The sequence below is a fragment of the Streptomyces sp. NPDC006602 genome (assembly GCF_042870385.1).
In the GTDB taxonomy this organism is placed as follows: domain Bacteria; phylum Actinomycetota; class Actinomycetes; order Streptomycetales; family Streptomycetaceae; genus Streptomyces.
In genome coordinates, this window is sequence record NZ_JBIAHG010000001.1 from 562,853 (window position 1) to 674,925 (window position 112,073).

Here is a 112,073-nt window from a genome sequence, read left to right on the forward strand (position 1 = left end):
ACTTGTCCTGGGCCGGGTAGTCGGGCCGCTGTGTCTGTACGGTCTCCTTGCCCTGCTCGATCCAGATCTCGCCGGTCTTGGTGACGTCGATCGTGCGGTCGGCGGAGACGTCCTTGGTGCCGTCCTTGTCGATGACGAGGAAGCCCACGTTCGAGGCGCCGGGCTTCAGCTTGACGTAGGCGAAGGCTCCGTAGGCGTCCCGGCCGGCGAACGGGTGGCTGTCGGGCCACTCGGTCGACTCGCCGTCGGCGAGGTCGCCCCAGGCGTACAGGCCCCAGCCGTCGTAGTCGCCGTCGGTGCGCTTGTAGTGGACGACCGCGTAGTCGCGGGAGGAGGCGGAGGGGATCTCCTCGGCCGGCGGGGTGCCGGTGGTGCTGTCGGCGGTGGCGCTCGACGTGCGGCCGGCCGAGTCGACGACCACCGCCTTGTAGCGCAGGGCGGTTCCGGCCGGTACGTCCTTGCCGATGGTCTGCGTGACCTTGTACGGGGCGTGGTCGGCGGAGCCGAGGGTCCGCCACTTTCCGTTGCCGACCTGGGCGGCGAAGACGACGCGGTTGAGCCGGCCGCCGTCCAGGTCCGCGGTGAGCTCGACGGTGCCGGTGGCGCCGGTGGCGGGGGCCTTGAGGGTGATCGTCGGCTTGGCTGCGGGCTCGGCGGGCCTGCCGGCCGCCTTGAGGACGATCGCCGAACCGGCCGGGACGGTGACGGTGATCTTCTTGTCGGCGGCGGAGGTCGTCCGTGCGGAACTCCCGTAGATCCCCTGGAAGTTCATGCCCGCCGTGGCGGTCGCGAAGGTCGCCGTCCTCGCCTCGTCGGCGTTGTTGAAGGCGACGACGTACTCGGTCCGGTCGGCGGCGGTGCTGGTCCGGGAGAAGGCGTAGACGCCGGAGCCGTCGGCCGCGTACCGCTCCGTCTGGATGCCGTCCGTCAGCGCCGGGTTGGCCTTGCGGAGCCCGGCGAGTTCGGAGATCTGCCGGTACAGCGGCGCGCTCTTGTCGTAGGCGTCGCTCGCGTGGGTGCGGTCGGTGCCGATCTCTTCGTCGTCGAGGTAGTCGGCGGTACGGGACGCGAACATCGTCTGGCGGGCGTCCTTGTCGCCGCCGGCGCCGGTGAAGCCCTGTTCGTCGCCGTAGTAGACGACGGGGTTGCCGCGGCTGAGGAACATCAGCTCGTTGGCGAGCCGGTCCTTGGCGAGCAGCTCGGCGTCCGTCGCCTGCGGGTTGTCCTGGCCCAGGAAGTACCCGATGCGGCCCATGTCGTGGTTGCCGAGGAAGGTGACCTGCTCGTACGCGTTGGCCTTGTCGGTCGTGTACTTGTAGTCGTCGGCGAAGACCGAGGCGAGCTTGTGCGCGCTGCCGCTCTGGGAGGCGTACTGCCGGGCCGCCTCCTGGAAGGGGAAGTCGAGCGTGGCGTCGAGGCGGCCCTGGGTGACGTACGGCGAGGTGATCGACGTGTCGGCGGAGTACACCTCGCCGAACATGAAGAAGTCGTCCCGGCCCTGCTTGGCCGCGTAGGCGTCCAGGGCCGTCGCCCACTGGGTCCAGAACTCCATGTTCACGTGCTTCACGGTGTCGATCCGGAAGCCGTCGATGTCGAAGTCCCGCACCCAGCGCCGGTAGATCCTCTCCATCCCGCTGACGACCTCGGGACGCTCGGTCCACAGGTCGTCGAGTCCGGAGAAGTCTCCGTACGTGGTCGACTCACCGGCGTAGGTCGAGTCACCGCGGTTGTGGTACATCGTCCGGTCGTTGAGCCAGGAAGGCACCTTGGCGTTCTTCTTCGCGTCGGCCACGACGGGCGTACGCGGGAACGAGTCGGCGTCGACCGCCGGGAAGTCCTCGCTGCCGTCCGCGTGGTCGGCGTCGTCGAAGGGCTCGCCGTCCTTGGTCAGGTACGGGAACGCGCCCTTGGAGAGGTAGTCGTAGGACTTCTCCTCGTAGTCGACGACGTCGGCGGTGTGGTTGGTGATGACGTCGAAGAAGACCTTCATGCCCTTGGCGTGCGCCTTGGAGATGAGGGTCTCCAGGTCCTTGTTGGTGCCGAAGTGCGGGTCGACCTGGGTGAAGTCGGTGATCCAGTAGCCGTGGTAGCCGGCGGAGGCGTTGTTCCCCGTGCCCTGCACGGGCTGGTTCTTGAAGATGGGGGCCATCCAGATGGAGGTGGTGCCGAGGCCCTTGATGTAGTCGAGCTTCTTGGTCAGGCCCTTGAGGTCGCCGCCCTGGTAGAAGCCCTTGTCGGTGGGGTCGTAGCCGGTGCTGAGGCGGGAACCGGTCAGGCCGCCCCGGTCGTTGCCGGTGTCGCCGTTGGCGAAGCGGTCCGGCAGGACGAAGTAGAACTGCTCACGGGTGGCGTCGTGCCGGGCGGGCTCGGCGGCGAGCTTCGCGTCGGACGGCGGTGGGGGCGGGGTGTCCGCCCGGGCGGCCAGGGGCTGGACGAGCGCTGCGGCCAACGCGGTCACGGTGACCGCAGCGACCCGGCCTGCCTGGGCAGTACGGCGCCGGGGCGCCGACCATCTCGGTATCACGGACGTGGACTCCTTGCGATGACGGCTGACGTGGGTCCGACCCCGCGCGACCGTATCGCCGAGGAAACACTTACAGCAAGAGAGCTGAAAGCAATGGAAAGAACTTTCAGCAGCTCGACTTGCTCGCGTAGATCGCCAGGGCCGTGTCGGCGCCGAGCGTCGCGGTGAATTGGCCGCTCGAGTTCACCGTCACCGTCGTGTTGTTCTGCACGTTGCAGTACGTCCCCGCGGGCAGCGAGGTCTGGTAGGTCCGGCTCAGGCCGCTCGACTCGTGGTTGACGGCGACGTAGCCCTTGGCTCCCCGCCCGAAGGCGATGGCGTCGGCGCCGTTGTCCCACCAGTCGGTGAGCGACTCGCCGCGCACGGCGTTGCGGAAGGCGACCATGCGCAGGATCTCCGGCCAGGCGTGCTGGCATTTCCAGCCGTCCTGCCAACAGGCGTTCACCGCACCGCCGTTGGGGGGCCCGGCGTCCGTGTCGGAGTACTCGTAGCCGGAGTTGATGTCCGGGGCGCCGTAGGGGTGGGCGAGCATGAAGACGTTGGCGAGCGTGTAGGCGGCGCCGGCCTTGTAGTTCAGGGTGCTGCCGTTGCGCTCGGTGTCGTGGTTGTCGACGAAGACACCGGAGACGGAGCTGTTCAGGTAGCCCCAGCCCTCGCCGTAGTTCTTCAGGTAGGCGAGGTTCTCGCTGTTGAAGACCCGCTTGAGGTCGTAGGCGTAGCGGAACTCCTGCACGTCGCCGTTGCCGGTGTACTCGGTCGGCTGGACGGCCTCTCCGCTGCCGTAAATGACCTCCTGCTTCCAGTACACGGACGGGTTCGACAGCCGCGATTTGATGTTCGCCAGGTCGGTCGCCGGAATGTGCTTGGCCGCGTCGATACGGAAGCCGTCGACACCGTACCCGAGCAGGGAGTTCAGGTAGCCGGCGATCGCCGAGCGGACGTACTCCTCCCCCGTGTCCAGGTCGGCGAGGCCGACTAGTTCGCAGTTCTGGACGTCGGCGCGGTTGGTGTAGTCGCTGATCCTCGCCGTGCAGTCGTCGAAGTCGTACGAGGAGTACAGGCCCGGGTAGTCGTACTTCGTGTACGACGAGCCGCCGGTGCCGGTGCCGCTGCCTGCCGACATGTGGTTGACGACCGCGTCGACGACGACCTTCACGCCCGCCGCATGACACGTGTCGACCATGTTCCTGAAGGCGGTGGCGTCACCGAGCCGCCCGGCGATCCGGTAGCTGACCGGCTGGTACGAGGTCCACCACTGCGAGCCCTGTATGTGCTCGGCGGGCGGGGAGACCTGGACGTATCCGTACCCGGCGGGGCCGAGGGTGTGGGTGCACTCCTTGGCGACCGAGGCGAAGTTCCACTCGAAGAGGACGGCGGTGACGTCCTTGGTGCCGGGTGGCGTTGCCTGTGCGGTGCCGGCGGGGGCGACGATCGCGGCTGCCGCGCCCGCCACGAGGGCGCATGCTCCGGCGAGAGCTCTTCTGGCCATGCGGGGGCCCCTTCTCCATTGAAGGTTCTTGCGTTGAAGGTTCTTGCTGAAAACTTGCAAGCCGTGCGGTGCCGCAGATCGTAGAGGCCCGCCTCCGCAAGCGGAAGGCGGGCCTCTGAAAATTCCGGAAAATCCTTGCGGGGACGGTCAGTTGGCCGTCCACCACACCGTCGTGTCGGCCGGCAGCTTCGCCTCACCGTCCGTCTCGGCGATGTCGCCGCTGGCGAGGAGCAGGCGACCGTACTTCGGAGTCGTGACCGACTCGGCGCCGGTGTTGGCGACGCACACGAACTCGCCGCGGCGGAAGGCGAGAACGCCCTCGGGGGCCTTCAGCCACTCCACGGAGTCGCCCGCACCGAGGTCGGGCTGTTCGCGGCGGGCGGCGAAGGCGGCGCGGTACAGCTCCAGGGTGGAGCCGGGGACGCCGGTCTGGGCCTCGATGCTCAGCTCGCCCCAGCCCTCCGGCTGCGGCAGCCAGCTGCCACCGTCGCCGAAGCCGTACGACGATCCCCCGCGCGTCCACGGGATCGGCACCCGGCAGCCGTCACGGAAGCCGTCCTGGCCGGCGCCCCGGAAGTAGGCGGGGTCCTGACGCACCTCGTCCGCGAGGTCCACGACGTCCGGGAGGCCGAGTTCCTCACCCTGGTAGACGTACGCCGATCCGGGCAGCGCCAGCATGAGGAGGGTCGCGGCCCTCGCCCGGCGCAGGCCGAGTTCGCGGTCGCCCGCCGTGCGGATCTGGGTGCCGAGGCCGGGCGGGTTGGCGAAGCGGGTGGCGTGGCGGGTCACGTCGTGGTTCGAGAGTACCCAGGTGGAGGGGGCGCCCACCGGGCGCATCGCCTCCAGGGTGCGGTCGATGACCGCGCGCAGCTCGTTCGCGTCCCACTCCGTGCTCAGGTACTGGAAGTTGAACGCCTGGTGGAGTTCGTCCGGGCGGACGTAGTTGGCGGTTCGCTCGACGGTCGGCGTCCACGCCTCGGCGACGAAGATGCGCCCGCCCGTCTCCCGCCCCCGCCCTTCCGAGGAAGGCCCTTCGGGCCCTTTTTCATTTCCCGCGTACTCGTCGAGGACAGTGCGCCACTGGCGGTAGATCTCGTGCACGCCGTCCTGGTCGAAGAACGGCATGACATCGTTGCCCAACAGCTTGAGCTGCCCGTGCGATCCGAGGTCCGGGAGGCCCTCCGCCTTCACCAGGCCGTGGGCCACGTCGATGCGGAAGCCGTCGACGCCCATGTCGAGCCAGAAGCGCAGGATGGAGCGGAACTCGTCGCCGACGGCCGGGTGGTCCCAGTTGAAGTCGGGCTGCTCGGGCGCGAAGAGGTGCAGGTACCACTCGCCCAGGGTGCCGTCCGGCTCGGTGACGCGGGTCCAGGCCGGGCCCCCGAAGATCGACTCCCAGTCGTTGGGCGGGAGTTCGCCCCGCTCGCCCTTGCCGGGCCGGAAGTGGTAGCGGTCCCGCAGCGGCGAGCCGGGGCCCTCCGCGATCGCCCGCCTGAACCACTCGTGCTGGTCGGAGGAGTGGTTGGGGACCAGGTCGACGATGATCCTGAGGCCCAGGTCGCGGGCGGAGCGGATCAGCGCGTCGGCGTCCAGGAGGTTGCCGAACATGGGGTCGACGGCCCGGTAGTCCGCGACGTCGTAGCCGGCGTCGGCCTGCGGGGACGCGTAGAAGGGGCTGAGCCACACGGCGTCCACGCCGAGGTCGCGCAGGTACGGCAGTCGGGCGCGGATACCCTCCAGGTCGCCCATGCCGTCGCCGTTGCTGTCGGCGAAGCTGCGCGGATAGACCTGGTAGATCACCGCGTCGCGCCACCAGTCGCGGCGCTTGACGACGGTGGCGACAGCCGCTTCAGAAGGGGTCGGGGCCGGGTCGGCGGAGTGCTGCTGGCTCATGGCGTCCTTGATGCGATGGTCGGGAAGGCTCTGCTCAATTGTCGCGCGCGCAGGTTTTGCGCGGTTTACGGAAGGCTCGGGGTTTCTCGGGTCACGGATGTGAGGCGGCCGCGGTGACAGCGGGGTCGGATGGCCACCGCGGCCGCCACCCGCGCGGTCAGGCGCGCGGGAGTCGTGATGCACGTGACGGATGTGACGGACCTGACGGAAGGGTCAGCCCTTCGTGCCGCCCGCGGTGAGGCCGGTCACCAGGTTCCTCTGCACGAAGTAGAAGAACGCGGAGACGGGTATGGCGATCAGTACCGCGGTGGCGGCCATGAGGTTGCGCTGCGCGTCGTGCTCGCTGACGAAGGTCTGCAGTCCGACGGCGAAGGTGTACTTCGTGTCGGACAGCATGAACGTCGCGGCGAAGGCGACCTCGCCGAAGGCGGTGAGGAAACTGTAGAACGCGGCGACCGCCAGGCCCGGCTTGGCGAGCGGCAGGATCAGCCGCGCGAACGTGCCGAAGGGGTTCAGCCCGTCGACCCGCCCGGCCTCGTCGATCTCGAACGGGATGGTGTCGAAGTAGCCCTTCATCAGCCATGCGCAGTACGGAACGGTGGTCGTGCAGTACACCAGGACGAGGCCGAGGTAGCTGTCGATGAGCTGCAGTTCCGACAGGATCTGGTACATCGGCACGATGAGTACGGCCACCGGGAACATCTGCGTGACCAGGAGCACCCACATGAACTTGCGGTAGCCCGGGAAGCGCATGCGCGAGACCGCGTACCCGGTGGTCGCGGAGATGACCACACCGATGAGCGTGGTGCCCAGGGTGACGATCATGGTGGTCTGCAGCCAGTCGAGGAACTTCGTCTCCTGGAGCACGAACGTGTAGTTGTCGAACGTCATCTTGCCCCAGATGCGCCCGGGATGCAGGTAGTCGTCCTTGTCCGGGCCGAGCGACAGGAACACCAGCCACGCGACCGGCAAGAGCGCCACCAGGCTCGCGGCGATCAGGATGCCGTGGGAGGCGAACCGGACGGCGGGGGTGCTCTCGCCGCGCTTGCGGGTCTTGCGCGGCGAGGACTCCCTGGAGTCCGCCGCGGTCGCCGCGGCGGAGGTCTCGACGGTGGTCGTACTCATGGGGACTCCTGCCTCAGATCGCGAGCTGCTGGTCATTGCGGTTCAGCCAGCGGCGGTAGAAGGAGGTGAAGACGATCAGGATGGCCAACAGCAGGATGCCGTAGGCCGCCGACTGCGCGAAGTCACGCGGCTGCTGTCCGAAGCCGAGGTAGTACGCCCAGGTGACGAGGATCTGGGCGTCCGGGGCGGTGTTGCCGAACAGTATGAAAATGATGGTGAACTGGTTGAAGGTCCAGATGACGCCGAGCAGTACGACGGTGGAGCTGACGGACCTCAGGCCTGGCAGCGTGACGTACCGGAACTGCTGCCAGGCACTGGCCCCGTCCATCTCGGCCGCCTCGTACAGCGAGGTGTCGATGGACTGCAGGCCGCCGAGCAGCGACAGCATCATGAACGGCACACCGCACCAGGTGTTGACCATGATCGCGGAGAACCGCTGCCAGAAGGTGTCCTCCAGCCACAGCGGCGAGGGCAGATGGAGCGTGTCCAGGAAGGAGTTGATCACGCCGCCGTCGGCGAGCATGAACCGCCAGCCGAAGACGGTGACGAAGGTCGGCACGGCCCACGGCAGGATCAGGATCAGCCGGTAGAGGGTGCGGCCGCGCAGGTTCTGGTTGAGCAGCAGGGCGAGGCCGAGGCCGATCGTGTAGTGCAGGGTGACGCAGAGCGCGGTCCACACGATCGTCCAGACGAAGTGCGACCAGAAGCGGTCGTAGGCCGTGTCGCCCCACAGGATGTCGGCGTAGTTGTCGAGGCCGATGAACTTGTAGGTGGCGTCGATGTGGTTGACGCCGATCGTGCGGGCACTGTTGAGGCTGTCGGCGTCGGTGAGCGTGAGGTAGAGGCCGTACGCCAGGGGGTAGAGCACGAGGACCCCGAGGACGATCACCACCGGGGCGATCATCGCGTACGCGTACCAGTGCTTCTCGTAGCCGCGCCTCAGGCGCCGGCCCAGTCCGGACTTCGGCTCGCGGTCACCGCGGCGCTTGCCGGTCGCGCGGTCGATGGCGACTGTCATGGGTTCGACACCTTCTTCGACACCTGCTTCGACACCTTCTGGAAGATCTTCGGCCTGCACGGCCTGGCCACAGGCCGGTGGCCGCCGGATCCCTCCCCCGGTTCGCGGGGGATCCGGCGGCCACTCGGGGTCACTTGGTGAAGTCCGGGACCAGCTTGGCGATCGCGGTCTCGGCCTTGCCCAGGCCCTCGTCCAGGGACTCCTTGCCCCCGGCGATCTGCGGCAGCTCGGTGTCCAGCGGGCCCCACAGGGAGCTGTACTCGGGCAGGGCCGGGCGCGGCTGGGCGGCGGGCAGGACGCCCTGGAAGCCGGCGATGCCCGGGTCGGCCTTGACCTCGGCGGTGTAGGCGTCGTCGCGGGTCGGCAGGGTGGAGTTCTTCAGCGCGATGCTCGCCTGGGACTTCGCGGAGGTCATGAAGTTGACGAACTTCAGGGCCGCCTTCTGGTGGGCGGAGTCCGAACCGGCGTACACCGAGAGGTTGTGGCCGCCGGTCGGGGCGCCCGCCTTGCCGGTGGAACCGGCCGGGACGGTGGCGATGCCCAGGTTGTTCTTGTCCTTGAAGGCGGTGCCCTTGTAGAAGTTGGTGATCTCCCACGGGCCCTGGATGATCGAGGCGACCTTGCCGCTGACGAACGCCTCCTGGATGTGGGCGTAGGCGTCGGCGGTGGTGTCGGCCTTGTGCAGGCCCTTGCCGTCGAACAGGCTCAGCCAGGTCTCGTAACCCTTCTTGGCGGGCGCCGAGGCGACGGTCACCTTCTTGGCGGCGGCGTCGACGGTGTCGGTGCCCTCGCCGTGGAGGAACGTCTGCGCGTAGTAGGCCTGGGTGGAGCCCCAGTAGCCGTCGACGCCGGTCTTGGCCTTGACCGTGGCGGCGGCCTTCTTCAGGTCGTCCCAGGTCTTCGGGGCCTGGACGCCGGCCTTCTCGAAGAGTTCCTTGTTGTAGACCAGGGCGAGGGTGTCGGTGACCAGCGGCACGCCGTAGGTCTTGCCGTCGTACTTGGCCTGCTCGATCAGGTTGGGCTGGAAGCTGCTCTCGTCCGCGAGGGCCTCGGTGCCGTCCAGCGGCAGGAAGAAACCCTTCTTCGCGAAGGCGGGGGTCCAGCCGACCTCGGAGCGCAGGATGTCCGGGGCGCCCTTGGAGCCTGCGGCGGTGTCGAACTTGTTCTGTGCCTGGTCGAAGGGCACGTTGACGTACTTGACCTTGACGTCCTTGTTGGCGGCCTCGAAGTCCTTGATCAGGGCCTGGTACGTCGGCGCCTCGTTGGTGGCGTTGGAGGTGTCCCACCAGGTGATGGTGACCGGACCGTCGGCCGAGTCGCCGCCGTCACTTCCGCCGCAGGCCGTCGCCGCGAGGGCGAGGGACGCCACCAGCGCGGTGGCCGCTATGCCACGCCGCATGAGTTCTCCTTGAGGGTGAAAGCCCGTGTGCTCACAGGAAACGGCCCCGTCTGCCGCTCCTGTCGACTTGCCGACCGCGTCGTTGCCGCCGCCGGGCGTCGCCGAACGTAACAGCGATGTAAGCGTCTCGAAAGTCCTTGCAGCAAAAAAGTGCAAGAGATCTTCGAAGTTATCCGGGCGTGACCTGACGGCGACCATCGTGAGACGCTTATTTGCGGCAGTCGAGCAGTTGGGACGGGCTGTGCAAGACTCTGCAAGCTCTTGCCATCACTTTCACGAGGGAGCGCGATGACCCAGCAGCCCGGAGCGGGCCGGTCAGCAGGTCGCCCAAGGCGCCGGTTCGGTGTGCAAGGTGACACCCGGCCGGTACAGTCCCACCCTGTGACCACACGGCTTGCCGACATCGCTGCTCAGGCGGGGGTGAGCGAAGCGACCGTCAGCCGCGTCCTCAACGGCAAGCCGGGCGTCGCCGCCACCACCCGCCAGTCCGTGCTGGCCGCCCTCGACGTGCTGGGCTACGAACGCCCGGTGCGTCTGCGGCAGCGCAGCGAGGGCCTGGTGGGCCTGATAACTCCGGAGCTGGAGAACCCCATATTCCCGGCGCTGGCCCAGGTCATCGGCCAGGCGCTGACCCGGCAGGGCTACACGCCGGTGCTCGCCACCCAGACACCGGGCGGCTCCACGGAGGACGAGCTGACGGAGATGCTCGTCGACCGGGGCGTGGCCGGCATCATCTTCGTCTCAGGTCTGCACGCGGACACCTCCGCGGACATGCAGCGTTACGAGCAGCTGCGCGCGCAGGGCGTGCCCTACGTGCTGGTGGACGGCTTCTCGCCGAAGGTGCAGGCGCCTTTCATCTCCCCCGACGACCGGGCGGCGATGACACTGGCCGTCACGCACCTGGTGTCGCTCGGACACACGAGGATCGGTCTGGCGCTCGGCCCCAAGCGGTTCGTGCCGGTGCAGCGCAAGATCGAGGGCTTCGTCCGCACGATGCAGGACCTGCTGGGCCTGGGTACGGAGACCATCGAGACGGAGTTCGTCCAGCACTCCCTCTACACCCTGGAGGGTGGCCAGGCCGCGGCCACCGCGCTCATGGAGCGTGACTGTACGGCCGTGGTGTGCGCCAGCGACATGATGGCGCTGGGCGCGATACGGGCGGCACGGCAGCGCGGTCTGGACGTCCCGAAGGACATCTCGGTCGTGGGCTTCGACGACTCCCCCCTGATCGCCTTCACCGACCCGCCGCTGACGACGATCCGCAAGCCGGTCCCGGCGATGGGACAGGCGGCGGTCCGCACGCTCCTGGAGGAGATCGGCGGGACACCCGCGCCGCACAGCGAGTTCGTGTTCATGCCGGAACTGGTGGTGCGCGGTTCGACCGCCTCGGCTCCCGGGGAACGCGGACGCCACTGAGGTCGAACGGCCGTGGAACTGGTCACGCGGCTCGTTCTCAAGGCGGAGAAAACGACCATCTCGCAGTGCGCTGGTAGGAGGCTTCAGGGGTCTTCCGGGCGTAGAACGTGCGGCCCGGACCCGACCGGGGGATGATCGGCGGGAGAAGGCTTTTCTGGCAGACTCTGTGCTTATGACTGAGACGACCGTGACGACGCAGGAAGGGCCCGACGAGGCCGTTCGGCAGCCCGTCACGGCCGACAGCGGGCCGGGGCTCCTGCACCGTCTGCGCGCTCCGCGTCGGCCCCGCCTCTGGTTTGAGATCCTGCTGATCGCGGTGAGTTACTGGACGTACTCGCTCGTCCGCAACGCGGTCCCGGAGCAGCGGTCCGAGGCCCTGCGCAACGCCGACTGGATCTGGAAGGTCGAGCACCAGCTCGGCATCGCCGTCGAAGAATCCGTCAACCACGGCGTGAACTCGGTGACCTGGCTCATCGTCGGCATGAACTACTACTACGCGACCCTGCACTTCGTGGTGACGCTGGGTGTGCTCGTGTGGCTCTTCCGCAGCCATCCCGGCCGCTACGCCGCCACCCGCCTCGTGCTCTTCGCGACCACCGGCGTCGCCCTGGTCGGTTACTACCTGTATCCGCTCGCCCCGCCGCGCCTGATGAACGGCGGCCACTTCGTCGACACCGTCATGGCCCACCAGACGTGGGGCTCGATGGCCTCCGGCGACCTGAAGAACATGTCGAACCAGTACGCCGCGATGCCGTCGATGCACATCGGCTGGTCCCTGTGGAGCGGCCTGACGATCTTCGCGCTGGCGTCGGTCCCGTGGGTGCGGGTCCTGGGCCTGCTCTACCCGACGGCCACACTGATCGTCATCGTCGCCACCGCCAACCACTTCTGGCTCGACGCGGTGGGCGGCATCCTCTGCCTCACCTTCGGCTTCGCGGTGGCGCGGGTCTGGTACGGGGCACTCCCGTACACGCTCCCGAAGCTCGTCCCGGCCCGCGTAGGGCCTTTGCTGCCGACGAAGGCGTAGCCGAGCCCGGCCGCCTCCCGTCGACAGGACCCCGCAGCCTCCCGGCGCCCGAGGTCTACGCCCCGTAGAACAGCTCGTTCACCACGCTCCGCGCCCGTCGGGCCGTACGCCGGTAGTCGTCGAGCATGTCGCCGACGTGGCCGGGGCCGTAGCCCAGGTATCGGCCCACCGCGCCCAGTTCGCGGGCGTCCGAGGGGAAGGTGTCGCCGGCGCGGCCGCGTACGAGCATCACTGCGTTGCGTACGCGGGTGGCCAGGACCCAGGCCTCGTCGAGGGTCGCGGCGTCCTCGGCGGAGAGGAGGCCGGCCGTGCGGGCGGCGGCGAGGGCGGCGCGGGTGCGGGTCGTGCGCAGGCCGGCCACCTGTGCGCCGTGCCGCATCTGGATGAGCTGCACCGTCCACTCGACGTCGGAGAGGCCGCCGGGCCCGAGCTTGGTGTGCAGCTTCGGGTCGGCGCCGCGGGGCATCCGCTCGGATTCCATACGGGCTTTCAGGCGCCGGATCTCGCGTACGGCGTCGTCGCCGAGGCCGGCCGTCGGGTGGCGCAGCGGATCGATCAGCTCGATGAAGCGGCGGCACAGCTCCTCGTCCCCGGCGACGGGCTCGGCTCGCAGCAGTGCCTGCGACTCCCAGCCCAGGGACCAGCGGCGGTAGTAGGCCGCGTACGAGTTCAGCGTCCGCACCAGCGGCCCCGACTTGCCCTCGGGGCGCAGGTCGGCGTCGATGAGCAGGGGCGGGTCGGCGCTGGGGATCTGGAGGAGGCGGCGCATCTCGGAGACGACCTTGTTGGCCGCCTCGGATGCCTCGCGTTCGTCGACGCCCTCGCGCGGCTCGTGCACGAAGAGGACGTCGGCGTCGGAGCCGTAGCCGAGTTCGTGGCCGCCGAAGCGGCCCATGCCTATGACGGCGAACCGGGTGGGCAGGGTGTCCCCCCAGCCGTCCCGGACCACCGCGCGCAGCGTCCCGGACAGGGTGGCCGCCGTCAGGTCGGACACCGCGCCGCCGACCCGGTCCACGAGGGCACCCTGGTCGGCCTCGACCGGCTGTGACTCGGTGCCGTAGGAGCCCACGATGTCCGCGGCGGCCGTACGGAACAGCTCGCGGCGTCGGACACCGCGCGCGAAGGTGACCGCCTGCACGGCGCCGTCCGCGCGGCCGACCGCGGCGAGGATCTCCTGCTCCAGGGCCGCCCGGTCGCGCGGCTCCAGGCCGCCCGCGTCGCCGTCCCCGAGCAGGGCGACGGCCTCGGGGGCCCGCATCAGCAGGTCGGGGGCGAGGCGGCCGGCGGACAGGACGCGGGCGAGGTTCTCGGCGGCGGCGCCCTCGTCCCTCAGCAGCCGCAGGTACCAGGGGGTCCTGCCGAGCGCGTCCGACACCTTGCGGAAGTTGAGCAGCCCGGCGTCGGGGTCCGCCGAGTCGGCGAACCAGCCGAGCAGGACGGGCAGCAGCGTGCGCTGGATGGCCGCCTTACGGGTGACCCCGGAGGCCAGCGCCTCCAGATGCCGCAGCGCCGCCGCCGGGTCCGCGTACCCGAGCGCGACCAGCCGTTCGCGGGCCGCCTCGGGGCTCAGCCGGGTCTCGCCGGGAGCGAGCTGGGCGACCGCGTCGAGCAGGGGGCGGTAGAAGAGCTTCTCGTGCAGCCGGCGTACGACGCTGGTGTGCCGTTTCCACTCGCGGGTCAGCTCGGCGACCGGGTCGGCGCGCAGGCCGAGGGAGCGGCCCAGGCGCCGCAGGTCGGCCTCGTCCTCGGGGACGAGGTGGGTGCGGCGCAGCCGGTAGAGCTGGATGCGGTGCTCCATGGAGCGCAGGAAGCGGTAGGCGTCGTCGAGCTGGACGGCGTCGGCGCGGCCGACGTAGCCGCCGGTGGCCAGCGCCTGCAGGGCGTCCAGGGTGGTGCCGCTGCGGAGCGAGACGTCGGCCCGCCCGTGTACCAACTGGAGGAGCTGGACGGCGAATTCGACGTCCCTCAGGCCGCCGGGGCCGAGCTTCAGCTCGCGTTCGATCTCGGCGACCGGGATGTTCTCGACGACGCGGCGGCGCATCTTCTGCACGTCGGCGACGAAGTTGTCGCGCTCGGCGGCCTTCCAGACGAGGGGTTCGAGGGCGGCGACGTACTCCTCGCCGAGTTCTATGTCACCGGCCACCGGGCGGGCCTTGAGCAGGGCCTGGAACTCCCAGGTCTTGGCCCAGCGCTGGTAGTAGGCGACGTGGCTGGAGAGGGTGCGCACCAGCGGACCGTTTCTGCCCTCGGGCCGCAGGTTGGCGTCCACGGGCCAGATCGAGCCCTCGACGGTGGTCTCGGAACAGATGCGCATCAGGTGCGAGGCGAGCTTGGTGGCTGCCCTGACGGCCTTGCCCTCGTCGGCGCCCTCGACGGCATCGCCGACGAAGATGACGTCGACGTCGGAGACGTAGTTCAGCTCGTGTCCGCCGCACTTGCCCATCGCGATGACGGCGAGCCGGCACAGCGCCGCGTCGTCGGGCGCCGCGGCGCGGGCGATGGCGAGGGCGGCGCGCAGGGTCGCGGTGGCGAGGTCGGCGAGTTCGGCGGCGGTCTCCGCCAGGTCGGTGGTGCCGCACACGTCCCGGGCGGCGATGGACAGCAGGCAGCGGCGGTAGACGACGCGCAGCGAGACCGGGTCGGTGGCCTCGGCCAGGCCCCGTTCGAACTCCGCCACCCCGGGGTGGAGGTCGCTCGGCTCGTACATGACGAGGGCGTGCCAGTCGCTCGGGTGCCGGGCGAGGTGGTCGGCGAGCGCGGCGGAGGCGCCGAGCACACCGAGCAGCCGGTCGCGCAGCGGTTTGGCCGCTATCACCGTGTCGAGCAGTTCGCGCCGGGCGGTGGGCGCGGGCTGCGCCTCCAACAGCCGTACGAGACCGTGCAGGGCCAGGTCCGGGTCGGCGGTCGCGCCCAGCGCCTCCAGCAGGACCGGGTCGTCCCGCACGTGCGCGAGCTCCACGCCGTCCAGGAGGCGCTCGGCGGCGGAGGGGTCGGTGAAGCCGTGCCGCAGCAGCCGCGTGAAGGTACTGCTCCTGCGCCCCGGCGCCGTCATCCCGGCCTCCTGTCGGATCAAGGTCGTACGGCCCCGAGCCTAACCGGAGAAGCCGAGGGAAGCGCCGGGGCGCCTCAGAGGTTTCAGCGGGTCACCGACAGCGTCGCCGGTCGCCGCGGGTCCACGAGCACGGTGTCGCCCGGCCGGTCCGCGCCCTCGTCCGGGGGCAGGACGGCCGCGGTGTCCGGCGGTCCGGCGAGCGGCACCAGGACCTGTCGTACGGTGCCGGGGCGGCCGTCGCCGGGCAGCGAGGCGTACTGCACGTCGAGGCACTGCTTCCGCAGCCGCGCCAGCGCGGTCCCGACGGGCGTGCCCGCCGCCACCTCCGGGAGGACCACCCGCCGGTCGGCCCAGCGGTCGAGCCGCGCGCACGCCCGGTCGTCGGACGGCGGGGTGGGCTGTCCGGAGCGACCCCCGTGCGGTCCGGACAGGGTGAGCCGGACGCGGTCCCCACCGGTGGCGTTCGTGGTGTCGATCCGGATCGTGTCCCGGCGCAGCCACTGCAACGGGTGTCCGTCGAGGTCGGCACGGACCCAGCTCCCGGTGTCGACGAGGTACCCGGTCTCGACCGCCGGCTCGTCGAGCGGTGGCAACTGGCGGGCCCGCCCGCGTGAGGCCCGCTCCGTGTCCGTGTCCGTCTTCTCCGTCTCCGGCCAGTGCCGCAGGACCACCAGCAAGGTGCCGGCCGGTCGGGCGAAGGCGTGGGCGCGGCCCGCGGTCACCGGGTACGCACCGGCCGGCCTGACCGCCGTACGAGAGGTGCCGGAGAGCCGGATGTCGCCGCGGGAGCCGAGTGTGAGGGACGCGGTGGAGAACACCGTGTCGTCCGTTTCCTCCGAAGCGCCGGCTGCGGTTCCGCCGCAGCCGGTGGCGAGCAGTCCGGCGGCCACGGCGGCGGCGCCCGCGGCGAGGGCCGCGGGGCGGTGGGAGTGGGCGCGCCCGTCATGGGTACGCAGGTGGGAACGCATGGGATGACTCCGTCCGGTCCGGCGGCCGGGGTGGCCGCTGGTGTCGACAGTGCTCGCGTCAACGGCCGTAGCCCATTCGGCATTTGACGAATCCCCGGCGCCCTCGGCCCGCTCGGGGCGTAGATTCGCCGCACACGGGAGGCCCGGCCCCGGGAGGCCGCGATGACATCACCCCTGACGACGGCCGAGGTCCAGCTGCGGCGCATGGCGGACGTTCTGGACGAGGCCCGGCAGGATCGCTCGACAGACGTGCCCCCGCAGTCCCTGCTGCTCGGTCTGCAGCGCCTCGTGCCGTGCGACTGCGCCTGTTTCTCGGAGCTGGACGTTCCGACCCGGATCCATGTCAATGAGCAGGAGACGCCGTACGACGACTGGGGGAACATGGGGGAGGGTGGTTCGCTGGACGAGTACTGGCGCTGGCGCCACCAGCACCTGCAGTGCCTGCAGGTCACGCGGCCGCACATCAGCCCCGAGGTCATGCAGACGACCGACTTCATGTCACTGCGCGAGCTGACCAGCCTGCCGATCTACACGGAGTGTCTCCGCCCGTTCAAGTGCATCGCGGCGGTCGCCCTGCCCACCGCAACGAACCGCACCCGTGTCTTCCAGTTCCTGCGCAGGGACCCGAAGCCGTTCAGCGACCACGAGATGACCGTCCTGCGGCTGATGGCCCCGCACCTGTACGCGATCTACACCGAGGCCGCCCGCCGACGCCGGCCTCCCGTACAGCTGACCCTGCGGGAGCTGGACGTCCTGCGCTGCGTGGCCCGCGGCCTGACCACACCGGAGATCGCCGGGCAACTCGTCATCTCCCGGAGCACCGTCCGCAAGCATCTGGAGAACGCCTTCAATCGCCTGGGGGTCTCGAGCCGTACGGCGGCGGTGGCCCGGGTATTCCCTGACACAGAGGCGGTGTGACGCCTCTGTGCCGCGACGTACTCGGTCACGAGGAGGAGCGCCCCATGACGGACAACGACCCGCAGACCCGTCTCGACCCCCGCTACAGCGACGAGACCGCCACCGCGATCCCCTGGCGCGACGCCGAGGCGCTGCTCTTTGCGGCCGAGCTGTTCTGGATCTCGACGGTACGGCCGGACGGGCGGCCGCATGTGACACCGCTGCCCGCGGTGTGGGCGCACGGCGCGCTGCACTTCTGTACCGGGCCAGAGGAGCGCAAGGCGAAGAACCTGGCGCACAATCCGCACGTCGTGCTGACGACCGGCACCAACATCTGGGACAAGGGCTACGACCTGGTGGTGGAGGGCGAGGCGGTGCGCGTGTCCGACGACGGCAGGCTGCGGGAGCTGGCCGCCGCGTGGGAGACCAAGTACGGCGATTTCTGGCACTTCGAGGTACGGGAAGGCTATTTCCACCACGGTCCTGGGCATGCCGTCGTCTTCGCGGTGGCGCCGCGCACCGTTTTCGGCTTCGGTAAGGGGGAGCCTTTCAGCCAGACGCGCTGGCGGTTCTGACGGCTCTCGGACGCTCTGCCGACGTCGACAAAGGAGTCACGCCCATGGACATGACCCTCGAAGTGATCCTGCTGCCGGTCTCCGATGTGGACCGGGCCAAGGAGTTCTACCAGGACAAGGTCGGATTCCATGTGGACCTCGACGGCGAGGTGATGCCCGGGGTGCGCATCGTGCAGCTGACCCCGCCCGGTTCCGGCTGTTCCATCGCCCTGGTCGACGGCCTGGAGGTCCCGACGGGGACACCGCAGCCTGGGACGTACCACGGAATGCAACTGTGCGTCACGGATGCCAAGGCCGCTTACGAGGAGCTGACCGCCCGCGGCCTCGACGTCAGCGAACCGCAGCAGTTCGCTCCGCAGGACGGCGCGACCTTCATGTACTTCAAGGACCCGGACGGGAACGGGTGGGCGATCCAGGAGTACCGGCGGCGGGCGACGGAGCCGCTGCATCAGGTGCTGGCAAAACTGGCGGAGCGGTAGCGCCGCCAAGGGGGCGCGGGGAACTGCGCGACCAGCCCTCACCGGGCCGCACTGTCCGCACGACCCGGCGCCCCACGGCAAACTCCTACAGCACCGGCAGGTTCTTCCGCAGCTCGAACGCCGTGACCTCGGAGCGGTACTCCTCCCACTCCTGGCGCTTGTTGCGCAGGAAGAAGTCGAAGACGTGCTCGCCGAGGGTCTCGGCGACCAGGTCGCTGCGTTCCATCAGCGTCAGCGCCTCGCCCAGGTTCTGGGGCAGGGGCTCGATGCCCATCGCGCGGCGCTCGGCGTCGGAGAGGGCCCAGACGTCGTCCTCGGCGCCCGGCGGGAGCTCGTAGCCCTCCTCGATGCCCTTGAGGCCGGCGGCCAGGAGCATGGCGTACGCCAGGTACGGGTTGGCTCCGGAGTCGATGGAGCGGACCTCGATGCGGGCGGAGCCGGTCTTGCCCGGCTTGTACATCGGGACGCGGACCAGGGCGGAGCGGTTGTTGTGGCCCCAGCAGATGTACGAGGGGGCCTCGCCGCCGGCGCCCGCGGTGCGCTCCGAGCCGCCCCAGATGCGCTTGTACGAGTTGACCCACTGGTTGGTGACCGCCGCGATCTCCGCCGCGTGCTTGAGCAGGCCCGCGATGAAGGAGCGGCCGACCTTGGAGAGCTGGTACTCCGCGCCCGACTCGTAGAAGGCGTTGCGGTCGCCCTCGAAGAGGGAGAGGTGCGTGTGCATGCCCGAGCCGGGGTGCTCGGAGAACGGCTTCGGCATGAAGGTCGCCTGGACGCCCTGCTCGAGCGCCACCTGCTTCATGACCAGGCGGAACGTCATGATGTTGTCCGCCGTGGACAGCGCGTCGGCGTAGCGGAGGTCGATCTCCTGCTGCCCCGGGGCGCCCTCGTGGTGGGAGAACTCGACCGAGATGCCCATCGACTCCAGCATGGTGATCGCCTGGCGGCGGAAGTCCATGCCGATGTTCTGCGGGGTGTGGTCGAAGTAGCCGGAGTTGTCGGCCGGGGTGGGCCGGGTGCCGTCGAGGGGCTTGTCCTTCAGCAGGAAGAACTCGATCTCCGGGTGGGTGTAGAAGGTGAAGCCCAGGTCGGAGGTGCGGGCCAGGGCACGCTTGAGCACGTACCGCGGGTCCGCGAAGGACGGCGAGCCGTCCGGCATGAGGATGTCGCAGAACATCCGGGCGGTGCCGGGGGCCTCCGCACGCCACGGCAGGACCTGGAAGGTCGACGGGTCGGGCTTGGCGATCATGTCCGACTCGTATACGCGGGCGAAGCCCTCGATCGCCGAGCCGTCGAAGCCGATGCCCTCGTCGAATGCCTGTTCCAGCTCGGCCGGGGCCACGGCCACGGACTTGAGGAAGCCCAGCACGTCCGTGAACCACAGGCGTACGAACCGGATGTCACGCTCCTCCAACGTCCGGAGCACGAACTCCTGCTGCTTGTCCATCTTGCGCTTCCCCATCCTTGCTGGTCAGGCCGCCTGTCTCCCGTACCACGGGAGGCGGTCGGGCACCTGGGCATCCCACCACAACACCATTTCACGAGTGTTGCGCACCTTGATCGTCCGGCCGACCTCGGAGTGAACGCCTCACGTCGGGCAGGTGTACTGCTCTGCCGCCCATCTTGCCTGCTCGGACCGACATACGTAATGCCGGGAGTCCCGCAACCTCCCGGGGCCGGGTCCCACGGGTATCCGATCCTCCCCGGATACCCGATCTTCGGCCATTCCTGTGCCCTCCCTACGAGAGTGCACTACTCCCCCATTACGATCAGCGGACCCGACCGGCACCCTTTCCCCAGAAGGACACACGCATGGGCTCCGCCAAGAACAGCAGCAGCGCCGCCCGCAAGGCGCGAATAGAGGAGATGCGGCGCGCCGAGCAGTCCCGTGAGCGCCGGAACCGGATCCTCACCATCGCCGCCAGTGTGGTGGTCGTCACGGGCCTCGTGGTCGGCGGAGTGGTCCTGGTGAACTCGCAGTCCGACGACGACAGCACCGCGGCCGACGCGAAGACCACGGGCAAGTTCGTCACCGGAGCGGACGGGGTGAAGACGTGGAGCGGCAAGCTGAGCCAGACCCACGTCACCAAGACGGTGAAGTACCCGACGGAGCCTCCGGTCGGCGGTGACCACAACCGGGTCTGGATGAACTGCAACGGCGACGTCTACACCAAGGCGATCGACAACATGAACGCCGTGCACTCCCTGGAGCACGGCGCGGTCTGGGTGACGTACACCAGCAAGGCCTCGAAGGCGGACGTGGCGTCGCTGGCGGCGAAGGTGAAGGCGACGCCGTACACGCTGATGAGCCCGGACGAGAAGCAGGCCGACCCGATCATGATCACCGCGTGGGGGAACCAGCGCACGGTGACCGGTGCCGACGACCCGAACCTCGCCAAGTTCTTCGAGAAGTTCGTGCAGGGCAAGCAGACGCCCGAGCCGGGCGCGGCGTGCACGGGTGGTCTGTCGCAGTGAGGTTCGCGTCGGTGGCCGTCGCCGTGGCCGGGGTACTGGTCGCGGGCGGCGCCATCACCTATGCCGTCGCCGAGGACGACGGTTCGAGCACGGTTGTTCCCGCCGCCGACTCCGCGGACGCCGGGTTCGCGCGGGACATGGCAGTGCACCATCAGCAGGCCGTCGAGATGTCGTACATCGTGCGCGACCGCACCGACGACGAGGAGGTGCGGCGCCTCGCGTACGACATCGCGCAGACGCAGGCCAACCAGCGCGGCATGCTGCTGGGCTGGCTCGACCTGTGGGGGCTGCCGAAGGTGTCGGCCGACTCGCCGATGACCTGGATGGGCATGGGCGACATGCCCTCCGGCAAGGACGGGTCGCTGATGCCGGGCATGGCGACCAACAGCGAGCTGAAGAAGCTGGGCACGCTCAGCGGCAAGCAGGCCGAGGTCTTCTATCTCCAGTTGATGACGGACCATCACAAGGGCGGGGTCCACATGGCCGAGGGCTGTGTGGACCGGTGCACGGCCGGTGTGGAGAAGCGGCTCGCGCGGGGCATGGTCAATGCGCAGGAGTCGGAGATCGATTTGATGACGGACCTGCTCAAGGAACGGGGAGCGCAGCCGCGCTCGTAGCGGGTTAACCCTCGGTCGGCGTAGCGGGTTAACCCTCAAATGGCTTTGTCATTAGGTTAATTGGGCTCTTCTTGGCACTCGCATTCCCCTGGCATGAACAGTTCATCGCGAGAGTGGCCACCGTCGAGTGATCCACTCGCGACGAACCGCACAGGGGGTTCCATGAGATCCAACCGCGCCAAGATGCGCGCCGGGGTGAGCATGGCAGCGACACTGCCGATGCTCGCGGGCGCGCTGGCGCTCGGCATACCCGCGGCGCACGCCGTGGACAACCCGGGCCGGGACACACTGGCCGGGACCAAGCCCGCGTGGGCCACGACCAAGGCCGACAAGGGCGCGACCGCCGACGGCAATCAGGTCTCCGCCCGGGTCTACCTCGCCGGCCGGGACGCCACCGGCCTCGCCGCGTACGCGAAGGCCGTGTCCGACCCGTCCTCCGCGTCGTACGGCAAGTACCTCAGCACGCAGCAGGCGCAGGCCAGTTACGGGGCCACCGACGCCCAGGTGAAGGCCGTCAGGTCCTGGCTGACGTCGGCCGGTCTGAAGGTCACGGGCGTGACGCGGCACTACGTCTCCGTCTCCGGTGACGTGTCCGCCGCCGAGCGGGCCTTCGGCACCCAACTGCACAACTACGCCAAGGGTTCCAAGACCTACCGCGCGCCCGCCAAGGCGGCCTCCGCGCCGGACAGCCTGAACGGTGCCGTCCTGACCGTCACGGGCCTGGACAACGCGCCGCACAAGGCGAGCCACGCGGACCAACTGCCGCCGCCGGACGCGGTGTTCAAGAACTCCGGGCCGTTCTCCTCGTACTACGGCTCGAACATCGCGACCACGCTGCCGGACGCGTACGGCGGGAAGATCCCGTACGCCGTCCAGGGCTACACCGGCAAGCAGCTGCGGGCCGCGTACGGCGCGGGCAGCTACACGGGCCAGGGGGTCCGGGTCGCCATCACCGACGCGTACGCCTCCCCGACCATCGCCTACGACGCGGCCACCTACGCGAAGAAGCACGGCGACGCGGCCTACACCAGCGGCCAGTTGCGCCAGGTCCTGCCCAAGAAGTACGCCCACACCGAGGAGTGCGGGGCGGCCGGCTGGTACGGCGAGGAGACCCTCGACGTCGAGGCCGTGCACGCGGTCGCGCCCGCCGCGAGCATCACGTACGTCGGCGGCGCGTCCTGCTACGACGACGATCTGCTCGACTCGCTGAGCAAGGTCGTCGACGGGCACCTGGCGGACATCGTGTCCAACTCGTGGGGCAGCATCGAGGCGGCCCAGACGCCGGACCTCGCGGCCGCCTACGACCAGGTCTTCCAGTTCGGCGCGGTCGAGGGCATCGGCTTCTACTTCTCCTCCGGCGACAACGGCGACGAGGTCGCCAACACCGGGACGAAGCAGGTCGACACCCCGGCCAACTCGGCGTGGGTGACGGCGGTCGGCGGCACCTCGCTGGCGGTCGGCAAGGGCGACAAGTACCTGTGGGAGACCGGCTGGGGCACCGAGAAGGCGCTGCTGTCCGCGGACGGCAAGAGCTGGACGGACTTCCCCGGCGCGTTCACCTCGGGCGCGGGCGGTGGCACCAGCGCGACGGTCGCCGAGCCGTACTACCAGCACGGTGTCGTCCCGACCTCGCTCGCCACGGCCAACAGCGCCGCCGGCAACCGCGTGGTCCCGGACATCTCGGCGATCGCCGACCCCAACACCGGCTTCAAGGTCGGCCAGACGCAGACCTTCCCGGACGGGTCGCAGCAGTACAGCGAGTACCGCATCGGCGGCACCTCGCTGGCCGCGCCGGTCATCGCGGCCGTACAGGCCCTCGCCCAGCAGGCGCGCGGCGGCAAGGCGATCGGTTTCGCCAACCCGTCGATCTACGCGAAGTACGGCACGAAGGCGTACCACGACGTCACGGACAACCCCACGGGCTCCGGCCTCGCGGTGGCCCGCGTCGACTTCGCCAACGCCTACGACGCGTCGGAGGGACTGCTGACCTCGGTCCGCACCCTGGGCGCGGACAGCTCGCTGAAGGCCGTGAAGGGCTACGACGACGTCACCGGCGTGGGTACGCCCGCGGGCGGCTACGTGGAGTCGTACCGACGGCGCTGACGACAGTGGCAGGGCCGTACGCGCCCGCTCCCCGAGGGCTTCCTCGGGAAGCGGGCGCTGTCGTGCGTGCCCGCTCCCCGCGGGACGGTACGGAGGGGCCGTCAGCCCATCGTGTCGCTCTGACGATTACACTGGCCGGGGGTCTCGACTCCGACTCGTGCTGACGAGATCCTCCGCGTCCGCCCTCCGTGCCCGTCCCCTTCTCCCGAGGAAGCACCGTTGAACTTCTGGTCGGTCTACCAGCACGGCTTCGCACGCATCGCCGCGTGCACGGGCCACACCGTCATCGCGGACCCGCCTGCCAACGCCGAAGCGGTCCTGCGCCAGGCGCGCGAATGCGCGCAGGACGGGGTCGCGGTCGCCGTCTTCCCCGAGCTGGGCCTGTGCGGCTACTCGATCGAGGACCTGCTGCTGCAGGACGCGCTGCTGGACGAGGTCGAGCAGGCGGTCGCGGCCGTGGTCGCGGGGTCGGCTCAGCTGCTGCCGGTCCTGGTCGTCGGCGCCCCGCTGCGTCACCGCAACCGGATCTACAACTGCGCGGTGATCGTGCACCGCGGCCGGATCCTCGGCGTCGTGCCCAAGTCGTACCCCCCGAACTACCGGGAGTTCTACGAGCGTCGGCAGCTCGCCGGGGGCGACGACGAGCGCGGCGGGACGATCCGGGTCGGCGGCGAGTCCGTGCCGTTCGGCGTGGACCTGCTCTTCGAGGCGGCGGACGTCCCCGGGCTGGTGCTGCACGCGGAGGTCTGCGAGGACATGTGGGTCCCGGTGCCGCCGAGCGCCGAGGCCGCCCTGGCCGGCGCGACCGTCCTCGTCAATCTCTCGGGCAGCCCGATCACGGTCGGCCGGGCCGAGGACCGCAAGCTGCTGTGCCGCTCGGCGTCCTCCCGCTGCCTCGCCGCGTACGTCTACGCGGCGGCCGGTCTCGGCGAGTCGACCACCGACCTGTCCTGGGACGGGCAGACCCTGATCTACGAGAACGGCGTGCTGCTGGCCGAGTCCGACCGCTTCCCTCTCGGCGACCAGTACGCGGTGGCCGACGTGGACCTCGACCTGCTGCGGCAGGAGCGGATGCGGATGGGCACGTTCGACGACAACCGCCGTACGCACGCCGCGCGGACCGGGGACTTCCGGACGGTGTCGTTCGAACTCGACCCGCCGACCACGGACCTGGGGCTGCGCCGCCGCGTCGAGCGGTTCCCGTTCGTGCCCGCCGACGCCGACCGGCTCGCCCTGGACTGCTACGAGGCGTACAACATCCAGGTTGCCGGGCTGCAGCAGCGGCTGGCCGCGATCGGCGGTCCGAAGGTGGTCATCGGGGTGTCCGGCGGCCTCGACTCCACGCACGCGCTGATCGTCGCCGCCCGCGCGATGGACCGTGCGGGGCGCCCGCGCACCGACATCCTGGCCTTCACGCTGCCCGGCTTCGCCACCAGCGACCACACCAAGGACAACGCCCACAAGCTGATGCGCTCCCTCGGCGTCACCGCCGCCGAGCTGGACATCACGCCGACCGCACGGCTGATGCTGAAGGAGATGGGCCACCCGTTCGCCTCCGGTGAGCCGGTGTACGACGTCACCTTCGAGAACGTGCAGGCCGGACTGCGCACCGACTACCTGTTCCGGCTCGCCAACCAGCGCGGCGGCATCGTGCTCGGGACCGGTGATCTGTCGGAGCTGGCACTCGGCTGGTCCACGTACGGCGTGGGTGACCAGATGAGCCACTACAACGTCAACTCGGGCGTACCGAAGACGCTGATGCAGCACCTGATCCGCTGGGTCATCAGCAGCGGCCAGTTCGACGAGGAGACCGGCAAGGTGCTGGCCGCGATCCTCGACACGGAGATCAGCCCGGAGCTGGTCCCGGGCGAGGAGATGCAGTCCACCGAGTCCAAGATCGGGCCGTACGCGCTGCACGACTTCACCCTCTTCCAGGTGCTGCGCTACGGCTTCCGGCCCTCGAAGATCGCCTTCCTGGCCTGGCACGCCTGGCACGACTTGGACGCCGGTGCGTGGCCGTCGGGCTTCCCGCAGGCCAAGCGGGTGGCGTACGACCTGACGGAGATCCGGCACTGGCTGGAGATGTTCTGCCGCCGCTTCTTCGCGTTCGCGCAGTTCAAGCGCTCGGCCATGCCGAACGGGCCGAAGGTCTCGGCCGGCGGTTCGCTGTCCCCGCGCGGTGACTGGCGGGCGCCGTCCGACGGCACGGCTCGGGCCTGGTTGCGCGAGCTGGCCCGCTTCGACGTCCCGGAAACGGAAGGCTGACCGCTCAGCGACGCGGTACGCCCGACCGGTCGGGCACGTCAAGCGGCAAGCAGCCGCCCGGCCCCGACCGGCGGAGCCTGCCGACACAGGTCGACCTCAGAGGGCGGTTACCGCCCTCTCAGAGGCCGCGCCGACCACCACCAGCCGAGCACTCCGGCACCAGCGACATCCGGAGTCCGGACACGGCGTCCTCACGGCCCCCGAGGCCCCCTGGGTCCCCGAGGCCCCCGGCACATGAGCCATGACGATCCGCTCGTGGCCGACCGCCGGAGCCCGGCGACGGACGTCTTGTCCGCGCCGGTCGGCGCGGCGGGCCGGCCGGCCGGCCGGCACGAACCGCGTCCGGCCGGTCCATGAACGTCGCCGCGATGGCCAGGCCGAGCACCGCCGGCACCGCGGCACCGCAAGGCACCAGCGGCACCAGCGGCACCAGCGGCACCAGGAGTTTGGACGCGACCTGCTACGGCCGCGCCATCTCCTCCGACGCCCCCGGCACATGTGCCATGACGATCCGCTGGTGACCGACCGCCGGAGCCCGGCGCCGGTCCACGAGTGTCGCCGCCGCGGCCACCAGCAGGCCGAGTACCGCCAGCCCCGCGCCCGCGAGCGCCGGTGACGTCACGCCGAAGCCCGCGGCCAGGGCGAGGCCGCCGATCCAGGCGCCACCGGCGTTGGCCAGGTTGAAGGCGGCCTGGTTGGCGGAGGAGGCCAGGGACGGGGCCGCCGAGGCCTTCTCCATGACCATCAGCTGGAGCGGGGAGCCGGTGACGAAGGCCGCCGAGCCGAGGAGGACGACCGCTACGGCCGCGCTCCACACCGTAGTCATCAGCACCGGGAACAGCGCCAGGACCAGCACCAGCGCCACCAGCCCGCCGAGCAGCGTGCCGCGCATCGAGTGGTCGGCCAGTCGGCCGCCGAGCAGGTTGCCCGCCGTCGCGCCCACGCCGAACAGGGCCAGCAGCAGGGTGACGCTGGAGTCGGCGTATCCGGCGGCGTCGGTCAGCATGGGCGTGACGTAGCTGTAGGCGGCGAAGAGGGCGCCGAAGCCCGCCACGGTGGTGCCCAGCGCCAGCCAGACCGGGAGGGACTTCAGCGCCGCGAGCTCGCCGCGCAGGCCCGTGCCGGGGGCCGAGACGTGGTCGCGCGGGATCAGCAGAGCCAGCGAGGCGATGGCCACCAGGCCGATCGCGCTGACGCCGAGGAAGGTCGCCCGCCAGCCCAGCTGTTGTCCCATGAGCGTGGCGACGGGGACGCCCGCGATGTTGGCGACCGTGAGGCCGAGGAACATCAGGGACACCGAGCGGGCCTTGCGCTCCGGCGCGACCATCGTCGTGGCGACGACGGCACCCACGCCGAAGAAGGCTCCGTGCGGGAGGCCGCTGAGGAAGCGGGCCGCCAGCAGCCAGTGGTGGTCGGGGGCGAACGCGGACAGCGCGTTGCCGACCACGAACAGGACCATCAGGCCGATGAGGACCTTGCGGCGGGACATCCGAGCGGTGGCGGCGGCGAGCAGCGGGGCGCCGATGACCACGCCCAGTGCGTAAGCCGAGACCAGGTGGCCGGCCTCGGGGAGGGAGATGTTCAGGTCGTCCGCGACGTCGGGCAGTAGGCCCATCATCACGAACTCGGTCGTACCGATGCCGAAGGCGCCCACGGCGAGGGCGAGCAGGGCCACGGGCATGAAGAAGACCATTGCCTTTCAGGGGAGAGCGGAGTTCCGTACCAGCATATGTTCAGTTACGGAACAAACACGCCCGCCCCCGGTATTCCGGCAGGTCGGATCAGTCCGACGTGGCGACGTTCACACGCGCGGCGACCGGAAGGTGGTCGCTCCCCGTCTCCGGCAGCGTCCAGGAGCTCTCCGGCTCGATGCCCTTCACCATGATCTGGTCGATCCGCGCCATCGGGAACGACGCCGGCCAGCTGAACCCGAAGCCGCTGCCCGCCGCGCCCTGCGTGGAACGCATCTGGGAGGTGACGGCGTTGAGCGAGCGGTCGTTCATGGTGCCGTTCAGGTCGCCGAGCAGCACGACCCTGGTCAGCTTCTCGTCGGCGATGGCCTCGCCGAGGGCGTCGGCGCTCTTGTCGCGCTGGTGGGCCGTGAACCCGGCTTCCAGCTTCACCCGAACCGACGGCAGGTGGGCGACGTACACCGCGACCTGACCGACCGGCGTGGTCACCGTGGCGCGCATGGCGCGCGTCCAGCCCAGCTTGATGTCGACGGGCTTGACCCCGGTGAGCGGGTACTTGCTCCAGAGCCCGACGGTGCCCTGCACCGAGTGGTACTTGTACGTCGACGCCAGCGCCTTCTCGTACGTCGGGACCGCCGCCTCCGTCAGCTCTTCCAGGGCGACCACGTCCGCGCCGGACGCGGCGACGTCGCGGGCGGTGCCGGAGGGGTCGGGATTGTCGGCGTTGACGTTGTGCGTGGCCACGGTGAGGTCGCCGCCGCCCGCGGCCTTGTCGGTGAGGAGGCCGCCGAAGAGGTTCAGCCAGACGACCAACGGGAGCAGCACCGCGATCAGGGCGGTCGCCGACTTCCTTACGACAGCGAGGACCAGGAGCACCGGCACGGCGACACCCAGCCAGGGCAGGAAGGTCTCGATGAGGCTGCCGAGGTTGCCGACGCGGTTGGGGATCTGCGCGTGCAGCAGCATGATCAGGGCGACCAGCACCGCGAGTCCGGCGACGACGAGGCCGCGGCGCCAGCTACGCCGGTCACCGAGCCAGCCGGTGAGCAGGCGGTTCATCAGGCGCCGGACTCGGGCTCCCCGGCGCTCGGGTCCCGAGCCTGAGTTGTCCGTCTCCGTCATGTACGCCTGCTGCGCCATACCGTCGCCTCACTGCTGTGCACACCGTTCGCCCCCCGTGTCCTACGACCCTAGGGGATGAGCGGCGCTGTTCCTGCCGTCCCATGACGGCCGTACGGGCACGAGGACGTACAAGTCGGCGCGGCGAGTTCCGGTCCCGCTCGGAGAAAGCGCCCTCTGTGACGAAACCCGCACGCGGGAGGCCGGACGGGCCTATGCGGAAGGCGAACTGACGGGCGGTGAACTGACGGGCCGTAGCCCTTCGAGCACCGTGTCGACGATCTGTTCGGACAGGCCCGCCGGGAGATCGGCGTCCGGGCGCATCACGGTGCGCACCAGCATGGGGCCCACGACCAGGTCGTTCACCAGCTCGACGTCGATGTCCGCGCGAAGCTCGCCGTTCTCCTGTCCACGGCGCAGGATGTCCATCTGTATCCGGCGGCGCGGTGCGATGACGGTCGCGTGGTACGCGGCCCAGACCTTCGGGCTGCTCTTCATCTGGGCGTAGACGTTGTGCAGCAGCGCGGACGAACGGGTCATCAGCCCGCGTTGGCGCAGCTGTTCGAGGAGGGCCACGAGGTCGTCCCGCATCGACGTGCCGGGGAGGTCCGCGTCGGCCGGCTCCGCCGTGCGCACGATGTCGACGAAGAGTTCCTCCTTGCCGCTCCAGCGACGGTAGATGGTGGCCTTGCCGACGCCCGCGGTACGGGCGATGCGCTCGATGGACAGCTCGGCGAGCGGTACGCCCTCCTCCAGGAGCTTCATCACCCCCTCGACTATGGCGCGCTCCACTGCCTCGCTGCGGGGACGGCCCCGTGCGGGGCCGTCCTGCGCGGGTCGGCTGTCGGCGAGGCTGCTCACGTCGCTGGGTCCCTTCTGTGATCTGGGGTGATTCTCCCCCGGTACGACCGCTGCTCCCCCGCGTACGGCTCCTACTCCCCCACGCGCGGCCGCTGCTCCGCCGCCACCAACTCCTGCTCCTCCTCGCCCTTGTGACGTGCCGGCTCCTTCCCCGGCAGGAACAGCCAGACGATCACGGAGCCGATCACCGCCACGCCCGCTCCCCACAGCGCGGTGGTGTGCATGGCGTGCAGGAACGCGTCGTAGGCCGGGCCGACGAGCGCGTCGCCGCGCGGGCCGAGCTTGGCGGCGACACCGAGGGTCGCCTCGATGGACTCCCCGGCGGTGTGGCGCAGGCCCGCGGGCACCGCGCCCAGCTTGCCCTCGATGTCGCCGCGGTACGCCGTGGACAGCACCGAGCCGAGTACGGCGATGCCGAGGGCGCCGCCGACCTGGCGGAAGGTGTTGCTGAGCGCGGAGGCGGAGCCGGCCTTCTCGCGGGGCAGGGCCTGCATGATGACGACGCTGACCGGGGTCATGATGTGGGCCATGCCGGTGCCCATCAGGAAGAAGATCACCTCGAGGATCCAGATCGGGGTGTCCGACTCCAGCGTGGCGAACGCGGCCAGCATCGCGGCGATGAGCAGCATGCCGGCCGTGGTGGTGGCCCTGTAGCCGAAGCGGTCGACGAGCAGCCGGGCACGCGGCGCGAAGATCAACTGGGCGGCGGCCAGCGGGAGCATCAGCAGACCGGTCTGCAGCGGGGAGTAGCCGCGCACGCTCTGGGTGTAGAAGACCGAGAAGAAGGTCACGCCCATCAGCGCGAAGAAGACCAGCGCGATGGCGGCGATCGCGGCCGAGAAGACCTTGTTCCGGAAGTAGGTGACGTCGATGGACGGGTGGCTGCTGCGCTTCTCGAACACGACGAAGACGACGAGCACCAGGACACCGGCGGCGATGGTCGCCAGCACCGTGGCGTCCGTGAAGTCGGCGATCTGGCCGCCCCTGATGATGCCGTAGACGAGCAGGACGAGGCCGACGACGGACAGGGCGACGCCGACGGGGTCGAGCCGGCCGGGATTCGGGTCGCGGGAGTCGGGCACCAGCCACACCATCAGCGCGAGCGTGAGGGCCACGATCGGCACGTTGATGAGGAAGACCGAGCCCCACCAGAAATGGTCGAGCAGCACACCGCCGGTGATCGGCCCGATGGCGATGGCCAGGCCCACGCCACCGGCCCAGATCCCGATGGCCTTCGGCTGTTCGTCGCGCTCGAAGACGTTCATCAGGACGGCGAGGGTGGCGGGCATCACGAAGGCGGCGCCGAGGCCCATCACCGCACGGAAGGTGATCAGCTCGACCGGCGAGCCGGAGGAGGCGGCGAGAGCGGAGCCGATGCCGAACACGACGAGCCCGCCGAGCAGCACCTTCTTGCGGCCCAGCCGGTCGCCGAGCAGACCGGCGCTGAACAGCAGGCCGGCGAAGACCAGGGTGTAGGCGTTGATCGCCCATTCCAGCTCGCCCTGGGTGGCGCCCAGGCCGGTGGGGGCGGGCGTCGAGATCGTCTTGATGGCGACGTTCAGGATCGAATTGTCGAGCACCACGATCAGCAGGCTCAGCATCAGGACGCCGAGGATCAGCCAGCGGCGCCGGTGCACCGCTTCCGGTATCCGGGGTTCGGGGACTGCGGTAGTCATGCCTACGAGCATACGACCATTTCGATACGGGACCGTCTCGTATCGTAAATCCTTTACCCGAGCCTTACGGTCGTGCGTGCCTGAACGGTCACAGCACCCTCCCCTAGCCGTCCCTGGCACGAGGTGCCACCATGGAGGTGATCCGGGGACGCCGTGAGGGCGCCTCGAGATGACTGAAGGAGCCGTTGCAATGACGCAGCTTTCGGCTGCCCAGCCTGCGCAGCAGAAGACCTCCGACGGCAGCAAGGCGCTGTACGGGGGCAAGGGCACGCGCCGTATCACTGTCCGCGACATCGCCGCCGCCAAGGAGCGCGGCGAGAAGTGGCCCATGCTCACCGCGTACGACGCGATGACCGCGTCCGTCTTCGACGAGGCCGGCATCCCGGTCATGCTCGTCGGCGACTCGGCGGGCAACTGTCACCTCGGGTACGAGACCACCGTGCCCGTCACCCTCGACGAGATGACCATGCTCTCCGCGGCGGTCGTACGGGGCACCCAGCGCGCCCTGATCGTCGGCGACCTGCCCTTCGGCTCCTACCAGGAGGGGCCGGTGCAGGCGCTGCGCTCGGCGACCCGGCTGGTGAAGGAGGCCGGGGTCGGGGCCGTGAAGCTGGAGGGCGGCGAGCGCTCGCACCGGCAGATCGAGCTGCTGGTGGAGTCCGGGATCCCCGTGATGGCCCACATCGGGCTGACCCCCCAGTCGGTCAACGCCATGGGCTACCGCGTCCAGGGGCGCGGCGAGGAGGCGGCCCAGCAGCTGCTGCGGGACGCGAAGGCCGTGCAGGACGCGGGGGCGTTCGCGGTGGTCCTGGAGCTGGTTCCGGCGGAGCTGGCGGCCGAGGTGACGCGGGTGCTGCACATTCCGACGGTCGGGATCGGTGCGGGGCCGGAGACGGACGCGCAGGTGCTGGTGTGGACCGACATGCTCGGGCTGACGGGCGGTCGCATGCCGAAGTTCGTGAAGCAGTACGCGAACCTGCGTGAGGTCATGGGGAACGCGGCGAAGGCGTTCGCGGAGGACGTGGTCGGCGGAGGGTTCCCGCTGGACGAGCACTCGGTGCACTGAGCCGAGCTGAGCCATTGCGGCACCATGGCAGCCCGCCGATCTTCCCCCGTCGGCGGGCTGCTGCCGCTTTCGGGCCCCGACCGTCCCGGGGGCGCACCGGTTGTCGGTGACCTGTAGGTGCCTGTCGGCGGACTGTCGGTGGTTTGTCGGTGGGGCCTGACAACGTCGTCGGCATGACGCGAATCGACAAGAACCCCAGTGGCGCGGGCAGCGCCGTGACCGTACGGGGACTGGTCAAGCACTACGGCGAGACCAAGGCGCTGGACGGGGTCGACCTTGATGTGCGGGAGGGCACCGTGAGGGGGGTGCTCGGGCCGAACGGGGCCGGGAAGACCACCCTCGTGCGGATCCTGTCCACCCTGATCCAGCCCGACGCCGGACAGGCGACCGTCGCCGGCTACGACGTCGTACGACAGCCCCGGCAGCTGCGCCGGGTGATCGGCCTGACCGGACAGTACGCCTCCGTGGACGAGAAGCTCCCCGGCTGGGAGAACCTCTACATGATCGGCAGGCTCCTCGACCTGCCCCGCAAGGACGCCCGCGCGCGGGCCGACGAACTGCTGGAGCGGTTCTCGCTCACCGAGGCGGCCAAGCGGCCGGCGGGGACGTACTCGGGTGGCATGCGGCGGCGTCTGGACCTGGCCGCGTCGCTGATCGGACGGCCCGCCGTGCTCTACCTGGACGAGCCGACGACGGGTCTGGACCCGCGTACCCGCAACGAGGTGTGGGACGAGGTCAAGCGGATGGTCGGCGACGGCGTCACCGTCCTGCTCACCACCCAGTACATGGAGGAGGCCGAGCAGCTCGCCTCGGAGCTGACGGTCGTCGACCGCGGGAAGGTCATCGCGAACGGCGCCATCGAGGAGCTGAAGGCGAAGGTCGGCGGGCGTACCCTGCGCATCCGCCCGCTCGACCCGCTGCAGCTGCGCCCCCTCGCCGCCTACCTGGACGAGCTGGGCATCACCGGCCTCGCGTCCATCACCGTGGACGCCGAACGCGGTGCCGCCCTCGTCCCGGTCCTCAGCGACGAGCAGCTGACCGCCGTGGTCGGCGCGGTCGTCGCGCGCGGCATCACGCTCTCCTCCATCACCACCGAACTGCCCAGCCTGGACGAGGTGTTCCTGTCCCTCACCGGCCACCGCGCCAGTGCCCCGCAGGACGCCGCGCCCACCGACGACCGCCAGGAGGTCGCCGTATGAGCGCCGCCGCCACGACCATGACCACGACCCTCACCACGGACGCCCGGATCTCGTTGCGCGGCCATCTGCGGCACACCGGTGCGCTGGTCCGCCGCAATCTGCTGTGGATCCGCCAGGACCCGGAGTCGATGTTCGACGCCGTCCTCTTCCCGGTCATCTTCACGCTGCTGTTCGTGTACGTCTTCGGCGGGTCCATCGGGCAGTCGCTCGGCGGCGGCCAGCAGGCGTACGTGCAGTACGTGGTGCCCGGTCTGATGGCCATGATGGGCATGAACATGGCCCAGGGGGTCGGCACCGGCTTCAACCAGGACTTCAACTCCGGTGTCATGGACCGCTTCCGGTCCCTGCCGATCGGGCGCGGCTCGGTGCTGTTCGCCAAGATCGCGGTGGAGCTGATGCGGATGCTGGTCGCCACCGCGATCCTGATGGTCGTCGCCGTCCTCGTGGGCTTCGACATCACCAACTGGATCGGTCTGCTCGCCTCCGTGGGGCTGTCCGCCGTCTTCGGCTCGGCCCTGATGTGGGTGTTCATCACCCTCGGCGTGATGATGAAGAGCGCGCAGTCCGTGCAGGCCATGGGCTTCCTGGTGCTGATGCCGCTGCAGTTCGGCTCGTCGATCTTCGCGCCGACCCAGTCGATGCCGGGCTGGCTGCAGAACTTCACCGACTACAACCCGCTGTCCGCGCTCGCGGACGCCGCTCGCGGACTGATGGTGGGCGGTCCGGCCGCGCACGACGTGTGGCTGACGCTGGCCTGGTCGGCGGCGCTCACGGCGGTGATGGCGCCGGTCGCGATCCACAAGTTCCGCACCAAGAGCTGACCGGCGCGGCAGGCAGTACGGCAGGCAGCACGCTCGGTGCCCGTCAGACCAGGGCGGTGGCCTCCTCGAAGGAGAGGCCACCGCCCTCGGCGTACGCCGCCTCGTACGCCTCGTCGCCGAGCACTGCGCGGGTCCGCTGCTCGGCCCGGTCGCGGATCTCGCGCTCCATGCCCGACCTGACGTGCCGGGGCGGCAGCAGGGTCTCGGCGGCGCCCATGCAGCGGGCGGCGTCACGGGCGTGGCCTCCGCCGTCGAGACCGGCGAGTGCCGTCGCGGCGGTGACCAGGTAGGAGGAGCGCATCGACGGGGCGATGGCCAGGGACAGCGGGTCCGCGGCCCGCTCCAGTGCCCGCCGGATCTTGGTCAGGGCCTCCTCGTTCCGGTCGTCCAAGGCGTCCAGCCAGGCCTCCGCCCCGAGGATGAAGGCATCGAAGACCACGAACAGGGAGAGCTTGAACTCAGCGCGCAGCAGTCGTAGTTGCTCCCGCGCCTCGGGGATCCGGTCGGTCATCCCGAGCCAGCCGGCGAGGAAGAGCCTGGCGAAGGGCATCGCTCCGTTGCCCGAGCCGTCCCGGCTGTCGATCACCTCGCGCAGCAGGCGCTCGCCGCGTTCGGCCTCGCCGGCCTCCAGCAGCGCGCTGCCCAGCCGGGCGGCGAGCACCGCCGTCTGGGCGTGGGCACCGAGCCGTTCCGCCCGCTCGGTGGCCGCCTCGTAGTCGGCGGCGGCCAGCCGGTACTCGCCCTGGCGTTCATGGGCCTCACCGCGTGCCGAGAGCGCCTCCGCGGTGCCCCAGAGGTCGCCCAGGCGTTCGTAGATCTCCAGCGACTCGTCGGCGTCGCGGGCCGCGTCGCCCGCCCAGTCGGTGCGGTTGGCGAGCAGGTTCGCGCGCATCTGCAGAGCGGCGGCGAGCTCCCATTCGTAGCCCGGTGCACTGCGGCAGGTGCGGACACCGGCGTCGATCACCTCGCGCACCTTGTCCATGTCGCCGGTGAGCATGACGGCGAAGAACCAGAGGGAGCCGGGGTTGCGGCAGGTCTGCGGAATGCCGGGCCGGTAGGTCTGGGAGACCACCCGCAGCTTCTCCTGCGCCTGCGGGGTCTGCCAGGCGTCGATCTCCATGTCCATGCAGGCGAGATGGATGAGGTGGACACCGCGCCGGGCCTCTTCGAGGACCTCGCCGGTCCACGGGAACGGCACCTCGGTGCAGCGCTCCCACAGCGGGGCGGCGGGGCGGGCGGGCGCCGTGAACGGGTCCGGGCCGAGGGCCTGCACGTCGCGCGACCAGTTGCGGGCGGCCAGGCGCAGGTCGCGCATCTGCCAGTACCAGCACATGGACAGTACGAGACACAGCGATTCCTGCTCGTCGCCCGTCGCGACGGCGTGCGTCAGGGCGACGCGGATGTTCTCGCCCTCGCGCTCCAGCCGTTCGATGGCGGTGAGTTGGCCGGGGCCGCGCAGCAGCGGGTCGGTGGTGCGGGCGAGTTCGCGGTAGTACGTCAGATGGGCGCGCTCGGCCCTCTCGCGGGCACCGGCCTCGTCGAGCCGTTCGCCCGCGTACTCGGCGACGGTCTCCAGGAGCCGGTAGCGCATGCCCTGCTCGCCCGAAGGGGTGGCCACGACCAGGGACTTGTCGACGAGCGGGCCGAGCGCGTCGAAGGCGGCGGGGCCGCACACGGCCTCGGCGGCGGCGAGGTCGCAGCCGCCGGCGAAGACGGACAACCGTCGCAGTACGTCCCGTTCGCCCTCGTCGAGCAGTTCCCAGGACCAGTCGACGACCGCCCTGAGCGTCTGCTGGCGAGGCAGGACCGTTCGGCTGCCGGAGGTGAGCAGCCGGAAGCGGTCGTCGAGCCGGTCGGCGATCTGACGCGGAGTCAGCATGCGCAGCCGGGCGGCGGCCAGCTCGATGGCCAGGGGCAGTCCGTCGAGGCGCCGGCATATCTCGGCGCAGGACTCGGGGTCGTCCCCGACCCGGAAACCGGGCCTGGCCGCGGCCCCGCGCTCGGCGAGCAGCCTGAGCGCGACGGGCTCCGGCAACGGCTCCACGGGCCGCAGCAACTCCCCGGGCACGCCGAGCGGTTCACGGCTGGTGGCCAGTACCGTCAGACCGGCGCAGCGCTCCAGCAGCTCCTCCACCAGGCGGGCGGCGGCCCCGACGACGTGCTCGCAGTTGTCGAGGATCAGCAGCATCCGGCGCCTGCCGCAGTGCTCGGCGAGCCGCTCGACGGGATCGTCGTGCCGCTCGCTCCCGGCCCGCATGGCCTCCGCCCCGGCGCCGTACAGCACGGTCTCCCGCGCCCCCACGGCGGTCAGCACGGCCTCCGGTACGGCGTCCGGGTCGTCCACGGGCGCGAGCTCGGCCAGCCACACGCCGTCCCGCGCGGCCTCCCCCACCGCCTCGGCGGCCTCCTGAGACAGCCGCGTCTTCCCGGCCCCACCGGGCCCGAGCAGGGTGACGAGCCGGGCGGCGGCGAGGTCGCCCCGGATGGCATCGATGTCGGCTTCCCGGCCGACGAAGGAGGTGAGACGGGCGCGGAGGTTGCCGGGGGGCGGGGGTGCGGGAACGGTCAAGGGCCCGGCGGGCGCGTGGGCCGCCCCACGGCCGGACAAGCCCCGGCCGCCGGGCGGCGCACCGAACACACCCTCCTCGGCCGCGCCCGGCAACGGACCGTGCGTGCGCCCGTCGGCATCGCCGGACGCCGGGCCGAGCGGGCCGCCCCCGTCACCGCCATAACCCCCATCCCTCCCGTCAACCGCACCGGACGACCCGGTCGCCCGCCCGCCATAGCCCGGCCGGCGCCCGTGCGCAGGCGCCCGGGGGGCGTCCGGACGGAGCAACTCCTCGTAGAGCGCCCGTAGTTCCGGGCCCGGGTCGACCCCGAGCCGCTCCGCCAGCAGGCGGCGTACGTCCTCGTAGGCGGCCAGTGCCTCGGCCGTGCGGCCGGCGTCGCGCAGGGCGCGCAGGCGCAGGGCCTGGAGGGGTTCGTCGAGGGGGTGGGTGTCGCACAGGGCGGTCAGCTCGGGCAGGGACTGTTCGGCGTGGCCGAGGGCGAGGGCGGCGGTGTGGCGGGCGCGCAGCACGTCGAGGCGGCGGGTGTCCCGGCGGGCCGCCTCGGCGGTGCGGTCGGGCAGGTCGGCGAGGGCGGGGCCGCGCCACAGGGCGAGGGCGTCGTCGAGGACGACGGCCGCCTTCGCGGGGTCGCCGTCGGCCAGCGCACGGGTGCCCTCGCCGGCCAGCCGCTCGAAGCGGTGCAGGTCGATGTCGTCGGGGGCGGCGGTGAGGCGGTAGCCGCCGTTCACCGAGGCGATCGCGTCCGCGCCGAGCGCCCGGCGCAGCCGCCCGACCAGCGCCTGCAGCGCACCCGTCGCGTCGGCGGGCGGGTCGGCGTCACCCCACACCTCCTCGACGAGGAGCCCCGCGGGCACGGTCCGGTCGGCCCGCAGCGCCAGCACGGTCAGCAGCGCACGCAGCCGCGCACCGCCAACGGGGACGAGTGTGCCGTCGGGGCGGAGGGCCTGGGTGGTGCCGAGGATGCGGTAGCGCACGAGGTCCATTGTCTCCGGTGGCGTCGGGGCGGGTCACGGGGTTCGGCGACGCGGTGCGGCGCGGTCTGCGGCGCCCTCACGGTGAGACGCACGCCCTACCTTCCCCGGAACCCGTGGGGGACCGCGAGACGTTTTCCCCGTACGCCCGGTACGGTCGGGCAGTCCCACCGCGTGCACGAGAGGCCAGGGAGCCCCATGACCACCGCCACCACCCGCCACAGCGACCGGCGGATCAGTCCCGTCTTCGTCGGGATCCTCGCCGTGACGGCGGTGACCGGCTGGGCCACCTGGACCGGGTTCGCCGAGCAGCCCGGGTTCTCGGTGTTCCTGTTCGTGACGGCCGCGTGGATCGTCTCCCTGTGCCTGCACGAGTACGCGCACGCGCGCACCGCCCTGCACAGCGGCGACATCTCCATCGGCGCGAAGGGCTATCTCACGCTGAACCCGCTGAAGTACACGCACGCCCTGCTGAGCATCGTGCTCCCGGTGATCTTCGTGATCATGGGCGGTATCGGTCTGCCCGGTGGCGCGGTGTTCATCGAGCGGGGCCGGATCCAGGGCCGCTGGAAGCACAGCCTGATCTCGGCGGCGGGCCCGCTGACGAACGTCCTGTTCGCTGTGGTGTGCACGGCCCCGTTCTGGCTGGACGCGCTGGACGGCGTGCCGGGCGACTTCCGGCTGGCCCTCGCCTTCCTCGCCCTGCTCCAGGTCACCGCCGCGCTCCTGAACTTCCTGCCGGTGCCGGGCCTGGACGGCTACGGCGTCATCGAGCCCTGGCTGTCGTACAACATCAAGCGCCAGGTGGAGCCGTTCGCGCCCTTCGGCCTGCTGTTCGTGTTCGCGCTGCTGTGGCTGCCCGCGGTCAACAGCGCGTTCTTCGACGTGATCGACTCGATCCTGAAGAGCCTGGGGATCAGCGACTTCGAGACGTACTGCGGTCAGGAGCTGTACCGCTTCTGGCAGGGCACGAACGAGTTCTGCCAGGTCAGCCGGTGACGGACTTCCGGACCTTCTCGCGCTTCACGTAGTACCAGCACATGTTGGACGACAGCCCTGCCAGCAGCACCCACACGATCCCCAGGAAACTGCCCTGGACGAAGGAGACGACCGCCGCGGCCACGGCGAGGACGCAGACGACGAGGGCGTAGACGGCGAGGCGGGGCATGGGGTGGTTCTCCTGTCGGGGGACACTGCTGCACTGCTTGCTGTACTGCTTCGCCGAACAGTGTCCCCCATGCGCTCATCCGCTCACACGTCGGTGACACGGAGTCCCGCGTGCGCCTTGTAGCGGCGGTTCACGGAGATCAGGTTGGCGACCAGCGACTCCACCTGGTGGGCGTTGCGCAGCCGCCCGGCGAAGATGCCGCGCATGCCGGGGATGCGGCCGGCCAGCGCCTGGACGATCTCCACGTCGGCGCGCACCTCGCCCAGCACCATCACGTCGGTGTCGATCTCGTCGACCTCCGGGTCCTGGAGCAGGACCGCCGACAGGTGGTGGAAGGCGGCCGTCACGCGTGAGTCCGGCAGCAGGGCGGCGGCCTGCTCGGCGGCGCTGCCCTCCTCCGGCTTCAGCGCGTACGCGCCCTTCTTGTCGAAGCCGAGCGGGTTGACGCAGTCCACGACGAGCTTGCCCGCCAGTTCCTCGCGCAGCGACTCGAGCGTCTTGCCGTGCCCCTCCCACGGCACGGCGACGATCACGATGTCGCTGCGCCGGGCCGTCTCGGCGTTGTCGGCACCCTCGACGCCGTGTCCGAGCTCCTCGGCGGCGGCCTGGGCACGGTCCGCGGCACGCGAGCCGATGATCACCTTCTGGCCGGCCCTGGCGAGCCGGTAGGCGAGGCCCTTGCCCTGCGGGCCGGTGCCGCCGAGCACGCCGACGACGAGTCCCGAGACGTCGGGCAGGTCCCAGGGGTCCTTGGCGGGGGCCTTCTGTGCACTGTCGGTAGAGGTCATGGGCCCGACTTTACGTCCGCCCTGCCCAGGGACCCGGGCCGGGTGAGCCGCGTCACTGACGGGTGGCAGCGGACATGCGGGTGCGGGCCGGTCGGTCCCGGAGCACTCTTGTCACACAGCGACTCCAGCTCTTCCCCAAGTCGGGCGAATCAGGGATGAACCGGGGGTCGTGAGGCACCGGTTGCGGCAGGATGCGGTCGCATGGATGCCGTACGGGTCGCATTGCTGCGCGAAGTGCTCGCCGGGACCGAGTGGTTGGGGGCGACGCGTCGGTTCGCGGGGGCGCTGCGGGGGTCCGTGGTGTCGCACGGCGGCGGGCTGCTGCTCGTCGGCACGGCGGAGTACGAGCCGTGGCATCTCGCGGCCCACTTGGTGGACGAGGCCGCGTGGTCGGGGACGCCGGAGCTGGCCCCGACGCTCGTGCGGCATGACGCGCGCGCGTCCGACCCCGCTCATCTGTCGGTCGGGCTCGGGCGGTTGGCCGCCGCGCGGCGGGGCGAGACCCTGCTGATCGTCTCGCCCCAGGGGCCCGGTGCTCCACTGCTGGAGCAGGTCCACGACGCCCGGCGGGCGGGGGCGACGGTCCTGGCGCTGGGCGACGGCGGGAGCGAACTGACCGCGATGGCACACGAGGCACTCCCCGTGCCGGACGGGGCGGAGCTGGACCTCGACAGTGTGCAGCACCTGGTCAGCGCGGCGGCCGGCGAGAACGCGCTGCCGGCCCCGAGAGGTCATCGCCGCTTCCGGGACCGCCTCGCCAGACTGGCCCACGACCTCATGGCACCACCCCCGGCCCGCTGGTGACCGGCCACTGCCTGGGGGTGAGCACGCGGTGCGGCTGCGCGGACAGCGCGCGGCAGCCGCACCCGGCGGAGCGTGATCGGTCAGTCGTCGTCCCGGCCCGCCGCAGGGGCGTCGTGCCACTTGGGGTCGTTCTCCCACTCGAGGTTGCGTTCGCGGGCCGTCGCCATCGCGTGTTCGGCCTCTTTGCGAGTGGCGTACGGACCGAAACGGTCCTTGGCGGGGCACTCCGGCCCCTCCTCCACCTTCTTGTGCTGCAGGCAGTAGTACCACTCGCCCGGTTTGCCGACCGTCCGCTTCTTGAACAGGGCCATGACCAGCTCCTCTCGCCACCGACATGTTCCCCCATCGCCGCTGGATAGACTCGTCGGCATGTCTGGCCAGTCGCTGCTCGTCCCAGGGGAGCTGTCCCCCATCCGTTCCGTGCCCGGAAACATCCGCCGCCCCGAGTACGTCGGCAAGCCCGCGCCGACGCCGTACACCGGGCCGGAGGTGCAGACTCCCGAGACGATCGAGGCGATGCGTGTCGCCGGCCGGATCGCCGCCCGGGCGATGGCCGAGGCCGCGAAGCTGATCGCGCCGGGTGTCACCACCGACGAGTTGGACAAGGTGGCACACGACTACATGTGCGACCACGGCGCCTACCCGTCGACGCTGGGCTACCGCGGCTTCCCCAAGTCCCTGTGCACGTCCGTCAACGAGGTCATCTGCCACGGCATCCCGGACTCGACGGTCCTGGCCGACGGCGACATCGTCAACCTGGACGTGACGGCGTACATCGGCGGGGTGCACGGCGACAACAACGCCACCTACCTGGTCGGGGACGTCGACGAGGAGTCGCGGCTGCTGGTGGAGCGGACCCGGGAGTCCCTCGAGCGTGCCATCAAGGCGGTCAAGCCGGGCCGGCAGATCAACATCATCGGCCGGGTCATCGAGTCGTACGCGAAGAGGTTCGGGTACGGGGTGGTGCGGGACTTCACCGGCCACGGGATCAACTCGTCGTTCCACTCCGGGCTGATCATCCCGCACTACGACAGCCCGCACGCGACGACCCTGATCCAGCCCGGGATGACGTTCACCATCGAGCCGATGCTGACGCTCGGGACCCACGAGTACGACATGTGGGACGACGGCTGGACGGTCGTGACGAAGGACCGCAAGCGCACGGCCCAGTTCGAGCACACGCTGGTGGTGACGGAGACGGGGGCGGAGATCCTGACGCTGCCGTAGCCCTGTCCTCGGATTGCCTCATGTTCTGGCTGAGCGCCTGAGGGTCAGCGCTCCAGGAACACCCGCCCTGCGACCTCCACCCAGCCCCCCGGCTGTGGCGCCGTGAGGATCTGCGAGCCCGCGCCCTGCGTGATGTTCAGGGCGCGGCCCAGCCGGTCGGTCAGCAGCAGTGCCGCCGCGCCCGTCGCCTCGTCCTCGTCGATGCCGTCGTCGCGGCCGGGGAAGGCGCGGGCACGGACGCGGCCGGCCGCCTCGTCCTCCCACGCCCAGGCGTAGATCCACTCCCCCTTCGGCGGGATCGGCAGGTCGTCGACCTCCGCCGCGGTGGCGTACTGGCGCAGCGTGCGCGGCGGGACCCACTCCGCCAGCGCCTCGATCCAGCTGAACTCGCCGTCCAGGCGGGCGCCCACCAGGCCGGCCGGCGTGACCAGTTCGGGTACGTCGAGCAGCCAGGCCGTGCCGACGCAGGGGTGACCGGCGAAGGGCAGGCGCAGGGTCGGCGTGTAGATGTCGATGACGCCGCGCTCGGGGTCGTCCACGAACACGGTCTCGCTGAAGCCGAGTTTCGCGGCGAACGCCTGTCGTTCCTGGGGGGCCGGCAGCACAGAGCCCTCGCGGACGACGGCGAGCTCGTTGCCGTATCCGCCGTTCGCTCCGCAGAAGACACGGAGCAGGTCGTAGTCAGTCACGCGGGGCATTGTGCCCTGAGTGGCGGGTCGGCGTGGCCGCGGGCCTCTCGGTCGAGAGGTGACCGTCGCCGGGGGCCGCCGGCCCCAGATCCCCGCGGGAGGCTTGACCGGTCCTTGACCCTCTCGTGAGATCCATTTTTGGACACCGTGATCATGCCGTGCTCATACAGCGTCCATGAGAGCTGAATCACCGATTGAGCGGGTAAGACACAGGAAAAGCTTAGGTACGTTAGGCGAGCCTCACCTTACGTGAGGCCCGTCACGCGTATTTTTCGGCCATTCCTTGGAGCCCGCATGCGAGCCGTCAGATTCTCCGCCCTCACCGCTGTCGCCACCGCGGCGGCGCTGGCCGCCGTCACCGGCTGCACCGAGAAGGGCAGCTCGGGGAGCGACGACCGGGTCATCGACGTGACGGCGACGGACGACAAGTGCGAGGTGTCCAAGAAGGAGTTCCCGGCCGGGCACATCGAGCTCGCCATCGAGAACAAGGGCTCCAAGGTCACCGAGGTCTACGTCCTGTTCCCGGACGACCGGATCGTGACCGAGCGCGAGAACATCGGCCCTGGCACCAAGCAGAAGGTCACCGCCGAGGTGAAGGCCGGCGACTACACGATCGCCTGCAAGCCCGGCATGAAGGGCGACGGCATCCGCCAGAACGTCAAGGCCACCGGCGGCACGGTCGCCAAGCGCGACCCGCGCCTGGACAAGGCCGTCGCCTCCTACCGGGCGTATGTGCAGGCCCAGGCCGACGAGACGCTGCCGCTCGCCGAGACCTTCGCCAAGGCGGTCAAGGACGGCGACATCGAGGCCGCCAAGAAGGCCTACGCTCCCTCGCGCATCGGCTGGGAGCGCACCGAGCCGGTCGCGGAGTCCTTCGGTGACATCGACCCGAAGGTCGACGTCCGCGCGGACGGCCTGGAGGACGGCCAGAAGTTCACCGGCTGGCACCGCCTGGAGAAGGCCCTCTGGGAGGACAAGAAGATCGGTGCCGAGGAGAAGACCCTCGCCGACCAGCTGATCGCCGACCTGAAGGACTGGCAGGAGCGGGTCGGCAAGGCCGACATCACCCCGACCTCGATGGCCAACGGCGCCAAGGAACTCCTCGACGAGGTCGCCACCGGCAAGGTCACCGGCGAGGAGGAGCGCTACTCGCACACCGACCTCGTCGACTTCAAGGCCAACGTCGAGGGCGCCGAGAAGTCGTACGAGCTGCTCAAGCCGGTGGCGAAGGAGAACGACGCGGCGCTGGTCACCGAGCTGGACAAGCAGTTCTCCGCGCTGAACACGCGGCTGGACAAGTACCGGCCGAACACGTCGTCGTACGACTTCACCTCGTACGACAAGGTCAGCAAGGCAGAGCAGAAGGAGCTGTCGGACGCGGTGAACGCGCTCGCGGAGCCGCTGTCCAAGCTCGCCGCCGCCGTCGTAGCGAAGTAGTAGAGGGGAGACGGTCATGACGGACAACTCCGCGGAAGCCACCACTCCCTCCCGGCGCGCGCTGATCGGCTGGGGCGGTGCCGGGCTCGCGCTCGGTGCCGTCGCGGCCGGCGGCACGGTCGCGATGACCGGCGCCGGCGACTTCGCCGACGACGCCGACCCGGCCGGCGCCTCGATGGGCGCCGCGATCGCCTTCCACGGCACCCATCAGGCGGGCATCTCGACACCCGTGCAGGACCGGCTGCACTTCGCCGCGTTCGACGTGACCACCGACGACCGAGCCGCCTTCGTGCAGATGCTGAAGGACTGGACCGCGGCCGCGCGGAGGATGACCGCCGGGCACGTGGTCGGCGAGGGCGCGTATGGCGGTCTCGCCGAGGCTCCGCCGGACGACACCGGCGAGGCGCTGGGGCTGAAGCCGTCGCGGCTGACGCTGACGATCGGGTTCGGGCCGTCGCTGTTCGAGAAGTTCGGGCTCAAGGACAAGCGCCCTGAAGCCCTGATCGACCTGCCCAAGTTCGCCGGCGACAACCTCGACAAGAACCGCAGCGGCGGCGACCTGTGCATCCAGGCCTGCGCGGACGACCCCCAGGTCGCCGTGCACGCGATCCGCAACCTGGCCCGCATCGGCTTCGGCAAGGTCGTCATCCGCTGGTCGCAGCTCGGCTTCGGCAAGACCTCGTCCACGACACCCGAGGCACAGACCCCGCGCAACCTGATGGGCTTCAAGGACGGCACCCGCAACATCGCAGGCACGGAGGCCGACCGCCTGAAGAAGTTCGTCTGGGTGGACCCGAAGGACGGCCCCGACTGGATGGCCGGCGGCTCCTACCTCGTCGCCCGCCGCATCCGGATGCACATCGAGACCTGGGACCGCACCTCGCTGCAGGAGCAGGAGGACATCTTCGGCCGCGACAAGGGCGAGGGCGCCCCGGTCGGCAAGGCCAAGGAACGCGACAAGCCTTTCCTGAAGGCGATGAAGCCCGACGCGCACGTGCGGCTCGCGCACCCCGACTCCAACCACGGGGCAACCCTCCTGCGCCGCGGCTACTCCTTCACCGACGGCACGGACGGCCTCGGCCGCCTCGACGCCGGCCTGTTCTTCCTGGCCTACCAGCGGGACGTCCGCAAGGGCTTCGTCCAGGTCCAGCGCAACCTGGCCACGGACGCGCTCAACGAGTACATCCAGCACGTGGGTTCCGCGGTGTTCGCGGTCCCGCCCGGCGTCCGCGGCAAGGACGACTGGTGGGGCAGCACACTGCTGACCGAGGAGGCCTGAGCCGTGTTCTCCAACTACCTGATCGGCCTGCGCGAGGGGCTGGAGGCCAGCCTCGTCGTCTGCATCCTCATCGCCTACCTGGTCAAGACGGACCGCCGGGACGCGCTGAAGCCCATCTGGATCGGCATCGGCGTCGCGATCGCCCTCGCGCTCGGGTTCGGCTGCGCCCTCGAGTTCGGCTCCCAGGAGCTGACGTTCGAGGCGCAGGAGGCGCTCGGCGGCTCCCTGTCGATCCTCGCGGTGGGCCTGGTGACGTGGATGGTGTTCTGGATGCGGCGCACCGCCCGGCACCTCAAGTCCGAGCTGCACGGCAAGCTGGACGCCGCCCTCCAGATGGGCACCGGCGCCCTGGTCGCCACCGCCTTCCTCGCCGTGGGCCGGGAGGGCCTGGAAACCGCCCTGTTCGTATGGGCGTCGGTGCACGCGGCGAGCGACGGCACCCCGCGCCCGCTGGTCGGCGTCGGCCTGGGCATCGCGACGGCGGTGTTCCTCGGCTGGCTGTTCTACCGGGGCGCGGTGCGCATCAACCTCGCCAAGTTCTTCACCTGGACCGGCGGCATGCTGGTCGTGGTGGCGGCGGGCGTGCTGGCGTACGGCTTCCACGACCTCCAGGAGGCCGACTGGCTGCCGGGGCTGACCGACAAGGCCTTCGACATCACCGGGACCATCCCCCCGGACAGTTGGTACGGCACTCTCCTCAAGGGCGTCTTCAACTTCCAGCCCGATCCGACGGTCCTTCAGGTCACGGTGTGGCTGCTGTACTTGATCCCGACGCTCGCGCTTTTCCTCGCCCCGGTAGGGTTCGCCTCCGGGAAGGGGAAGGTGAAGGAACCTGATGAGCAGGGATCGCGGCCCTCGAAGGCTCCGCAGTCTTGACCGGAGCGCACGGATAGCAACCTCGGTGACCGCTTTGTCGCTGACGGCGAGCGGATGCATGGTGGTGCACGGGGAGCGGGAGGTGCTGCCCGCGGCGACGCGGGCGGAGGCCGCCAAGGCTCTCCAGCAGTTCACGAACGCGTACAACAAGGCCGACAAGGAGTACGACAGTTCCCTGGACGCCGACTTCGTCACCGGTGCCCTGGAGGACATCGACCGGGCCCGGCTGAAGGCGGGCGCCGCGAACAACCCGGACGGCAATCCGGCGCACACCCCGCTGAAGCTGACGGACGCGAAGTACACGATCCCGAAGAAGGCGGGCTGGCCGCGCTGGTTCGTCGCGGACGCGGCCGGCAACAAGGGCGGCACCCTGCGCTGGCTGCTCGTGTTCACGCGGGGCGGCCTCGCCGAGCCGTGGGAGGTGGCGTACCTGACGCTGGTCCCGCCGGGGAAGGTGCCGGAGTTCAAGAAGGACGCGGACGGCTTCGCCGAGCCCGTGCCGGTGAACTCGACCGAACTGGCCGTCGCGCCGGGCGACTTGAGCAAGAGCTACGCGTCGTACCTCAAGGCGGGCGGGGAGACCTTCGCCGACGGCGTGAACACCGACCAGTGGCGTGCGGCGCGCGAGGAGAACGAGCGCAGGCCCGGCATGGTCACGCAGTACATCGACGAGCCCCTGACGAGCGGCGACTACGCGCCGCTGGCGCTGCGCACGGCGGACGGCGGGGCGCTGGTGTTCTTCACCACCCACCACTACGAGAAGCGGACGGCCGCGCCGGGCACGTCGGTCCCGGCGCCCAACAAGGACGTCCTCGCCCTGACCACCGGTGAGATCAAGCAGTCGCTCACCATGCAGTTCGTCTCCAACGAGGTGGCCCTGGACCCGGCGAAGGGGTCGGGCGACCAGGCGGTGGCGGTGCTGAGCCGGATCCAGGGGATGACGTCGGCGCAGGGCGAGTAGGCGGCGGACGCGACGGGCCCGGTCAGCGGCGCGAGGGCCAGCCCGAGGTCGCGTGGTCGGGTTCGCCGACGTAGCGGGCGCAGGCGTCGGTGAGCACTTCCAGGAGGGTCAGCGGGTCGGGCAGCGGATGTTCGAGGCCGCGGACCCAGTGCACCGGCTGGTCGTCACCGGGGAGCCGGGAGGGCGGCACGAGGACGTAGGAACCGCGGCAGTGCCAGCGCAGGCCCGGGTGCTCGTCCATCGTCTCGGGGTGGCAGTCCAGCTGGCACGGCCACCACTCGTCCTCCTCCTCGGGGGTGCCGCGGGTGAGGGTGAAGAACAGCAGGCGGCCGTCGCCGCTCTCGGCGACCGGGCCGACCTCGATGCCGGAGGCGAGCAGCCGGTCCAGCGCTTCCCGGCCCACCTCCAGCGGCACGTCCAGGACGTCGTGCACCATGCCGGTCGCGGTGATGAAGTTGGCCTGCGGCTGGTGCCGGGCCCAGCGCTCGATCTGCCCGCGGTCGGTCGTCGACTGGGTCTGCCAGGCGAACGACACGGGGTGCCGGGCCGGGGTGGGACAGCCGACGCGGTCGCAGGAACAGCCGTAGCCGGGCGCGGGATACGCGGCGGGCGCCAGCGGCAGCCCCGCTCCGGCGGCGGCGAGCAGCAGGGCCTCACGACCGTCGTCGCCGACGGCCTCCTTCGGGCGGCGACCACGCAGCCACTGGGAGATTTTGCCCTGCCGACCGGTGCGACCGCCGAACTCCGCGCTCATCTATCCCCTCGCCTCGCTGTTGTGCGGAACAGCATGCCCCATGGTCCCACTTTCCCGAGCTCCGGGGGGGCGGAGCCGACAACAGGGATGGGTGGGGCGAGGGAGGCCTGTCACATGGATCGAGTGTCATTGCGCGCTTTGTCGCGATTTACCCCCCTACCGTGGTCGCCATGGTCACATGGATCGCGTTGACCGGTCTGGCCTCGGCGGCCTCCGTGGTCTCGCTGACTCTCACGGGGCCGACGAACCCGCTGGAGTGGGGTGCCGGGCCGCTGACCGTGGGCTCCTTGCCCCACGTGACGTACGTCGCCCATCGCGGCGGTGCCCGCGAGGTGCCCGAGAACAGCATGTCGGGGCTGATGGCGGCCTATCGGCGCGGCACGGCGCAGGTGCTGGACGCCGACACGCGGATGTTGCGCGACGGCACGCTCGTCGTGCTGCACGATCCGACCCTGAACCGGACGACGTTCCTCGGCGGTGAGGTGCGCGGGCTGGACGTGCGGGAATGGCAGGGGGTACGGCTGCGGCCGCGGGCCTCGCTGCCCGGGAGCTGGCGGTCGGAGCGGCCGCCGACGGTGGCGGAGGTCCTGGACCGCTTCGGCGGGCGGATCGTGCTGATGCTGGAGGCGAAGGACCCGCGCAGCGTGAGCCCGCTGGCCGGGATGATCCGCGCCCGGGGCCTGACCCGCTCGGTCTTCGTCAACTCCAACGACCCGGAGGTGGCACGGCGGGTCCATCGTCTGGGCCTGCTCGCCCAGCTGTGGCGCTCGGCGGCGCAACTGCGCCGGGACCGACCCGAGCGCTGGCGGTCCTACGTCGATCTGCTCGACGTCGACCACCGGGCGCGGGACGCCGACCTGCTGCGGGCGGTGCGCTCCGGCATCCCGCGTGTGTGGGCGCACACCGTCGTCACTCCCGCCGAGCGGGACCGGGCGCTGGCGCTGGGCTGCGACGGGATCATCACGGACGCGCCGGGGCGGCTGGCACGGCGGGCCGCCGGGCGAGCTCATCTGGGCGCGAGTCCGTGGAGGGCGTAGTCGACGAGGGTGTCGGTGTACTCGTAGGAGATCGGACCGGTGTACTGCAGCCAGCGCTGGGCGAGCGGGGAGACCCAGAGTTCGAGGGCGATACGGGGGTCGATGTCCTCGCGGACCTGGCCCGCCTCCTGCGCGGCGCGCACCCGGTCGACGTACAGCTGGAGCGAGGGTTCGAGGAGCTTGGTCATGAAGGTCCGGCCGACGTCCTCGTTGACCACGCCCTCGGCGGCCAGGGCCCTGGACGGGGCCTCGAAACGGGGGTCCTTGAGCTGGTCGACGGTGAGCCGCAGTACGGCCTTGAGGTCGGCGGCGAGGTCGCCGGTGTCCGGGATGACGTACGCGTCCTGCGCGCCCGCCTCCCGTGACGCCTGGTCGCTCAGATCGAGGAACGCCTCCAGCAGGACCTCCGCCTTCGAGGACCACCATCGGTAGATCGTCTGCTTGCCGACGCCGGCGCGGGCGGCGATGCCCTCGATGGTGGTCTTGGGGTAGCCGACCTCGGCGACGAGCGCGAGGGCGGCGTCGTAGATCGCGCGGCGGGACTTCTCGCTGCGGCGGGTGGTGTCGGGGGCGGGCTGCTTGACCATGGGTCGACGGTAGCAGCCAGGTGAGACGGCGCGTCTCGCGGCCTCTTTCGCCTGGGGCTCCGCCCCCAAACCCCCGCTCTTCAAACGCCGGAGGGGCTGATTTCAGCCCGTCCGGCGTTTGAGGACGAGCGCGAAGCGCGACAGGGGGGCCTGGGGGCGCAGCCCCCAGGGACGGGACGGGAAGGGGCGGCGGGGGCGAGGAAAGGTCGGCGTCACGGGGGCCAGGGGTCGCCCCAGTTCGCGTCGCGGGCCGACTTGTAGAGGTCGCCGTGGCGTTTGGTGATCGTGCGGCGGGTCAGGCGCTCGTCGGGCTCGCAGAGGTCGAGAAGCACCTGCCCCTTCCGGATCTGGGGTCGCCGGACGACGCGGGAGGATGCCGGCGCGACGGGGAAGCGCGCGGCCGCGACGTAGGCGAACTTCTCGTCCTCGTAGGCCAGGGACCCGCCCTTGACCTGGCGATGGAGGGAGGAGCGGCTGACCCGCGCCGAGAAGTGGCACCAGTCCTCGCCCGGGACGATGGGACAGCCGGCGCTGTGCGGACAGGGCGCGGCGACCTGGAAGCCGCCGGCGATCAGACGGTCGCGGGCCTCGATGACGCGGGCGTAGCCGTCGGGGGTGCCGGCTTCGACGATCACGACGGCCTGCGCGGCGGTCGCGGCGGCGTCGACGAGGGCGGCCCGGTCGGGGGCGGTGAGCTCGTTGAGGACGTAGGACACGGTGACCAGGTCGGTGGCGTCGAGGGTGAGCGCCGGGCCGATCCGGGCGCGCCGCCAGTTCGCGGTGCGCAACGCGGGGTTGGCGACGGCGACTTCGCGGCCGAGGGCGAGGGCGGGTTCGGCCCAGTCGAGGACGGTGACGGGGCGCTCGCCGGGCCAGGTCGAGGTGACGGCCCAGGTCGCGGCACCGGTGCCGCCGCCGACGTCGATGTGGCTGCCGGGTGCCCAGTCCGGTACGGCCTCGGCGAACGCCTCCAGCGCGGAGTGCACCGCCTCGAAGGTCGCGGGCATCCGGTAGGCGGCGTACGCGACCACGTCGGCGCGGTCCCGGAGGATCGGGGCGTCGGTGGGGGTGGCTCCCCGGTAGCTGGCGATCAGGCGGTCGACCGCCTGCGCGGCCTGACGGGGCGGGAGGCCGTCGAGCAGGGCGGCGAGGGCTGCGCGGAGGGCGTCCGCCGGAGATGCGGGGTCGTTCACCAGGCGAGTCTACGAGTGCTGGGCGCCGGCGCGGACCTCGCTGGGGGCTCCGCCCCCCGACCCCCGGGCCTACGCCCACCCACCACCCGTCTCGGTCGGTCGAGAGGTGGGCCTCCCGGGGTCTGCGCCCCCAGATCCCGCTACGTGCCCCGCACCGCCCGCGCCACCCACGTCGCCGCCCGCGCCCGCGGTCTGCTGTCCGGCACGCGTCGTCGGGGATGGACCGTGTTGGCCAGCAGGACCACGAACGTGTCCGTCGCCCGGTCCAGCACCAGGGAGGTTCCCGTGAAGCCCGTGTGGCCCGCCGCTCCCCGCCCCGCCAGCTCGCCCATGAACCACGGCTGGTCGAGGGCGAAGCCCAGCCCGGGCGGGGTCAGCATCAGTTCCACGAAGTCCGGGCCGAGGATGCGGGCCGGTCCGTACGCGCCGCCCACCAGCAACGTACGGCAGAAGACCGCGAGGTCCCGGCCGGTGGAGAACAGACCCGCGTGGCCGGCCACGCCGCCCAGGGCCCAGGCGTTCTCGTCGTGGACCACGCCCCACAGCATCCCGCGGTCGGCCTTGGCCCACGGCCGGCGCTGGTCCTCCGTGGCCGCCGCGCCGGGGCAGGGGCCGAAGCAGGTGGAGGTCATGCCGAGGGGGCGGGTGATGCCGTCGTGGACGAGGACGTCGAGGGTACGGCCGGTGACGCGTTCCAGGACGTGCTGGAGGAGGAGAAGGTTCAGGTCCGAGTAGGTGTAGGTGCCGGGCACCCCCACCGGCAGCTCCGCCCGCAGCATCGCCAGGCGTTCCGCGTCGTCGGCGCAGTCGTGGAGGGGGAGTTCGGGGCGCAGGCCGGAGGTGTGGGTGAGCAGCTCTCGTACGGTGATGCCGTGCTCGGCGGCCGCCCGGAAGTCGGGGAGGTACGCGCCGACGCGCGCGTCGATGCCGAGTGTGCCGCGTTCGATCTGCTGCACGGCGGCGACCGAGGTGAACAGCTTGGTGAGGGAGGCCAGGTCGAAGGGGGTGTCGACGGTCATCGGGACGCGGGACCCGGGCGGCAGTTCCACGCCCGCGTCCGCCTCGGGGTCGTAGGACGCGTATCGGACGGCCCAGCCGGCCGCCTCCTCGACGGCGATCACCGGGCCGCGCCCGGCGACCACGACGGCGCCCGCCGCCCAGGGGCGCTCGCCCGCGGTGAGGTCGTGGACCTGCCGGGCCAGGTGTCGGAGTTCGTCGGGGTCGAGCCCGGCCCGCTCCGGGGTGTCGCCGCGCAGTCTCGGTGCGCTCAGTTCTCCTCCCCCACTGTCGGCTTCGCACGTCCGTTCCGAGGACGGCACATTCCCACGAAACAGGCCAGTGCCACCACCGCGGCGGCCAGTTGGACGACGGCCATGGGGACGGCGGTGCGCTCACCGGCTACGCCGACGAGCGGGGAGGCGATCGCTCCGATGAGGAAGGAGGACGTGCCGAGCAGGGCGGACGCGGAGCCGGCGGCGTGCTTGGTGCGCATGAGGGCGAGCGCCTGGGCGTTGGGCAGGGTGACGCCCATCGCCGACATCAGGACGAACAGGGCGGCGGCCACGGGGGCGAGACCGACCTCGCCGAACGCGCCCAGCGCCATCAGGAGCAGGGCGGTCGCCGCGAGGATCACGATCCCGAGGCCCACCGCCAGTACCCGGTCGAGGCTCACCCGCCCGACCAGCACCTTGCCGTTGATCTGGCCGACGATCACCAGGCCGACGGAGTTGAGCCCGAACAGCATGCTGAAGGTCTGCGGGGAGGCGCCGTAGATCTCCTGGATGACGAACGGCGAGGCGGAGATGTAGGCGAAGAGGGCCGCGAAGGAGAAGCCGCCCGTGAGCATGTAGCCGGAGAAGGCGCCGTCGGCGAGCAGCCTCCGCATCGCGCGCAGTGCCTCGCCGACGCCCCCGGAGTGGCGTTCGGCGGGGGCGAGGGTCTCGGGGAGCTTCGCCCACACCACCCCGGCCAGCAGCGCGCCGACGACTGTCAGCACCACGAACACGCCCCGCCAGTCCGTCACCCGCAGGATCTGCCCGCCGATGAGCGGCGCGATGATCGGGGCGACGCCGGAGATCAGCATGAGGGTGGAGAAGAAGCGGGCCATGGCCATGCCGTCGTGGAGGTCGCGTACGACGGCCCGCGCGATCACTATCCCGGCCGCGCCCGCGAGTCCCTGCGCCAGCCGGAAGGCGACCAGGAGCTCGACGGTGGGCGCGAGCGCGCACAGTGCGGTGGCGACGACGTACACCGCGAGGCCGACGAGCAGGGGGCGCCTGCGGCCCCACCGGTCGCTCATCGGGCCGACGACCAGCTGCCCGAGTGCCATGCCGAGGAGGCAGGCGGTGAGGGTGAGCTGGACGGTCGCGGCGGGCGCGTGCAGGGCGTCGGTGACCTCCGGGAGGGCGGGGAGGTACATGTCCATCGCCAGCGGGGGCGTGGCGGTGAGGCCGCCGAGGATGAGCGTGACCAGCAGGCCGGTGCGGCGCAGCGCGCGGGCGGCCGGTTCCTTCGTCGGTACGGCCGCCCGTGACACGTCCGGTGTCGTTGCCCCGTGCTCGGGCATGTGCCCCTCCCTCTCCGAGTGATCCGGCACCTATGCTCTCAGCTCGTACAGAGTGCCGAGGGTCACGTGAACGAGGGTGGGGCCGGGATGGCGACGGAGCAGAGGGTGCGCTGGGGGATTCTGGCGACGGGCGGGATCGCGGCGGCGTTCACCGCGGACCTGGTGGATCTGCCGGACGCGGAGGTCGTGGCGGTGGCCTCGCGGACCGAGGAGTCGGCGAAGGCGTTCGCGGAGCGGTTCGGGATCCCCCGGGCGTACGGCGGCTGGGACGCGCTCGCCCAGGACGGGGACATCGATGTCGTGTACGTCGCCACCCCGCACTCGGCACACCGGGCGGCCGCCGGGCTGTGCCTTACGGCCGGGCGGAACGTGCTGTGCGAGAAGGCGTTCACGCTGAACGCGCGCGAGGCCGAGGAGCTGGTCGCGCTGGCGAAGGAACGCGGGAGCTTCCTGATGGAGGCCATGTGGATGTACTGCAACCCGCTGATCCGCCGCCTCGCCGACCTGGTGCGGGACGGCGCGATCGGCGAAGTGCGCAGTGTGCACGCCGACTTCGGGCTGGCCGGTCCCTTCCCGCCCACCCACCGGCTGCGTGACCCTGCGCAGGGCGGCGGCGCGCTGCTCGACCTCGGCGTCTACCCGGTGTCGTTCGCCCACCTGCTGCTCGGGGAGCCGTCGGACATCGCGGCGCGCGCCACGTTGTCCGCCGAGGGCGTCGACCTCCAGACGGGCGCCCTGCTCTCCTGGGACAGCGGCGCGCTCGCCTCGGTGCACTGCTCCCTCATCGGCGGTACGGCCACCACCGCGTCCGTCACCGGCTCGCTGGGCCGCATCGACATCCCGTACGGCTTCTTCCACACCGACCGCTTCGTGCTGCACCGCGACGGCCACGACCCCGAGGAGTTCGCGGCCGACCCTGCGGACGGTTCCCGCGGCAGCCTCCGGCACGAGGCCCTCGAGGTCATGCGCGCCCTGCGGGCCGGCGAGAGCGAGTCCCCGCTCGTCCCGCTCGACGGCACCCTGGCCGTGATGCGGACGCTCGACGCGATACGGGAGCGCGTCGGCGTCCGCTATCCGGGAGAGGACCTCGCGGCCGGGCTCACGCCGGCGTGAGCCCCTGGTTCCCTACCTCGGTCACGAAGGACGCGGCCGTCGCGATCGGCGCCCCGGGCGTGGTCACGTACGGCACGCTCCTGAAGTCGGCCCGCGCCTGCTCGCGGCCCAGCTCGACGGTCACGTAGCCGCGCAGCCCGTTGTAGAACCTCATGTGCGGGTTGGCCCGGGTGTACGTGTCCCAGGTGGTGGGCCTGTCGGCGCCGTCCCGGCCGCTGGAGATCGACGATCCGACGATCTCCGTGCCGAGGGTGCGGGAGGACGGGTCGTCGAAGTCGTCCTTGATGTCGTAGGCGTAGGCGACGTGCACGTCCCCGGTGAGGACCATCAGGTTGTCGAGCCCGGCCGCCTTGGCCCCGTCGAGGATCCGGCGGCGGGAGGCCCGGTAGCCGTCCCAGGCGTCCATCGACAGCCGTGCCGGGTCCGTGAGGTCGAGCTTGCGCTGCGAGAAGTTCACCTGCTGCGGTACGACGTTCCACAGGGCCCGTGAGTCGCGCCAGCCGTCGAGCAGCCACCGCTCCTGGGTCTCGCCGGTCATCGTGCGCGACGGGTCGTCGATCTCGGGGCCGGGCAGGTCGAGGCCGTCGCCGTAGGCCTGGTCGGAGCGGTACTGGCGGGTGTCGAGGACGTCGAACTGGGCGAGCCGGCCCCAGTGCAGGCGTCGGTAGAGCCGCATGTCCGGCCCGGTGGGCCGCTGCGGGCTGCGCAGCGGCTGGTTCTCCCAGTAGGCGCGGTAGGCGGCGGCGCGGCGCAGCAGGAACTCCTCCGGCGGGACGCTGTTCTCCGGGATGTCGTCGGCGTAGTTGTTCTCGGTCTCGTGGTCGTCCCAGGTGACGACGAAGGGGTGCGCGGCGTGCACGGCCATCAGGTCCGGGTCGGACTTGTAGAGGGCGTAGCGCAGGCGGTAGTCCTCCAGGGTGACCGTCTCGCGGTTGAACACCGCGGGGAGGGTGCGGTCGGTGTAGTTGCGGTAGCCGCCCACCGAGTTGACCGCGTACTCGTAGAGGTAGTCCCCGAGGTGGAAGACCACGTCGACGTCCTCGGCGGCGAGATGGCCGTACGGGGTGAAGTAGCCGTCGGTGTACGCCTGGCAGGAGACCGCGGCGAAGGTGAGGGCCGAGGTGCGGCTGCCGCTGGCCGGTGTGGTGCGGGTGCGGCCGGTGGGGCTGATCCAACTGCCCGCGCGGAAGCGGTAGTAGAAGACGCGGTCGGAGTCGAGATGGCCGACCTCGGCGTGGACCGTGTGGTGGAACTCGGGGTGCGCCACGGCCGTGCCACGTCTGGCGATCCGGCGGAACCGCTCGTCGTGCGCCAACTCCCACTGAACCAGGACGCGTTCGGCCGGGAGGCCGCCGTCGGGCTGGAACGGGACAGGGGCGAGGCGGGTCCACAGGAGCACGGAGTCGGGCAACGGGTCGCCCGACGCGACACCGAGGGTGAAGGGGTTCACGGTGATCTTCGCGGCGTCGAGCTCGGCGGCGCTCGCCGTGCCGGCGGCCGGCAGGTTCACCGAGAAGGCGAGCGCCGCGGCGGCGCCGGTGACGGTCAGGAAGCGGCGGCGGCTCATGTGCCGGGCTACCGCGCGCAGTTCGGGGGCGTGTTGTGACGGGCGGGTGTCGAGTGTCATCCGGTCCTCCCCTGACTGATGGATGCAGGAGGCAATTGGAGTGGCCGGGAACGACAACCGCTTGGCACGTACACAACACCCAGATGGCGGACGGATGAGTTCCGCATGGCGGACCCCGCCCGGGCCCTCCCGTACGCTGCGGGCCCATGAATGCCATGCAAACTGCGAAAGATTCGAGGATCGCGGTGGTGACCGGCGCGGGCTCCGGCATCGGCCGCGCGGTCGCCGTGGAGCTGTTGCGCGCGGGCTGGTCGGTGGCGCTGGCGGGCCGCCGGACCAAGACGCTGGAGGGGACGGCGGCGCTGGCGCCCGAAGGCACCGGAAGCGCCTCGATCGCCGTACGCACCGATGTGTCGCGGCCGGACGAGGTGGCCGCGCTGTTCGCCGCCACCGTGGACCGCTTCGGGCGCGTCGACCTGCTGTTCAACAACGCGGGGACGTTCGGTCCTGGCGGGGTGCCCGTCGAGGAACTGCCGTACGACGCCTGGCGGCACGTGGTGGACACCAACCTCAACGGGGCGTTCCTGTGCGCGCAGGCGGCGTACCGCCAGATGAAGGAGCAGGACCCGCGGGGCGGCCGGATCATCAACAACGGGTCCATCTCGGCGCACACGCCCCGGCCGCACTCGGTCGCCTACACCGCGACCAAGCACGCGCTGACGGGTCTCACCAAATCCCTGTCCCTCGACGGGCGGCCGTACGGCATCGCTGTCGGGCAGATCGACATCGGCAACGCGGCGACCGACATGACCGAACGGATGCGGACCGGGGCGCTCCAGGCAGGCGGGGAGATCACGCCCGAACCCGTGATGGACGTCGCCGATGTCGCGCGGACCGTGCGGCACATGGCGGAGCTGCCGCTGGAGGCGAACGTGCAGTTCGCAACGGTGCTGGCGACGGCGATGCCGTACGTGGGGCGCGGCTGAGCGATCGGCTCAGGTGCTCAAGGGCTCAACCTGCACAAGCGGAATGGGACCCTCCGCCCCATTCGGGCCGATCACAGGCTTATGCTCTTCACCTCCTCCACAAGAGCTTCACAGTTGGAGGAGAGGTCTTCCGCCGACCACTCCCGAGGGGGGAGGCGGCAGCCGTTCCGCCGCACCGGGTGGGGGTGGACGCCCGCGAGAGATCGCGGGGTACGCACCGGTGCGATGGAACGGCTGCCGCATGAACGTCGGCTCCGGCGCCCATCGCCGGCCTGACCGGACAGGCCGTGCGCCTCTGATGCGCGCGGAGGGGCCGCTCAGCGCCCGAGGATCCGGTCGACCTCGGCCATCTGCCCGGCGGTGAGCGGTCCCTTCTCGATCGCGCCCGCGTTCTGTTCGGCCTGGGCGACCGAGCGGAAGCCGGGGATCGGGACGGTGCGCGGGCTGCGGGCCCACAGCCAGGCGAGGGCGCCCTGGGCGGGCGTACGGCCGTCGCTGGTGAGGATCTCCTTCAACGCGTCGACGCGGGCGACCCAGTCGGAGGCGGCACCGGAACCCTCCTCGAATCCCTGCAACCACTGCGGCGGACGGCTGCGGATGTCCCCGGCCTCCAGCGGCCCGTGCCGCTTCCCGGTCAGCAACCCCATGGCGAGCGGGCTGCGGTTGATGCTCGCCAGGTCCGACTCCTCGCACAGGGCCAGCATGTCGGACGCGTCCTGCAACACGTTGATCGCGTGCTGTACGGCCGCGCAGTGCTCCCCCTCCGCGAAGACGGCGGCGCGGGCCGGGTCGTCGGTGCTCCAGGCGTAGGCCCGGATGAGCCCGTCGCGCACGAACTCCTCGCAGGTGTCGCGCAGTTCGGCCGCGCGCTGCGGGTCGGCGTCCGAAAGGTGCAGCTGGTAGAGGTCGATGTGGTCCGTGCCGAGGCGCTTCAGGGACGCGGTCAGTGCGCGGCGGGCGTACGCCGGGGTGTCGTCGCCGCCGGTGAGTGTGCGGGTCTCCTCGTCGAAGACGTTGCCCCACTTGGTGGCGACGACCACGTCGTCCCGGCGCTTGCCCAGGGCCCGGCCGAGGACGCGTTCGCTGTGGCCGGCGCCGTAGGTGTCCGCGGTGTCGAAGAAGGTGACGCCCAGATCGAGGGCGCGCCGGACCGCCCGTACCGACTCCTCGTCGTCGACCTTGCCCCAGCCGAGCGGCTGCCCGTCGGTGTCCTGCCACTCACCGCCGATCGCCCAGCAGCCGAAGCCGAGAGCGCTGACCTCTATGCCGGTGCGGCCCAGTGTCCGTGTGGTCTCCATGCCGTAGAAGCTAGGAGTTGGAGTGCACGCGAGGGCAAGCGTTTTCTGCGCGCGTTATGCCTGACCGGTCTCGAAGCGGGAGATCCTGCCGTCGTCCTCGACCGTGAAGCTCCACCGGGTGCGCATCTCGCCCCAGGCGTCGTTGCTGTAGCGGGCGAGGAGGGTGCGGCCGCCCTGGGACTCGTTGTCGACCTCCATGTGGCCGTGGGAGGTGAAGATCTCCCGGTCGGTCCACTCGTCGAGGTCGCGCTCGGAACCGTCGTCCGCCATGGTCGCGCCGGGGGCGAGGAGATTCGTGAAGGCCTCGCGGTCATGGGCGTTGACGGCGGTGACGAAGGCGCGGACGGCCGGGTCACTCAGTCTGGCGGTCTGAATCGTCATGGCAGTCAGACTCACACCGCCGTCGGGGGCGCGCCACCCGAACGGCACCTCGGGCGGGGCCGGGGGGTGTGAGCGATGCGACGGTGGATAGGCGTGGGGCATCCCTTCTGTCTGTTCCGGGAGTCATCGTGAGCTTTTACGACCGACGTGATCTGGGCCTGCTGCTACTCCGGCTGGGGGCCGGCGGCGTGCTGGCCGCGCACGGCACACAGAAGCTGTTCGGGTGGTTCGGTGGACACGGTCTGGAGGGCACCGGCCAGTTCTTCGAGTCCGTCGGGTACGCGCCCGGGAAGCAGAGCGCCGCGGCGGCGGGGCTGGCCGAGGCCGGCGGCGGCACACTGCTGGCGCTGGGCCTGGCGACCCCGGCGGCCGGGGCGGCGGCGGCCGGGGCGATGGCGGGCGCGGCCGCGGTGCACACACCGAACGGCTTCTTCAACGCGAGCGGCGGCTACGAGTACGCCGCCTCCTTGGGCCTGACCGCGGCCAGTCTCGCCGTGACCGGGCCCGGCCGGCTCTCCCTGGACCACGCGCTCGGCCACGCGGTCAACCGGAACTGGATGATCCCGGCGGCGTTCGCGGCGACCGGGCTGGTCACGGCGCTGGTCGTGGGCGCCCGCAACCGGCGGCTGCGGAAGGCGTCGGAGGGCGAGCAGGAGGCGTTGTTCGAGGAGACGTTCGGCGAGTAGAGGCGAGAGAGGCGAGTAGAGGTTCGGGGAGACGCGTGGTGTCCCGCGACACGACCGCGTGACAGGCTTCCCGCATGACTGATCAGGCCACCTCTCCCGAGACGACCGGCACGACGGGGATCGCCGGGACGACGAGCACGACCGACACGACCGGGATCGCCGGGACGCCGGGCCCGACCGGGATCGTCGGCCCGACCGACACGACCGGCACGGCGGGGATCGACCGCACGACCGGCGCGAACCCGGACCTCTGGAGCTCCGTCGACGACCTGTGGAGCTGGCTGGAGGCGAGCGGTCCGATCGACGGCGAACGGGGGCTGCTCCTGCGCATGCTGAAGCTGTCGGAGGAGGTCGGCGAGGTCGCCCAGGCGGTGATCGGGGCGACCGGTCAGAACCCGCGCAAGGGTGTCACCCACACCTGGGAGGACGTCCAGGGCGAGCTGTGCGACGTCGTGATCACGGCCCTGGTGGCCCTGCGCACGCTCACCCCGGACACCCGCGAGGTCTTCACCCGGCATCTGACCCGGGTGACGGAACGCTCCCTGGGGCCACAACAGGCTTCCCGTAACTGACCGTCGGCAGGGCATCCGCGCCGGAAGTCGGCACGACGGCAGCCGGGGCCGGGGCCGGTTCGGGGCGGGAGCGGGAGCGGGAGCGGGAGCGGGCGAAGCGCACGACAGCGGTGGGGGGGGGGGGGGGGGGGCCCCCCCCCCCCCCGGGGGGGGCCCCGGGGGCCCCCCCCGGGCCCCCCACCGCCTCATGGCACCGCGTCAGCTCTTGCCGAGCATCTTGTTCATCTGCCCGATCTCGGCGGTCTGGGCCGTGATCACGCCGTCCGCGAGCTTCACGGCGGGGCTGTACTTGCCGTCGGCCTTCTCCGTCTTGGCCATCTCGACGGCGCCCTCGTGGTGCTGGACCATCATGTCGAGGAACATCTCGTCGAACTCGGCACCGGAGGCCTTGTCCAGCTTGCCCATGTCCTCGCTGCCCATCATGCCGGGCATGGAGGACGACATGTCGTGGTCCATGCCCGGCATGGAGGACGACATGTCCTCGGGAACCTCCTCGCCCCACGAGGTGAGCCAGCCGGACATCGTCTTGATCTCCGGGTCCTGCGCCCCCTTGATCTTCGTGGCGAGGTCCTTGACCTCCTGCGAGGAGGCACGGTCGGCGGCCAGGTCGGCCATCTCGACGGCCTGGCGGTGGTGCTGGATCATCTCCGTGGCGAAGTCGACGTCGGCGTCGTTGTGTTCGCCGGCCTCGGCCGACGCGGACGCTGACGTGGACGCGGACGCGCCGGAGCCGGACTCCATGGAGCCCATGTCGTGACCGCCGTCATCACCCCCACAGGCGGCGAGCACGAGAGCGGCCACTCCCGTGGTGGCGGCGAGGGCGGTACGGCGGACGAACGTGCGGCGTGCGGTCATGCTGGAACTCCTGGGATGGATCCGAAAAGGGCGTGCGGATACGCGGCGCCGCGCCCTGATGGGCATGCGGCGTCACGCGGATCGCCCTATATCCGCAGGAGTTGGAGTTCGGAGAGCGAAGGCGGCGCCCGGCCGCCGTCGGGTCCACTGCCGCCCGGCGAGGTACGCGCGAGTGGTGCTGCGGCCCCGGCCACCACATCGGGCAGCAACACGGGCACCACACCGGGAGCCCCGGCCACCGACGCGGAGGCACAGGTCGGATCCGCGTGGTGCGCATGACCTTGGCAGTCGCCGTCGTGATCACACGTGTTGGGCATGGACGCCATGACGCCCATGTCCGCACCCGCGGCCGCCACCGTCCGGTCGTGTCCCCCGGAGGCCGCGGCCTCCGGCACCGGTCCGAGACCGTGCATACCGAGCAGGCCCAGCAGCAGAGCGCCCACGAGCAGCCCGCAGGACCGCAACACCGGTTGCGGTCGAGGGGCGAACTGTACGAGGCGCGTCACGGCGCCATGGTAGGCACAGGCCATTGCTCCCTCGCATCCCGGGCGCACCCGAGTAGGTCCGGGAGACCAGCCGTCTACCATGTGACCTTGCGTATTCGCTCGCGCATTCGGTGGTGAAAGGGAGTCAGGTCCATGCGGCGGCTGGGGGAGCTCGAGGCGGAGATCATGGACCGTCTCTGGACGTGGAACCGTCCGGCCACGGTGCGCGAGGTCGTCGACGACATCAACAAAACCCGGCCTGTCGCGTACACCACGGTGATGACCGTCACCAACATCCTGTACACCAAGGGCTGGCTGCTCCGGAGCAAGCAGGGCCGCGCCTGGCTCTACACGCCCGTCCGCAGTCGCGAGGCGTACGCCGCCGCGCTCATGGAGGACGGCCTGGGAGAGAGCAAGGACCGCCCGGCCGCGCTGGTCCACTTCGTCGAGAACATGTCCGAGGAAGAGGTGGCCGCCCTGCGGAAGGCACTGCGGAACGTCGGTCGACAGGCGAAGTCTTGAACGCGGCGCCCGTCCTCATCGGCTACACGGCCGCGGTGGGTCTCGTCGCCCCGCGCCTGATGCTGCGGGCGGCTTGGCCGCACCAGGCGCCCGCCCTGGCCGCCGCCGTGTGGCACGCCCTCGCGGTCGCCTTCTCGATCGGGGTCGCGCTCTCCGCGTACAACCTCGCCATGCCGACCGAGCACCTGCACGCGGGCCTGGTGGGCCTGCTGCACTCCTGCGGGCTTCATGTGCGAGCGGGTGAGGCCGACCCCCACACGGCGCACCGACTGGCCGTCGGTGTGCCGGCCGCCGTCGCGATCGCCCTGACGGGCAGCTTCGCCTTCCACTCGATGCGCGCCCGCCGGGCCCGCACCGTGCGCCGAAGGGCCCTCGACCTGGTGGGCCGTCACTCGCCACGGCTGAGCGCCACCGTCCTGCCGTACGACATCCCCGCCGCGTACTGCCTGCCCGGCCGCCGTCCCCGGATCGTGATCAGCGACGCGGCCGTGCGCGAACTGTCGCCGGATCAGCTGGGTGCCGTACTGGAGCACGAGCAGGCGCACATCGCGGGCCGCCACCACCTGGTCCTGGCCTCCGTGGAGGCCTTCCATTCGGTGTTCCGCCGGCTCCCGCTGGCCCGCCACGCCCGCGAACAGACGGCGCTGCTGCTGGAGATGGTCGCGGACGACCGGGCCCTGCGCAGCCACTCCCACGAGGTGCTGGCCACCGCCATGTACGAAATGGCCGCGGCCCGCGCCCCCAAGGGCGCGCTCGCCGCGGGCGGCCACACCGTCCTCATCCGCCTGACGCGCATCCTCGGTCCGCGCAAGGCGCCCCACCCGGCTCTGTGGGGTTCGGTCGCCGCCGTGGCCGTGGCGGTTGTGCTGCTGCCCTTGCTGGTCGCCTGCCCGCACGGGCTCGGCTGACCGATTCCCGTGGGACGCCTGTGAGACGCGTGTGAGACAGCCCCGCGAGGCGCCCCGCGAGACGTATGTGACTCGTACTCACTTGCGATACGAACTACTAAGCTACTAAGTTCTAGAGCGCTCGACCGTCGGCGCCCCGGGCGCCGGTACGACGGCCGCCGGCCCGTCGCCTGGTACACAGACCGCGCAGAGGAGTCACCCCACGATGGGAACCCACCGTCGGCCGAAGCCGCCCGGCCGTGCCCGGATAGCCACCCTCGGCATGGCCGCCGGCGCCGTCAGCCTCCTGCCGACGCAGAGCCAGGCCGCGCCGAACCCCTCGGTGGACGACGTGCGCAAGCAGGTCGAGGAGCTCTACGAGGAGGCCGAGGCTCCCACGGAGGAGTTCAACGCCGTCAGCGAGAAGCAGGAGAAGCTGCGGCGCGAGGTGGACGGCGCGCGGGACCGGCTGGCCCGCAAGCAGCAGGAGCTCAATGAACTGCGGGAGCAGATCGGCCCGTTGGCCGCCGCGCAGTACCGCAGCGGCGGCATCGACGCGAGTGTGCAGCTGTTCCTGTCCGGCGACCCGGACGACTACCTCGACCAGGCCGAGATGCTGGACCGGACGAGCAGCCGCCAGGCCGACGCCCTGCGGGCGATGCAGGCCAAGCAGCGCGAACTGACGCAGGAACGCGCGGACGCCCAGAAGCGCCTGAAGGCCCTGGAGGAGACGCGCGCCAAGGCCGCCGAGAAGAAGGACGAGGTCCAGGGCAAGCTCGCCGAGGCGCGCAAGCTCCTGAACAGCCTGACCGCCCAGCAGCGCGCCAGGATGGAGGCCGCCCAGGAGCGCGACGACGCCTCCGCGGGCGCCAGCGACTCCCCCGCCACCTACAACGGCCCCGCGAGCGGCCGCGCCAAGACCGCCCTCGACTTCGCGTACGCGCAGCTCGGCAAGCCGTACGAGTGGGGTTCGACCGGCCCCAACTCCTACGACTGCTCAGGACTCGTGGGAGCGTCCTGGCGTTCGGCGGGTGTGTCCCTGCCCCGCACGGTCAAGCAGATGTACGACGCGGGCCGCAAGGTGTCCAAGTCGGACCTGCAGCCGGGCGACATCATCTACTGGTACAACGACAACCAGCACAACGGCATGTACGTCGGCAACGGCAAGGCCATCCACGCGCCGCGCACCGGCAAGAACATCGAGGTCGTCCCCCTGGACTCCATGCCGTTCTTCGCCGCGTCCCGGCCGTGAGCACCGCCGCTCGTACCCGCTTAGCGCGCGCCCAGGCCAGCCGCCCGGTCATTCCGGACGGCCGCCGGTTGCTGCCCCGCTCGCGACTCCCGCTGCCTGCGCCACCCGTAGCGGGTCAGCCCCTTCGGCTTGTACACCGACAGCGTGACCGCGACCACCAGTATCAGCAGCGCCGCGGCGGCATCGGCCAGCAGCTGGACCCTCATCCCGAAGAGGTCACCACCGGACAGGCTCGCATCGGCCGCGGCGTCGGCGACATGGCCGATCACCTGCATGTGCACGAGCAGGAGAACGGTGGCGACGACGTTGATCAGCAGCTTGAACAGCACCCAGTAGTGGCGGAACAGACCCCATGCGCTCCCCAGCGACTGGACGAGGCCCGTGAGCAGTGAGGCGAAGCTCAGCGGGACCAGGACGAACCAGCCCGTCACCTCCATCGCCAGGTAGGCGCCACGAACTGTCTGAGCACTCTCACTGGTCAGCCCCGCGATGGCGAGGGCGAGGAAGACGGCGACGGCACCGAGCCAGCCGACCGACGAGGTGACATGCGCGGTGAGCGCGAGCCTGCGGAGGCGAGGGTTCATGGTCATCGCGATCAGTGGCCGGCCATGCCGCCGCCGAGCGTGTGCATGAGCACCAACGCCACGAGCAGGGCTGCGACGGCGGTGATCGCGAGGGTCTTGGCCCAGCGCGGCATGCCGGGATGCGCCGCGGAAGCCGGTCCATGACCGGCGTCGTCGGGGCGAGTGGGCGAGTCGGCCATGTGCGTGTCCCTCACGGTGCGGGGTGGTGCGCGATGCCGCGCGATCCCCATTTTACGAGACATAGTGTCTACGACGTCAAGCAGGGTGTATCGACAACGCCACCGCGTACACTGACCTGGTGCCGAAGCTGTGGGACGAGACGATCGAGGCGCACCGCCGCGCCGTGCGCGACGCGATCCTGAACTCCACCGCGGAGCTGGCCGCCGAACACGGCGTACGGTCGGTGACGATGTCGCAGATCGCCGAGCAGGCCGGCATCGGGCGGGCCACGCTCTACAAGTACTTCCCGGACGTCGAGGCGATCCTGTTCGCCTGGCACGACCGTCAGATCACCGAGCACCTGGGACAGTTGGCGGAGATCCGGGACCGGACCGACGGGGCCGGCGACCGGCTGGAGGCGGTCCTCAGGTCGTTCGCCCACATCTCGCGCCATTCCGGCGGGCACCATGGCACCGAACTCGCGGCGCTCCTTCATCGGGACGAGCGGGTGGCCGACGCCCAGCGGCAGCTCCACGACATGATCCGCGATCTGCTGGCCGCAGGCGTGCGGACCGGGGACTTCCGCGGCGATGTCGCGCCCGACGAACTCGCGACGTACTGCCTGCACGCCCTCACGGCGGCGGCCGCTCTGCCCTCCGACGCGGCGGCCGACCGCCTGGTCACGGTCACCCTGTCCGGACTGCGTCAAGGAGGTGCCGTACCGGACGACCGGAAGCCGGCGCGTCGGCATGCGCATGACGGCCATCACACGGGGCGCTCGGCCCACTAGTGCCGCGGCAGGCAACGTTTGTCCGGAGCTCTAAGCAGTGGGGGAGCGTGCCGGGCGCCGCGACGGGGCGAACGTTGCCTGTCGCGACACTAGTTCTCGCGGTAGGCCACGTTCGCCATCATCCCGGCCTCGCCGTGATACGCGTTGTGGCAGTGCAGCATCCACTGGCCCGGGTTGTCCGCGTCGAAGAAGACGGACAGCTTCCTCTTGGGCAGCACGATCGCGGTGTCCTTGCGCGGGCCCGAGGCCCCGAGTTGGTACGTGTGGCCGTGCAGGTGCATGGGGTGCCACATGTCGGTGTCGTTGACGAAGTCCAGCCGTACGCGCTGTCCCTCCTCGACGAGGATCGGGTGGGCGTCGGGGTCGTTCATGTCGAACGGCGTACCGTTGATGCCCCAGTTGTACTTGTGCATACCTCCGGTCAGCTTGATCCGGTGCGTGACGTCGGTCTTGGCGGACGTCAGGCGCACGCCGTCGGCCGCTCGCAACTGCGAGGCCGTCATGATCACGCCGTCGAGTTCCTTCGGGCGGACCGTCGCCTTCGGGGCGCTCCCCGAGCCTGTACGCACCAGGGCGAGGCCGTTCGCGTTCTTGCCCTCGGCCAGGGCGACGAGCGGGAAGACCCCGTCGGCCAGGGTGACGAGGACGTCGTAACGCTCGCCCATGCCGACCAGCAGGGCATCCACTTCCTGGTGCCGGACCGGGAAGCCGTCGGTGTGCGTGATGGTCAGCTTGTGGCCGCCGAGGGCCACCCGGTAGGCCGTGTCTCCCCCGGCGTTGATGATCCGCAGCCGTACCTTCTTGCCGGGCTTGCCCGAGTAGACGTTCGGGTCGGTCGCCACCCGGCCGTTGACCAGGTGGTACGGGTACTTGACATCGCCGGCGTCGCCGCCGAGCAGGTCGCTCTCGGCACCCATGAGCATGAACTTCATCGACATGCCGCCCATGTCTTCCATGCCGTCCATGCCCATGCCGCCCATGCCCTGCTTCAGCTCGGCGAAGACCTCGTCGGGGGTGCCGGTGACGCCGTCGACCCAGTCGTCGAGGAGGACGACCCACTCGTCGTCGTAGTCGAGGGTCTCCTTGGGGTCCTCGACGATCAGCGGGGCGTAAAGGCCGCGGTCGAGCTGGACACCGACGTGCGGGTGGAAGAAGTACGTGCCCGGGGCGTCGGCGATGAACCTGTACGTGAAGGTGGAGCCGGCCCGGACGGCGGCCTGGGTGGTGGGCGGCACGCCGTCCATGTCGTCGCGCAGGGCGATGCCGTGCCAGTGGATCGAGGTCGAGGTCTTGTCCGGGAGCTGGTTGGTCAGCTCGGCGACGAGGGTGTCGCCGACGGACAGGCGGACCTCCTTGCCCGGGGCACGGCCGTCGAAGGCCCAGGTCCTGGGCATGACGCCGCCACCCAGGTCGATCATGGCGGGCGCCGCGGTCAGGGTGAGTTTCTGCTGCCGTCCGGTACTGGTCCGCTTCTTCTCGGCGGCGGCGACCGCCGAGCCCGAGGGGCCGACCAGGGCGCTGTTGCCGGAACCGGAGCCGGAGCCGGGGCTGCACGCCGCGAGTGCGCCCGCGCCGGCGATTCCCAGCCCCGCGAGCAGGGCGTGGCGACGGTTGATGCTGTTCATGGTTTGTGTCCTCAGTTCTCGTCACTGCCGATGTGGTCGCGGAGGGACGGCACATCGCGCGCCGTCCGGCGCGGCCTATATACGCAGTTGAGAAAGGACCGACAGATCGGGCGGGGCTCGGCCGACCGTGGCACCGGGTGCGCGTGCGACCACGGCCTGCCGCAGGTCCGCCGGCGGATCGAACGCGGCCTGGGCGGGTGGAGCGAGCTGCACGGAGTCGACGCCCGCCGTGGCGCAGTGCTGCATCCAGGGCGTGGCGCACCCGCCGTCGTCATCGGCACTGTGCGAGGAGTCGTGCGAGGCCGTCGGTGCCGTCTCGTCAGGCATCGCGTGAGTGGCGTGCACCGCGCTCGCCATCGAGGAGGAGTCCATCGCGAACGTCTCGTGGTGGACGAGCACGGCCAGCGTGACGCACAGGGTGAGCAGCACCCCGTACACCCAGCGGACGGTTGTGCCGCCGCCGGTAGCCGACCCAATCGCCATGCGCTCCACCTGTGCCGTGCTCTTGCCGGACCCCGGCCCCGAACCCGAATCCTGATTCGGACCACTGATCTGATCATACCCCGTGGGGGTAAAAGGGGCCCGCCGATCCTGAACACTCACCAACCTCACCACGTACTAAGGGCACTAGCAGTTGACCACCCGAGAGACGTGCGGAAGAGGTGAAGATGGGAACTCTGGCGCTCAGTTGGGCCATCGCGACGGTCGCCGCCCTGGTGGCCGCCGTCAGCGCGGTACGAGTGGTGACCACCAGCGGTGAACCCCGGTTCGTGGCCGGAGGCGATCTCCTGATGGGCCTGTGCATGGTCGCCATGGCCCTGCCGGCGACGGTCGCCTGGTACGCGCATTACGGCATGTGGTGGTCGGGGGTGTTCGCCCTCCTCGGGCTCGGAGGCGTGGCGATGGCCGTCAAGCACACCCGCACGCGAGGGTGGAGGCACGGCCGACACTGGGTGCACCTGATCGTCGGCAGCGCGGGCATGGTGATCATGACGCTCGCCATGACGAGTACGTCGTCCGGACCGGTACTCGCCCTGGGCCATTCCTCCATGGCGCACATGCCGGGCATGGAGAGCACCGCGAGCACGACGGACACGACGGACTCTCACGAGATGGCCGGCATGGAGCCCATGGGGGGCATGGAGTCCATGGAGGGAATGGGGTCCATGGAGGGTATGGGGTCCGGGCACGGGACGGACATGCCCGGCATGACGCACGCCGCGGCCGACGCCGGCGCTTCCGCGGGGTCCGCCTCCCTGTGGCGGCTCCTGATCGTGGGGCTCGCCGTGTACTTCGTGCTGTCGATCGGCGCCTCCGTGTGGGCCAGGATCCGGGGCGCCGGCGGGGGCGGCCGGAGTGCGGACTCCGGGGTCGGCTGGGGCCGCTGGTTGCTCGCCATGCCGGACACGGTGTTCGTCTTCCTGGCGTCATTGACGATCTTGGTGTGGGACAGGACGCGAAGCGCACAGCGGACCGGCCACGGGCGGCGCCGCAAACTCGGAGCCGCCCCGGACGCGGCCCTGGCGGCCCACATCGGCATGGGCGGGACCATGTCCGCGATGCTGCTGATGATGGCCGTGTGAGGCTTGCGTGAGGGCCGCGTGAGCGGCGGCCACCACTAAGCGGGTTGACGACGGAAGGATTCGCCGGACGGGCCATGTGAGCGGCGCCACAGGTGACGGGAATACCCCTAGGGGGTATAGTGTTGACGTCTCAGGGAGGCCAGGGAACCACACCCTCCCGAAGAACGACCCACGCATCCACACCTGAGGAAGTAGCCATGACCACCGAGACGACATCCGGCTCCTGCTGCGGCTCTCACTCCTGCGGCTCCGACGGCACGGTCGACGTCCAGGGCGTCGGCGTCGCCGGCGTCACCACGGTCTACAAGGTGTCCGGCATGACCTGCGGCCATTGCGAGGGCGCGGTCTCCCAGGAGATCTCCGCGCTGGACGGCGTCACCGCGGTCAAGGCCGTCGCCGACACCGGTGAGGTGACCGTCAGCTCCGCCGCCCCGCTCGACGAGGAGGCCGTTCGCGCCGCCGTCGACGAGGCCGGCTACGAGCTCGTCGGCAAGGCCTGACGAGCCCTTCGGGGCCAGGGCGGCCCCGGACAAGCGAATTCCTCCCGCGCCGGGACGTACCGCTCCGCTGATACGGACGCCGTACGTCCCGGCCTCCCCCTGGAGATACGCATGACCAGCACGGCTCCCGAAAAGACCCTCCCCGGCACGGCGTCCGCGCCGGCCTCCGAGGTCGAGCTCTCCATCGGCGGCATGACCTGCGCCTCGTGCGCCGCCCGCATCGAGAAGAAGCTCAACCGCATGGAGGGCGTGACCGCGACCGTCAACTACGCCACCGAGAAGGCGAAGGTCTCGTTCCCGGCAGGCGTCGAGGTCGGTGACCTCATCGCGACGGTCGAGAAGACCGGCTACACCGCCGAGGAGCCGCCCCCGCCCCCGTCGGACACGGGAGACGAGGGCGAGGCTCGGACCGCTCCGGCCGCGGACGGCGAGCTGCTGTCCCTACGCGAGCGTCTGTACGTGTCGCTGGTGCTGACCGTGCCGGTCGTCCTGATGGCGATGGTGCCCGCGCTGCAGTTCGAGAACTGGCAGTGGCTGTCGCTCACTCTGGCGGCTCCGGTCGTCGTCTGGGGCGCGTTCCCCTTCCACGAGGCGGCGTTCACCAACGCCCGGCACGGCGCCGCGACCATGGACACCCTGGTGTCGATCGGCACGCTCGCGGCGCTCGGCTGGTCGGTGTGGGCGCTGTTCTGGGGAGACGCCGGGATGCCGGGTATGCGCCACGGCTTCGAGTTCACCGTCTCCCGTGGGGACGGCGCCTCCTCCATTTACCTGGAGGCCGCGGCCGGTGTGACCGCGTTCATCCTCGCCGGGCGCTATCTGGAGGCGCGCGCCAAGAGGAAGTCGGGCGCGGCGCTGCGGGCGCTCATGGAGTTGGGCGCCAAGGACGTCTCGGTGCTGCGCGGCGGCAAAGAAGTACGCATCCCGGTCGGCCAGTTGGCCGTCGGTGACCACTTCGTCGTACGGCCCGGGGAGAAGATCGCGACTGACGGCACCGTCGTCGAGGGTTCCTCGGCGGTGGACGCCGCCATGCTGACCGGCGAGTCGGTGCCGGTGGACGTGAGCGTCGGGGACGCCGTGACCGGCGCGACCGTGAACGCCGGGGGGCGGCTCGTCGTCGAGGCGACCCGCATCGGCACGGACACCCAGCTCGCGCGGATGGCGAAGCTGGTCGAGGACGCGCAGAACGGCAAGGCCGAGGTGCAGCGCCTCGCCGACCGGATCTCCGGGATCTTCGTGCCGGTGGTCCTCTTCATCGCGGTCGCGACCTTCGGGGCCTGGCTCGGGGCCACTGGCGACACCGTGTCCGCCTTCACCGCCGCCATCGCCGTCCTGATCATCGCCTGCCCCTGCGCACTGGGCCTGGCCACACCGACGGCGCTGATGGTCGGCACCGGGCGCGGCGCCCAGCTCGGCATCCTCATCAAGGGCCCCGAGGTACTGGAGTCCACTCGCCGCGTCGACACCGTCGTCCTCGACAAGACCGGCACCGTGACCACGGGCCGGATGCGGCTCCAGGACGTCTTCACCGCACCGGGCGTGGACGAGACCGAACTGCTGCGGCTGGCGGGCGCGTTGGAGCACGCCTCTGAGCACCCGATCGCCCAGGCCATCGCGGCGGGCGCGGTCGAGCGGGCCGGAAGCCTGCCGGTGCCGGAGAACTTCGAGAACGTGGCGGGCCTCGGCGTCCAGGGCGTCGTCGACGGACACGCCGTCCTCGTCGGGCGCGAGAAGCTCCTCGAGGAGTGGTCCATCGAACTCCCGGCGGAGCTGGCCGAGGCCAAGGCCACGGCGGAGGCCGAGGGACGTACGGCGGTCGCCGTCGCCTGGGACGGCGAAGCGCGCGGCGTCCTCACCGTCGCCGACGCGATCAAGGAGACCAGCGCCGAAGCGGTGGCCGAGCTGCGCAGGCTGGGGCTGAAGCCCGTCCTGCTGACCGGCGACAACCAGCTCGTCGCCGAGTCGGTCGCCAGGGCCGTCGGCATCGACGAAGTGATCGCCGAGGTCCTGCCCCAGGACAAGGTCGACGTGGTCAAGCGACTGCAGAGCGAGGGCCGTGCGGTCGCCATGGTCGGCGACGGCGTCAACGACGCGGCCGCCCTCGCCACCGCCGACCTGGGCCTGGCGATGGGCACGGGCACCGACGCGGCGATCGAGGCCGGCGACCTGACCCTGGTACGCGGTGACCTGCGGGTGGCCGCCGACGCGATCCGTCTGTCCCGCAGGACCCTGGCCACCATCAAGGGCAACCTGTTCTGGGCCTTCGGCTACAACGTCGCCGCGCTGCCGCTCGCCGCGTTCGGCATGCTCAACCCGATGATCGCGGGGGCGGCGATGGCCTTCTCGTCGGTGTTCGTGGTGACCAACAGCCTGCGGCTGCGGTCCTTCAAGTGAGCTGCGCGCCGCGCGACTTTTGGAGGATGCCGTAACCGTCCACGGACTGACATGATCCCTCGCGTGCCGGCGGTGGAGAACGATTCATGGAAGGGGACCCGTGCAGACATCGGACTGGGAGCCGGTCCTGGCCCTCCTGGTGCTGGTTGCCGGAGCCGTCGTACTGCTCCACGCTCTCTCCTTCGCCATACGCGCGGTCCGGGAGCCGCTGGACACCGGGCCGTTCGGCGGAGGGCTGGAACCGCGGGAGCACGCGCTGTCCCGGTTCCACGTCCGCTGGTATCCGGTCACGATGGTCTTCCTCGCCTTCGACATGGAGATGCTCTTCATGTATCCGTGGACGAAGGTCGTCTCGGCGGTGGGTACGTCCGCGGTCGTCGAGATGTTCCTCTTCCTCGGCATCCTGCTGGCAGGCGTCGGATACGCCTGGCGGGAGGGGGCGTTCCGATGGAGCTGAGACGTCGGGTCGCGAGAACGGCCCTGTCCCGTCCGGGAGTTCTGCTCGCGGTGTCCCCCGGAGCCACGCGCGAACGGCTGGCCCTCGAAGCGGAGCTCGTCCGGCGTGAGTGGCCGACCGCGAGCACGCCCGCGGAGGCCGATCTCCTCGTGGTCCTGAACCCCGGCCACGCGGAGGACCCGGACTGGGTCATGAATCTCTGGCAGGCCATGTCGGCACCCAAGGCACGGGCGCTGCTCACGAACGCCGACCAGGTCGCCACGGTCCTCGATCAAGGGCTGGCCGCACTCCGGGACGGAATGCCTCACCGGCGCGATCACGAGACCCATTTGAGCGAGGGCCACGGCGGACACGAGGAACACGCATCACACGACGACCAGCACCACATGGACGGCGAGCACGAGGGGCACGCGTCGCACGGACACGACCAACACCACATGGACGGCGAGCACGACCAGCACCCTGAGGACGGCGGCCACCACGAACACGAATCACACGGCGGGCACGGTGGGCACGAGGGGCACGACACGCACGACGGGCACGGTGGCCACGACGCGCACGGTGGCCACGGTGGCCACGACACGCACGCCGGGCACGGTGGCCACGACGCGCACGGTGGCCACGGTGGCCACGACGCCGGGCACGGTGGGCACGCCGGCCACGACATGGGCGGCGTCGTGGCCGGGCTGCCCATGGCGGATCGCGCCGATGACAGGGACGGGCTGAGGCTCGACCGGCTGCACGTGCCGCTCGGCCCCGGCCTCGCCGACTGGCCCGCGGGGCTGGTCCTGCGTCTGGTGCTGCAGGGCGATGTCATCCAGCAGGTCGGTGTCGAGTCGGCGGAGTCGATGGCTCCCGCGTCCCCGCGTCCGCCCTTCTGGAGCGAGCCCTGGATCCGTGCCGTCGAGGGCGAGCGGGTGACCCGCGGCGATGCGGCGCGGCGGCTGTGCGCGGCGCACCTGGACAGTCTGGGCAGGTTCTTCGCCGTGGCGGGGTGGGCAGACATGGCCGCCCGTGCCCGGCACGTACGGGACAGCTCACTGGCAGGGGCGGACGCCGCCGAACTCTCGGCTCTCACCCGCCCATTGATCCGTCGGGCCGAGAGATCACGGTCCCTGCGATGGCTGACCGCCGGGCTGGGGCCGCTGGCTGCCGAGCACGCGGCGCATCTCGGGATCACCGGTCCCGCCCTGGTCGCCGACGGGGACGCGCACAGCCGGATGCTCGTGTGGCTCGACGCGGTCGGGCGGAGTGCGGCCGCCTGTGACGACGCCGGCACCCTGGACCAGGCAGAAGCCATCGGCCCGCGCGGGCGAATCGACAGGTCGGCGCCGCCGCCCTCCCGACCGCTCCTCGACGCACTGCCCGGCCTGCTGGAAGGCACCGAGTTCGCGTGCGCGCGGATCATCGTCGCGAGCCTGGACCCGGACCTCGACGAGCCGGCGTACGTTCCGGCGGCGGGGGCGGCGCCCCATGGCTGAACGCACCCCGCTGTGGGCGGTCTTCGTCCTGCCTTCGCTGCTGATCGCGGTCGCTCTGGTGACGGCGGGCCTGGATGCCGTACTCGCGGCCGGCGCGCGGAACGGTCGGCCGGAGTCCCTGCGTGAGGCGGCGGTACGGGCGACCGGGCCCGGTCGCACGGTACTGCGGCAGCTCGTGCAACAGCCGCGGCGGACCCGGGCGTCCGACGTACCGCTGGCCCGCATCGGAGCGGCTCTCCTGCCTGTCGCCGCCGTACTGGCCGCCGTCGTCCTGCCGCTCGGCTTCCGGTCGGTGAGCGATCTGCCGGAGGGGATCGTCTGGTTCAACGCGATGGAGGCGTTGGCCTGGGCGGCGGTGTGGCTGGCGGGCTGGGGGCCGAACTCGGCGCTGTCGCTGATCGGCGGGTACCGGTTCCTGGCGCAGGGGCTGGCGTACGAGCTGCCGCACATGCTCGCGATCACCACGGCCGCGCTGGGTGCGGAGTCGCTGAGGGTGGGCGAAGTCGTCGATGCCCAGGCCGGGTTGTGGTTCGCGGTGTGGATGCCGGCGGCCTTCGGGATCTATCTGCTCAGTGCCATGGCGATGGCGTTCTGGGGGCCGTTCGACCAGCCCGTCGGACAGGACGTGGCCGGTGGCGCGGCCTCCGAGTTGTCAGGAACGGACCGGGTGCTGTTCCTCGGTGGCCGGTGGCTGCTGCTGGTCGTGGCGGCGGCGTTCAGCGTGCCGCTCTTCCTCGGCGGCGGGCACGGGCCGCTGCTGCCCGGCTGGGCGTGGACCGTCCTCAAGACGGCGGCCGTCCTGGTCTTCCTGGTCTGGGCCCGGCGCCGGGTGCCGACCCTGCGCATGGAGCGCTACCTGGAGCTGGCCTGGGTCGTGTTGACCCCGCTGGCCATCCTGCAGGCGCTGGTCGTGGCCGTCGTAGTCCTGAATCGATGAAGCAGATGGAGCACATGAAGCCGATGAGGCCATGAAGCCGATGAGGCCGATGACGAGAGCGAGGTGTCGTACGTAAATGGATGTCGCGGTGTTCTGGATGCTTGCCGTCCTCGCGGTCGTCAGCGGCGTGATGGTGTTCCGCTTCGACTCCATGGCCCGGGCGACGTTCTCCCTGTTGACCTCGCTGCTGTGCGTGGGCGGTCTGGTCGTGCTGCTGGGGCTGGACTACCTGGGGATCGTCATCGTGCTGATGATGACGATCGAGATGGCCATCATGGCGGTCTTCATGGTGATGTACATGATGAATCCGGCCGGGCTGATGCCCATGACGATGATGCACAACAAGAAGGGCGCGGCCGTCGTCTGCGGCCTCGTCTTCCTGCTCCTCGCCGCCGGGATCCTGTTCGCGCCCTGGCCCGCCCGGCGCGGAAAGGCGTCGGCCGATCCGACCATGGACCTCGGCATGTCCCTCATGGGTCCGCAGATGCTGACCATGATGACGCTGGGCATGGCCCTGTTCGCGACGATCGTCGCGACCGTGGTGCTGGCCACCCGCCGGGGACGGTACGACCGGCTCGGCGACGACCTGCGGGCGCGGCGCGCGGACGATCCCGTACGAGGCGGTGTCGGCCGGTGACTCTGGAACTGTTTCTCCTGCTCGCCGCCGCGCTGTTCTGCGTCGGGCTCTTCGGAGCACTCACGCAGCAGTCGATCGTGATGCTGATGATGGGCCTCGAACTGATGCTGGGCGGGGTCATCCTGGGCGCCGGGGCCGTCTGGCACTACGTCGCTCCGGCGGCGGCCGACGGGCAGGTGCTGATCGTCCTCGCGGTCACGGCCATGGCTCTGGAGATGGCGATCGGGTTCGCCGTGGTCACCGCCCTGTTCCGGTCGCGCGAGATCGACATGACCGACATGGCGGCGGAGTTGAAGGAGTGAGCACCCTGCTGTGGGCGCTGGTCGCCCTGCCGCTCGGCACCGGGGTGCTGCTGCTCGGCGTGGGGCGTCGGGCCGATCGCGCGGCGCCGGCCGTGGCTCTCGCCGTAACCGCCGCCGCCCTGGGTCTCGCGATCGCCGCGGCCTTGCGGCACCCGGCCGTACGGGCGCCGTTCCTCGACGGACTGCCGATGCGGTTCGCCGTGGACGGCCTGTCGGGGGTACTGGTGATCACGGTCACCGCCGTCACCCTGGCCGTACTCCTCTTCAGCGCGGCGGAGTTCGGCGCCGACGAGGCCCGGGCGCGCTTCTTCGGCCTGATGCTGCTGTTCGCCGGGAGCATGCTCGCCACGGTGACCGCCGCGACCCTGCCGGTCCTGCTCATGGGCTGGGAGGTCATGGGTGCCACCTCATGGGCGCTGATCGGCTACTGGTGGCGGGACCCGGAGCGTACGAGCGCGGCCGACACCGCGTTCCTCACCACCCGTACCGCGGACCTCGGTCTGTATCTGGCGGCGGGCGCGGCCCTCGCGAGCGGCCAGGACCCGACCCTCTCGCTGGACGGCCTGGCACGCGCCGCCGACCCGTGGCTGTCCTTCGTCACCGCGGGCATCATCGTCGCCGCCCTGGGTAAGTCCGCCCAACTGCCCTTCAGCTTCTGGCTGTCGAAGGCCATGCAGGGACCGAGCCCGGTCTCCGCGCTGCTGCACTCGGCGACGATGGTCGTCGCGGGGGCATACCTGCTGCTGCGCACCGGACCGCTCCTGGACGCCTCCGGCTGGGGCGACGACGTCGTCGCGTGGACCGGCGCCGCCACCGCGCTCTGCCTCGGGCTCGTCGCCGTGGCACAGACCGACCTCAAGCAGCTGCTGGCGGCGTCGAGTTGCGCGCAGATCGGCTTCATGGTGCTGGCCGCCGGTGCCGACGCGACTTCCGGCGGCACCCTCCAACTCATCGCCCACGCGGCGGCGAAGAGCCTGCTCTTCCTCGCCGCGGGCGCCTGGCTCACGGCACTGGGTACGCAGCGGCTCCCCGAGCTGCTCGGCGCCGCCCGCCACAGCCGGACCGTCGGCGTGGCCTTCACCGTGGCCGCGCTCTCCCTGGCCGGGCTCCCGCCGCTCTCGCTGTGGGCCGCCAAGGACGTACTGCTGGCGGGAGCCCTGGAGCGCAGCCCCTGGCTGTACACCGCCGGGCTGGCCGCCGCCCTCCTGTCCGCGGTCTACAGCGCCAAGGCCCTCTGGTACGTGTGGCAGCGCGCAATGCCACGGCCCGACGCCCGCCGCATCCCGGGTGGTGCGGTGCCGCCCCTGCTCCTGCTGGCCCTCGCGTGCGTCGCACTGACGCCGTTGGCGTTGCCTCCCCTCCGTGACAGCGTCGGCCGCGTACTCGCCCATCCCACCCAACCGGACCCACTCGCTTGGGAGTTCGTGCTCTCCGGAGCTCTCGCGCTCGTGGCCGCCCTCGCCACGTGGGCCTGGGGAGCCCATCCGCTGCCCCTGCCCGAGCGGGCGAAGTCCGCCCTCGCGGACTGGCTGCACCTGGAGCGCGCCGCGCACATCCTCCTGGTCACCCCCGCGATGCGGCTCGCGCACGTGGCGGCCGCGTTCGACGACCGGGTCCTGGACCGGGCCGTCGACGGTTCGGCCGCGGCGGCCCTACGGTTCGCCCGCTGGACGGACGGCGTCGTGGAGCGTGCCCTCGACGGGACGGTCACCGCCCTCGCCGCCGGCACCCGCGCGCTCGGCCGCTGGTCCCGCCTCCCGCAGACCGGCCAACTGCACCAGTACCTCGCCCAGGCCGTCGCCGCCTTCACCGTCCTCGCCGTCGTGCTCGTCCTCGTGAGGTGACCCCTTGTTGACCGCCCTCGTCTTCGCGCCCACGGCCGTCGCGCTGCTGCTGTTCGCACTCCCCCGCCGTACGACGCCGGCGGTGTTCCGCGCCGTCTGGGTGGCGGTGTCCGCCGCCGAGCTCGCTCTGGTCGTCGCCCTGTGGGCCGGGTACGACTCCGGCGGCGGCATGCAGTACGAGGAACGCGCCCGCTGGATCCCGAGCGCCGGCGTCGGCTACCACGTCGGCGTCGACGGGCTCTCCCTGCCGCTGCTCGCCCTCACCTGCCTGCTCTTCCTGGCCTGCGCGCTGTACTCACTGCGCGAGAACCGCCGTGTCCGCGAATTCGCCGCGCTGTTCCTCTTCCTGGAGACCACCTGCCTGGGGCTGTTCGCGGCCCTCGACCTGATCCTGTTCTTCGTCTTCTTCGACCTGTCCATCGTGGCGATGTACTTCGTCATCGCGGGCTGGGGCCACCGGCACGCGGCCCGCGCCGCGCTGAAGTTCTTCCTCTACACCTTCGTCGGTTCCCTCGCCCTGCTCCTCGGCTTCATCGGCCTGTACCTCGCCGCGTCGCCGCACACCTTCGACATGGTGGAGCTGACCGAGCGGAACCCGCTCGCCGGGCGCTCCGTCTACGGCGCGCTCGTGCTCCTCGCGGTCGTCGTCGGCCTGGCGGTGAAGACCCCGACGGTGCCCTTCCACACGTGGCTGCCACCCGCCCACGTCGAGGCGCCCGCCGCCGGCTCGGCCATCCTCGCCGGGGTGCTGCTGAAGATGGGCACGTACGGTTTCGTCCGCATCGCCATGCCCATGCTCCCCGGGGCCTGGCGCCGCTACGCGATCGTCCTGGTCGTCATCGGCGTCATCTCGGTCCTCCACGGGGCCCTGGTCGCGCTCGCCCAGACCGACTTCAAGCGGATGGTCGCCTACACGTCCGTGAACCACATGGGCTACGTCGTCCTCGCGGTCGGCGCCGCCGCGGCCACGGCGGACAGCTCCGAGCAGGCCCGCTCCCTCGCCGTCACCGGAGCGGTCACGCAGATGGTCAGCCACGGACTGCTCACCGGCGCGCTGTTCCTGCTCGCCGGGGTGCTCTACGAGCGCGGACGGACGTACGACATGGCCGCCTACTCCGGACTCGCCGCCGCGGCCCCGGCCTTCGCGGCCCTGACCGGCGTCGCGGCCTTCGCCTCCCTCGGGCTGCCCGGGTTCTCCGGCTTCATCGCCGAGTTCCAGATCTTCACGGGCAGCCTCGGTCCACGACCCGTGGCCACAGCACTCTCGGTGCTCGGCATCCTGCTCACGGCCGGACTGTTCCTGCGCGCGCTGCGGCAGGTGCTCACCGGGCCACTGCGCCTCCCGGACGCGCCGGGCACGCCCCGCGTGTTCCCCGACATCCGCACGCACGAGGCCCTGGCCGTCGTACCCCTGCTCGTCCTGGCCGTCGTCCTCGGTGTGGCACCACGCTTCCTGCTCGACGTCATCGAGCCGGCCTCCCGGTCCGTCCTGGAGCTGCTGGCCCGATGACCGAGATGAACGAGAACCCGCTCGACCTCCTGCCCGAGGTCCTGCTCGCCGCGTCCGCCGTGCTCGGACTGCTGCTCGGCTCCTGGCTGCCGCGCGCCCGGCAGTGGGCCGTCGGACTGCTGGCGGCCCTCGCGTGCGCGGCGGGGATCGTCGCCGCCTCGGTGGCCGCCGCCGAGCCCGCCACGACCGCGTTCGGCGACGCCTTCACCGTCGACCCGGTGACGAGTACGTCCCGGATCGTGGTCCTCGGCGGCACGCTCCTCGTCCTCGCCCTCTCCTTCGGCCCCCTGCGCGGGGACCCGCGGGAGAGCGAGTTCTACGTCCTGCTGCAACTGGCCGCCCTGGGCGCGCTGATGATGGCCGGAGCACAGGACCTGCTCCTGCTCGCCGCCGCGTACCTGCTGGCGAGCATCCCCGCCTATACCCTCGCGGGATTCCGCAAGGACGGGCCGGGCACCGAAGCCGCCCTGAAGTACTACGTGATCGGCGCCCTGCTCGGCGTACTCCTGCTGACCGGGATCACCGTCCTGTACGCCGCCGGGCGCGGCACCGGCTACCCGATGCTCGGGGACGCCTTCCGCGACGCGCCCGAGGCACTGCTGGCCACCGGGGCGATCGGGCTGCTGGCGGGCGTGCTGTTCAAGGCCGGCGCCGTGCCCGCGCACTTCTGGGTGCCCGACGCCGTGCAGGGCAGCAGCCCTCCGGTGGCCGCTCTCCTCACGACCATTCCGAAGATCGGAGCACTCGCCGCGCTCTTCCGGCTCGGTGAGTCGGTCTTCGCGGACAGCACGCTGCCCTGGCCCGCGCTGGTCTCCGTCCTCGCTGCCGCGTCCATGACGCTCGGCAACCTCGGCGCGTTCTTCCAGCAGGACGTCAAGCGGCTGCTCGCCTACTCGACGATCAGCCAGGTCGGTTACCTGCTCATGCCGGTGGCCGTCGCCGGACGATCTGACCTCGCCCAACAGGCGCTGCTGTACTACCTCGCCGCGTACACGGTCACCAACCTCGGCGCCTTCGCCGTCGTCTGTGCCCTTCCGCGTGCGCGGACCCTGGACGACTACCGAGGACTGGCGGCAGCACGTCCGCTGCTCGCCGCGAGTCTGGTCGTCTGTCTCCTGGGGCTGGTCGGCACTCCGCCGACAGCGGTCTTCCTCGGCAAACTCGAGGCGTTCAGCGCCGCGTTCGACGGCGACTACGCCTGGCTCGCCGCCCTGGCCGCCGCGAACACCGTGGCCTCGCTCTTCTACTACCTGCGCTGGATCGTGCCCGCGGTCTCCCGGACCGGGGCGCCGGGGCCTGTCGAGGGTGACCGCGCGGCCCGCGTCGTCGCGTACGCGGCCACCGCGGTCTCCCTCGGACTCGGCCTCGCAGGCGGCCCTGTCCTGGACGCACTGGCGGGGTGACGGCTCTCTCCCTTGAGGGCACAGCTGTCCACCGGCCCGTCAGTGGGCCATGACCGGCCCTTGCGCCGGATCCGGCCGCCCCGCGGGCAACAGCAGCGCACCCACGGCGGCAACCACGGCGGCGATGATCGCGCACGCGGTGAAGGCGTTGTCGAAACCGCCCGTTCCCGCCACACCCGCACCCACACCCGCGCCACCGCCACCGCCACCGCCCTCCAGGCTCGCCCCGGCGATGGTCGAGATCACGGCGACGCCGAGCGCAGCGCCGAGTTCGTGCGAGGTACTCACCAGACCGGAGGCCAGGCCCATGTCCTGGTGCGGCAGCCCGTTCATCGCGGCCGTCGTGGCGCAGACGAAGGCGGTACCGAGGGCGAGCGACAACAGCGCGAACCCGGGCACGAGGTCCGTCCACACGTCGCTGTCCGCATCGAGGCGGGTCAGCAGGGCGGCACCGACAGCGGTGAGCGCGAAGGCGACCACGCCCACGGGACGCCAGCCCAGCCGAGCCACGAGGTGAGAGGCCGCGTGCGCCCCGAGTGTGATGGCGACGGCGACCGGCAGGAAGACGAGCCCCGTCTTCAACGCGCTGAATCCGAGGACGTGTTGGACGTAGAACGAGCTGAGGAAGAAGCTCGCGATGAGCAGCCCGGACGCGGCCAGCATGACCACGCTCCCACCGACGAGCGTGCGCCGCGCGAAGATCGCGAGCCGTACGAGCGGTTCGCGCACCCGGCGCTCGACCACCACGAAGGCGACCGCCGACAGCAGGGCACCGAGCAGCGGCAGCCAGGCTCCCGGCGCGTCGAAGCCGTGGTCGCGGGCCTGGACCAGTCCGTAGATGAGCAGGCCCGGCGCGGCCGTGAGGGTGAGCGCACCCGGCAGGTCGAGCGAGCCACCCGCGCCTGAAGGAGCCACCAGGTCACGGGAGTTGCCGAGCAGCGCCGGCACGCCGAGGAGCGCGACCAGCCCGACCGGCACGTTGATGAAGAACACCCACTCCCAGCCGGGCCCGGAGACGAACACGCCGCCCAGCAGTACTCCCACGGCGGATCCGGCGCCGCCGATCGCGGCCCAGACGCCGAGGGCCTTGTTGCGGTCGGGCCCGTGGAACAGGGCCGTGACGAGGGCCATCGCGGCCGGCGACATCAGCGCCGCGCCGACACCCTGTGCCGAGCGCGCGACGATCAGCATCTCGCCGCCGACCGCGAGCCCGGAGGCGATGGACGCGGCGGTGAACACGGTCAGCCCGGCAAGGAAGGCACGCAGCTTGCCGACCGCGTCCGCGAGCCGCCCGCCGAGCAGCAGCAGGCTGCCGAAGAACAGGGTGTACGCGGTGACGACCCAGGTGAGCCCCGAGCCGTCGAGGCCGAGGTCCTCACCGATCGTCGGAAGGGCGACGTTGATCACGGTCACATCCGCGATCAGCATGAACTGGGCGAGGCAGAGCAGGGCCAGCAGCCGCCACCGCTGCGGATGCTCGGCCGGCACGCCGGCTCCGTGCGTGCGCCCCTGCTGGTGCGGATCAGGATGAGAGGTTTCCGGTACATGAGTCATGAACTGAACAGTACAGTTCATTCGAACTGAACTCAACCGTTCAGTTCAGTTGGAGCTAGGATACGGTCATGAACCACGAGGCAGCGGCCGGCGCCAAGCGCCCCCCTTCCGGAGCGCGCGCCGAACAGAAGCGGGCGGCGATCATCAAGGCCGCACGCGAGACGTTCCTCAAGGAGGGCTTCTCGGCCGGCATGGACCTCATCGCCGCGCAGGCAGGCGTGTCCAAGGTGACCGTCTACAACCACTTCGGCAGCAAGGAAGCGCTGTTCACCGCCGTCATCGCCGACGCGCTGGACGCCCCGCTCGGCGGCACCCTGGTGCCCGCCATGGATCAGCTCGCCGACACCGACGACCTGCGCAAGGCCCTCACCGAGGCGGCCCACGCCTGGGTCAGGGCAGTCCGCGAGAACCCCGACGTCCTGGCCATGCGCAACCTCGTCGCCCGCGAGCTGCACCGCTTCCCCGACCTCGGCGCCGCCTGGCAGCACCAGGCCCCCGCAGGCCACCACCCCGCCATGGCCGGCGCCCTGGAACAACTCGTCGCCAAGGGCCGACTCACGATCCCCGACATCGAAGTGGCCATCATCCAGCTCTACTCACTCCTGCTCTTCCCGCACCTGGTCTTCAGCACATACGGCACGGAACCCAGCACGGACCTCACCGACCGACTGATCGCACACGGGGTGGAGATGTTCCTGGGCCACTACTCGTACCGGCCGACCGAGGCGTGAACGCCGTTGGCGGAGCCCATCGGGGCCGTTGGGAGAGCCCATCGGGGCCGTTGACGGACACCGCGGAGCCGAAAAGCAGCATCGGGATGCCCGGGTCCAGGTCCAGGGCGGCCGCGGAGAGCGACGGCCCGTCAGTGCAACGTACTCGCGCTGATGGCAGAGGAATTGGCCAAAGCACCATCGTCGAGCGCTCGTTGCCACGGACCGCACAGTGCGCAGGCTCGTCGGCGGCTTCTTTCACGAAGCCCGAGCTGTCGCCGGCCGACCAGGTGGACTGGCAAGTGCGGCCTGTTCTCCCGCACTTGGGGACCGCCGGCCGACGAGCCCGCCCCGGCCGACGGACCTGACCCCGCCGGATGTTCCGTGTGATTGCTGTTGCGATCTCGTTAACCGGAACACTTGACGCTGAACGCGCTTACGCGTTGGCTTTCACCACCTGGCCGCCAGGCTGCTCTCGAGCCCCGGAAGGCACCTGCAGTGAACGCTTCACCCATCCTCCGCTCCGCCGCGCGTCGTTTCCCCGTTGTCGTGGCCGCTTCCATGTCGGCCCTGTTGCTCGCCGCGTGCGGCACCATCGAGGACATCGCCGGCAGCAGCAGCTCCGTGAGCCCGCACAAGGGCGAGGACATCACGGTGGGTCTGCTCCTGCCCGACAAGGACACGAGACGCTTCGAGAAGTTCGACTACCCCCTCATCAAGGAACGGGTTGCCGCCCTCACCAAGAAGAAGGGCACGGTCCGCTACGCCAACGCCGGTGCGAGCGCGGCCAAGCAGAGCCAACAGTTCCAGGAGATGATCGACGCCAAGGTGGACGTGATCCTGGTGGACGCGGTCGACGCCAAAGCGATCGCGTCCGACGTCCAGAAGGCCAAGGACGCGGACATCCCCGTCATCGCCTACGACCGGCTCGCTCAGGGGCCGATCGACGCGTACGTCTCGCACGACAACGAGCTCGTCGGCCAGGTGCAGGGCCGCGCCATCGTCCAGGCACTCGGCGACAAGTCCAAGACCAGCAAGATCGTCATGATGAACGGCTCCCTCGCCGACCCGAACACGGCACTCTTCAAGCAGGGCGCGCACAGCGAGTTGGACGGCAACGTCATCATCGCCAAGCAGTACGACACCAGGGAGTGGCTGCCGTCGGTCGCCAAGGCGAACATGGCGAAGGCGATCCAGGCCGTCGGGCTCGACAACATAGCCGCCGTCTACTCGGCCAACGACGGGATGGCGGGTGCCGTCATCGACGCGCTGAAGGAGGCCGGAGCGAGCAAGATCCCACCGGTGACCGGACAGGACGCGGATCTGGCCGCACTGCAACGGATCGTCGCCGGCGAGCAGTACATGACCGTCTACAAGCCGTTCCTCCTGGAGGCGGACAACGCCGCGGAGCTGGCCGTGTCCAAGGTCCAGGGCCGCTCCCTCGAATTCGACGCGCTGACCCCCGACACCGTCGCCAGCCCGACGGAGAAGGACATCCGGTCCAACCTGGTCCAGGTGGTCGCCGTCACGAAGGACAACATCAAGGACACGGTGATCCAGGACGGCGTCTACACCGTCAAGGACATCTGCACGCCGGAGTACGCGGCGGACTGCGCGGAGATCGGGCTGCGGTAACGAGAACCTGTGTGCGGGCGAGGCACCCCGCCGAGGCCCCAGCGCCGGGCGACATCCTCGGGCGCGCCAGGCGGCCGTGGGCACGTGCGGGAGGCGGTCGCCCGGCATCCGGGCGCCGGGTCCGCCGGAGCACTGCGCGGCGCTGCTCCGGGGCGGGGGCGCGGCTACTTCCGCAACGACCTGACGCACTTCAGCCCCGACCCCATCACCGATGCCCAGTTACTCCCCGCGCAGGGGCTCCTCGAACTGTTGCGTTCAGTGGATCCGCAGGTCTGATCGTCACGTCGATTCCTGCGGATCTCCATTCCTCCGGACGTGACTCGGCCGGCTGCTTCAGCTCAACAGCAGACGTCGGTGACGCCCAGCGAGCGGCATGCCCGGCTGAAGAAGGCCCGAGAGCCGGCTGAGAAGGCACGTCCACCGTCCCTCCCTGCGCACCGTCCACCCCGTCGAGGAGCCGTGGTTCGCGCCCCGGAGCAGGGCGGTCGGCACTTCGACGGGTTTCCCACCCCAGTCCGTTTGCTGTCAGCGGTTGGTTCTGCGGGACGTCGTGGCGTAGTAGGCGCCCAGGAGGACGGCGCCCGCTACGGCCACGATCGTGGTGACGGTGCCGGAGGCGAACACGGCGGTCAGGACGACGAGGACCCCGTAGAGGGCGGGAAGGAGGACGTTGGTGTTCTTGAGGGCGCTGGTGGGGGTGGCCATCTCTGCTCCTTGTTTCAAGTGGCTTGGCGCGTCGGGACATTGGGCGGCTCCGATCTTGTCAGTGGCGAGGGGGGAGCGATAGGGCCTGCCAGGACAGCTGCGGACCGGCCAGGCGGGCGAAGAGGCCGTCGGGGTCGGAGAGGAGGGTGGTGCAGGTGCCCTCCTGGACTATCCGGCCCTCGTCGAGGACGAGTCCCGGACGCGGCCTGGCAAGCGGCCGGCGACATCTTCACCTCCGCGCTGCGCCTGGGTGGCACCCTCACCGGAAAGCACGGGGTGGGCACGCTCAAACGGAGCCGGTCCGCCCAGGAACTCGGCCCCGAGCAGCCCGCCCTGCAGCACCGCATCAAGGCGGCCTTCGACCCACACCACATCCTCAACCAGGACAAAGCCCTCTCGGGTGGTGTCGTCGTAGAGCCCGCCGCACGGGAGGCACTCGAGCGGGTCGCCGATCAGTTCCTCGCCGCGCTCGGCGGACGTGTGAGCCTGGAGGCAGCAGCGTGAGAGATCCCGACTGCCTGCGAAAACCGCTGACACGCTGGGCAAATCGCCACTGATCCCGAGGATTGAGACAGTCGCGTCCATCATGTGAACGCCCTCTTGGGGTGGATGCCGCCTTCTGTCACGATCCCTAGCAGCCAGGTAGGAAAACTAGGGATCGAGGGGTGGCCGTGGGTGCGCTCTGCTGTGCGGACCGGGTGCTGCCCGTGCTGACCTCGCGTCGTCACATCGACTTCGGCCGTACGTCCAGCGCTATCTGTCGTCCGGTCTGAGACCTCGGCACGCCGTTCCACACCGCTTCGATCACCCCTTCTTCCCTGAGAGGACACCTCCGTGTCTGCCGCAAGACCGCTCACCACCCTGCGCACCCTCGCCGTCATAGCCGCGCTCCCCCTCCTGCTCACCGCCTGCGGCTACGGCTCCAATTCCACCGATGACGGCAAGCAGACCCCGGCGGCCGCGGCGGGCGCCAAGAAGCTCTCCGCCGACGAAGTGAAGATCGGCTACTTCCCCAACCTCACGCACGCCACCGCTCTGGTGGGTGTCCAGGAGGGCCTGTTCCAGAAGGAGCTCGGCGGCACCACGATCAAGGCCTCGACCTTCAACGCCGGCCCCTCCGAGATCGAGGCGCTGAACGCCGGGTCCATCGACATCGGCTGGATCGGCCCCTCCCCCTCCATCAACGGCTACACCAAGTCGAACGGCAAGAACCTGCGCATCATCGGCGGTTCCGCCTCCGGCGGCGTCAAGCTCGTCGTCAACCCGAAGAAGATCAAGTCCCTGAAGGACGTCAAGGGCAAGAAGATCGCCACGCCTCAGCTCGGCAACACCCAGGACGTGGCGTTCCTCAACTGGATCGCGGACCAGGGCTGGAAGGTCGACGCCGAAAGCGGCAAGGGTGACGTCTCCGTCGTCCGCACCGACAACAAGGTCACCCCGGACGCCTACAAGTCCGGCTCCATCGACGGCGCGTGGGTGCCGGAGCCGACCGCGTCCAAGCTGGTCGCCGAGGGCGGCGAGGTGCTGCTCGACGAGTCGACGCTGTGGCCCGACAAGAAGTTCGTGATCACGAACATCATCGTGTCGCAGAAGTTCCTCAAGGAGCACCCCGACGTCGTCGAGGCCGTGTTGCGCGGCTCGGTGAAGACCAACGCGTGGATCAACGCCAACCCGGACGAGGCGAAGGCCTCCGCCAACAAGGCGCTGGAAAAGCTGTCCGGCAAGGCGCTGCCCGCCGACGTCATCGACCCCGCCTGGAAGTCCGTCACCTTCCTCGACGACCCGCTGGCCCCCACCCTCAACACCGAGGCGCAGCACGCGGTCAAGGCCGGTCTGCTGGACAAGCCCGACCTGAAGGGCATCTACGACCTCACGCTCCTCAACAAGGTCCTCAAGGCCGAAGGCAAGAGCGAGGTCGACAACGCCGGTCTCGGCGCCGAGTAACCAGGAACCGGACCCGATGAGTCCCCAGGAGGTGACGACCATGGCCACCACGATTGCCAAGGCTGCCGAGGACGCCACGGCGGTGACGTACGCCGCCCGTATCGAGCACGTCTCGAAGTCCTTCCCCGCACCGGGCACACCCGGCGGACGGCAGCTCGTGCTGGACGACATCACGCTCGACGTCGCACCGGGCGAGTTCGTCACCCTCCTGGGAGCCTCCGGCTGCGGCAAGTCCACGCTGCTCAACCTGGTCGCGGCACTGGACCAGCCGTCCACCGGCACGATCGCCACGGACGGACGGCCCGCCCTGATGTTCCAGGAACACGCCCTCTTCCCATGGCTGACCGCGGGCAAGAACATCGAACTCGCCCTGAAGCTGCGCGGAGTCGCGGGGCCGGAGCGCCGCGCGGAGGCGGAACGGCTGCTGGAACTCGTACGGCTGCAGGGCGCCCACCGCAAGCGGGTGCATGAGCTGTCGGGCGGTATGCGCCAGCGGGTCGCGCTGGCCCGGGCGCTGGCCCAGGACAGCCGACTGCTGCTGATGGACGAGCCGTTCGCCGCGCTGGACGCCATCACCCGTGACGTCCTGCACGACGAGCTGACCCGCATCTGGAGTGAGACGGGACTGTCGGTGCTGTTCGTGACGCACAACGTGCGCGAGGCGGTACGGCTGGCCCAGCGGGTGGTGCTGCTGTCCTCCCGCCCGGGCCGCATCGCCCGTGAGTGGACCGTCGGCATTCCGCAGCCACGTCGCATCGAGGACAGCGCGGTCGCCGAGCTGTCCGTCGAGATCACCGAAGAACTGCGTGGGGAGATCCGCCGCCATGGCCAGCACTGACACCGGCGTCGACACCGAGGAGGACGGCTCCACGGTGGCTGAGCAGACCCGGGACGCTTACGGTCTGGCAGGACTGGAAGCCGGCCTCGACGCCCTGGACTCGGTGCAGTCCGGCCGTACGCCGCTGCGCGAGACCCTGATGCGCAAGGTCCTGCCCCCCGTCACCGCCGTGGCACTGGTGCTGGTCATCTGGCAGTTGTTGGTGTGGGCGAACGTCGCCCCCGACTACAAGCTGCCCGCGCCCTCCGACGTGTGGGGCGAGGTGCGCGATGCCTGGGTCCAGGGCACTTTGCTCGACTACATCTGGACATCCGTCTCGCGTGGTCTGCTCGGCTTCCTGCTGGCGCTCGCCATCGGTACGCCGCTCGGCCTGCTGGTCGCCCGGGTGGCGTTCGTCCGGGCGGCCATCGGCCCCATCCTGTCCGGCCTGCAGTCGCTGCCGTCGGTGGCCTGGGTGCCGCCCGCGGTGATCTGGCTGGGCCTGAACGACTCGATGATGTACGCCGTGATCCTGCTCGGCGCGGTCCCGTCCATCGCCAACGGCCTGGTCGCGGGCATCGACCAGATCCCGCCGCTGTTCCTGCGGGCCGGCCGGACGATGGGCGCGACCGGGTTGCGCGGGGCCTGGCACATCGTGATGCCGGGGGCGCTGCCCGGCTATCTGGCCGGGCTGAAGCAGGGCTGGGCGTTCTCCTGGCGGTCCCTGATGGCCGCCGAGATCATCGCCTCCTCGCCCGATCTGGGCGTCGGCCTGGGCCAGTTGCTGGAGAACGGGCGGAACAACTCCAGCATGCCGCAGGTGTTCCTGGCCATCTTCCTGATCCTGCTCGTCGGTATCGCCATCGATCTGCTGATCTTCAGCCCGCTTGAGCGGTGGGTGCTGCGCAGCCGCGGCCTGCTGGTCACCCGCTGAACGAACGGATCCCGATCGATACGGGATGCGCGCCCGATGCCGTCAGCCACCGGCGCACACGCACACGGCACCGGCCCGCAGAGGCGTCATCGCCTCACAGCGGAGCCGGTGCTGTCGTGTGCGGAGGAGGCGGGCCCGGCCCGCGTTGGGGCGCGTGGGGAGAGTCAGCCTTGCGAAATCTCGCGCCGAGCGCCTCGTCGGTTCTCGTGGGCCGTAGTCCCCGGCGCTGGCAGATCTTCCCGTCCGTCCGACGAAACCCCAGTTCAGGCGAATATCTGGTCATGTGTCAGGTGGCGCAACACTCCAGCAACACCCCTTTCCCTACTGGATAGGTATGGTCCGAAACATGTCACCCACCGACCGCATCCGAGACCACGCCGGCCAGGGCGCGACCACCGTCGCCGCCCACCGTGCGCGGCGGCGGCTGCGTGCGGACCGGGCACGCCAGCTCGCCGACCTGCTCCGCCACCAGCTCCTGGCCGGGGGGTTCCCGGACGGCGCGCTTCCTCACGAGACGACCCTCGCCACGGACTACAGCGCCTCCCGCAACACCGTTCGCCAGGCCCTCGACCTCCTGCGCGCCGAGGGCCTGGTCGAACGCCTCCCCGGCGTCGGCACGGTCGTCGTGGCCCAGAAGTACCCCCACGGACTCGACCGCCTGATGGGTCTCGCGGAAACCCTGCGCGAACACGGCCATGTCACCAACGAGGTCCGCACCGTGGGCCCCGTCCCCGCCCCGGCCCCGGTGGCCGACCGCCTGCACCTCCCACCCGGCACCGACGTCCTCTACATCGAACGTCTGCGCCGGCTGAACGGCCTGCCCCTGTCCCTCGACCTGACGTACATCCCTCTCGACATCGGCACCGCCCTGCTCGGCGAGGACCTGGAGAACACCGACATCTTCCGTCTCCTGGAGTCCCTCACCGGCCGACCTCTCGGCCACGCCGAGATCAGCCTGGAGGCGGTGAACGCGGACGCCCACTCCGCCGCCGTACTGCAGGCACCGCGCGGTGCGGCCGTCCTGATGCTGGAACGTCTCACGTACCTCGCCGACGGCCGACCCGTCGACCTGGAGTTCATCCGCTTCCGCGGCGACCGCATCTCGATGAGCGGTCTGCTGCACCGGTCCCTGTAAACACCCCCGCTCGCGCACATTCCTGGAGACAGCCATGCCCTTGGCGCCCCAGCGGGCCGACGTGCCCGTGACCATCGACGAGTCGAAGTGCATCGACGGCTGCACGCTCTGCGTGGACATGTGCCCGCTGGACTCCCTCGCCATCGACGACAGCAGCGGCAAGGCCTACATGCACGTCGACGAGTGCTGGTACTGCGGCCCGTGCGCGGCCCGCTGTCCCACCGGAGCCGTCACGGTCAACATGCCCTACCTGCTCCGGTGAAAGGCCCCGAACTCCCATGAAACCCATCGCACTTGCCGTATCCGCTGCCCTGCTCCTCCTTCCCCTGACCGCCTGCGGCGGCAGCGCCGAGGCGGGTGACGGCGCCACGGTCACCGTCACCGTCGGCTATCAGTCCAAGACCATCAACACGGTCACCGCGGGGACGCTCCTGCGCTCGCTCGGCTACTTCGAGAAGCAGCTGAACTCCCTCCACGACGGCAAGACGTACAAGGTCGACTGGCAGGACTACGCCACCGGCGCCCCCATCACCGCCCAGATGACCGCCGGGAAGATCGACATCGGCTCGATGGGCGACTTCCCGCTGCTCATCAACGCCGCCCGCGGCAAGCAGCTGAACCGCCCCACCCACCTGGTCTCCGTCACCGGCTACAACCTCCGCGGCGGCCTCAACACCATTGTCACCGCCCCCGACTCCAAGCTCACCTCCCTGACGGACCTGAAGGGCAAGAAGGTCTCCACGAGCGTCGGCTCCGCCGCCGACGGCACCCTCGTACGGGCCCTGCAGCGCGCCGGCATCGACCCGAACGACGGCATCGAGAAGCTCAACCAGCAGCCCGCCGTGGGCGCGTCGGCCCTGGTCGCGGGCAGCACGGACGCGCTCTCGCAGTTCGTCGCCTGGCCCGGGCTGCTCGCCTTCCAGGGCAAGGCGAAGGCCCTGTACGACGGCGCCCAGCTGAACCTGCCCACCTTCCACGGCGTCACCGCCCGCGAGGACTTCGCGAAGAAGAGCCCGGCCGTGCTGGAGGCCTTCCTGAAGGCCCAGGCGCAGGCCACCGACTATCTCAACGCCCATCCCGTGACCGCTGCCGAGAAGGTCGCCAAGGCCACCGGCCTGCCCCCCGAGGTCGTCTACCTCTACAACGGCGCGCACGGCATCTCCACCTTCGACCCGGCCGTCAAGCCGCAGCTCGTCTCCGCCCTCAAGCAGGACGTGTCGGTCCTGAAGGCGGCGAAGCTGACCGGCGATGTGGACGTGGACTCCTTCGTCGACGACAAGTACGTGAAGGGGGCCCTCGGGGCGTCGTACGCGAAGCAGTTCGCCGCTGCTCCCCCGGCGGCCGCGAGCGAGGCGTGGCCGAAGGGCGCCCAGGAGACCGAGGCCTTCAAGTCCCCGGCGGAGCTCCTGAGGTACGTGGCCGCCCACCGCGACCGCATCCGCGCCGCCTACGTCCCCGACGCCACTACCGGAACCCTGTGGTTCGCCGACAAGGCGGTGTGGGTGGCCGACGGCGGCGAGCTCCTGCCGTTCGTCGCCCCGGCGACCGCGCAGGCGTACGTATCCGCGCACGGCGGCGCCCGGGTCATCACGTATGCCGACGCCCTGGAGCGTGCCGCGTGAGCCGGCCCGCGCCGCGAGCGGGCCGCTACCGGCGGCCGCTCCCGCCGATCGGCCGGTATGCGCTGCGGGTGGCCGCCGTCGCGGCAGCCCTCGGCCTCTGGCAGCTCCTGACCGGCCTGGACGTCGACCTGTGGCTGCGCTTCTCGCAGTTCCCCACGGTCACCGACGTGACCCACGCCTTCGCCGACCGCCTCTCCGGGGCGGACTACTGGACGGACCTCACCGACAGCCTGACCCGCATCATCACCGGCTTCCTGCTGGCGGCGGTGCTGGGCATAGCGGTGGGCGTGCTCGTGGCCCGCTCCCGTCTCGCCGAGGACCTGCTGGGCCCGCTGCTGGAAGTGGTCCGCCCGATCCCGGCGATCGCCCTGGTCCCCGTCGCGATCCTCCTCTTCCCCTCCAACGAACAGGGCATCGTCTTCATCACCTTCACCGCCGCCTTCTTCCCGGTCCTGGTCTCCACCCGTCACGCCGTCCGCGCGCTGACCCCCGTGTGGGAGGAGGCCGTGCTCACGATGGGCGGCGGCCGGTGGCGGATTCTCGGCTCGGTCGTCCTGCCGGGCGCACTGCCCGGCATCTTCAGCGGGCTGTCGGTCGGCATCGGCGTCTCGTGGATCTGTGTGATCTCCGCCGAGATGATCTCCGGCCAGTACGGCGTCGGCTACCGCACCTGGCAGGACTACACGATCGTCAACTACCCCGGTGTCTTCGTCGGCATGGTCACGATCGGCGTCCTCGGCTGGCTCACCTCCACCGCGGTGGAACTCCTGGGCCGACGCCTGACCCGGTGGCTGCCGCGTACGTCGTACGTCCCCGGAGCCCGGCCGGCGGCACCGCGCGCGCTCACGCCCGCCCGGCCGGCCCTCACCGCCGCACGCACCGACCAGCCCTCCGATGCCGAGGAGGCACGCGATGAGCACCTCGTCTGACACCAGGCCCGACCTCCGTACGGTGGACCGGGCGCCGTCCCCCGTGCGCGGCACCCGGCTCACCCTCCACGCCGCCACGCTCGGCCGCCCCGACGCCCCTGTCCTCGCTGGTGTCGACCTGGACATCGCGCCGGGCGAGATCCTCACCGTCGTCGGTCCGTCCGGCTGCGGCAAGTCGACCCTGCTGCGCACCCTGGCGGGCCTGTTGCCCCCGCTCGCCGGAGAGATCAGCCAGGACGGGCGGTTCCTGGCCGGCCCGTCCGCCGACCGCGCCCTGGTCTTCCAGGAGGACGCCCTCCTGCCCTGGCGCGCCCTGCGTGCCAACGTGGAACTCCCACTGGCCATACGCGGGTTGCCGCGCTCGGAACGCCGCACGCAGGCGGAGGCGTGGCTGGCCCGGGTCGGACTCACCGAACAGGCCCGGCAGTTGCCGCACCGCGTTTCCGGCGGGCAGCGTCAGCGTGCCCAGCTGGCCCGCGCCCTCGCGGGAGCGCCCCACGCGGTCCTGATGGACGAGCCGTTCGGCGCCCTCGACGCCCAGACCCGCGCCGGCATGCAGGACCTGCTGGTGGAGGTGCTGCAGGGCACGGGCGCGACCGTCGTCTTCGTCACCCACGATGTGGACGAGGCCTTGTTCCTCGGCGACCGGGTGGCCCTGCTCGGCTCCGGCCGCCTCATCGCCGTACGAGACGTACCGTGCCCGCGCGACCGCGCCGCGCACGACGATCCGGCGCGCGTCGCCCTGCGGCGCGAAGTCCTTACGTCACTCGGTTCTTGAAAGGCACCCCGGTGGACACCCCCTTGCAGATCCCGGCCCTCACCGACGCCGAGGAGTTCCGCTGCGACGTCCTCGTCGTCGGCGGTGGCACCGCCGGCACCATGGCTGCGCTCACTGCCGCCGAGCACGGCGCGAACGTGCTCCTCCTGGAGAAGGCCCACGTCCGGCACTCCGGCGCGCTCGCCATGGGCATGGACGGCGTCAACAACGCGGTCATCCCCGGCCGCGCCGAGCCCGACGACTACGTCGCCGAGATCACCCGCGCCAACGACGGCATCGTCGACCAGTCCACCGTCCGCCAGACCGCCACCCGCGGATTCGCCATGGTGCAGCGGCTGGAGTCCTACGGCGTGAAGTTCGAGAAGGACGAGCACGGCGACTACGCGGTCCGCCAGGTCCACCGCTCGGGGTCGTATGTGCTGCCGATGCCGGAGGGCAAGGACGTCAAGAAGGTCCTCTACCGGCAGCTGCGGCGACGCGAGATGCGAGAGCGGATCCGGATCGAGAACCGGGTGATGCCGGTGCGGGTGCTGACGACGGAAGGGCGGGCCGTCGGAGCGGTGGGCCTTCACACGCGCACGGGCGCTTTCGTCACCATCCGCGCGGGCGCCGTGATCTTGGCGACCGGTGCCTGCGGCCGACTCGGCCTGCCCGCCTCCGGCTACCTCTACGGCACCTACGAGAACCCGACCAACGCGGGCGACGGCTACGCCATGGCCTACCACGCGGGAGCCGAGCTCACCGGCATCGAGTGCTTCCAGATCAACCCGCTGATCAAGGACTACAACGGCCCTGCCTGCGCCTATGTCGCCAACCCCTTCGGCGGCTACCAGGTCAACCGGCACGGCGAACGCTTCGTCGACTCCGACTACTGGTCGGGCCAGATGATGGCCGAGTTCGCGGCGGAGGTCGCCTCCGACCGGGGGCCGGTGTACCTGAAGCTCAGCCACCTCCCCGAGGAGTCGATCTCCGCCCTGGAGTCGATCCTGCACTCCACGGAGCGACCCACCCGGGGGACCTTCCACGCCGGCCGCGGCCACGACTACCGCACCCATGACGTCGAGATGCACATCTCCGAGATCGGCCTGTGCGGCGGCCACTCGGCCTCGGGTGTACGGGTCGACGACCACGCCCGTACGACCGTCCCCCGGCTGTACGCGGCCGGGGACCTGGCCTGCGTTCCGCACAACTACATGATCGGCGCGTTCGTCTTCGGCGACCTGGCCGGCGCGGACGCGGCCCAGTACTCGCCGTACGAAGGGAAGTTGCCCGCCGACCAGCTCCGCGAGGCGCACGAACTGATCTACCGCCCGCTGCGCAACCCGGACGGCCCGCCGCAGACCCAGGTCGAGTACAAACTGCGCCGCTTCGTGAATGACTACGTGGCGCCGCCGAAGTCCGGCGCCCGTCTCTCCCTCGCCCTGGAGGCCTTCGAGCGGATGCACACTGACATCGCCGCGATGGGCGCCCGCACACCGCACGAACTCATGCGCTGCGCCGAGGTCACCTTCATCCGCGACTGCGCGGAGATGGCCGCACGCGCATCGCTGGCCCGCACCGAGTCCCGCTGGGGCCTTTATCACGACCGCATCGACCATCCGCGTCGCGACGACGCCTCCTGGTTCCACCACCTGGACCTGTACAAGTCCCCTTCTGGCGCGATGAAGTTCACGGCCCGTCCCGTGGCTCCCTATCTGGTCCCGGTCGACGGCTTCACCCCGGCCGGCGGCTCCGCCCGGCGCCTCGGCGGGGTCCACCCGGAACAGGTGGCGACGGCGGGGGCCCGGGAAGCGGCGCCGGTGGCGTTGCGGCGGGTACCCGCCGTGGCCGACACAGCCGCCCACCCCCGTGTCGACGCGGACGCGCCGGCCTCGCCTCGCCTGCTCGAACTCCTCTCCCTCGTCGAGGACGAGCCTGATCTGTCCGTGCTCGCCGCCTACTTGACGGACCCCGACCCCAGCGTGCGCCGGACGGCCGTCACGGTCCTGACGGAGACCGTGCCGCCGGGCACCGGCCCGGCACTGGCCTCGGCGCTCGCCGATCCCGACGCCGGCGTCCGCGCCGCCGCAGTCGCCTCACTGCGCGAACTGGTCGAGACGCTGCCGCCGGAACCGGCCCTGCGCGACGGTCTCGCCGCCGCCCTGTCCGCGGCGGACCCCGCCGTCCGTGCCGCCGCACTGGAGGTGCTGCGCGCCCTGCGGCTTGGTGACGCCGAGTTGTTCGCGCACTCGCTGTCCGACTCCGACATCGCTGTACGCATCGCGGCCGTGCGCGCGCTCGTGTCGGTCGACGCCGCCGCGGAGGTGGCCCGCGCGGCGGCCGTCGATCCGTCCCGCGAGGTCCGCGTCAGGATCGCCAAGGCCCTGGCCACCCTGGGCACAGGCTCGGACATGGCCCGCTCGGCCCTCGCCGCGCTCGTCGACGATCCCGACGCCCTGGTGCGTGGGGCCGCCTACGAGGCTCTCGGCACGACGGGCTGCCCGGCAGCCCTGGCCACACGCGCCGAGGCAGCCTTGTCCGACCTGGCCTGGCAGGCACGGGCCGGCGCCGCCACCGCTCTGTCCGCCGCAGACTCCGACCTGGCCGTGCCGGCCCTCGCCAAGGCCCTCACCGACCTGAACGCCGACGTCCGCAAGGCAGCCGTACTGGCCCTGACCCGTCACCGTGCCGTCGAGGACGCCCGAGCCGCCCTGGCCACCGCGACGACGGACGCGGATGCGGACGTCAGGGCCTATGCGGCGCGGGCGCTGTGACCGCGACCTACCGTGCGGCCAGGAGGCGTCCCGTATGGGACGCGCTGGAGTCTGGGGTGCTGGCTGATCGGCCGGTGGAGTCTGCCGTTGATGTTGCCCGAGTCGCGTGGGGCGGGCGCGACGCCGGCGAAGGCCCGCCAGGGCGTCCGGGGAGTCCAACTCGTCCAGGCTGCCGCCGACAGCGGCGAGGAACTCCGCACCGAACACGGTACCGATGCCCGGGATGCTCAGGACGATGTCGGGCAGTTCACGCTCGCGAAACCCCTCGATGAGCTTGTCCGTCTCGGAGATCTGTTTGTTGACCGGACGCCGGTCAGGGATTCGTCCAGGCCTCGGGGTCCTCCGCGAGGCTCAGGACCTCGTCAGGCAGCTTGGCCGCGGCCACGTGGGCCAGGGTGACCTCGCCGAGGATCTTGCGAACATTGGCGCGTACCGCGATCCACAGCGGCAGCAGGGACTCCGCGGGACCACCGTAGGAGAGCTCGGGTGGGCGCACCCCCCGCACCGATACCAGGGGGCCGTCCGCCACACGGATGACGTCCGCGATGGCGATCGAGTCCGCCGGGCGGGCGAGCCGGTAGCCGCCCTTTCCGCCCCGCTGGCTGACCACGAGACCGCCCCGGCGCAGGTCGCCGAGGATACCCTCCAGGAATTTGTGCGGGATCCCCTGCGCCGCGGCGATTGCCTCGGCCTTGAGCGAGGCCTCGTTCCCTGCCGCGGCCAGCTCCAGTGCCGCCCGCACCGCATAGTCCGCCCGCGCCGAGATCCGCATGCCGCGATTATCCATCACTGCCGTGTCCGCCCGTCACCGGCTGCGCCGTCAGGCGGGAAGGGTGAAGGGCGGGTGCGCACCGTTGAGGAAGTAGTCCCCGATCTCGCGCAGTCTGTGGGCGGCTGGTTCGCGCAGGGTGTGGGTCCGGGCGTTGCGCCAGAAGCGGTCGAAGCCGTGCCGCGTGGAAGCGGCGTCGACGCCGACGACGTCCAGGGCACGGGTGGTGATCTCCTGCGCGGCCCGGGAGGCTGCGGCTTCGGCCACGCTCGCGAGGACGGCGATCTCCGCGCACTCCTCGTCGTCGAGATCCTTGCCCTGCGCGAGGCCGCGCAACAGGGCATCCACCGCCTGGTCGGCGAGGGCGGACGCGGCACGTGCGACGACGGCGAGTTCGCCGTACACGGTCAGCGCGTACGGATCCTGCGGGGAGCTACCCGGCCAGGGCTGGGGCGAGAAGGGCTGCCAGGGCGACCGCGCGGCCCTTCCGTGCTCGTGGACCTCGGCCAGCAGTCCCTCGGCGATGCCGAGACAGAACTCGGCGGAGACCAGACGCGCGGTCGGCGCGGCAAGAGAGGCGAAGGGTGACAGGACGCCCTCGTCCGGCGAGAGCGAGCCGAACACGTCGTCCGCCGCGATCGGCACGGAGTCGAACTCCACGGCGCCACCGGCTGCCAGCCGCTGGCCGAAGGTGTCCCCGCTGCTGCCGCTCACGACACCCGGGTGGGTGGGGTCGACGAGGACGGCCAGCGGCTCACCGGTGCCGTACCTGGCGGCTCGGACCACGAGCCGGTCGGCGATCCCGACGCCGGTGGCGTACCTCTGGTAGCCGTTCAGCAGATAGCCGTTCGCCGCGGGGGTCAGGATGAGCGGCGGTTCGTGTGAGGCGATACCGCCTCCCCAGCACCACTGCCCCTCCGTCGACTCCTGCTCGACACGGGCGGCACTTGCAGGGCCGGCGAAAAAACGGGCGCTGAAAGACAGGAAGTAGTGGTGGCCCAGCAGGTGGCCGATGGCCCCGTCGGCCGCGGCGACGGTCCGGACGACCGCGTAGGCCGTGCGCCAGTCCGCGCCCCCTCCCCCCTGCTCGGCCGGTGCCAACAATGTCAGCAGCCCCGACTCGCGCAGCCGTGCGACCTCGTCGAGCGGTGCTTTGCCGGCCTGTTCGCGCTCGACCGCGTCCGTCGACAGGTCGTCCGCCATCTCACGGGCTATGTGCAGCCAGTCGACCCGCCCGGCTCCCGCGTCGGTCACCTCGTCCGCCGTCACCGTCATATCCGGACCCGCATGCGACTGCGGCTGTCACTGCACCTCAGTGCTGTTGTCATGGCGTCTTCCTTCAGGGGACCGAGGACGACGCGGTGCCCGGCGAGGCGGCGTGGGAGTGCAGCGGTGCGCGGTGAGGCGTCGGCTTCATCATCCTCACTCTCCTCTTCGACCACCGTCAACACTTCCCTAGTAATTCGATAGGAAAACTAGGGATACGGGTGCGCTCCGGCTGATTCACGCTCCCGGATGGCGAGTTCGCGATGGCGGGCGGCAGGGTGGTCCCGGGCCGTGGAGGTGCTCGCGGAGCGTGGCGCCGCCGGACGGGGCCGGGAACCTGCCGCGGCTGCGCGCTTCTGGGACGGCGAGGTCAACGAAGTCGGCGAAGGTGCCTGGGATGGTGGCGTAGGCGAGGTGCTCTGCGGGATCTGGGCGAGGCCGGCGTCGGCGGCGGCCGGCAGCCGGAAGATCTCGGCGAGCGTGTCCGCACGGATGTCCGCGCCGCCGAACTCGGCGGGCACGGTCACGGCGAGCAGCCCGGAGGAGGACAGCCGCTCCAGCTCCGCGTGGGGGAGCCGGCGGCCAACTCGGCGGCGACGGCAAGGGCCTCGGCGTCGTCCGCGATGACGTGCGCGACGCTCATCCGGCCGCCGCCAGCAGCGTCGTACGGCCACCCAGCGCCGCGGAGAACTGGTCCGTGACCTGCGCCAGAGCCTCGGCCGAGCCCGGCGCGACGGTCAGCGTGCCGTCCTCGCCCACCGTGATGTCCTTGTCGAGCGTGAACCAGCCCGGCGTGATGTGCGCAGGGCCCATGGAGGCAAGGACCGGGCGCAGGGCGTAGTCGATGGCCAGGACGTGGGCGGTGCTGCCTCCGGTGGCCAGAGGGAGGACCGTCTTGCCCGCCAGGGCGTACTGCGGCAGCAGGTCGAGCAGCGACTTCAGCAGACCGGAGTAGGCGGCCTTGTAGACGGGGGTACCGATCATCACCCCGTCCGCCTGCTCGAACAGGGCAGTGGCGCGGACGATCGCCGGGTGCCCGAAGTCGGCCCCGAGCAGCGCCTCGGCGGGGAGCGTACGAACGTCCAGCGGGATCACCTCGTGCCCCTGCGCGATGAGCCGCTCATCCAGGTGGCGCAGCAGCCGAGCGGTGCGTGAGGTGGCGGAGGGGCTTCCGGAGACGGACAGGACGGTGGCCATGCGAGGACCTTTCGGTTCGTCGTTTCGTGTGCGGGCGATCAGGCGTGGGCGGTGACGGGCTCTGACTCGGCTTCCTGCTTCTCCAGTTCGCGCACCAGGGGCAGCACCGGCTTGCCGAAGTACTGCGCGTGTGTCGGCGATTCAAGCACCTCGTCATCGGGACGCCGAGCATCAGCTCGGCTGCAAGGAGTGACCCCGTCGGCGCCATTCCTCCGCGAGCAGTTCGTACGAGCGGACCCGGTCCGTGTGGTCGTGGGTGATCGTCGTGATGAGCAACTCGTCCGCGCCCGTCGCCTCCTGGAGCCTTTCGAGCTGGTCGGCCACCCGGCCCGGCGAGCCGACGAACTGGGTGTCGAGCCGGTCCTGGACGAGGGCGCGGTCCTCTTCGGTCCACTTGTGGGCACGCGCTTCCTGCGGCGTCGGGAACTGGATGGCGCCCTCGGCGGTGCGGATGCTGCGCACCCACAGGCCGTAGCCGGTGGCGAGTTCGCGGGCGGTGGCGTCGTCCTCGGCGACGACGACGTCCGCCGAGACGCTGACGTACGGCTTGTCGAGCGAGTCGGAGGGCTGGAAGAAGGCCCGGTAGCCCTCCACCGCCTCCAGGACCGTGGCCGGGCTGACGTGGTAGTTCGCCGCGAACCGCAGGCCGTTCCCGCCCGCGACCTCGGCACTCTGCCCACCGCTGCTGCCCAGGATCCACACTTCCACGTCGGCGCCCTCTCCCGGCACGACGTGCGCCTCGACGCCTTCCGGGGAGCGGTAGGTACCGGCCAGCAGAGCGAGGATGTCGCCGATCTGCTCGGCGTAGTCCTGTGACTCGGCGCCCGGCAGCAGGAGCAGCCTGCGTTGCAGCGCGATGCGGGGTGAGCCGAGCAGGTGCTCGAAGGAGAAGCGGGGTGGGATCAGCAGGCCGTTCGGGGTACGGCCGTCGACGACCGGGGTCGCCGTCGGCAACGGTGCGGTCGGCTGTCCCGGCGGGCGGCCGCCCGAGCGGCCCAGTCCCAGATCGAAGCGGCCCGGGTGCAGCGCGTCGAGCAGGCCGAACTCCTCCACGGTGGACAACGCCGTGCGGTGCCCGAGCTGTACGGCCCCGGATCCGAGCCGGATGGTGGAGGTGGCGGATGCGGTCAGAGCCAGGACGACGGCGGGTGACGTGCCGGCCACGCCGGGATTGAGGTGGTGCTCTGCGAACCAGTAGCGGGCATACCCGAAGCGCTCTGCCTGCTGGGCGAGGTCGATGGAGTTGCGCAGGGCATCGGCTGCCGTCGAGCCGGACGGGATCGGGGCCAGGTCGAGGACGCCGAGGGAGATGTCAGACACGGGCGGACTCCTGAGTGATCGGTGGCGCAGTAAGCACGGGGCCCCAGGCGAACGGCGGATCCGGGATCTCCCGACGCAGCACGGGGGCGACCTCGGACTGGAACAGCTCGAGGGAGGCACGGTGCTGGGAGTCCGTCAGCCCGCTCGCGTCGGCATGCAGGTGGAGCACGGTGTGCCCGAACTGTTCGTGGTAGCGGTGCACCTTGTCGATGACCTGTTGCGGGCTGCCGATCAGGGCGGAGCTGCGTTCGACGAAGTCCTCCAGGGTCTCGAAGACCACGGGGAGGCCCGCCTGTTTGAAGAAGGCTCGGTTGGCCTCGAAGATCGGCCGATAGGTGGCAAGGGCCTGCTGGGAGGTCCGGGCCACGTAGATGCCGGCCGTGCCGGCGCCGACCGCGATCCGTGCCGGGTCGTGGCCGTGGTATTCCCAGCGCTCCCGGTAGTAGCGGATCAACTCGGCGTACGGTTCGATGGGGTTGGTGACATTCGCCGAGAACAGCGGGTCGCCGTAGCGGGCGGCCAGGTCGACCGACTCCTTGCTGGTGGCGCTGCCGTGCCAGACCCGGATCGGCCGCTGGTACGGCCGTGGCCACACCTCGGCGTCGGTCAGCGGGGGACGGAAGCGGGTGTCGGCGGTGACCTTGTCCTGGCGCCAGATCTTCCGGAAGACCTCGTAGCTCTCGGCGTTGCGGTCCCACTGGTCCTCGGGCGTGACATGGAACAGGTCGCGCTGGGCGGCACCGTTGCCCTTGCCGATGATCAGGTCGAGGCGACCGTTGGACAGGTGGTCGAGGGTGGCGTAGTCCTCGTATGCCCGGACCGGGTCCAGGAGGCTGAGCGTCGTGACGGCCGTGAACAGGCGGATCCGCTTCGTCAGGGCGGCCACATGGCTGAGTACGACGGTCGGGGACGAGGAGATGAACGGCCGCTCGTGCCGCTCCCCCACGCCGAAGCCGTCGAAGCCCAACTCCTCGGCCAGCAGGGCGTTGTCGAGGACCTCGCGGAATCGGTCGTGGGTGGACTTCTGCACCCCGGTGATGGTGTCCGGGTGGTGCACGATGAGCGTGATGGCGAGGAATTTCACGACGCCGCCCGCTCATCGTCGGCCACCTGGTCCGGGTGGGCCAGGCCCAGGTGGTGGCGGAGGGTGGGGCCCTCGTAGTCGGTGCGGTAGACGCCCCGTTCCTGGAGCAGCGGGACGACCTTGTCGGCGAAGGCGTCGAGGCCGGTGGGGGTGATGTGCGGGACGAGGATGAAGCCGTCGGAGGCATCGGCCTGGACGTAGTCGTTGACGGTCTTGGCGATGGTCGTCGGTGAACCGACGAAGGTCTGCCGGTTGCCGGTGTTGATGACCAGGTCGCGGATGGACCAGTTGTTGGCGGCGGCCAGCTCGCGCCACTCGCGGGCGGTGGCGATCGGGTCGCGGTACATGCGCACCTGGGCGCGGCCCTTGGAGATGTGGTTGTCGCCGGTGTCGGGGTCGATGTCGGGCAGCGGGCCCTCCGGGTCGTAGGAGGACAGGTCCCGGTTCCAGACGAACTCCAGGTGCTTGATGGCGGTGGCGCCGCTGACCTGCTGGCGGCGCACCTCCCTGGCGAGTTCCTCGGCCTCGGCATCGGTGTCGGCGAGTGCGAAGGAGGCGGCGGGCAGGATCAGCAACTGGTCGTGGCGGCGGCCGTATTTGGCGAGGCGGTTCTTGACGTCCGTGTAGAACGCCTGGCCGTCGGTCAGGGTGGCGTGGCGGCTGAAGATGGCGTCGGCGGATGAGGCGGCGAACTCGCGGCCCTCCTCGGAGTCGCCTGCCTGGAAGATCACCGGGCGGCCCTGCGGGGAGCGCGGGACGTTGAACTGGCCGTGGATGTCGAAGTGTTGACCCCTGTGGACGAAGGAGCCGGCCTTCGCGTCCCGCAGGAAGACGCCCGTGGCCTGGTCGGCGACGATCTCGTCGCCGTGCCAGGAGTCGAAGAGTTCGTTCGTGGTGGCCAGGAACTCCTTGGCGCGGGAGTAGCGCTCCTGCTGCGGGAGGAAGCCGCCGCGTCGGAAGTTCTCACCGGTGAAGGCGTCCCAGGAGGTGACGACGTTCCAGGCGGAGCGGCCGCCGGAGAGGTGGTCGAGGCTGGCGAACTGGCGGGCCACCTCGTAGGGCTCGTTGAAGGTGGAGTTGATGGTGCCGGTCAGGCCGAGGTGCTCGGTGACGGCGGCGAGCGCGGCGAGGACGGTGAAGGTGTCGGGGCGGCCGACGACGTCCAAGTCGTAGATCTCCCCGCCCTGTTCACGCAGGCGCAGGCCCTCGGCGAGGAACAGGAAGTCGAACTTGGCGCGTTCGGCGGTCCGCGCGAAGTGCGCGAAGGAACTGAACTCGATGTGGCTGCCGGCCTTCGGGTCGCTCCACACGGTGGTGTTGTTGACGCCCGGGAAGTGCGCGGCCAGATGGATCTGCTTCAGCGGCTTGCTGGTCATGTCGGTACGGGTCCTTCCGGCTCAGGCGGTGGCAGCGGCGTAGCGGTTGGCGGGGCGCGGCAGACCCAGCAGGCCGCGGAGCGTGTCGGCCTCGTAGGCGGTGCGGAAGAGGCCCCGACGCTGGAGCTCGGGGACCAGGCCCCGCGTGATGACGGGCAGGTCATGTCCGGCGACGGCGGGCCGCAGCCGGAAGCCGCTCAGGCCTTCCGCCGCCAACTCCTGAAGTAGATCGGCCAGTTGGGCGGGCGTACCGGCGAAGATGCGGGCATCACTGGTGTACGGCTCCCCCGCGAGGGCGTCGAGGCGTGCACGTCGGTCCTCCGCGGCGGCCTGCTCGTCGTCCAGGAAGACCACCAAGTCACCGAAGACGTGCAGGAGTTCACCGGCCCGCCCGGCCGCCTCCTGCTCGGCGCGGATCTCGGCGACGATCGCGCGGGCATGCGCGGCGTCCTGCGGGGTGACGTAGCCGACGTCGGCCTGGCGGGCCACCAGCCGGTAGGGGACGGTCTGGTGGGCGAGGGAGGTGACCAGCGGCTGTCCCTGCGGCGGACGCGGGGTGATGGAGGGGCCCTTGACACTGAAGTGCCTGCCCTCGAAGTCGATGTAGTGCAGCTTGTCGCGGTCGACGAAGCGGCCGGTGGCGACGTCCCGGATCTCGGCGTCGTCCTCCCAGCTGTCCCAGAGTCGGCGCACGACCTCGACGTGGTCGGCGGCCTCGTCGAAGAGGTCGGTCAGCCGCTCCTGTCCGGCCGGCGTCCGCAGCTCCTCCAGGCTCAGCGGCGGGAAGGTGCGGCGGCCGAAGTGGTCGGCCTCGTGCGGTCGGGCGGAGATCTGCACCCGCAGGCCGGCGCGGCCGGTGCTGACGTAGTCGAGGGTGGCGATCGCCTTGGAGATGTGGAACGGCTCCGTGTGGGTGGCGATCACGGTCGGCACCAGGCCGATGTGCCGGGTGAGCGGGGCGATGCGGGAGGCGGTCAGTACGGCGTCGAGACGGCCGCGGACCTGGTCGGTGCGGCCGTCGAGCTCACCGTAGTGCGAGGACTGCAGGCCGAGTCCGTCCTCGAAGGTGACGAAGTCGAGCAGGCCGCGCTCGGCCTCGGCGACCAGGTCGGCCCAGTAGCCGGCGGTGAACAGGTCCCGGGGGCGGGCGACCTGCTCGCGCCAGGAGGCGGGGTGCCAGCCGGTGCCGTCGAGGGCGACGGCGAGGTGCAGGTGGGAAGCGGGAGTTGAGGACACGAGGGTGCCTTCCTGGAGGTCCGTACGAGATCGCCGGCCCGCGGGAATCGGGGCGCGCGGCGGCTGGGGAAACGGGGTCAGGAGCTACAGAGGGAGCCGGCCACGCGCTGCAGGTCGATATGGGGCCGGGTGTGGAGGCGGACGGCACGCAGTACACGTGTCACGTGTCGCACCTCCGTCCGAGCGGTCCAAGCACTCGCCTTCGACAAGGACAACGGCACGGCTATGCCGTTTCTTCCAGAGCGGCGGCCCCGGTGTGCCGGACGAGCGAGAAGGCCGTACGACAGCGCAGGGTGAACCCGATCGACTCGTACAGCCGGATCGCGTTCGCGTTCGTGGCCGCGGCGTGCAGGAAGGGGCGTTCGCCGCGCTCCTTGATGCCGGCGGCGACCGCGCGGACCAAACGGGTGGCCAGGCCCCGGCCACGGTGGTCGGGGTCGGTGCACACGGCGCTGATCTCCGTCCAGCCGGGCGGATGCAGCCGCTCGCCGGCCAGGGCGATCAGCCGGCCGCGGTGGCGGATGCCGAGGTAGGTGCCCAGCTCGACGGTGCGGGGCAGATAGGGGCCCGGCTCGGTGCGGGCGACCAGGTCGAGGATCTCGGGCACGTCGTCGGGACCGAGCCGTACGGCCTGGGGGTCCGGTTCGGCACGCAGGGAGGTGTCCACGAGCTGGACGCCGTGCCCGGTGCGCGCAACCTCCCAGCCCTCCGGCGCCTCGGTCACGCCCCGCACCGAGGCGGTGCCGCCGGGACCGACGAGCGCGGCAAGGTCGGCCCAGGCGCGCGGGTCGTCCTCGTCGGAGACGGCGTAGAAGGGAGCCACGTCCTGGTGGTAGCGGGCGGCGCGGCCGATTCGTTGGGCGAAGTGGGCGTGCGGGCCGGTGAGCGCGGCCCAGGCGGGGTTGTCCAGGATGTGCGAGGAGCTGGCATCGAGGGTGGTGACGGACATGGGGTGGCGGTCTCCGGGGTGCGGCTCGAGGTGTCCGGCGCGCGGGGACTCCACCGCGGGGCGGCGGTGGAGTCCCCGGCACGCGATGGTCAGGAGTTGTCGAGCGGCAGTCCGGGCGGGTTGACCTCGGACTTGGCGACGGCCTCGTTGGAGAGGTTGTAGGCCTTGAGCCACTCGGCGTACTGACCGTTCTTGATCAGGTGGTTGATGGCGTCGGCGAGCGGCTTGGCCAGGCCGCTGTCCTTCTTCGCGGTGGCCGCGATCAGGCCCTGCAGGCTCGCGCCGGCCCCCGAGTAGGTGCCGGCGGTGCGGGTGGCGTTGGGCGTGTTCGCGACCTGGCGGTTGTGGTAGGCGATGCCGGGGTTGGTGCCGAGGTACGCGTCGATCTTGCCGCTGGAAAGGGCCAGGTAGACGCTGTTGCTGTCCTGGAAGTACTTGACGGTGAGCTTCTTTCCCTCCTTGGCCAGCTTCGCCTTCCACTCCAGGAGGATCTTCTCCTGGTTGGTGCCGGAGCTGACGGAGACGGTCCTGCCGGCGAGGTTCTCGTAGTCGCCGTCGAAGTTCCAGGTGCTCTTCTTCGGCACGGTGAAGGCGAGGTTGTCCTGCCGGTAGGAGGCGAACTCGTACTTTTTCTTGCGCTCCTCGGTGTCGGTGACGTTGGAGAAGGCCACGTCGACCTTGCCGCTGTCGATGCCGACGAAGAGGTTCTCCCACGTGGAGTTCTTCACCTCGGGCCGAAGGCCGAGGACCGCGGCGACCAGGCGGCCGAAGTCGGGCTCGGCACCGGTGAGGGTCTTCTGGTCGCTGCCCACGTAGGCCAGCGGCGGGAAACCGGCCGGCAGGGCGCCGATGCCGATCGCCAGCTTGCCGCTCTTCCTGACGGCGGCGGGCAGTTCGGCGCTGATGGACTTGACCTCGGAGACCTTGATGGTGGTCTGCTGGGCGGCGCCGTTGGAGACCTGGCCGATGACGACCTCGCCGGACTTGGCGGCGGTGTCGGTGGAGGTGGCCGCGTCGCTGTCACCACCGCAGGCGGCGAGCCCGGTGGCCAGGGAGGCGACGGCGGTCGCCGCGGTGATGCCGCGTATCAGGCTGCGTCGGGTGAAGTGGGTGGGCATGGCCGTTCCTTGTCGCTGGAGGTGATGAGGGTGGAGTGGGGGGAGGTCGAGGGGGGCGGCGGGTCAGAGGACCTTGCTGAGGAAGTCCCTGGTCCGCTCGTGCTGGGGCTTGTCGAGGACCTCGGAGGGCGGGCCCTGTTCGATGATCTTGCCGCCGTCGATGAAGACGACCCGGTCGGCGATCTCGCGGGCGAAGCCGATCTCGTGGGTGACGATGACGAGGGTGGTACCGCTGGTCGCCAGGTCCCTGATGACGGCGAGGACTTCGCCGACCAGTTCCGGGTCCAGGGCGGAGGTGGGCTCGTCGAAGAGGATGACGCCGGGGCGCAGGGCCAGGGCGCGGGCGATGGCGACACGCTGCTGCTGGCCGCCGGAGAGCTGCCTCGGGTAGGCGCCGGTCTTGTCGGCGAGGCCGACCCGGCCGAGCAACGCCCGGGCGAGCTCACGGGCTTCGGGCTTGCCGAGCCGGCCGGTGGCGACCGGGGCGGCGGCCACGTTGTCCAGGACGGTCAGGTGCGGGAACAGGTTGAAGTTCTGGAAGACGAAGCCGATGCGGCCGCGCTGCGTGAGGATGGCCCGCTCGCTGAGCTCCTTCAGCCGATCGCCCTGCCGCTTCACGCCGATCAGCTCGCCGTTGACGCTGACGTAGCCGATCTCGGGCTTCTCCAGGTGGTTGATGACCCGCAGCAGGGTGGACTTTCCGGAGCCGGACGGACCGAGGATGACGGTGACCTCGCCGGGGCGGACGGTCAGGTCGACGCCGTCCAGCACCCGGTGGGTGCCGTACCACTTGTGCACGTCGTGCACCTCGACGGTGGCGGCCTCGACGTCCGCCAGGGCTTCGAGCGTCTCGGCGGTCATACGGCGGCCTCCTGGCGGATGCGGGCCCGCAGGTCGGTGAGACCGGTGCGGAGCTTCTGCAGCGGCGTCGGCGGCAGGCTGCGGGTGGCACCGCGGGCGTAGTGCCGCTCGACGTAGAACTGGACGACGGAGACGACGCTGGTGAGGATCAGGTACCAGACGGTGACGACCAGCAGCAGCGGCACGATGTCGCCGGGGTAGGTGGAGCCCATGGTCTGCGCGGAGCCGAACAGGTCGAGCAGGGAGACGTAGAAGACCAGCGAGGTGCCCTTGATCAGACCGATGAGCTGGTTGACGTAGTTCGGGATGATCGAGCGCAGCGCCTGCGGAAAAACGATCTTCCGGAACTGGTAGCTCTTCGGCAGGCCGAGGGCTGCTGCGGCCTCCTGCTGGCCCTGGTCGACGGAGAGGATGCCGCCGCGGACGACCTCGGCCGCGTAGGCGGCCTCGTTGAGGCTGAGGCCGATGACGGCGACGACCATGTCGGTCGCGAGTTTCGACTCGTCGAAGGAGAAGAAGGCCGGGCCGAAGGGAATGCCGACGCTCAACGTCTTGTACAGGGCACTGAAGTTGTAGAGGAGGATCAGCACCACGATGAGCGGGATGGAGCGCAGGGCCCAGACGTACGTCCAGCTGACCGCGCGCAGCACGGGGCTCTTCGACAGCCGGGCCAGGGCGAGCACGATGCCGCCGAGGAGGCCCAGCACCGCGCTGTAGGCGGTGACTTCGAGGGTGATCAGCAGGCCGTCGAGGATGGTGGGGCGCGCGAACCAGTAGCCCCAGCGGTCCCACTGGTAGAAGGGGTTGGTCACCAGCCCGTGCACGAACTGGGCGACCAGGACCAGCACGACCGCGGTGGCGATCCAGCGTCCGGGGCGCCTCAGCGGCAGAACTCGCTGGGCGGTGAGGGGTTTCGACGGTTCGTCGGCGGTGGCCGTCTCGGGGAGGGTGACGGTGGCGCCAGGGGGTTCACTCATGGTGGGCTCCGGCTGGGTGGGAACACTGCGGAAGCGCGGCGGCATGCGGGGGCGCACACGACGGCGAGGTACCGGGGGCGGGGGAGGACAACGGCACACCGACACGGGCGGTGTTCGTCAGGGGATGCGGGGGCTGCGGGGAGAGGTCAGCCCCGACAGCGGGCACAGCCCGGTGCGGTACACAGTGCGCTGTTCACGCGGAGCAGATCGACGGCACGATCGGCGACGAGAGGGTTCGGGTACGGCCGTACGCAGCCCTGCGGGCGGCGCATCGCCGTCCTGGGAGCTGCGTACATGGCGTCACCGTCACTGTTCCGGCCCTGTGGGCCTCGCGCTTACCGAAGTGTTTTCGGTCCGGTCGTCACCTGGGGCACCCCACCGCGGTGCGAGGGTTGCCGGTCAGCTAGCCAGGGCTTGTCGCTGACGCTCATGACCGTTCTGGGCCGTAGTTAAGACAATTGCCCGAACGAATGTCAACGCCGGTCCACCAGGTGGAACAGCTAATGGGCTGAGTGTGCCGTCCAGTCCAGGATCTGGACGGCTGCTCCGGCGGCCTCCAGGCCCTGGCAGCGGGCGTGGTGACGGCGTGCGATGCCGCCGAGGTCGAGCTGGCCGCCGAAGGCCGGGTGGGCGGCCAGGCGGCGGGCGTAGGCCCACAGGGTCGGGTGGTCGGCGATGCGCTGGACGGCGGAGGCGTCGAGGTGGTTGCGGTGCACGGTGTCGAGTTGGACCAGGGCGACCCACAACTCGACGTCGGCGGCGGTGATTTCGTCGCGGATCAGGTACGTGCGTCCTTCGAGCCGGCGTTCCAGGGCGCCGAGCGTTTCCAGCAGCGTGGTCAGTGCCATGTCACGTTCCACCGGCTCGCCACCGGCCGATCCGGCGCGCTGCGCGGCCTGTTCGATGCCCTGCGCGCACATCCGCTCGACCGCCTCGATCTCCGACTCCGCGCCGCACGGGTAGAGCGAGAGACGGCCCCCGCCAAACCGGCGGTCGAGGTCGCGCATGATGTCCGGGGCATGGGTGCTGACGATCCGCCCGGACCAGTCGTCGCTGAGCACCGGCGCGACGGCCGGACCGGTGTACCGGTGGGCGCTGGCCTCGAACAGCGGCCGCAGGGCCGAGTGGCCGCCCTCGGGGCAGTCGGGGACGGCCGGCAGGAAGGTGGCCGGACAGACGGTGTCCAGGCCCAGCAGGCCGTGCGTGATGGCGATGCGCAGGCCGTCGGGACAGGCGGTCGACAGATGGAGGCGGTAGCGGCCCGGAACGGCGTAGTGGCCGCTGCGCGCGTCCCGGCCGATCCTGCCCCGGAAGGCGGGCGCGGGTCGGTCGGAGGTGTGGGCGGCCAGCGGTGTGACGGTCATGACTCTCCCCGGGAGCGGGCGCGGACGTACGCGCGGCGGAAGCGACGTCGGGTGAGGGAGCGGGGCTCATCCGTGCGCGCCGGACGCGTAAGCCCCGCTCGCGGGGTGCCGCCGGCACGGGATGGCGCGGCTCAGCCCTGGGGGCCGATCGCGCTGCAGACACGCAGCAGATCGATGTGACGGCGGGAGGTCAGAAGAGGCGAACGGCTCACTCGGACGGTGACCGGCTCCAGGCGCCTCATATTTTCCCTACCTATTCACTAGGATTCCCTCAGTGAGTGTCGATCCGACCGACATCGGCGTCAAGAGGGCCGTCCCGCATCGCGGACGCCCCGATGGACGGCGGCCCCCGCTCGACACAGTCACCACACCCTTCCCACCAGTGACGTGCCCTTCGGGGCCATGGCGTAGGCGTTGGAGAACTCCGTTCCGGACAGCCGCGCCCCCGCCTCGACGGCCAGCAGGGCGCCGTCCCCGGTGTTGACGTCACAGCCGAGCGTCTTGGACTGGAACGCGCATCCCCCGGCGGCGAGCACCACGACCCCGGCCTCGATGCGGACGGTCGCACCGGTCACACGGTCGAGTGCCCGCGCCCCCGAGACGACTCCGTCGGCGTCGGTCAGGAGTTCCAGCGCCGGGGTGTGGTCGAGGATGCGGACGCCGAGCCGCCGTACCCGGGTCCGCTGCCGCCGCATGTACTCCGGCCCCTGGAGGTCGCCGCGCAGCTGACGGCCCTCGGGGACGTCGTCCACGTACCAGATGCCGGTGCCGACGGATGCGGTCGCTCCGCTCGCGCCCGTGTATCCCTTGTCGGCGAGGACGACGTCGGCTCCCGCCTGAGCGGCCTTGATCGCGGCCCAGGTGCCTGCGGGGCCACCGCCGATCACCAACACCTCGGTGGACAGGGCCTGTTCGGGTTCGGTGCTCGTCATGGCGTTGTGTTCCTGCACGTACACGGTTCAGGGTTTGAGACGGCCGGTGGCGAACATCGCGGCCGACCAGGCCGTCAGCGTCGCCGCCAGACCCCAGACCACGGCAAGGGCCCAGCCGGCGCTGACGTCGCCCTGGCCGAGGAACCCGATCCGCTCGACCTGGACCAGCCAGAAGACGGGGTCGAGGCGGCTCACGTAGTTCCAGAACGGCGGCAGTTGATGGACCGAGTAGAAGACACCGCCGAGAAAGCCCAGCGGCAGCAGGATGATCGACTCCATGGAGTAGACATGGTCGAGGGACTTGGCGTGACCGCCCGCGATCACGCCGACCTGCGCGGCGACCAGGAGCAGCCCGAGTGTGCCGAACAGCAGGACGAGAGGGCGGGCCGGGGCGCCGCCGTGGGTGAGCGGCAGGGCCACCGCCAGGACGCCCGCACCCACGACGACGCCTCGGGCGACGCCGGCGCCCACCAGTGCCGCGTTGATCTCCCACCACCTGAGCGGGCTCGCGAACACGTCGTTGATGTACTGGTCCCGGCGGGCCTCGAACAGGCTGGTCGTCCCGTTGAAGAAGCCGACGTTGACGATCGCCTGGGCGAAGAGGCCGGGCACGATGAAGCTGCCGTAGCCGACGCCGTCGATCGTGTCGACGTGCGAGCCGAGGGCCGATCCGAAGACCACGACGAACAGCACGGTCGACAGCACCGGTCCGACGACGCTGTAGCGCCAGATCGTGAGGAAGCGCAGGACCTCGCGCTCCAGGAGCCACAGGAACGGTGAGCGCTCTGCCCGGAAGGGCTCGTCGTAGGCCGGGAGGGCCGGGGTCTCGGTACCGCTCACGGGGCCACCTCCTCCGCCGTGATCACCCGGTCGTAGACCTCCGAGATGTCCCGGGCCGCGTACCGCTCCCGCAGCGAGGCGGCGGAGCCGCGGTCGACGATCCGGCCCGCGCGCAGCAGCGCGATCTCGTCGCACAAGGTCTCCGCCTCCTCCAGGTAGTGCGTCGTCAGCAGGACCGTGGTGCCTGCCGCGTTGAGGCCCTTCACGACGCGCCAGATCTCCGAGCGCAGTTCGACGTCGACGCCTGCCGTCGGCTCGTCGAGGATGAGCAGGCGGGGGCGGTGCATGAGGGCCCGCGCGAGGACGAGGCGCCGCTGCATGCCGCCGGACAGTTCGTAGGCGCGTTGGTCGGCCTTGTCGTCGAGGCGGAACAGGGCGAGCAGTTCGTCCGCGCGCCGGGCTGCCGCCTTCCGGCCGATGCCGTGGTACCCGGCGTGGTAGACGAGGATCTGCCGGATGGACAGGAACCGGTCGACGTTGATCTCCTGCGCGGCCAGACCCAGCAGTCTGCGGGCCTGACGGCTGCGGTGGTCGTGGCCGAAGACGGAGAGGCTGCCGGCGGTGGGGCGGACGATGCTGCACACCGAGCCGATGAGCGTGGTCTTCCCGGCGCCGTTCGGGCCGAGCAGCCCGAAGAAGGCGCCGTCGGGGATCTCCAGGTCGAGCCCGGCCACCGCGGTGAAGCCGTCCTCGTACGTCTTGCGCAGGCCCTCGACCCGCAGCGCGGGCGGACTCCCGCCGCTTCGGGAAGTGGAAGCGGCGGGAGTCGCGAGCGGGTCAGCCATGGGAAGCGGGCTGGCCGTGGGAAGCGGATCAGGCCCGGAAAGCGGGTCAGGCATGGAACTGGTTCGCGGGGACCGGAAGCCCGTAGTGCTCGCGCAGCGTCGTGCCCTCGTACTCCTCGCGGAACAGGCCCTTGCCGCGCAGGATCGGCAGCACGTGCTCGACGAAGGCCGCCAGGCCCGACGGCAGCGCGGGGGCCATGATGTTGAACCCGTCCGCCGCCCCGCCCTCGAACCAGGCGATGATCGTGTCCGCCACCTGCTCGGGCGTGCCGACGAACTCGAAGTGGCCGCGTCCGCCCCCGAGCCGGGAGATGATCTGCCGGACCGTCAGCTGCTCGCGCGCCGCGAGATCGATGATCAGGTCGGAGCGGCTCTGTGTGCCCTCCAGCTTCGGCTTCGCCAGGATGAAGTCCGGCAGAGGCTCGTCGAGTTCGAAGACCGAAGGCTCGGTCTCGAACACGGCGGCCAGCTGGCGCAGCCCGTACTCCGGGACGCGCAGCTCGTCGAACTGCCGTGCAAGCGCCCGGGCCTCCTCCTCGGTCGAGCCGATGTAGGGGACGATGCCCGGCAGGACGATGACGCCGTCCGGGTCGCGCCCCGCCGCCCTGGTCCGTGCCTTGATGTCGGCGTAGAAGTCGGCCGCACGCTCGTAGGTCGTGTGCGCGGTGAAGATGGCCTCGGCGTGGCGGGCCGCGAAGTCCTTGCCGTCCTCCGAGGAGCCGGCCTGGACGAGCAGCGGGTAACCCTGCGGCGGTCGCTCGACGTTGAGCGGGCCGGCCACCTTGAAGTAGCTGCCCTGGTGGCCGAGCCGGTGCAGGCGTGCGGGGTCGGCGTAGCGTCCGGCGGCCTTGTCCGCGACGACGGCCTCGGACTCCCAGCTGTCCCAGAGCGCCTTGGCGACCTTCAGGAACTCGTCGGCGCGGGCATAGCGCTCGGCGTGGCCGGGGCGGTCGTCGAGGCCGAAGTTGGCGGCCTCGTCGGCCCCTGCCGAGGTGACGATGTTCCAGCCGG

Annotated in this window: 104 protein-coding genes, 2 pseudogenes and 1 riboswitch (2 of these 107 running past the window's edge); of the genes and pseudogenes, 52 read left to right on the top strand and 54 right to left on the bottom strand. The window is 70.8% G+C overall.

The window, feature by feature from the left end:
* From pulA to ACFYO2_RS02610, 6 genes are all read right to left on the bottom strand, one after another.
* On the bottom strand, nt 1-2,524 hold the beginning of the coding sequence (pulA, locus tag ACFYO2_RS02585; RefSeq protein ID WP_388342950.1) for a pullulanase-type alpha-1,6-glucosidase. It extends 2,879 nt beyond the left edge of the window; the window shows 2,524 of its 5,403 coding nt (coding positions 1-2,524); it begins with the start codon at nt 2,522-2,524; its stop codon lies off the left edge, out of view.
* Nucleotides 2,525-2,630: 106 nt separating this feature from the next.
* Nucleotides 2,631-4,013 carry an alpha-amylase family protein gene (locus ACFYO2_RS02590; RefSeq protein WP_388342953.1) on the bottom strand — a complete coding sequence of 461 codons (1,383 nt, stop codon included), beginning with the start codon at nt 4,011-4,013 and terminating at the stop codon, nt 2,631-2,633.
* Between the two features lie 147 nt (nt 4,014-4,160).
* Nucleotides 4,161-5,906: a glycoside hydrolase family 13 protein gene (locus tag ACFYO2_RS02595; RefSeq protein WP_388342955.1), complete on the bottom strand. Its 1,746-nt coding sequence runs from the start codon at nt 5,904-5,906 to the stop codon at nt 4,161-4,163.
* A 213-nt stretch (nt 5,907-6,119) separates the two neighbouring features.
* A complete protein-coding gene (locus ACFYO2_RS02600) occupies nt 6,120-7,031 on the bottom strand; it encodes a sugar ABC transporter permease (RefSeq protein WP_388342957.1) in 912 nt (303 codons plus the stop codon).
* 13 nt (nt 7,032-7,044) lie between these two features.
* Nucleotides 7,045-8,049: a carbohydrate ABC transporter permease gene (locus tag ACFYO2_RS02605; protein ID WP_388342960.1), complete on the bottom strand. Its 1,005-nt coding sequence runs from the start codon at nt 8,047-8,049 to the stop codon at nt 7,045-7,047.
* Nucleotides 8,050-8,179: 130 nt separating this feature from the next.
* Nucleotides 8,180-9,448, bottom strand: a complete 1,269-nt coding sequence (locus tag ACFYO2_RS02610) for an extracellular solute-binding protein (protein WP_388342963.1) — start codon at nt 9,446-9,448, stop codon at nt 8,180-8,182.
* Nucleotides 9,449-9,829: 381 nt separating this feature from the next.
* On the opposite strand from ACFYO2_RS02610, the gene ACFYO2_RS02615 reads away from it, so the two are divergent.
* A complete protein-coding gene (locus ACFYO2_RS02615; protein WP_388342965.1) occupies nt 9,830-10,864 on the top strand; it encodes a LacI family DNA-binding transcriptional regulator in 1,035 nt (344 codons plus the stop codon).
* 172 nt (nt 10,865-11,036) lie between these two features.
* Nucleotides 11,037-11,891, top strand: coding sequence for a phosphatase PAP2 family protein (locus ACFYO2_RS02620; RefSeq protein ID WP_388342967.1), 855 nt, complete (start codon nt 11,037-11,039; stop codon nt 11,889-11,891).
* Between the two features lie 55 nt (nt 11,892-11,946).
* Here ACFYO2_RS02620 and ACFYO2_RS02625 read toward each other — a convergent pair whose 3' ends face one another.
* Both ACFYO2_RS02625 and ACFYO2_RS02630 read right to left on the bottom strand, forming a co-directional pair.
* Nucleotides 11,947-14,943, bottom strand: a complete 2,997-nt coding sequence (locus ACFYO2_RS02625) for a bifunctional [glutamine synthetase] adenylyltransferase/[glutamine synthetase]-adenylyl-L-tyrosine phosphorylase (protein WP_388342970.1) — start codon at nt 14,941-14,943, stop codon at nt 11,947-11,949.
* A gap of 83 nt (nt 14,944-15,026) precedes the next feature.
* Entirely contained in the window at nt 15,027-15,911 is an 885-nt protein-coding gene (locus ACFYO2_RS02630) for a hypothetical protein (protein ID WP_388342973.1), read from the bottom strand.
* A gap of 162 nt (nt 15,912-16,073) precedes the next feature.
* On the opposite strand from ACFYO2_RS02630, the gene ACFYO2_RS02635 reads away from it, so the two are divergent.
* From ACFYO2_RS02635 to ACFYO2_RS02645, 3 genes are read left to right on the top strand one after another with little or no spacing between them, the layout of a single operon-like run.
* Nucleotides 16,074-16,829 carry a response regulator transcription factor gene (locus tag ACFYO2_RS02635; RefSeq protein WP_388342976.1) on the top strand — a complete coding sequence of 252 codons (756 nt, stop codon included), beginning with the start codon at nt 16,074-16,076 and terminating at the stop codon, nt 16,827-16,829.
* A 44-nt stretch (nt 16,830-16,873) separates the two neighbouring features.
* Entirely contained in the window at nt 16,874-17,383 is a 510-nt protein-coding gene (locus ACFYO2_RS02640; protein WP_388342979.1) for a pyridoxamine 5'-phosphate oxidase family protein, read from the top strand.
* A 44-nt stretch (nt 17,384-17,427) separates the two neighbouring features.
* Complete coding sequence (locus ACFYO2_RS02645; protein ID WP_388342982.1) at nt 17,428-17,862, top strand: VOC family protein; 435 nt, start codon at nt 17,428-17,430, stop codon at nt 17,860-17,862.
* 85 nt (nt 17,863-17,947) lie between these two features.
* Here ACFYO2_RS02645 and ACFYO2_RS02650 read toward each other — a convergent pair whose 3' ends face one another.
* Nucleotides 17,948-19,309, bottom strand: a complete 1,362-nt coding sequence (locus tag ACFYO2_RS02650; protein WP_266440534.1) for a glutamine synthetase family protein — start codon at nt 19,307-19,309, stop codon at nt 17,948-17,950.
* 365 nt (nt 19,310-19,674) lie between these two features.
* Here ACFYO2_RS02650 and ACFYO2_RS02655 point away from each other — a divergent pair, with 365 nt between their 5' ends.
* The 4 genes from ACFYO2_RS02655 to ACFYO2_RS02670 all read left to right on the top strand — a co-directional run bounded on the left by ACFYO2_RS02655 (nt 19,675) and on the right by ACFYO2_RS02670 (nt 25,322).
* Nucleotides 19,675-20,337 (top strand): DUF3105 domain-containing protein, encoded by a 663-nt coding sequence (locus tag ACFYO2_RS02655; RefSeq protein WP_388342985.1) that lies wholly within the window; start codon nt 19,675-19,677, stop codon nt 20,335-20,337.
* Between the two features lie 11 nt (nt 20,338-20,348).
* Nucleotides 20,349-20,954 carry a DUF305 domain-containing protein gene (locus tag ACFYO2_RS02660; protein WP_388342988.1) on the top strand — a complete coding sequence of 202 codons (606 nt, stop codon included), beginning with the start codon at nt 20,349-20,351 and terminating at the stop codon, nt 20,952-20,954.
* A gap of 162 nt (nt 20,955-21,116) precedes the next feature.
* The gene (locus tag ACFYO2_RS02665) at nt 21,117-23,057 is read left to right on the top strand and encodes a protease pro-enzyme activation domain-containing protein (RefSeq protein ID WP_388342990.1); all 1,941 of its coding nucleotides are present in this window, start codon (nt 21,117-21,119) and stop codon (nt 23,055-23,057) included.
* A 219-nt stretch (nt 23,058-23,276) separates the two neighbouring features.
* Nucleotides 23,277-25,322 (top strand): NAD(+) synthase, encoded by a 2,046-nt coding sequence (locus ACFYO2_RS02670; RefSeq protein ID WP_388342993.1) that lies wholly within the window; start codon nt 23,277-23,279, stop codon nt 25,320-25,322.
* 460 nt (nt 25,323-25,782) lie between these two features.
* Here the strand turns inward: ACFYO2_RS02670 and ACFYO2_RS02675 are convergent, their stop codons facing one another.
* The 4 genes from ACFYO2_RS02675 to ACFYO2_RS02690 all read right to left on the bottom strand — a co-directional run bounded on the left by ACFYO2_RS02675 (nt 25,783) and on the right by ACFYO2_RS02690 (nt 30,669).
* Nucleotides 25,783-27,003: an MFS transporter gene (locus ACFYO2_RS02675; RefSeq protein ID WP_388342995.1), complete on the bottom strand. Its 1,221-nt coding sequence runs from the start codon at nt 27,001-27,003 to the stop codon at nt 25,783-25,785.
* Between the two features lie 100 nt (nt 27,004-27,103).
* The gene (locus tag ACFYO2_RS02680; protein WP_388343960.1) at nt 27,104-28,072 is read right to left on the bottom strand and encodes an endonuclease/exonuclease/phosphatase family protein; all 969 of its coding nucleotides are present in this window, start codon (nt 28,070-28,072) and stop codon (nt 27,104-27,106) included.
* Between the two features lie 273 nt (nt 28,073-28,345).
* Nucleotides 28,346-28,993, bottom strand: a complete 648-nt coding sequence (locus ACFYO2_RS02685; protein ID WP_388342998.1) for a TetR/AcrR family transcriptional regulator — start codon at nt 28,991-28,993, stop codon at nt 28,346-28,348.
* A 71-nt stretch (nt 28,994-29,064) separates the two neighbouring features.
* Nucleotides 29,065-30,669: an MFS transporter gene (locus ACFYO2_RS02690; RefSeq protein WP_388343001.1), complete on the bottom strand. Its 1,605-nt coding sequence runs from the start codon at nt 30,667-30,669 to the stop codon at nt 29,065-29,067.
* Nucleotides 30,670-30,859: 190 nt separating this feature from the next.
* On the opposite strand from ACFYO2_RS02690, the gene panB reads away from it, so the two are divergent.
* The 3 genes from panB to ACFYO2_RS02705 all read left to right on the top strand — a co-directional run bounded on the left by panB (nt 30,860) and on the right by ACFYO2_RS02705 (nt 33,755).
* Nucleotides 30,860-31,735 carry a 3-methyl-2-oxobutanoate hydroxymethyltransferase gene (gene panB / locus ACFYO2_RS02695; RefSeq protein ID WP_388343004.1) on the top strand — a complete coding sequence of 292 codons (876 nt, stop codon included), beginning with the start codon at nt 30,860-30,862 and terminating at the stop codon, nt 31,733-31,735.
* 173 nt (nt 31,736-31,908) lie between these two features.
* Nucleotides 31,909-32,934: an ATP-binding cassette domain-containing protein gene (locus ACFYO2_RS02700; RefSeq protein WP_388343006.1), complete on the top strand. Its 1,026-nt coding sequence runs from the start codon at nt 31,909-31,911 to the stop codon at nt 32,932-32,934.
* On the top strand, nt 32,931-33,755 hold the full coding sequence (locus ACFYO2_RS02705) for an ABC transporter permease (protein WP_388343009.1): 825 nt from the start codon (nt 32,931-32,933) through the stop codon (nt 33,753-33,755). Before ACFYO2_RS02700 ends, ACFYO2_RS02705 begins: the two co-directional genes overlap by 4 nt.
* A 43-nt stretch (nt 33,756-33,798) precedes the next feature.
* Here the strand turns inward: ACFYO2_RS02705 and ACFYO2_RS02710 are convergent, their stop codons facing one another.
* Nucleotides 33,799-37,308, bottom strand: coding sequence for a BTAD domain-containing putative transcriptional regulator (locus ACFYO2_RS02710; protein ID WP_388343012.1), 3,510 nt, complete (start codon nt 37,306-37,308; stop codon nt 33,799-33,801).
* Between the two features lie 186 nt (nt 37,309-37,494).
* On the opposite strand from ACFYO2_RS02710, the gene ACFYO2_RS02715 reads away from it, so the two are divergent.
* Nucleotides 37,495-38,295 (top strand): site-2 protease family protein, encoded by an 801-nt coding sequence (locus ACFYO2_RS02715; protein ID WP_388343015.1) that lies wholly within the window; start codon nt 37,495-37,497, stop codon nt 38,293-38,295.
* On the opposite strand, the gene ACFYO2_RS02720 is transcribed toward ACFYO2_RS02715, so the two are convergent.
* Entirely contained in the window at nt 38,285-38,464 is a 180-nt protein-coding gene (locus ACFYO2_RS02720) for a hypothetical protein (protein WP_388343018.1), read from the bottom strand. The two genes, ACFYO2_RS02715 and ACFYO2_RS02720, sit on opposite strands and share 11 nt — an antisense overlap.
* An 83-nt stretch (nt 38,465-38,547) precedes the next feature.
* A complete protein-coding gene (npdG, locus tag ACFYO2_RS02725) occupies nt 38,548-39,252 on the bottom strand; it encodes an NADPH-dependent F420 reductase (protein WP_388343020.1) in 705 nt (234 codons plus the stop codon).
* A gap of 201 nt (nt 39,253-39,453) precedes the next feature.
* On the opposite strand from npdG, the gene ACFYO2_RS02730 reads away from it, so the two are divergent.
* Nucleotides 39,454-40,056 (top strand): hypothetical protein, encoded by a 603-nt coding sequence (locus tag ACFYO2_RS02730; protein WP_388343022.1) that lies wholly within the window; start codon nt 39,454-39,456, stop codon nt 40,054-40,056.
* An 80-nt stretch (nt 40,057-40,136) separates the two neighbouring features.
* On the opposite strand, the gene ACFYO2_RS02735 is transcribed toward ACFYO2_RS02730, so the two are convergent.
* Nucleotides 40,137-40,367 (bottom strand): hypothetical protein, encoded by a 231-nt coding sequence (locus ACFYO2_RS02735; protein ID WP_053754372.1) that lies wholly within the window; start codon nt 40,365-40,367, stop codon nt 40,137-40,139.
* Nucleotides 40,368-40,425: 58 nt separating this feature from the next.
* Here ACFYO2_RS02735 and map point away from each other — a divergent pair, with 58 nt between their 5' ends.
* Nucleotides 40,426-41,283, top strand: coding sequence for a type I methionyl aminopeptidase (gene map, locus ACFYO2_RS02740; RefSeq protein WP_388343025.1), 858 nt, complete (start codon nt 40,426-40,428; stop codon nt 41,281-41,283).
* Nucleotides 41,284-41,327: 44 nt separating this feature from the next.
* Here the strand turns inward: map and ACFYO2_RS02745 are convergent, their stop codons facing one another.
* A complete protein-coding gene (locus tag ACFYO2_RS02745) occupies nt 41,328-41,972 on the bottom strand; it encodes a PhzF family phenazine biosynthesis protein (RefSeq protein WP_388343028.1) in 645 nt (214 codons plus the stop codon).
* Between the two features lie 294 nt (nt 41,973-42,266).
* Here ACFYO2_RS02745 and efeO point away from each other — a divergent pair, with 294 nt between their 5' ends.
* The 4 genes from efeO to ACFYO2_RS02765 are packed head-to-tail and all read left to right on the top strand — an operon-like array spanning nt 42,267 to nt 46,525.
* Complete coding sequence (gene efeO, locus ACFYO2_RS02750) at nt 42,267-43,409, top strand: iron uptake system protein EfeO (RefSeq protein ID WP_388343030.1); 1,143 nt, start codon at nt 42,267-42,269, stop codon at nt 43,407-43,409.
* A gap of 16 nt (nt 43,410-43,425) precedes the next feature.
* Nucleotides 43,426-44,688 carry an iron uptake transporter deferrochelatase/peroxidase subunit gene (gene efeB / locus ACFYO2_RS02755; RefSeq protein WP_388343032.1) on the top strand — a complete coding sequence of 421 codons (1,263 nt, stop codon included), beginning with the start codon at nt 43,426-43,428 and terminating at the stop codon, nt 44,686-44,688.
* 3 nt (nt 44,689-44,691) lie between these two features.
* Nucleotides 44,692-45,564 (top strand): iron uptake transporter permease EfeU, encoded by an 873-nt coding sequence (gene efeU, locus ACFYO2_RS02760; RefSeq protein WP_388343035.1) that lies wholly within the window; start codon nt 44,692-44,694, stop codon nt 45,562-45,564.
* Entirely contained in the window at nt 45,524-46,525 is a 1,002-nt protein-coding gene (locus tag ACFYO2_RS02765) for a hypothetical protein (RefSeq protein ID WP_388343036.1), read from the top strand. The genes efeU and ACFYO2_RS02765 overlap by 41 nt, the downstream gene beginning before the upstream one ends.
* 22 nt (nt 46,526-46,547) lie before the next feature.
* On the opposite strand, the gene ACFYO2_RS02770 is transcribed toward ACFYO2_RS02765, so the two are convergent.
* Entirely contained in the window at nt 46,548-47,279 is a 732-nt protein-coding gene (locus ACFYO2_RS02770; protein ID WP_388343038.1) for a bifunctional DNA primase/polymerase, read from the bottom strand.
* Nucleotides 47,280-47,449: 170 nt separating this feature from the next.
* Here ACFYO2_RS02770 and ACFYO2_RS02775 point away from each other — a divergent pair, with 170 nt between their 5' ends.
* Complete coding sequence (locus ACFYO2_RS02775; RefSeq protein ID WP_388343040.1) at nt 47,450-48,316, top strand: glycerophosphodiester phosphodiesterase; 867 nt, start codon at nt 47,450-47,452, stop codon at nt 48,314-48,316.
* On the opposite strand, the gene ACFYO2_RS02780 is transcribed toward ACFYO2_RS02775, so the two are convergent.
* The 4 genes from ACFYO2_RS02780 to ACFYO2_RS02795 all read right to left on the bottom strand — a co-directional run bounded on the left by ACFYO2_RS02780 (nt 48,286) and on the right by ACFYO2_RS02795 (nt 52,662).
* A complete protein-coding gene (locus tag ACFYO2_RS02780; protein WP_388343042.1) occupies nt 48,286-48,903 on the bottom strand; it encodes a TetR/AcrR family transcriptional regulator in 618 nt (205 codons plus the stop codon). The genes ACFYO2_RS02775 and ACFYO2_RS02780 overlap by 31 nt on opposite strands.
* A 212-nt stretch (nt 48,904-49,115) precedes the next feature.
* On the bottom strand, nt 49,116-50,096 hold the full coding sequence (locus tag ACFYO2_RS02785; RefSeq protein ID WP_388343043.1) for a small ribosomal subunit Rsm22 family protein: 981 nt from the start codon (nt 50,094-50,096) through the stop codon (nt 49,116-49,118).
* A gap of 140 nt (nt 50,097-50,236) precedes the next feature.
* Nucleotides 50,237-51,415 (bottom strand): serine hydrolase domain-containing protein, encoded by a 1,179-nt coding sequence (locus ACFYO2_RS02790; RefSeq protein ID WP_388343046.1) that lies wholly within the window; start codon nt 51,413-51,415, stop codon nt 50,237-50,239.
* Nucleotides 51,364-52,662, bottom strand: a complete 1,299-nt coding sequence (locus tag ACFYO2_RS02795; RefSeq protein ID WP_388343049.1) for a multidrug effflux MFS transporter — start codon at nt 52,660-52,662, stop codon at nt 51,364-51,366. Before ACFYO2_RS02795 ends, ACFYO2_RS02790 begins: the two co-directional genes overlap by 52 nt.
* Nucleotides 52,663-52,749: 87 nt before the next feature.
* Between ACFYO2_RS02795 and ACFYO2_RS02800 the strand changes: the two genes are divergently transcribed.
* The gene (locus ACFYO2_RS02800; RefSeq protein WP_388343052.1) at nt 52,750-53,775 is read left to right on the top strand and encodes a Gfo/Idh/MocA family protein; all 1,026 of its coding nucleotides are present in this window, start codon (nt 52,750-52,752) and stop codon (nt 53,773-53,775) included.
* On the opposite strand, the gene ACFYO2_RS02805 is transcribed toward ACFYO2_RS02800, so the two are convergent.
* Complete coding sequence (locus tag ACFYO2_RS02805; protein ID WP_388343055.1) at nt 53,762-55,402, bottom strand: alkaline phosphatase D family protein; 1,641 nt, start codon at nt 55,400-55,402, stop codon at nt 53,762-53,764. The two genes, ACFYO2_RS02800 and ACFYO2_RS02805, sit on opposite strands and share 14 nt — an antisense overlap.
* A gap of 146 nt (nt 55,403-55,548) precedes the next feature.
* On the opposite strand from ACFYO2_RS02805, the gene ACFYO2_RS02810 reads away from it, so the two are divergent.
* Nucleotides 55,549-56,328 (top strand): SDR family oxidoreductase, encoded by a 780-nt coding sequence (locus ACFYO2_RS02810; protein WP_388343057.1) that lies wholly within the window; start codon nt 55,549-55,551, stop codon nt 56,326-56,328.
* A gap of 317 nt (nt 56,329-56,645) precedes the next feature.
* Here the strand turns inward: ACFYO2_RS02810 and ACFYO2_RS02815 are convergent, their stop codons facing one another.
* Nucleotides 56,646-57,626: an aldo/keto reductase gene (locus tag ACFYO2_RS02815; RefSeq protein WP_388343059.1), complete on the bottom strand. Its 981-nt coding sequence runs from the start codon at nt 57,624-57,626 to the stop codon at nt 56,646-56,648.
* A 54-nt stretch (nt 57,627-57,680) separates the two neighbouring features.
* Complete coding sequence (locus ACFYO2_RS02820) at nt 57,681-58,007, bottom strand: nuclear transport factor 2 family protein (protein WP_388343062.1); 327 nt, start codon at nt 58,005-58,007, stop codon at nt 57,681-57,683.
* 128 nt (nt 58,008-58,135) lie between these two features.
* Between ACFYO2_RS02820 and ACFYO2_RS02825 the strand changes: the two genes are divergently transcribed.
* Nucleotides 58,136-58,693, top strand: coding sequence for a DoxX family protein (locus tag ACFYO2_RS02825; protein WP_388343065.1), 558 nt, complete (start codon nt 58,136-58,138; stop codon nt 58,691-58,693).
* 218 nt (nt 58,694-58,911) lie between these two features.
* On the top strand, nt 58,912-59,265 hold the full coding sequence (locus tag ACFYO2_RS02830; RefSeq protein ID WP_388343963.1) for a MazG-like family protein: 354 nt from the start codon (nt 58,912-58,914) through the stop codon (nt 59,263-59,265).
* Nucleotides 59,266-59,463: 198 nt separating this feature from the next.
* Here ACFYO2_RS02830 and ACFYO2_RS02835 read toward each other — a convergent pair whose 3' ends face one another.
* The gene (locus ACFYO2_RS02835; protein ID WP_388343068.1) at nt 59,464-60,120 is read right to left on the bottom strand and encodes a DUF305 domain-containing protein; all 657 of its coding nucleotides are present in this window, start codon (nt 60,118-60,120) and stop codon (nt 59,464-59,466) included.
* An 86-nt stretch (nt 60,121-60,206) separates the two neighbouring features.
* Nucleotides 60,207-60,626 (bottom strand): DUF6153 family protein, encoded by a 420-nt coding sequence (locus ACFYO2_RS02840; protein ID WP_388343071.1) that lies wholly within the window; start codon nt 60,624-60,626, stop codon nt 60,207-60,209.
* A 132-nt stretch (nt 60,627-60,758) separates the two neighbouring features.
* Here ACFYO2_RS02840 and ACFYO2_RS02845 point away from each other — a divergent pair, with 132 nt between their 5' ends.
* The 3 genes from ACFYO2_RS02845 to ACFYO2_RS02855 all read left to right on the top strand — a co-directional run bounded on the left by ACFYO2_RS02845 (nt 60,759) and on the right by ACFYO2_RS02855 (nt 63,266).
* Nucleotides 60,759-61,127: a BlaI/MecI/CopY family transcriptional regulator gene (locus ACFYO2_RS02845; protein ID WP_388343073.1), complete on the top strand. Its 369-nt coding sequence runs from the start codon at nt 60,759-60,761 to the stop codon at nt 61,125-61,127.
* Nucleotides 61,124-62,035 (top strand): M56 family metallopeptidase, encoded by a 912-nt coding sequence (locus ACFYO2_RS02850; protein ID WP_388343075.1) that lies wholly within the window; start codon nt 61,124-61,126, stop codon nt 62,033-62,035. Before ACFYO2_RS02845 ends, ACFYO2_RS02850 begins: the two co-directional genes overlap by 4 nt.
* A 205-nt stretch (nt 62,036-62,240) precedes the next feature.
* A complete protein-coding gene (locus tag ACFYO2_RS02855; protein WP_388343078.1) occupies nt 62,241-63,266 on the top strand; it encodes an NlpC/P60 family protein in 1,026 nt (341 codons plus the stop codon).
* Between the two features lie 20 nt (nt 63,267-63,286).
* Here the strand turns inward: ACFYO2_RS02855 and ACFYO2_RS02860 are convergent, their stop codons facing one another.
* Nucleotides 63,287-63,856, bottom strand: a complete 570-nt coding sequence (locus tag ACFYO2_RS02860) for a hypothetical protein (RefSeq protein WP_388343081.1) — start codon at nt 63,854-63,856, stop codon at nt 63,287-63,289.
* Nucleotides 63,857-63,861: 5 nt separating this feature from the next.
* On the bottom strand, nt 63,862-64,029 hold the full coding sequence (locus ACFYO2_RS02865; RefSeq protein WP_388343084.1) for a hypothetical protein: 168 nt from the start codon (nt 64,027-64,029) through the stop codon (nt 63,862-63,864).
* A 119-nt stretch (nt 64,030-64,148) separates the two neighbouring features.
* Between ACFYO2_RS02865 and ACFYO2_RS02870 the strand changes: the two genes are divergently transcribed.
* Nucleotides 64,149-64,799, top strand: a complete 651-nt coding sequence (locus tag ACFYO2_RS02870; protein WP_388343087.1) for a TetR/AcrR family transcriptional regulator — start codon at nt 64,149-64,151, stop codon at nt 64,797-64,799.
* An 89-nt stretch (nt 64,800-64,888) separates the two neighbouring features.
* On the opposite strand, the gene ACFYO2_RS02875 is transcribed toward ACFYO2_RS02870, so the two are convergent.
* Together ACFYO2_RS02875 and ACFYO2_RS02880 are read right to left on the bottom strand one after the other, a co-directional pair.
* Nucleotides 64,889-66,424, bottom strand: coding sequence for a multicopper oxidase family protein (locus ACFYO2_RS02875; RefSeq protein ID WP_388343089.1), 1,536 nt, complete (start codon nt 66,422-66,424; stop codon nt 64,889-64,891).
* Nucleotides 66,425-66,499: 75 nt separating this feature from the next.
* A complete protein-coding gene (locus ACFYO2_RS02880) occupies nt 66,500-66,907 on the bottom strand; it encodes a DUF6153 family protein (RefSeq protein WP_388343092.1) in 408 nt (135 codons plus the stop codon).
* Between the two features lie 185 nt (nt 66,908-67,092).
* On the opposite strand from ACFYO2_RS02880, the gene ACFYO2_RS02885 reads away from it, so the two are divergent.
* The 11 genes from ACFYO2_RS02885 (at nt 67,093) to ACFYO2_RS02935 (ending at nt 79,472) form a co-directional block, all read left to right on the top strand.
* On the top strand, nt 67,093-68,007 hold the full coding sequence (locus ACFYO2_RS02885) for a DUF5134 domain-containing protein (RefSeq protein WP_388343095.1): 915 nt from the start codon (nt 67,093-67,095) through the stop codon (nt 68,005-68,007).
* A gap of 197 nt (nt 68,008-68,204) precedes the next feature.
* Entirely contained in the window at nt 68,205-68,507 is a 303-nt protein-coding gene (locus ACFYO2_RS02890; protein ID WP_388343098.1) for a heavy-metal-associated domain-containing protein, read from the top strand.
* Between the two features lie 111 nt (nt 68,508-68,618).
* Nucleotides 68,619-70,901: a heavy metal translocating P-type ATPase gene (locus ACFYO2_RS02895; RefSeq protein WP_388343101.1), complete on the top strand. Its 2,283-nt coding sequence runs from the start codon at nt 68,619-68,621 to the stop codon at nt 70,899-70,901.
* A 100-nt stretch (nt 70,902-71,001) separates the two neighbouring features.
* Nucleotides 71,002-71,358 (top strand): NADH-quinone oxidoreductase subunit A, encoded by a 357-nt coding sequence (locus ACFYO2_RS02900; protein WP_388343104.1) that lies wholly within the window; start codon nt 71,002-71,004, stop codon nt 71,356-71,358.
* Nucleotides 71,349-72,839: a hypothetical protein gene (locus ACFYO2_RS02905; RefSeq protein WP_388343107.1), complete on the top strand. Its 1,491-nt coding sequence runs from the start codon at nt 71,349-71,351 to the stop codon at nt 72,837-72,839. Before ACFYO2_RS02900 ends, ACFYO2_RS02905 begins: the two co-directional genes overlap by 10 nt.
* Nucleotides 72,832-73,776, top strand: coding sequence for an NADH-quinone oxidoreductase subunit H (locus ACFYO2_RS02910; protein ID WP_388343109.1), 945 nt, complete (start codon nt 72,832-72,834; stop codon nt 73,774-73,776). Before ACFYO2_RS02905 ends, ACFYO2_RS02910 begins: the two co-directional genes overlap by 8 nt.
* Before the next feature lie 76 nt (nt 73,777-73,852).
* Nucleotides 73,853-74,413 (top strand): NADH-quinone oxidoreductase subunit J, encoded by a 561-nt coding sequence (locus ACFYO2_RS02915; protein WP_388343112.1) that lies wholly within the window; start codon nt 73,853-73,855, stop codon nt 74,411-74,413.
* Nucleotides 74,410-74,715: an NADH-quinone oxidoreductase subunit NuoK gene (locus ACFYO2_RS02920; protein WP_388343115.1), complete on the top strand. Its 306-nt coding sequence runs from the start codon at nt 74,410-74,412 to the stop codon at nt 74,713-74,715. The genes ACFYO2_RS02915 and ACFYO2_RS02920 overlap by 4 nt, the downstream gene beginning before the upstream one ends.
* Nucleotides 74,712-76,559 (top strand): NADH-quinone oxidoreductase subunit L, encoded by a 1,848-nt coding sequence (locus ACFYO2_RS02925; protein WP_388343118.1) that lies wholly within the window; start codon nt 74,712-74,714, stop codon nt 76,557-76,559. Before ACFYO2_RS02920 ends, ACFYO2_RS02925 begins: the two co-directional genes overlap by 4 nt.
* Before the next feature lie 4 nt (nt 76,560-76,563).
* Nucleotides 76,564-78,069, top strand: a complete 1,506-nt coding sequence (locus ACFYO2_RS02930) for a NuoM family protein (RefSeq protein WP_388343121.1) — start codon at nt 76,564-76,566, stop codon at nt 78,067-78,069.
* Nucleotides 78,066-79,472: an NADH-quinone oxidoreductase subunit N gene (locus tag ACFYO2_RS02935; protein WP_388343123.1), complete on the top strand. Its 1,407-nt coding sequence runs from the start codon at nt 78,066-78,068 to the stop codon at nt 79,470-79,472. Before ACFYO2_RS02930 ends, ACFYO2_RS02935 begins: the two co-directional genes overlap by 4 nt.
* Before the next feature lie 39 nt (nt 79,473-79,511).
* Here the strand turns inward: ACFYO2_RS02935 and ACFYO2_RS02940 are convergent, their stop codons facing one another.
* Nucleotides 79,512-81,026: an MFS transporter gene (locus ACFYO2_RS02940; protein WP_388343126.1), complete on the bottom strand. Its 1,515-nt coding sequence runs from the start codon at nt 81,024-81,026 to the stop codon at nt 79,512-79,514.
* 68 nt (nt 81,027-81,094) lie between these two features.
* Here ACFYO2_RS02940 and ACFYO2_RS02945 point away from each other — a divergent pair, with 68 nt between their 5' ends.
* The 3 genes from ACFYO2_RS02945 to ACFYO2_RS02955 all read left to right on the top strand — a co-directional run bounded on the left by ACFYO2_RS02945 (nt 81,095) and on the right by ACFYO2_RS02955 (nt 83,647).
* Complete coding sequence (locus tag ACFYO2_RS02945; protein WP_388343129.1) at nt 81,095-81,757, top strand: TetR/AcrR family transcriptional regulator; 663 nt, start codon at nt 81,095-81,097, stop codon at nt 81,755-81,757.
* A gap of 540 nt (nt 81,758-82,297) precedes the next feature.
* On the top strand, nt 82,298-83,371 hold the full coding sequence (locus ACFYO2_RS02950) for a sugar ABC transporter substrate-binding protein (RefSeq protein ID WP_388343964.1): 1,074 nt from the start codon (nt 82,298-82,300) through the stop codon (nt 83,369-83,371).
* Nucleotides 83,372-83,455: 84 nt separating this feature from the next.
* On the top strand, nt 83,456-83,647 hold the full coding sequence (locus ACFYO2_RS02955; RefSeq protein WP_388343132.1) for a hypothetical protein: 192 nt from the start codon (nt 83,456-83,458) through the stop codon (nt 83,645-83,647).
* 249 nt (nt 83,648-83,896) lie between these two features.
* Here the strand turns inward: ACFYO2_RS02955 and ACFYO2_RS02960 are convergent, their stop codons facing one another.
* The gene (locus tag ACFYO2_RS02960) at nt 83,897-84,076 is read right to left on the bottom strand and encodes a hypothetical protein (protein ID WP_388343135.1); all 180 of its coding nucleotides are present in this window, start codon (nt 84,074-84,076) and stop codon (nt 83,897-83,899) included.
* A gap of 18 nt (nt 84,077-84,094) precedes the next feature.
* Here ACFYO2_RS02960 and ACFYO2_RS02965 point away from each other — a divergent pair, with 18 nt between their 5' ends.
* The 10 genes from ACFYO2_RS02965 (at nt 84,095) to ACFYO2_RS03010 (ending at nt 94,988) form a co-directional block, all read left to right on the top strand.
* The gene (locus ACFYO2_RS02965; RefSeq protein ID WP_388343137.1) at nt 84,095-84,580 is read left to right on the top strand and encodes an FAD-linked oxidase C-terminal domain-containing protein; all 486 of its coding nucleotides are present in this window, start codon (nt 84,095-84,097) and stop codon (nt 84,578-84,580) included.
* Nucleotides 84,581-84,910: 330 nt separating this feature from the next.
* Entirely contained in the window at nt 84,911-86,020 is a 1,110-nt protein-coding gene (locus ACFYO2_RS02970) for an aliphatic sulfonate ABC transporter substrate-binding protein (RefSeq protein WP_388343140.1), read from the top strand.
* 40 nt (nt 86,021-86,060) lie between these two features.
* Nucleotides 86,061-86,858 (top strand): ABC transporter ATP-binding protein, encoded by a 798-nt coding sequence (locus ACFYO2_RS02975; RefSeq protein WP_388343142.1) that lies wholly within the window; start codon nt 86,061-86,063, stop codon nt 86,856-86,858.
* Nucleotides 86,845-87,771, top strand: a complete 927-nt coding sequence (locus ACFYO2_RS02980; RefSeq protein ID WP_388343145.1) for an ABC transporter permease — start codon at nt 86,845-86,847, stop codon at nt 87,769-87,771. Before ACFYO2_RS02975 ends, ACFYO2_RS02980 begins: the two co-directional genes overlap by 14 nt.
* A gap of 346 nt (nt 87,772-88,117) precedes the next feature.
* Nucleotides 88,118-88,906: a GntR family transcriptional regulator gene (locus tag ACFYO2_RS02985; protein ID WP_388343148.1), complete on the top strand. Its 789-nt coding sequence runs from the start codon at nt 88,118-88,120 to the stop codon at nt 88,904-88,906.
* Between the two features lie 34 nt (nt 88,907-88,940).
* A complete protein-coding gene (locus ACFYO2_RS02990; RefSeq protein ID WP_016437651.1) occupies nt 88,941-89,168 on the top strand; it encodes a ferredoxin family protein in 228 nt (75 codons plus the stop codon).
* 16 nt (nt 89,169-89,184) lie between these two features.
* Nucleotides 89,185-90,528 carry an ABC transporter substrate-binding protein gene (locus tag ACFYO2_RS02995; RefSeq protein ID WP_388343152.1) on the top strand — a complete coding sequence of 448 codons (1,344 nt, stop codon included), beginning with the start codon at nt 89,185-89,187 and terminating at the stop codon, nt 90,526-90,528.
* The gene (locus tag ACFYO2_RS03000) at nt 90,525-91,457 is read left to right on the top strand and encodes an ABC transporter permease (protein WP_388343155.1); all 933 of its coding nucleotides are present in this window, start codon (nt 90,525-90,527) and stop codon (nt 91,455-91,457) included. Before ACFYO2_RS02995 ends, ACFYO2_RS03000 begins: the two co-directional genes overlap by 4 nt.
* Complete coding sequence (locus ACFYO2_RS03005; protein WP_388343158.1) at nt 91,441-92,235, top strand: ABC transporter ATP-binding protein; 795 nt, start codon at nt 91,441-91,443, stop codon at nt 92,233-92,235. The genes ACFYO2_RS03000 and ACFYO2_RS03005 overlap by 17 nt, the downstream gene beginning before the upstream one ends.
* Nucleotides 92,236-92,246: 11 nt before the next feature.
* Nucleotides 92,247-94,988: a fumarate reductase/succinate dehydrogenase flavoprotein subunit gene (locus ACFYO2_RS03010; RefSeq protein ID WP_388343160.1), complete on the top strand. Its 2,742-nt coding sequence runs from the start codon at nt 92,247-92,249 to the stop codon at nt 94,986-94,988.
* Nucleotides 94,989-95,020: 32 nt separating this feature from the next.
* Here ACFYO2_RS03010 and ACFYO2_RS03015 read toward each other — a convergent pair.
* The 20 genes and pseudogenes from ACFYO2_RS03015 to ACFYO2_RS03110 form a co-directional block, all read right to left on the bottom strand.
* Nucleotides 95,021-95,291: pseudogene (locus ACFYO2_RS03015) on the bottom strand (transposase); the annotation flags it as partial.
* A 10-nt stretch (nt 95,292-95,301) separates the two neighbouring features.
* Complete coding sequence (locus ACFYO2_RS03020) at nt 95,302-95,760, bottom strand: RrF2 family transcriptional regulator (RefSeq protein WP_388343162.1); 459 nt, start codon at nt 95,758-95,760, stop codon at nt 95,302-95,304.
* Nucleotides 95,761-95,808: 48 nt separating this feature from the next.
* Nucleotides 95,809-97,032 carry an acyl-CoA dehydrogenase family protein gene (locus tag ACFYO2_RS03025; protein ID WP_388343165.1) on the bottom strand — a complete coding sequence of 408 codons (1,224 nt, stop codon included), beginning with the start codon at nt 97,030-97,032 and terminating at the stop codon, nt 95,809-95,811.
* A gap of 407 nt (nt 97,033-97,439) precedes the next feature.
* A pseudogene (locus ACFYO2_RS03030) lies at nt 97,440-97,666 on the bottom strand (acyl-CoA dehydrogenase family protein); the annotation flags it as partial.
* A complete protein-coding gene (gene ssuE, locus ACFYO2_RS03035) occupies nt 97,663-98,220 on the bottom strand; it encodes an NADPH-dependent FMN reductase (protein ID WP_388343168.1) in 558 nt (185 codons plus the stop codon). The gene ssuE and the pseudogene ACFYO2_RS03030, both read right to left, overlap by 4 nt.
* 171 nt (nt 98,221-98,391) lie before the next feature.
* Entirely contained in the window at nt 98,392-99,540 is a 1,149-nt protein-coding gene (locus ACFYO2_RS03040; RefSeq protein ID WP_388343171.1) for an LLM class flavin-dependent oxidoreductase, read from the bottom strand.
* Nucleotides 99,533-100,624: an LLM class flavin-dependent oxidoreductase gene (locus ACFYO2_RS03045; protein ID WP_388343174.1), complete on the bottom strand. Its 1,092-nt coding sequence runs from the start codon at nt 100,622-100,624 to the stop codon at nt 99,533-99,535. The genes ACFYO2_RS03040 and ACFYO2_RS03045 overlap by 8 nt, the downstream gene beginning before the upstream one ends.
* Nucleotides 100,621-102,000, bottom strand: a complete 1,380-nt coding sequence (locus ACFYO2_RS03050) for an NtaA/DmoA family FMN-dependent monooxygenase (RefSeq protein ID WP_388343177.1) — start codon at nt 101,998-102,000, stop codon at nt 100,621-100,623. The genes ACFYO2_RS03045 and ACFYO2_RS03050 overlap by 4 nt, the downstream gene beginning before the upstream one ends.
* Nucleotides 102,001-102,021: 21 nt before the next feature.
* Nucleotides 102,022-103,236, bottom strand: a complete 1,215-nt coding sequence (locus tag ACFYO2_RS03055; protein ID WP_388343180.1) for an LLM class flavin-dependent oxidoreductase — start codon at nt 103,234-103,236, stop codon at nt 102,022-102,024.
* A 77-nt stretch (nt 103,237-103,313) separates the two neighbouring features.
* Nucleotides 103,314-103,457, bottom strand: a complete 144-nt coding sequence (locus ACFYO2_RS03060; RefSeq protein WP_388343183.1) for a putative leader peptide — start codon at nt 103,455-103,457, stop codon at nt 103,314-103,316.
* Between the two features lie 2 nt (nt 103,458-103,459).
* Nucleotides 103,460-104,185, bottom strand: coding sequence for a GNAT family N-acetyltransferase (locus ACFYO2_RS03065; RefSeq protein ID WP_388343186.1), 726 nt, complete (start codon nt 104,183-104,185; stop codon nt 103,460-103,462).
* A gap of 89 nt (nt 104,186-104,274) precedes the next feature.
* Nucleotides 104,275-105,303 carry a transporter substrate-binding domain-containing protein gene (locus ACFYO2_RS03070; RefSeq protein ID WP_388343189.1) on the bottom strand — a complete coding sequence of 343 codons (1,029 nt, stop codon included), beginning with the start codon at nt 105,301-105,303 and terminating at the stop codon, nt 104,275-104,277.
* A gap of 63 nt (nt 105,304-105,366) precedes the next feature.
* On the bottom strand, nt 105,367-106,164 hold the full coding sequence (locus tag ACFYO2_RS03075) for an amino acid ABC transporter ATP-binding protein (RefSeq protein ID WP_388343192.1): 798 nt from the start codon (nt 106,162-106,164) through the stop codon (nt 105,367-105,369).
* A complete protein-coding gene (locus ACFYO2_RS03080; protein WP_388343195.1) occupies nt 106,161-107,141 on the bottom strand; it encodes an amino acid ABC transporter permease in 981 nt (326 codons plus the stop codon). The genes ACFYO2_RS03075 and ACFYO2_RS03080 overlap by 4 nt, the downstream gene beginning before the upstream one ends.
* A gap of 326 nt (nt 107,142-107,467) precedes the next feature.
* Nucleotides 107,468-107,576, bottom strand: a riboswitch (SAM riboswitch).
* A gap of 65 nt (nt 107,577-107,641) precedes the next feature.
* Nucleotides 107,642-108,505 (bottom strand): glutathione S-transferase C-terminal domain-containing protein, encoded by an 864-nt coding sequence (locus ACFYO2_RS03085; RefSeq protein WP_388343198.1) that lies wholly within the window; start codon nt 108,503-108,505, stop codon nt 107,642-107,644.
* Nucleotides 108,506-108,636: 131 nt separating this feature from the next.
* Nucleotides 108,637-108,747, bottom strand: coding sequence for a putative leader peptide (locus tag ACFYO2_RS03090; RefSeq protein WP_388343201.1), 111 nt, complete (start codon nt 108,745-108,747; stop codon nt 108,637-108,639).
* Between the two features lie 120 nt (nt 108,748-108,867).
* Complete coding sequence (locus tag ACFYO2_RS03095) at nt 108,868-109,437, bottom strand: FAD-binding protein (RefSeq protein ID WP_388343204.1); 570 nt, start codon at nt 109,435-109,437, stop codon at nt 108,868-108,870.
* Nucleotides 109,438-109,464: 27 nt separating this feature from the next.
* Complete coding sequence (locus tag ACFYO2_RS03100) at nt 109,465-110,277, bottom strand: ABC transporter permease (protein ID WP_388343207.1); 813 nt, start codon at nt 110,275-110,277, stop codon at nt 109,465-109,467.
* The gene (locus ACFYO2_RS03105; protein ID WP_388343210.1) at nt 110,274-111,062 is read right to left on the bottom strand and encodes an ABC transporter ATP-binding protein; all 789 of its coding nucleotides are present in this window, start codon (nt 111,060-111,062) and stop codon (nt 110,274-110,276) included. Before ACFYO2_RS03105 ends, ACFYO2_RS03100 begins: the two co-directional genes overlap by 4 nt.
* Nucleotides 111,063-111,108: 46 nt before the next feature.
* Nucleotides 111,109-112,073: the 3' portion of an LLM class flavin-dependent oxidoreductase gene (locus tag ACFYO2_RS03110; protein ID WP_388343213.1), read on the bottom strand. 364 nt of this gene lie beyond the right edge of the window; only the last 965 of its 1,329 coding nucleotides appear in the window; its start codon lies off the right edge, out of view; it ends in the stop codon at nt 111,109-111,111.

What these genes read in the sequence shown, in the direction of transcription:
- ACFYO2_RS02590 (WP_388342953.1), bottom strand. Translation starts at nt 4,013, where the DNA reads ATGGCCAGAAGAGCTCTCGCCGGAGCATGCGCCCTCGTGGCGGGCGCG.
- ACFYO2_RS02595 (WP_388342955.1), bottom strand. Translation starts at nt 5,906, where the DNA reads ATGAGCCAGCAGCACTCCGCCGACCCGGCCCCGACCCCTTCTGAAGCG.
- ACFYO2_RS02600 (WP_388342957.1), bottom strand. Translation starts at nt 7,031, where the DNA reads ATGAGTACGACCACCGTCGAGACCTCCGCCGCGGCGACCGCGGCGGAC.
- ACFYO2_RS02605 (WP_388342960.1), bottom strand. Translation starts at nt 8,049, where the DNA reads ATGACAGTCGCCATCGACCGCGCGACCGGCAAGCGCCGCGGTGACCGC.
- ACFYO2_RS02610 (WP_388342963.1), bottom strand. Translation starts at nt 9,448, where the DNA reads ATGCGGCGTGGCATAGCGGCCACCGCGCTGGTGGCGTCCCTCGCCCTC.
- ACFYO2_RS02620 (WP_388342967.1), top strand. Translation starts at nt 11,037, where the DNA reads ATGACTGAGACGACCGTGACGACGCAGGAAGGGCCCGACGAGGCCGTT.
- ACFYO2_RS02625 (WP_388342970.1), bottom strand. Translation starts at nt 14,943, where the DNA reads ATGACGGCGCCGGGGCGCAGGAGCAGTACCTTCACGCGGCTGCTGCGG.
- ACFYO2_RS02630 (WP_388342973.1), bottom strand. Translation starts at nt 15,911, where the DNA reads ATGCGTTCCCACCTGCGTACCCATGACGGGCGCGCCCACTCCCACCGC.
- ACFYO2_RS02635 (WP_388342976.1), top strand. Translation starts at nt 16,074, where the DNA reads ATGACATCACCCCTGACGACGGCCGAGGTCCAGCTGCGGCGCATGGCG.
- ACFYO2_RS02640 (WP_388342979.1), top strand. Translation starts at nt 16,874, where the DNA reads ATGACGGACAACGACCCGCAGACCCGTCTCGACCCCCGCTACAGCGAC.
- ACFYO2_RS02645 (WP_388342982.1), top strand. Translation starts at nt 17,428, where the DNA reads ATGGACATGACCCTCGAAGTGATCCTGCTGCCGGTCTCCGATGTGGAC.
- ACFYO2_RS02650 (WP_266440534.1), bottom strand. Translation starts at nt 19,309, where the DNA reads ATGGACAAGCAGCAGGAGTTCGTGCTCCGGACGTTGGAGGAGCGTGAC.
- ACFYO2_RS02655 (WP_388342985.1), top strand. Translation starts at nt 19,675, where the DNA reads ATGGGCTCCGCCAAGAACAGCAGCAGCGCCGCCCGCAAGGCGCGAATA.
- ACFYO2_RS02665 (WP_388342990.1), top strand. Translation starts at nt 21,117, where the DNA reads ATGAGATCCAACCGCGCCAAGATGCGCGCCGGGGTGAGCATGGCAGCG.
- ACFYO2_RS02675 (WP_388342995.1), bottom strand. Translation starts at nt 27,003, where the DNA reads ATGCCCGTGGCCCTGCTCGCCCTCGCCGTGGGCGCCTTCGGCATCGGT.
- ACFYO2_RS02680 (WP_388343960.1), bottom strand. Translation starts at nt 28,072, where the DNA reads ATGAACCGCCTGCTCACCGGCTGGCTCGGTGACCGGCGTAGCTGGCGC.
- ACFYO2_RS02690 (WP_388343001.1), bottom strand. Translation starts at nt 30,669, where the DNA reads ATGACTACCGCAGTCCCCGAACCCCGGATACCGGAAGCGGTGCACCGG.
- panB (WP_388343004.1), top strand. Translation starts at nt 30,860, where the DNA reads ATGACGCAGCTTTCGGCTGCCCAGCCTGCGCAGCAGAAGACCTCCGAC.
- ACFYO2_RS02700 (WP_388343006.1), top strand. Translation starts at nt 31,909, where the DNA reads ATGACGCGAATCGACAAGAACCCCAGTGGCGCGGGCAGCGCCGTGACC.
- ACFYO2_RS02705 (WP_388343009.1), top strand. Translation starts at nt 32,931, where the DNA reads ATGAGCGCCGCCGCCACGACCATGACCACGACCCTCACCACGGACGCC.
- ACFYO2_RS02710 (WP_388343012.1), bottom strand. Translation starts at nt 37,308, where the DNA reads ATGGACCTCGTGCGCTACCGCATCCTCGGCACCACCCAGGCCCTCCGC.
- ACFYO2_RS02715 (WP_388343015.1), top strand. Translation starts at nt 37,495, where the DNA reads ATGACCACCGCCACCACCCGCCACAGCGACCGGCGGATCAGTCCCGTC.
- ACFYO2_RS02720 (WP_388343018.1), bottom strand. Translation starts at nt 38,464, where the DNA reads ATGCCCCGCCTCGCCGTCTACGCCCTCGTCGTCTGCGTCCTCGCCGTG.
- npdG (WP_388343020.1), bottom strand. Translation starts at nt 39,252, where the DNA reads ATGACCTCTACCGACAGTGCACAGAAGGCCCCCGCCAAGGACCCCTGG.
- ACFYO2_RS02730 (WP_388343022.1), top strand. Translation starts at nt 39,454, where the DNA reads ATGGATGCCGTACGGGTCGCATTGCTGCGCGAAGTGCTCGCCGGGACC.
- ACFYO2_RS02735 (WP_053754372.1), bottom strand. Translation starts at nt 40,367, where the DNA reads ATGGCCCTGTTCAAGAAGCGGACGGTCGGCAAACCGGGCGAGTGGTAC.
- map (WP_388343025.1), top strand. Translation starts at nt 40,426, where the DNA reads ATGTCTGGCCAGTCGCTGCTCGTCCCAGGGGAGCTGTCCCCCATCCGT.
- efeO (WP_388343030.1), top strand. Translation starts at nt 42,267, where the DNA reads ATGCGAGCCGTCAGATTCTCCGCCCTCACCGCTGTCGCCACCGCGGCG.
- efeB (WP_388343032.1), top strand. Translation starts at nt 43,426, where the DNA reads ATGACGGACAACTCCGCGGAAGCCACCACTCCCTCCCGGCGCGCGCTG.
- ACFYO2_RS02765 (WP_388343036.1), top strand. Translation starts at nt 45,524, where the DNA reads ATGAGCAGGGATCGCGGCCCTCGAAGGCTCCGCAGTCTTGACCGGAGC.
- ACFYO2_RS02770 (WP_388343038.1), bottom strand. Translation starts at nt 47,279, where the DNA reads ATGAGCGCGGAGTTCGGCGGTCGCACCGGTCGGCAGGGCAAAATCTCC.
- ACFYO2_RS02775 (WP_388343040.1), top strand. Translation starts at nt 47,450, where the DNA reads ATGGTCACATGGATCGCGTTGACCGGTCTGGCCTCGGCGGCCTCCGTG.
- ACFYO2_RS02780 (WP_388343042.1), bottom strand. Translation starts at nt 48,903, where the DNA reads ATGGTCAAGCAGCCCGCCCCCGACACCACCCGCCGCAGCGAGAAGTCC.
- ACFYO2_RS02795 (WP_388343049.1), bottom strand. Translation starts at nt 52,662, where the DNA reads ATGCCCGAGCACGGGGCAACGACACCGGACGTGTCACGGGCGGCCGTA.
- ACFYO2_RS02800 (WP_388343052.1), top strand. Translation starts at nt 52,750, where the DNA reads ATGGCGACGGAGCAGAGGGTGCGCTGGGGGATTCTGGCGACGGGCGGG.
- ACFYO2_RS02805 (WP_388343055.1), bottom strand. Translation starts at nt 55,402, where the DNA reads ATGACACTCGACACCCGCCCGTCACAACACGCCCCCGAACTGCGCGCG.
- ACFYO2_RS02810 (WP_388343057.1), top strand. Translation starts at nt 55,549, where the DNA reads ATGAATGCCATGCAAACTGCGAAAGATTCGAGGATCGCGGTGGTGACC.
- ACFYO2_RS02815 (WP_388343059.1), bottom strand. Translation starts at nt 57,626, where the DNA reads ATGGAGACCACACGGACACTGGGCCGCACCGGCATAGAGGTCAGCGCT.
- ACFYO2_RS02820 (WP_388343062.1), bottom strand. Translation starts at nt 58,007, where the DNA reads ATGACGATTCAGACCGCCAGACTGAGTGACCCGGCCGTCCGCGCCTTC.
- ACFYO2_RS02835 (WP_388343068.1), bottom strand. Translation starts at nt 60,120, where the DNA reads ATGACCGCACGCCGCACGTTCGTCCGCCGTACCGCCCTCGCCGCCACC.
- ACFYO2_RS02845 (WP_388343073.1), top strand. Translation starts at nt 60,759, where the DNA reads ATGCGGCGGCTGGGGGAGCTCGAGGCGGAGATCATGGACCGTCTCTGG.
- ACFYO2_RS02855 (WP_388343078.1), top strand. Translation starts at nt 62,241, where the DNA reads ATGGGAACCCACCGTCGGCCGAAGCCGCCCGGCCGTGCCCGGATAGCC.
- ACFYO2_RS02860 (WP_388343081.1), bottom strand. Translation starts at nt 63,856, where the DNA reads ATGACCATGAACCCTCGCCTCCGCAGGCTCGCGCTCACCGCGCATGTC.
- ACFYO2_RS02865 (WP_388343084.1), bottom strand. Translation starts at nt 64,029, where the DNA reads ATGGCCGACTCGCCCACTCGCCCCGACGACGCCGGTCATGGACCGGCT.
- ACFYO2_RS02875 (WP_388343089.1), bottom strand. Translation starts at nt 66,424, where the DNA reads ATGAACAGCATCAACCGTCGCCACGCCCTGCTCGCGGGGCTGGGAATC.
- ACFYO2_RS02880 (WP_388343092.1), bottom strand. Translation starts at nt 66,907, where the DNA reads ATGGCGATTGGGTCGGCTACCGGCGGCGGCACAACCGTCCGCTGGGTG.
- ACFYO2_RS02885 (WP_388343095.1), top strand. Translation starts at nt 67,093, where the DNA reads ATGGGAACTCTGGCGCTCAGTTGGGCCATCGCGACGGTCGCCGCCCTG.
- ACFYO2_RS02890 (WP_388343098.1), top strand. Translation starts at nt 68,205, where the DNA reads ATGACCACCGAGACGACATCCGGCTCCTGCTGCGGCTCTCACTCCTGC.
- ACFYO2_RS02895 (WP_388343101.1), top strand. Translation starts at nt 68,619, where the DNA reads ATGACCAGCACGGCTCCCGAAAAGACCCTCCCCGGCACGGCGTCCGCG.
- ACFYO2_RS02905 (WP_388343107.1), top strand. Translation starts at nt 71,349, where the DNA reads ATGGAGCTGAGACGTCGGGTCGCGAGAACGGCCCTGTCCCGTCCGGGA.
- ACFYO2_RS02910 (WP_388343109.1), top strand. Translation starts at nt 72,832, where the DNA reads ATGGCTGAACGCACCCCGCTGTGGGCGGTCTTCGTCCTGCCTTCGCTG.
- ACFYO2_RS02915 (WP_388343112.1), top strand. Translation starts at nt 73,853, where the DNA reads ATGGATGTCGCGGTGTTCTGGATGCTTGCCGTCCTCGCGGTCGTCAGC.
- ACFYO2_RS02935 (WP_388343123.1), top strand. Translation starts at nt 78,066, where the DNA reads ATGACCGAGATGAACGAGAACCCGCTCGACCTCCTGCCCGAGGTCCTG.
- ACFYO2_RS02940 (WP_388343126.1), bottom strand. Translation starts at nt 81,026, where the DNA reads ATGACTCATGTACCGGAAACCTCTCATCCTGATCCGCACCAGCAGGGG.
- ACFYO2_RS02945 (WP_388343129.1), top strand. Translation starts at nt 81,095, where the DNA reads ATGAACCACGAGGCAGCGGCCGGCGCCAAGCGCCCCCCTTCCGGAGCG.
- ACFYO2_RS02950 (WP_388343964.1), top strand. Translation starts at nt 82,298, where the DNA reads ATGTCGGCCCTGTTGCTCGCCGCGTGCGGCACCATCGAGGACATCGCC.
- ACFYO2_RS02960 (WP_388343135.1), bottom strand. Translation starts at nt 84,076, where the DNA reads ATGGCCACCCCCACCAGCGCCCTCAAGAACACCAACGTCCTCCTTCCC.
- ACFYO2_RS02975 (WP_388343142.1), top strand. Translation starts at nt 86,061, where the DNA reads ATGGCCACCACGATTGCCAAGGCTGCCGAGGACGCCACGGCGGTGACG.
- ACFYO2_RS02980 (WP_388343145.1), top strand. Translation starts at nt 86,845, where the DNA reads ATGGCCAGCACTGACACCGGCGTCGACACCGAGGAGGACGGCTCCACG.
- ACFYO2_RS02985 (WP_388343148.1), top strand. Translation starts at nt 88,118, where the DNA reads ATGTCACCCACCGACCGCATCCGAGACCACGCCGGCCAGGGCGCGACC.
- ACFYO2_RS02990 (WP_016437651.1), top strand. Translation starts at nt 88,941, where the DNA reads ATGCCCTTGGCGCCCCAGCGGGCCGACGTGCCCGTGACCATCGACGAG.
- ACFYO2_RS02995 (WP_388343152.1), top strand. Translation starts at nt 89,185, where the DNA reads ATGAAACCCATCGCACTTGCCGTATCCGCTGCCCTGCTCCTCCTTCCC.
- ACFYO2_RS03005 (WP_388343158.1), top strand. Translation starts at nt 91,441, where the DNA reads ATGAGCACCTCGTCTGACACCAGGCCCGACCTCCGTACGGTGGACCGG.
- ACFYO2_RS03020 (WP_388343162.1), bottom strand. Translation starts at nt 95,760, where the DNA reads ATGCGGATCTCGGCGCGGGCGGACTATGCGGTGCGGGCGGCACTGGAG.
- ACFYO2_RS03025 (WP_388343165.1), bottom strand. Translation starts at nt 97,032, where the DNA reads ATGACGGTGACGGCGGACGAGGTGACCGACGCGGGAGCCGGGCGGGTC.
- ssuE (WP_388343168.1), bottom strand. Translation starts at nt 98,220, where the DNA reads ATGGCCACCGTCCTGTCCGTCTCCGGAAGCCCCTCCGCCACCTCACGC.
- ACFYO2_RS03050 (WP_388343177.1), bottom strand. Translation starts at nt 102,000, where the DNA reads ATGACCAGCAAGCCGCTGAAGCAGATCCATCTGGCCGCGCACTTCCCG.
- ACFYO2_RS03065 (WP_388343186.1), bottom strand. Translation starts at nt 104,185, where the DNA reads ATGTCCGTCACCACCCTCGATGCCAGCTCCTCGCACATCCTGGACAAC.
- ACFYO2_RS03070 (WP_388343189.1), bottom strand. Translation starts at nt 105,303, where the DNA reads ATGCCCACCCACTTCACCCGACGCAGCCTGATACGCGGCATCACCGCG.
- ACFYO2_RS03075 (WP_388343192.1), bottom strand. Translation starts at nt 106,164, where the DNA reads ATGACCGCCGAGACGCTCGAAGCCCTGGCGGACGTCGAGGCCGCCACC.
- ACFYO2_RS03080 (WP_388343195.1), bottom strand. Translation starts at nt 107,141, where the DNA reads ATGAGTGAACCCCCTGGCGCCACCGTCACCCTCCCCGAGACGGCCACC.
- ACFYO2_RS03085 (WP_388343198.1), bottom strand. Translation starts at nt 108,505, where the DNA reads ATGACCGTCACACCGCTGGCCGCCCACACCTCCGACCGACCCGCGCCC.
- ACFYO2_RS03090 (WP_388343201.1), bottom strand. Translation starts at nt 108,747, where the DNA reads ATGAGGCGCCTGGAGCCGGTCACCGTCCGAGTGAGCCGTTCGCCTCTT.
- ACFYO2_RS03095 (WP_388343204.1), bottom strand. Translation starts at nt 109,437, where the DNA reads ATGACGAGCACCGAACCCGAACAGGCCCTGTCCACCGAGGTGTTGGTG.
- ACFYO2_RS03105 (WP_388343210.1), bottom strand. Translation starts at nt 111,062, where the DNA reads ATGGCTGACCCGCTCGCGACTCCCGCCGCTTCCACTTCCCGAAGCGGC.